The following is a 115,343-nucleotide window of genomic DNA, read 5'->3' as shown; positions in this document are numbered from 1 at the left end:
GCCCTCAAACTTATCAAGGCATCGGTTATGACACCAAACTCGGTGGTCATATCCTACTAATGCAAGACGGTCGCTATACCTATACCATTAGAGACCATCAGCCATTAGTACAAGAGCTGAAACAGGGTGAAACCATCACTGATGAGTGTGTGGTGAAATCGCAAGATGGCACTACTTTCACCATACAAGTGAACATACACGGCACCAATGATGCGCCAACTCTAAGTGCGCAGCATCAATCGGTCACAGAGGATGGTTCTCTACTATCAGGACAAATGGTTGGACAGGACATCGACCATGGCGCATCGCTGACTTACTCAATCACAAACCCTGTGGATGGGTTAACCTTTCACACTGATGGTAGCTACCGTTTTGACCCATCACACGCCAACTATCAATCACTTGCACAAGGTCAAACTCAAACGGTCACCATTCCTGTTACCGTCACCGATGAGCATGGTGCGAGTGCTACTCAGAATCTCGAGATAACGGTTGTCGGAACTAACGATGCTGCTCAAATCTCTGGTATGGATTCAGGAGACGTTTATGAGTCAACTTATGCTGACCGTTCGCCTGATTATCAACGTGGAAATATCTCACACCTCTGGAATGATTCGATACATACCTCCGGAAAATTGGACATTATTGACCATGACTCAGGGGAGGCGCATTTTGACAACAATGCTCCCGCCTATCAATACTTCGGGCAATATGGGCGTTTGATACTTCAAACCGATGGCAACTGGAGTTACTACGCTGATGTAGGCAACAGTGCAGTAGGACGAAAAATCGATGCACTAAATACCGGACAAGAGCTGACTGATACCATAACGGTCCAAAGTGCCGATGGTACTACCCATGACGTTGTCATTACGATACACGGCGACAATGATTCCCCGTTTGTTTCTAGTGAGGTCCAACTAAATTCAGGTAAAGAAGACTTGCCGCAGACAATTACACAAGTGGAATTGCTTGCCAACAGCATGGACGTCGATAGTAATGATGCTGGTAAATTGACCATCGAGAACCTCCGTACTGACCACGGCTCCATATTGGATAACCAAGACGGAACCTACACTTTCACCCCAGATAAAGACTATAGCGGTCAGGTTCACTTTACGTACGATGTAAAAGATGCCCACACTGGCGTCACGCACACCGATGCAAATATGACGCTCATACCTACAGGGGATGCTGCTCAGTTCTCTGGAATAGATTCAGGAAGCCTCACCGAAGATAGGCACGTTCAAGGCGATGCGCAGCACACCATCTTTACGACCGGTGTTTTGAATGTGGCTGATCCCGATGCTGGAGAAGACCATTTTCATGCTACTCGCCATGCCCATGCTCTTCATGATCCTTATGGTGGAACACTCACGATAGGCAAAGCAGGCGATTGGACTTATAGCGTGCCAAATGGCAATGTTCAACATTTGGGTCAAGGTGAAAGCGCGCAAGTTCAATATGAAGTTCAAAGTGCTGGTGGTGATAAACACACCATCACTCTCACAATTCACGGTACCAACGATGATCCAACAGTCTCAGCAGACGTGCAGCTTAATATTGGCAGAGAAGATGCCACTCAAATAATCACCTCCGCAGATCTTCTTGCCAACGCGACAGATGTTGATAGCAATGACGTAGGCCAACTCTCTATTAGCAACCTCACCGTCAACCATGGTTCAATACTTGATAATGGCGATGGCACATTTACTTTAGTCCCTGAGAAAGACTTCAACGGACAACTGCATTTTCAATACCAAGTGCATGATCATCATGGTGGCGTTGCACTGGCTTCTGCTTCAATGTCGGTTGTTGCCGTCAATGACCAACCAGATGTTCAGCCGCTGACCGATAGTGTGAAAGAAGATTCAACCAGTCATCATTTGGTTGACCTACTCACTGGAGCAACAGACAAAGAAGGTGATGCACTGTCGGTTTCACAAATCCGTTATTCAGTCGATGGTTCGACCGCAACCACCGCTCTACCTGATGGTTTTGCTCTTGGTCCTGACGGGCATTCACTGACTATTGATGCGACCCACTCTGCATTTCAACATTTGTCTGCGGGTCAAACACAAAAAGTCGTTGTGAATTATCTCGTTGATGACGGGCATGGAGGGCAAACACCACAATCAGCCACGCTCACCATTGAAGGGGCTGATGACAAAGCGGTACTCACATCCAATGTGATTCAGATGACCGAATCGCAAGCTTTAACGAGCAAAACATCAACTTATCATGGTCAATTACAGCTAACAGATATGGATACAGGAGATAATACTGAGTTTGTCTTTAGCGGCAGATATATGGGTCAAGGGTATGCCCCAGGGTATTTGTATATATGGCCAGATGGTTCTTATGAATTTAGCCTGCAAATGGCCACAAATCGACATGCTAGCGATTTGGTTAATAGTTTACACCAAGGTGAAACTATGGAGGTGCCATACCAAGTTAGAACCAGTGATGGCCAAAAATTAACAGTCATCATTAAAATTATTGGCGAGGACGATCAAGCACGAATTGCAGTGGGTCAATATTCTTCACTGAATAACCACGCTTATGAAGATAACTTGTCACCGGGGAGTACGCGAAATCAAGTATGGAGTGGCGGCAATTTACATATAATCGACCCAGATCATGGCCAAGCAGGTTTCGTCGCACAAAGTTTTGATACACCTGAAGGCGGGCACTTCTCTATAAATGTTCGAGGTGGATGGCAGTACACAATAGACAACGCCAAACTCCAGCATTTGGGAGAGGGACAAAGCTATCAAAAAACCTTTACGGTTGAGTCGATTGATGGAACCGCACATCGAGATATTACCGTTACCGTACACGGAACGAATGATACGCCAGTTGTCACATCCTCTGTCACCCTGTCTCAAGGTACGGAAGATACGTCAGTTATATTGAAAGCTTCAGATCTGTTAGCACATGCCTCTGATGTTGATGACAACACCCAGCTCACCGTTCAACACTTAACGGCTGATCATGGACAGATTGTCGATAATCATGATGGAACGTTCACTTTTACACCAGAGCAAGACTACCACGGCCAAGTTCACTTTACTTATGATGTGAAGGATGAACATGGGGCTTCAGTTTCGACATCAGCGACAATGAACCTAGCTGCCGTCAATGATGCAGCTACCTTTACAGGATATACAGGTAGTATCACCGAAGACACAAGCCTTCACCACAACTTGCATATTTCTGGGGCATCAACCATTCAAGACGCTCTTACTTGCAACGGGCATCTGGTTGTTTCTGACGCGGATGGTCAAGGTGAAGCTGCATTGGATTTGAATGGCCAACATCACTTAACCCAAAGTGGCACCTATGGTCAGTTTGTGATTAACAGCAGTGGCACATGGGTCTATGCCGCAGATAACAACAATGTTGCTGTTCAAGATTTGGACAATGGGCAAACGCTGACTGATCACATGGAAATGACATCCAAAGATGGCACTAAGCATTCCATCACAGTGACCATCAACGGCACGACTGACAAGCCGGTTCTGCATAGCCTCAGTGATTCTGGGGTGCAACATAGTGGATCAATCGAAGGTAATCTTCTGTCTGGCGTAGGCACTCATGAGGGTGCGAGTGGAGCGGCGACAGACACTGATTCCAATGCCCATTTAATGCTGCAAGACATTCAAATAAAAGATCCAGCGTCGGGTTACGTTACCGTCACTCCCGGACATCCACATACCATGGCAGGGGTAGGTACGTTAACTATTGAAGCCAATGGTCACTACACCTTTACACCAGAGGCTGGCTTTACCGGCAAAGTGCCAAGCATGATTTATCGTGTAGGTGATGATGGAGGAAACCCGATAGGCGATTCTTCTCAAAATATCCTAACTCTTGAAGTGACACCAGCAGCACCCATAACACCTACTCTAGTAGCTGCCCCTCAAATCACTGGTGGTGCAGGACACCAAGATCTTCATGCATCTTTAGGAACACCTCCACAGCATCAAACAGGAGGCTCACAACATAATGGATGGGGTATTTTCGGTAGCGGGGGACATATCGTCACAAGCTTACATGGCCAATTTGGTACGCTGCATGTTGACCCTCATACAGGGCATCTAGATTACGATTACAGCACCTCTTCAGGCGTGATAAAAACGCATAGTGGAGGCAGTTATGGTTCAGGTACTGATGAAACCGATTCTTTTGTTTTGACTCTGGACGGCGCACAAAATTCTCAAATTGCGGTGCACCTGCATTTGCACTCTCAGTCAATCCATGGGAACAGTGGTCACCATATTGATGTTACAACACTCACAGGGATGGATGTCTCTCCATTGGCTCCACCGCCGCCCCCACCTCCGATATCAACGCAGGCTGATGAACCGATGGATTCAGATTCATTAGACGTTGATCTAACGTCCCTATCTGGTGGTGACATTGACAATGAAGCTCACCTTGTGCAGCAAGAGCATCACTCTAGTCATGAAGCGCCTCAGCACGGTGCAGCGGCTTATCTATCAGCGTTAGGCATTGAGCCCACTCAGACATTTGGAGAGGCAAGTCAACAATCTGTGTTACCCGATGATATTGATATTGTCTTAGCTGACGACTCTCAACCCGTGGACAGCTTACACCTTGATGCTGACAATGCCGCAGAGTTGTCTCATCAAGTAGGTAGCCAAGATGATAAGCACGATGACCTCATCAACCCAGATGAGCATCATGATCAGGGCAATCCTAGTAGCTTTATCGACCCTTACTAGTGTCGCTTTTATTAAATAACAAGGCACAAACAAAACGGGCAGCCAATTCGCCCGTTTTGTTTGGTGGTGCTCTCTATGATTAACGCTCGCCGAACGCAACACTCACATTGGTATAGATTGGCTTCCAAAGATACTGGAACACCGACTTTTCACCCGTGGTGATGTCTACCTCACCGGTCATACCTGGCAGTATAGAGAAGCTCTCAGGATTATTACGGAAGTAGGGAGTTTCAATGGACACCACCACTTCATAGTAGATTTCACCTCGTTCGCTTTGACTTGTGGTGGGTGAAATACTCTCTACTTCCCCTTTTAACGCCCCAAAACGGCTGTAATCAAACGCATCAATCTTGATTCGAGTTGGTTGTCCTACACTCACAAAACCAATATCTCTTGGCGATAAACGGGCTTTAAAGTCCGCTTTCCCTCCAATAGGAACAATTTCAACCACTGTCCCTCCCGGCTGAATAACACCACCATTTTGTGTGCTTGGCAGGCTTTGCACCAAGCCTTGTAGTGGCGACACTAACATAGTGTTCGTCAATTTTGCTTGGCTTGAACGTACTCTTGCATTCAGTGCTGATAGGTCTGATACCGCTTTAGAGCGATCTTCACTCACTTTCGCTTTTGCCTCAGCAAGAAGTTGCTCGATCTTTTGCTCATTGCTGGCCGCCTGCTTAATGAGAACCGACTTCTTACCACGGGCTTCTTCTATTTTCTGCTCAATACTGGCCAGCTTTTGGCGCATTTCAAGCACACGTAGACGTGAGATGTTCCCTGCTTTATAGCCTTTTTCTAATATGTTCAGTTCTTGCTTAGTGGCATTCAGCTCTTTCTGGTAGCTAGGTAGAGATTTTTCTACACTGCGAAGCTGCTCTGCGATCTGCTCACTGTCCTTTTCAATCACAATACGTTTTTGAAAGTACAGCCCTTTTTGGGCATTTAGTTGCGCCTTTTGTTGGCTCACAATCTCTGGAAAATCAATTTCAAATTCCCCAAAATTTGGTTCTCGGTTATCAAGTAAAGCATTCATACGCTCAACACTGGCGAGCAATGTGACTTGTTGAGATTTCAACTCCTCAAGGGCGGTTCGCTGGAACGTAGCATCAAATTCAACCAACTGTTGACCTTTCTCCACTAATTGACCTTCTTTAACTAGAATTTGCTTTAACTTACCACCGATTGCGCTTTGTAATACTTGCTTCTCCCCTTCAGGGATAACCGAGCCTTTTGCTTTTGCGATCTCGTCGACCTGAGTCATCAAAGCCCAAACAAAAAAAGCAACCACACAAACGGCTACCGCCCAAGTTGCAACGGCAAGAGATCTCGCGGTTGCCTTTGATTCTACGAGTTCGCCATATTCATTATTAGCCATTGGATACCTCTTTACTGACGTCTTGTTGCTCTGCTGGTTCTAATGGCCCTGCGTAAGCCACTGCGCCTTCGTTTAGTACGATTACCTTATCGGCCAATTTAATTAAGTCAGGATCATGCGACGTAAATATGATGGTTGAATTGCCTCGTTTCTGGTTAATAAACTCACTGAACACCCGCTTAGCTCTAGGGTGATAGTCAAGCACGGGGTTGTCCATGAGCATCAGTTTGTAATCGTAAACAACGGCTTTTGCATCAATAAGCACTTGGGCCACTGTGCCCGATAAAATATCGAAAAGGCTATCAGGCATTAATGCGCTGATGTCCGTATCTAAACCATCAGGCAAAGACTCAAACCAAGTCTGTCCACCAACCAGATTTAGCGCATCAATCATCTTCTGATCATCAACCTGATTCCCATCGTCTAACCATTCACGCACAGAAAGTGAAAGAAGGTCAGGGTAAGCTGCGCGAATAAAGCACCAGTGGCGATACAGTTGAGGATCGTACTGTGACAAGTTCACCCCTTCTAATTCTACTGAACCATTCTGTGCCGCTTGTAAGCCCGCAAGCACTTCGATCAAGGTAGATTTACCGCTGCTCGAAGGTCCGACAATGGCAACGACTTCGCCACTTTCTACAGTAAAGCTCACCGCAGACAAGGCAGGTCGAGACTGCTTAGGATAGCGGAACGTCACTTGCTCAATATTCAGTGACGGTGCTTGCTTTGGTAAAGGGTGATGCTGATAACTAAAGTCTCGCTCAGAAGGCTGAGTGATTAAGCGATTCACTTGTAATTTGGATTGGTTAAAGCTTGAAATCCTTGATGCGCTATTGGCAATCATCTGAGCTGGACCCGTCACGCGAGAAATCAGCATCATCGATGCAATCAAGCCACCGGGTGTAAGCACTTCTTCAAAGATTAAGCCAATGCCAAGCCCCATCACCGCAATGGTCGAAGACAAGGTGATCGCATAATAGAGAGAGGTGTGTTTATGCTGTTGAACGGCCTGTTCAAAACCCACTTTCGCCGCAAGATAGTTGGCTTTTTCAAATCGTTTAAGCCAATAATTAGCGAACCCTGAGCTGCGTAAAAAGATCAGTTTTGACGACAGTTCATTGATTAAATTCTGTCTGTTCGTGCCTGCGATTGTCGAGTGTACCGATCGTTTTTGTGTTCTCGAAATGGCCCGTTTTGCGAGTAATGCGTAAAGTGTCAAAGCAGCAAGAGGCACGAGTACTAACCAGCCTCCGAGCGCGCCAATCGCCACAATAAAAATCAATACGAAGGGTAGATCAAAGAGAGCACCACCAAGTGGACCTGATAGGATGCTCGACACCCGTTCAGATAAGAGTATTTGGTTTTGTTGATTGGACACCGTCGATTGCTGGTTTTGCGCATAAGAGCTTTTAAGTAGCTTTTTCACTAATGCTTGAGAAATTTCTCGACCCACGCGATTGGATAAGCTGACTAACACTCTACCCCTAAGGGTTTTCAGTAAACCCATCATCAGAAATAGCAACCCAGCACCTATCGCAATGCCCATTAACTCATGCGCCGCATCCCCGGCGATGACATGGTCATAAATCGCCATAGTGACAAATGGAATGCTTAAAGCAAACACGTTAGAGAGCAGGCTCACAAGGAACAGTTTAGGGATCATCGGCTTGAATGCGTTGAGCCTTTCCCCGACCCAATCGGTTGGATGCTTCTCTTGAGGCTGACCTAAAATAACGACATAAAACTGCGCAGTACTATTGCTCAGCCTGGCTTTATTCGAAGCGGAATACGGTTCCTGGATAAGGTCAATGGATTCGTCTCGATTGAAAGCGACACAAAACTTAGACTCCTGTTCAGACTGAAGGCTTGGCGTTATTTCATACGGTAGGTGGATTCGGTCAAACAGTGAAAGCAACTCATCGACATTTTGAATGCCATTTTCGGCGATCCATTGCTTAGAGAACAATTGAACATTGGTGCTCACTTCCATGCCTTTCAGCAAATCGAGACCTACTTTTTCATAGTCATTCATCATGCCGCGACTCCTTGCTCGCACTGAGTAATGGCCACTTGTTTATCCGCAAGGTCGACAAGCGCAGGGTAGTGAGTCACGAGCACGACCATTCTGCCCTGTGCCTTTTCTTCTTTTAATACCTGAGCCAGAGCCGCAAGCCCATCAAGGTCAAGAGACGAATCCGGTTTATTCAGAACGACAACCGTAGAAGGAGCCGCTAGCTGAGTGGCAATATTAAGTAGCTTTATATTCCCCATACTTAGCGGACTTGAAAGCGTATGACCCACTTTTGTTTCTAACCCCTCACTGAGCTGAGAGAGCTTGCTACCAAGTCCAAGCTTTTGTGCATAATCGCGGGCTCTGTCGGTTCGTTCTGGATCAAAACCACACAGGTTATCAAGCAAAGTTCCACTGACAAGCTGACCTTTCACTCCAACATACGAAGTCACGTTAGACAGTTCATGGAATGGACAGGTACTGTGATTCATTTCTAGCGTACCTGAGATTGGCTCATCAACCCCTCCGATAATGCCTGCAAAATAGCTGTCTATATGTCGCTCCTCACTGGATAGGTGAATGATTTCGCCTTTTTCCATACTTAATGAAGTGGTGTAATGATAGCCATAACGATGAGCGGTTAAGTTGGATATGAGCAGTGACTCAGTAGTGACTAAGGTTTGCATATTTCTTGGATGGGAAGGTAGAGATTGAATATGTTGAATAGACTGGTTGGCAGTGTGGATAGTATTGAGTTTAACACGAATCCCAATCAAGGCGCTCAATGGCGCAACGGCACGACCCGATAAAATCGAACACGCCGCTAAGCCACCTGTTGTTAGATCTCCATTCAACACCCACAAGCTGCCCGCAATCACAATCACCACCGATGTCATTAATGAAGCCAACTGGATGAATTCTAGTGCAAAAGCATTTTGCTGCTCTTCACACGACTTCGATAGGAATTTGGCATCGTTGGAGCGTTTAAACTGATTATAAAGTCTCGATTCTATTGCCTGACGTTTAATACCTTGTAAGGTTTGACCTAGCAGTAGCATGAAGCCTTTTCGTGCTTGCTCTTTCTGGGATGCAACTTCACCTAACTGCTTAGATTTCATCGACGCTAACCAAACAATCACACTCGCGGTACCCCAAACGACAATAGGCACCATCACCAAACTACCACCGATATAGTAAACAAGCGCGAGAAACAGCAAGGCAAAGGGTAAATCGATAAACCCAGCGACGATACCGCCCGAGTACCATTCTCTTACTTTTGAAATCGAAGATAGACCGTTATCTACCCCCGCAGCGCCCAAGCGCCTAAGTTCATTTGGTTTAGACTCTGCGACTCTCTTAACTAAGTCGTCAAAGGTGGCCTTTTCTGTATTACTTGCCGCCGCTGAAAGTAGCCAACTGCGAACAAAACGGATCAGTGATTCCAACAAAACAGCAGTGCAAGCCCCGGCAAGAAGGAGTGTTGCCGTCCCATAACTTTGATTGGGTAAAATTCGATCGTAAATCTGTAAAACCGTCAGTGGAACGGCAAGTGATAGAAGATTAATCAGTACCGAGGGCACCATCACCTTCCGAATCACATCCTTATTAACTGTACGTGTCAACTGCATACCTAGCCCCTAAATATTCTTATGAATTAAGGTTGGTACAAAGTAGTTATAACTTCAAGTTAAAAGCTTGAATTTATAGTTAAATTTACTTCAGCTTATCATTAGAAAAATAATTTGAAATTACCAGATTCTGACCATGTAGTTGAGGTTTCACTTGTATCTAACTTTAAACAAACTACCACTCTTAAACAGCAGTGTTGTTCAGTCGGCAGGAATTTCTTTTTCCACACAGTCCATCTTTTAATTAAAATTTTAATAAGCATACCTAAGGTCTGCTGACCTTTCGAGTACAGGTTTTGTTCAATCTGAAAGTGGTTTGAGCAAAGCATGAAGAGAGCAACAACAAGCTGCTGCAAAAATACCCACAAAAGATCAACAAACCCTATTTTAACAATTGTGATCGCTCAAATCGCAAGTTAATCTATAGCTAAAATAGAACTGAGCAGTCATTAAAAAGGCCTGACATAGTCAGGCCATTGGAATGTAACGCTTTAGAGGCTATATTTACTCAGTCATTGCACGTGCGACCGCTTCAGCTGCACGGATGCCATCGATACCAGCAGAAAGAATGCCTCCTGCATAACCGGCTCCCTCGCCAGCAGGGTACAAACCCGGGGTATTGATGCTCTGATAATCTTTACCTCGCTTGATACAGATAGGTGAAGACGTACGGGTTTCAACGCCGGTCAACATACCATCGGGTTTTGCGAACCCTTTGATTTTCTTCTCAAACGCAGGAATCGCTTCACGGATTGCTTCAGTAACATACTCTGGCACCACTTTGCTAAGATCAGCAAGCGTCACGCCCGGAGTATAAGATGGCTGAACATCACCAAGTTCTTTACTTGATTTCCCTGCTAAGAAATCACCGATTAGCTGAGCGGGCGCATGGTAGTTTTCTCCACCTTCTTTAAACGCCAACGCTTCTAGCTTACGTTGCAAATCAATCCCTGCTAATGGATGCCCCGGGTAATCCTCTTCTGGAGAGATCCCGACCACAATGGCGCTGTTAGCATTACGTTCATGTCGAGAGTATTGGCTCATCCCGTTCGTCACTACGCGTCCCTCTTCTGAAGTCGCTGCAACCACGGTTCCACCAGGACACATACAGAAGCTATAAACACTACGTCCATTTTTACAGTGATGAACTAATTTGTAGTCAGCTGCGCCCAGTAAAGGGTGTCCGGCATTATCACCAAAACGGCAGCGATCGATAGCACTCTGCTCATGCTCAATACGAAAGCCCACGGAAAATGGTTTTGCTTCCATATAGACCCCTTGTTCATACAGAGAGCTAAACGTATCACGGGCACTATGACCCACCGCAAGGATTACGTGCTGACTTTTCAGGTACTCACCATTTGACAGGTGCAGCCCTTTAACTTGCTTATCAACCAAATCCAGTTTTTCCACACGCGTGCTAAAGCGGATTTCACCACCCAGCTCGATGATTTTTGCACGCATCTTCTCAATCATGCCCACCAGCTTGAAGGTACCGATATGTGGTTTACTCACATATTGAATCTCTTCTGGCGCTCCTGCTTCAACAAACTCATTAATCACTTTACGACCATAATGGTTTGGATCTTTAATTTGAGTATAAAGTTTACCGTCTGAGAACGTACCTGCCCCACCTTCACCAAATTGCACATTTGATTCAGGATTCAATGGCTGCTTACGCCAAAAACCAAAGGTATCTTTGGTACGTTCACGCACGGCTTTACCACGTTCTAGTACGATGGGCTTAAAGCCCATCTGCGCTAAAATAAGTGCCGAGAACAGGCCGCACGGGCCAAAACCAATCACAACCGGTCGCTCTTCTAACTGTTCTGGTGCCTGCGCAACAAACTTATAGCTCATGTCTGGAGTTTGTTTAACTCGATGATCGTCAGCAAATTTTTCAAGCAGTTCTTCAGGCTTGTCTACTTCAACATCAAGGGTATAGATCAGCTGAATATTCTTATTATTACGGGCATCATAGCCACGTTTAAACATAGTAAAGGACAACAGTCGCTCTTTTTTAATTTTCAGTTTTTCTAAGATGGCTTGTTCGAGCGCAAGCTCTTCGTGATCGAGGGGCAGTTTGATGTCTGTTAAACGTAGCATAGATAAATGTCTCTTTTATATGCCGGACGGCCTTTCCGTCAGGGCAGGATAAGATCGAAATACGAAATTATGGCAGGGATTTTACACGATATCACTGACAAAGAAACTTGTGTTTTGAGGGTTATTCTTTAAAATCATGCCCCACTCGATAAATGAAGATATAGCGTTTAAATGACTTTTGTAGTGACCGAGAACTGCATCAAATGCAAGTACTCCGACTGTGTGGCAGTTTGCCCAGTCGACGCCTTTTTTGAAGGCCCTAACTTTTTAGTGATCGATCCAGAAATTTGCATCGATTGCTCATTATGTGTACCAGAATGTGCAGCCGATGCCATTTATCAGGATACGGAAGTGCCTTCTGATCAAGTTGAGTTTATTGAGCTCAACGCCGAACTTTGTAAGATATGGCCCAATATTGTTGAAGTTATACCGCCACCCGAAGATGCGGATGAGTGGAATGGCGTAGAGAACAAACGTCCCTTACTTGAAAGATAGAAATAGCTGAAAAGTAAAAAAGCTGGAAAACAAATAGAATTTCTCCCCTCAGCACATTAATCAAGATGCGAAAAGGGGAGTGAATTGACTTAAACTACCCTTTAAATCCTTTGCCGACTACATATACCTCACGCGAACGTGGGCGTGAAGCTGCTGGCTTACGAATAATGACTTTATTAAAAGAAGTACGAACATCTTTAACATACTCTTCATAGCCAACGCCTTGGAAAACCTTAGCACAAAAGTTGCCGCCCGGTTTTAGAACATTACGTGCCATATCCAGAGCCAATTCAACCAGATACATTGAACTGTATTGGTCAGTGGTTTTTACGCCACTCAAGTTGGGGGCCATATCTGAGATCACCACATCAACCCCTTTGCCATCTAAATTTTTCAAAATGCGGTCGTAGACAGCTTCATCGGTAAAATCGCCCTGAATAAAAGTGACTCCCATCAGGCCATCCATATGCAAGATATCAGAAGCGATCACTTTGCCATTGTCCCCAACAATTGGAGCGACAATTTGTGACCAACCACCCGGCGCCGAACCAAGATCCATAGCGATATCTCCCGGCTTAATGAGCTGATCTTTCTCATTAATTTCAATCAGCTTATAGCTCGCTCGCGATCGATAACCATCGGCTTGAGCTTTTTTTACATAAGGGTCGTTAACGTGTTCATCGAGCCATTTCTTACTGGTTTTTGAACGTGCCATAGGTTGTTCGCCATGTTGGTAAAATATTGGGAGCGCTATTGTAATCATGTCCTGTTGTTTTGCCAATATATCCTGACTTCCAATGGTGACATTTTACTACACAAAAGAGTACAATCCCCCGCTACGACTCGGTAACGCACAATATATAAAACTGGACAAAGTATGAAACTGGACAATGCAAAAAAGCTGCATCAAAAAAAATATCGTGAGCAGTTTGGTCACTATTTGGTCGAAGGGGAGCATCTAATCCTCGAACTGGATAAAGCCGCACAGTCTCAGCCCTACCTAAAAGAGACCATTTTATATGTAACTGAAGAGTATCAAGCGTGGGCAGAACAGCTCAACCACTGTTACACCATCACTGCGATTAATAAAAAACAGATGGCAGGGCTGAGTGATACCAAAACACCGCAAGGCATTATCGCCTGTGTTCCTTTACCCGCTCAAGCAGAGAAAACACCTCTGCAAGACGGTGAGCGTTGTATCTACTTACATGAAGTACAAGACCCCGGCAACCTTGGTACTATTTTGCGCAGCCTCGCGTGGTTTGGGCAATTTCGCCTGTTATTAAGTAATAACAGCGTCGATCCCTACAATCCAAAAGTCGTACGTTCAAGCATGGGCGCTATTTTCCACCTGCCTGTTGAACAAGCAGTTGAGCTTAGTGAGTTAAATCAGCGTTTTGAACGTTTTGCCTATCTTGATATGCAGGGTGAAAAGGTTAACTCGCCTCAATTTTCTGACTACGACTGTTACCTGTTTGGCAACGAAGCCCGTGGCGTACCTAAACAAGCTTTAGCTGACTGTAATGCTCAGCCTTTTACCATCGCAGGTAACGGTAAGATCGACTCATTGAACCTTGCCAGCGCCGTTAATATTTGCGCTTATCAGTTATCGATATAAAGGTAACATTACAACGGCTGGTAGGTTAATTTTTCCGGCTTCAGATTATAAGCCTCCCAAAAGGAGGCTAAAATAACCGTTCTACCACCCTTCACTATTTGGGATACGAAAAGTGGCGACTAAGCTGCTGGCTATTATTCTCATCTGTTTTTTCTTACCAAAACAAAGATTACACCCCCCATTCTATTGACGAAAGATGAGTCATTAACTTACCATAAAACCATGTAATTAATTGAATTAATTACATAAATATTAATAAGATACGTATACTCAAGTTGGAGATAACCGAAGGTGATATTTCGTAATGCCATTTCTGCTAGTGATTTCGACATCACGGATGGAGAGCTAAAGTTCAAGAAAAAGACTTACTCATTGCAGAGAGTAAAGAAAGTCGATCTGAGGTGCCTGAGCATGAAAGACAATATGGTCAATGTTGTTAGCTTGGCTTTAATCCTATCCGCGGCAACTTGGGCTTTTGTTCCTGCGTTTGGTTTACCTACTCTGGTACTGACCATGTTGATTGGGATAATTTCGTGGAAGAAATACGAGTTGAGAGCCGAGTATTCAGCAACAGATGAAACCGGAGACTATTGGGTAACAATTGCGAATTGTCGCTCTGAACATGAGCTCGGAATCTTAAAGAAAGTAGAACAAGATCTTACTCAATATTTGTGCTTGAAATAGTGAGTTTTAGCTGTAAGTGATTTCTATTAAAGCATCAGTTTAAAGCTCTTTAATTTAGAGACAAAACTCGGCAGCCTCTGTTTTTGTAAGCAGGCTAAAAACTCATCTTGGTTCATTGGTGGTCGTTTTAATGAACTTCGTTGTTGTTGAGCAGCCTTAACGCAAGCGCTGCTATCTAGCTCAAACATGTCACATAAGAACTCGTCTGGATGTATTGCAGTCAGACCTAGCGGTTCAAGCTCCTTTAACGGGAAGTCTCTAAGATTAAATGTGATTATAGACTCTGCTTGTCCTTTAATAGCAGCGGCAACAACATGTCTATCATCTACGTCTGGTAATTTTAACCCATCAATCAATGGTTCATAACCTTCCACCAAACAATCCGGAACATGAGCGTTCATCAACTGCTTGATTCTTTCCAGCCGAGTAGGATCTGTATCTGGATTGTTCTGGAGAAAATTTCGAATCCATTCATCATGTATTTGTTCAGTCCATCGCGCTCTGTATATTCCTGTGTTAGATAAATACATTAGGTAACTGCGCAGTGGGGCTGGATACATAATACATGCGTCTAAAATTACCGTGTATGATGACATTAATATCCCATCCCCATTTCTTGATCTAAGGCAGATAGCTCATCAAGGGTCGCGAGCCTGATCTCTTCTAGACGATTTTTGTATTCAATAAGATCGGCATAGGCCACTTTTCTACGGTTGCCAGTTCGACTAAACGGGATCTCTTTAGAATCAAGAAGCTTAATAAATGTAGGACGAGACATATTTAGCATGTCAGCGCCTTCTTGCGTTGTGAGTTCTGCATGGATAGGTGTAATACTAACAGAGTTTCCCTGACCTAATTGCGTAAGCACCTCAATCATCATGTTTAATGCACTTGCTGGAATAGTGACTTCATGAGTCTTACCAGATTTATCGATAACATTGATCCTTTGAGCTCCACCATTAGTTTCCATAACCGCTGACAACTCTTGGCTACCAAGCTTCGCCAGTGCTATTTCTTCGCCACTTGGGAGTTTTGTAGCAGTATTCATCATATTTCTCTCTATTTCGTAAGCAAATCTGTATACCATCAAAGTATCCGAAATATTGGAAAGAAAGTCAATATTCGAAATATTCGAAAACAAAAGAGACAGAACAAACGATGAACACTGTATGGAAATTTCACATACACCTTCCCAATACTACTCACTCCCATTAATTATCAGCCACAATTAAACTAATCGCATACGCAGTAATCAGCTTCGCTTATCAATATAGACTTGCTGTCATCAGTACAATCAAAATTTAAAAGACTTTATTATCAGTGCAGTAGCCGCAGATATTAGTAGTGACCATGCCTTAAATAATGAAATCGGAATGTTTCTACTTAGTTTGCTTTACCATCATAAAAAGCAAGAGTTGCACCAAATAATTAGCACCCTAACTAACGTTATGTGGATTTATTCTGACCAACAAAAAAGCCTGACAAGTTTCCTTATCAGGCTTTCTAACTTATTTAACTACGCTTGGTTTAAACGCAAATATTAAACAAGCGCTCGTTTTATTTGCTTAGCTCTGTCGCCACTTCTGGATTATCAACTTCTGTTAACAATCCTTTGATCAAACTGACTGCGCCCAGCAGTAATATAATGGTAAACGGCATGGCGGCAATAATAGTAATGGACTGTAAAGCCTGTATAGACTGAGTACCACCAATCCACAACATGACCATTGCAATAGCACCTGAAATAACAGCCCACACCACTTTCTGCTTTAACGGCACTTCTAACTTGCCACCCGCTGTCATGCTATCAATCACGATCGAGCCTGAGTCTAATGTGGTAACAAAGAACACGATGATCAGTGCAACCGCAATAACAGAAAGAATATTACCAATTGGGTAAGCATCTAGCATATAAAACAGGCTTAGCGATACATCGGATATGCCTTGTTCTGCACCTAATAGGCCGACTTTATCGATAATTTGTTCAATGGCAATACCGCCGAACACCGACATCCAAGCCGTCGTGACCATAGTAGGAATAATCATTACACAAACAAGAAACTCACGAACGGTACGGCCTTTAGAGATACGCGCCACAAACATTCCAAAGAATGGAGCATACGCTACCCACCATGCCCAATAGAATACCGTCCAACCGTGTAGCCATGTTGTATCTTCACGCCCGGTGGTTTGACTTAGCGGTAGAATATTTTTGACATAGCCAACAACCGAAGTTGCTACCGAATCAAGAACGGTCGTGAAGTTCAGCACCGTCATAAAACCAAGGAACACAAAAGCAATAATCATGTTGAGATTACTCAACGCCTTTACACCACCATCCATACCACGGATGACGGAAATAATAGCCAGCCCCATGATGATTAAGATAATAAACTGCTGAAGATACAAGCTGTTCTCAAAGCCAAACACATGGCTAATGCCACTCGCCGCCTGAGAGCCACCTAACCCTAATGAGGTTGCTAGGCCAAATAACGTTACCAGCACGGTGAGTACATCAATAACGTCGCCGATTCTTCCCCAAACTCGGTCACCCAATAGTGGATAGAATACCGAACGCATCGATAGCGGTAGCCCTTTGTTATACACAAAATAAGCCAAACAGAGCGCCGTCATGCCATAAATGGCCCAAGCGTGCAGTCCCCAGTGGAAAACCGTTGCACCCAATGCGACTTCGCGGCCTTCGGCGGTGTAAGCCTCCGCGTTTAATGGCGTGCCATACCAATCGGTAAAGAATGCCGTCGGTTCTGCAACGCCCCAAAAAATAAGCCCTATTCCCATACCTGCGGCAAATAACATGGCAATCCAGGACATGGTTGAATAGTCGGCTGTCGCTTCATCGCCCCCCAATCGGATTTTGCCCAATGGTGAGAATGCGATAGCAATAGCAAGCAATAATAAAATGTTGGCTCCCCACATAAAGAGGAAGTCGAAGTTTGATAAAACTGCGCCTTTAACGGTGTCAATGGCGGCTTTGGCTTCTGATGGTGAGAGGACGAGCAGTGTTGCGATAAATAGAATAGATAGGCCAACTGAAGCGGTAAAAACTATGTTGTGAACATCCATGCCCCATTTGCTAATATTATCTTGTCCAACTTGATAATCTGTAGATTCAATACTGTATTTTTTTGATCTATAACTCATAAATTATGATGTTAATGTACCCGAATTAACGAATAGAATTAAAACTCCATATTGGAAAAAAGAATGACTAGCCAGCTATTTTCATACACGATGAATTAGTTAAGTTGTTGAATAAACTATTTGCTTTTGGTCTAGCCCCCAGCGCGCTATTGTAGCATCATTTGCTCACCTCTTAGTCGGAAACTCATAACTCACTGATAGTAAAAGGGATATCATCATCTAATCACCTCTTAACCCATTGTATTGTTAGATAGATAACCCAAGCCAAACTTGGTTCAATCTATGGCTATAAGTGAAGTTTTATAAGCTAAAATGACAAATGGCTTTCTATTCAGTATATTCCTTAGCCATCCGGCCAAGATAATTGTATTTGTTGAGAACCATGAAAAAAGCGCTCTTAATTCCATTCATCGTTAGTCTACTGTCTATTGCTCTCATCAGTTGTCATTCAGCACCTGACAGCGTTCCGTTATCGGATAAAGATTATTGTGCCGATCTGCCGGTAAAAACACCTTCCCCATTGTCGCACTATCTTGCCCCATATCAGGCAGTGATGAAAAACAAAACCGGTGTCTATGTACTGGAGCAAGGTGCCGAGGCTATGATGTCTCGCGCTTGGCTAACAGAGCGCGCAGAGAAGTCGATTGATGTTCAGTACTTCATTTTTTCGGTCGACAATATTGGATTGATTGCTACCGACTACCTCGTTAGAGCAGCGGAACGAGGGGTAAAAGTGCGAGTGATAATAGATGACATCATGCTGGAAGCTCGTGGCAATGAGCTGATCATGCTTGCCGCGCATCAGAACATCGACATTAAGATCTATAATCCCAATGCCAATATCGGCAAAAATATTGTTGAGAAAATGACCTCTCTTGCCACGGATTTCCATGGTTTTAATCAGAGAATGCACAACAAAGTGTTTATTGCTGACGATCAAATCGCCATTACTGGAGGACGAAATATTGCAGATGAATACTTCGGCTTTGACCACACCTATAACTTTAGAGACCGAGACGTTTTTCTTGCCGGAAAAGTGGTTAACAATGTAAAAGCCTCTTTTGAGCAATACTGGCAAAACGAGCTTAGTGTTTCAATTGAGAAACTGGTGGATGACACCTCGCTTCTGGGCCCCCAACACTCAGGCAATCCAGACTTTTCAAGGCTACACTCATACTCCTGTAACCCTGAGAATTTTCATCCCGACATCAAAAAAGAGATCGAACAAGTCCCCCATACCTTTAGCCGTTTAATGGATGAAGGTAAGTTTTTATTTTTGGATCACGTTGAGTATATATACGATATTCCGGGTAAAAATGATCAGGAGACTTTTTTAGGTGGCGGAAGCATTACCAGAAGCAAGCTTATCGAACTGGCAGAAAGCGCTACGAAAAGCATACTCATTCAAACCCCTTACCTGATTACAACCAAAGCTGATCGTCAGTTTCTTAGCCAGTTAGTGAACAAAGGAATAACCATAAAAATACTCACCAACAGCCTCGCCTCAAACGATAACTTAGAAGCATTTAGCGGCTATCAAAGAAACAGAAAAGCCCTGCTTAACACCGGTGTAGCAATTTATGAGTTCAAACCCAATGCACAAGTGCGTCAAAGAGTGATGACTGAGCATATGTATAAGCGATTGCCGACTACTCCTATTTTTGGTCTTCATGCAAAAACAATGACCATTGACGATAATGTCACGGTGATTGGTACCTATAATTTCGACCCTCGCAGCGCCAACCTTAACACTGAGAGCTTTACCATTATTCATTCTGCAAGTATTACAAAAGACGTAAAAACGTCGATACTAACTGAAATGGAGCCCGAAAATGCATGGTTAATTAGCGACGACTTCAACGCTGATAGCGAAGCAAAACTAAGCAAAACTAAGCAAACGAATAGGGGTAAAAATAAGACGAATCGTACCTAAAAATATTCTCTAGTTATGCAGAGCTGAGAGAGGCAGATCAATTGCAACAAGACGTATTGTTCTATCTGATCTGCCTCATGTTCGATGTACAAAAACTTGAGCTGTAATAACACCGTCTACACCAACTGGATCTACTCAAGCTAAACCATCACTCGCTTACCGCTAATACATCGCAGCGTGAGGCGCAGATAAAGTCATTTTTGTGCAGGCCTTTGATTGAGTGGCTCCACCATGTCACAGTGACTTTGCCCCACTCCAATAAGATAGAAGGATGATGAAACTCATCTTCTGCCAACTCTGCCACTTTATTGCTGAACGCCCACGCCAGCTTAAAGTTCTTAAACGTATACACCTTTTCAAGTTGCGGGATACCGTTTCGTTCTATGATCTGCCAGTCAGACAACTCCAGTAATAATGATTGTTGGTCATCTTTATTGAGGGCAATGGCGTCGATACTGCAGGCTTGGCATTTTTGTTCATTCAACATGTACGGGTTCCTTGGGTTCAAAAAGTGGTGGTAGTAATCCCGCTTCCATCGCGAGATCAACTTGCTGTAATAGATTTATCTGACTGATTTTAAAGAGTTCGGACAACCCCTCGATCACATAATATTTAGGCTGCATGATATCGATGCGATAAGGCGTTCTTAACACAGTTTGTATATCAAACTCGTCACGAATCGCCTCGCTCCCTTCCAGCGCATAAATGGTTTCTGCCGGAGACGAAAGAATGCCACCGCCATAGATTTTCAGCTTCTGCCCCTCTTGGACTAAGCCAAACTCAACCGTAAACCAATACAAACGGGCAAGATAAGCGCGTTGCTTGGCTGTGGCCAGTTGCCCTAGTTTTCCATAATGCTCAGTAAAAGCCGCAAAATCGGTATTGGTCAACATGGCACAATGGCCAAAAATTTCATGAAAAAAATCTGGTTCTTGTAAATAATCAAACTCGTCTCGCGTTCTCAGAAAAGTCGCAACCGGAAATCGCTTGTTGGCGAGCAGATCAAAGAAACGATCGAAATCGATCAATGCCGGAACAGGCTGCACCTGCCAACCTGTTGTCTCCTTTAGCACTTTATTTATCTCAGGGAGCTGCGGAACCCTGTCTAATGGCAGATCAAGTAGGGTCAAGCCATGCAAATACGCATCGCAAGCGCGATGCTTGATGACGTTCTGTTGCCTTTTCACTAAGTCGTGCCAAATGGCATCTTCTTCGAGGCTCCACTCAACCCACCCCTCTTGACTCACGGGCTTAGAATGATATTGAGTCATTATTCACCTCCTAAAGAATGTTTCCCTTTAAGCCTATCTCCACTCTTTATAAGCGCCAATTTGCGCCATTTTTCGAAGTTGGCTTTTCTGTAACATTTTGTTTACATAATTGTGTTAGACGCGTATTTTTCTAATCTTACTATTCACTAAATTTACGTCAGTTGTTCGCAACTTTGCATTTACATCGGCACGTTTGCATCCGCTTGGTTCTCTGGCATCGCATCAATAAAGGCTGGCAACTGATTACACGCTTCTGCAATCGAGTGAATCAACGGATAAGGCGACATATCAACAGCAAAACGCTGTGCGTTATAGACCTGCGGCACCAAGCAGACATCTACAAGGCATGGCGAATCCATCAGACTATAAAGTGAATCCCCGTAGGTTTTTCGGTGTTTGAGGAGTTTTTCCTCTAACGCCCGAAACCCTTGGTGAACCCAATAGTGAATCCAATCTATTTTCGCCTCTTGTCCACACGATAATTCTTTTTCCAAATACTGCAGCACACGTAGGTTGTTGAGAGGATGAATTTCTATCGCAATATCCTGAGCCATTGCCAAAGCTTGGTAACGCAATGACGTCTGCTCTGGTGTCAGTGAAGCTTTAGGGTAGCTTTCATCTAAATACTGAAGAATCACTAACGACTGATTAAGCCGAACCTCGTCATCCACCAGCACGGGGACTAACTCACTGGCGTTCAGCTCACGAAATGGTGCGTCATGTTGCTCGCCGCCATTTCGCAGTAAATGAACCGATTTAGACTGATAACTAAGCTGCTTGAGATTCAACCCAATACGCACTCGATAGGCCGCAGACGAACGCCAATAACCATAGAGTATTCTATTCTCATTCATACACTGATCTCATTCATGCCATCACTTCGCTTACGCTCTTTATTTAGTGGCGTCACATCACCACTCTGTTGTGTAAGTTATAGCTCTCTGTACTTATCACTCTCTGTGCTTATCACTCTCGGTACGGGCTCACTTCTTGCTCAATCGCGCCAAAGATAGAGTCACCCGCCGCATCGAACATCTCTAAGCGAATTGAGTCACCGAACGACATAAACTGAGTTGAAGGTTTGCCATCTCGAATGGTCTCAATCATGCGAACCTCAGCAATGCACGAATACCCAACACCACCTTCAGAAATTGAGGTGCCGTAGTCAGTGCCTTGTTTATTCGAAACCGTACCAGAGCCAATGATGCTACCCGCCGACAGTGGACGAGTTTTCGCTGCATGCATAACCAGATCCGTAAAACTGAAGGTCATATCAACTCCTGCATTTGGGCAACCAAAAGGCTTGTTGTTGTAGGTGGATATCAACGGTAGATGCACCTTACTGTCTCGCCACTGTTCACCAAGCTCATCAGGTGTCACCGCTACCGGAGAAAACGCCGAAGAGGGCTTGGACTGGAAAAAACCAAAACCCTTTGCCAGCTCAGCCGGAATCAAGCCTCGCAAGGAGACATCATTGACTAACATTAGCAAACGAATGGAATCTTGCGCCTGTTTGGCACTCGCCCCCATCGGCACGTCACCAGTCACAATTGCAACTTCTCCCTCGAAGTCGATGCCCCATTCGTCGTTGGCAAACTCGATATTGTCACGAGGGCCTATAAACGCATCTGAGCCACCTTGATACATTAATGGATCAACCCAGAAGCTCTCTGGTATTTCAGCCCCACGCGCTTTACGCACCAACTCAACATGGTTTACATACGCACTGCCGTCTGCCCATTGATAAGCGCGTGGCAAAGGCGATTCACAAGACTGAGAATCAAAGACTTCACTGTCTGTTACCTGACCACTATTTAATGAGAGGTATAACGCTTCTAACTGAGAAGCCACGTTATCCCAGTTATCCAAAGCCACTTGCAAGGTTGGGGCAAGGTGCATCGCATGAAAAATGTCGGTTGTCGCCACGCACTGTTTTAAATCTTTGCTCACGACCATTAATAAACCATCACGAGTACCGTTTTTCTTGGTTGCTAATTTCATTCTGCTCCCTTATTTCTTATCGCTTTCCGTATCTTGGCTACTGGTGGTTTGCCAGCTATAGACATATTCTTTGTTCTCAACGCTATCCAGTTCATCAGAGAACTGCAGCGCATGGCGTGTATCAATCATTACCGCCACTTCATCGGTAAACTTCTTCTTGTGCGCCAGACCTGCCTTGAAGGCTTTTGGATGAGGACCATGGGTAAACCCAGCTGGATGAAAAGTCACCATGCCCGCTTCAATGTTGTCCCGGCTGAAGAAATCCCCTGCGTGGTAAAACAGCACTTCATCGTAGTCATCATTGTTATGATAAAACGGCACTTTTAATGCACCGGGATCGCTCTCGATTGGACGGGGCACAAAGGTGCACACCACAAATCCTGCGCCCACAAACGTTGTGTGTGCTGAAGGTGGCAAATGATAGCGATGAGACATTAGCGGTCGAATGTCCCGCCAGTTCACTTTCACCACTGCTAAGTCACCATGCCAACCAACGGCATCCAGCGGATTGAACGGGTAAGTGATCAGGCTGACTTTGTCATGGCGTTTCACGTGAACCTGAGTCTGACTTTCTGAATACTGAGCGCGAAACTGATCATTGATTGACGGGATATCAAGAACAGCCGGATCAAACACCGCATGATTACCGACCATACCTTTTTCTGGCAAGGAATAGGCCGCATCGGTATTTTCGATCATCAAGATGAACATTGGCTCGCTAGGCTCCAAGCGCCAATTAGTCGAGCGCGGAATCATCACATAATCCCCTTCATTCACCTCTAAATGGCCATAATCACAATAGAGATCGGCACTGCCTTGGTGAATAAACAACAGCTCATCCCCGTCGGAATTACGCAGCAAGAATTCCATCTTCTCATCCATGCGCCACACACGAATTTTGCAGTCCGCATTGTGCAAAAGGTGAGGCACGGCCCAAGGCGTTATCTGACTCGCTTTCTCAACCAAAGTAAAATCAAAAGCGCGAGGGCGTAAATCCCCCTCCCACTCAGACCAACCAGTTGGGGCATGTTGGTGATGAAAGTGAGCCGCAGGGCCAAAGAAACCGCTCCGCCCCGCTTCCCTTTCATAAATTGCCTCTTCGGGGAAATCGGCATGCGCCTGTTTAGAGCACACCCCTTCCCGATGAGGAAATGAGATCCATTTATGCATCGTCTAATACTCCTCGACGAATCTGGTCCTCTTCAATCGATTCAAACAACGCCTTGAAATTACCTTCACCAAAACCTTCATTGCCTTTTCGCTGAATAATTTCAAAGAACACCGGCCCGATAACGGTTTGTGTGAAAATCTGTAACAAGATGCCATCTTTGGTCGGGGCACCATCAATAAGAACACGTAAGTCGCGAAGCAGATCAGTGTCTTCATCGTGGCCTTTGACTCGCTGATCGACTTTTTCGTAGTAAGTATCTGGGGTTGGCATAAAGTCCATACCGCGATCACGCAGGGTTTTCACCGTTTTGTAGATGTCATCTGTTGTTAATGCAATGTGCTGAATGCCTTCTCCGTTGTACTCACGAATAAACTCTTCGATTTGTGATTTGTCGTCTGAAGACTCATTGATTGGAATACGGATCTTGCCACAAGGTGACGTCATGGCGCGGCTCACAAGCCCCGTCAATTTGCCTTCAATGTCGAAATAGCGAATCTCACGGAAGTTGCCAAGACGTTCATAAAAGCCAGACCACACATCCATGTTGCCTTGCTTAACGTTGTGCGTAAGGTGGTCTATTTCATAAAGGCCAACATTCGCTTTCGCCATACGTGCTTCAGCATCGTCATAGAATCGAAAATCCACGTCATAGATGCTCTGCTTACCATAACGATCAACAAAATAGAGCAGGCTTTCACCGATACCGTAAATGGCAGGAATGCTCAGTTCCATCGGCCCTATCTCTGTTTTGTACTCTTCACTACCGCTGTTAGATGCTTGCTCCATTGCAGCCGTTGCGTCGTTAACACGAAAAGCCATTCCACAAACCGATGGTCCATGAACCTTAGCGAACGCTTCAGCTTGGCTGTGTGGTTGTTCATTGACGATAAAATTGATGTCACCTTGTCGATACAACCAAGCCTCTTTTGAACGATGCTTAGCAATCTCAGCAAAACCAAGTGACACAAACAGCGCTTTAAGTTGCTCAATTCCTTTGTGGTCGACGGCCGTGTATTCAACAAATTCGAATCCATCCGTGCCAAGCGGGTTGTATGTATCCACCATGAACTTTCTCCTTGTATCTATTGGTTTTGTGTTGTCTGTTTTTTATCCTTAATCAAATTTGGCTCACAAGTCGTGAGAATGGAATGCATGGATGCAAAATGGATAATCACAGTGAGAATCATTCAACTTGTAAAATAATTGTTACAGAGAAATAATTTAAGAAGAAAAGTGAATGCCATCAATAGATTGAAAAAAGAGGAATTAGTTTACAGTCGAGCTAAATATGTTAATGATTTGTTACACGGGAGATTTTTAGAGAAAGGATCACTCAGCGTGTTGATAGCGCCCTTTAAATTAACGGATATGGTCTAAATCTGGATTTATTGCCACCTACAAGCTACGTTTTCACAGATAGATAATCTTTTTTTAGTCGAGGCCACTATGTGCGGAAGACTCAATATTACTGATGATCCATTTTCTCAGGCTGTCTGCGACGCTATTGGCATCTCATTTGCCAGCGTGGCCAACAGTGATCTTCGGCCGACAGAAAATGTTTCAGTTATTGGTGCTTCAAATAATGCTATGGTTCAGCGGGAACTTAACTGGGGAATTAAGCCCGACTGGGCAAAACGCATAATCATTAATGCACAAGCAGAAACAGTCGCAGTAAAACCGACATTTAAAGCGGCATATCACACCAACCGAGTGGTTGTTCCTATAGCAGGTTGGTACGAGTGGAGTGGTGATAAAGCAAACAAACAGAAGTTCTTATTTGCCGATGCAGACCAAAAACCACTGTTTATGGCCGGAATCGCCCTTGGTGACAAGTTAGTGACCCTAACCACCAAACCCAATGAACAGTGCGCAAAATATCATCATCGTATGCCATTATTGTTAGCAAATGAGGTTATAGAGCCGTGGATATTTGGTCATGTTGCTCTCTCAAATACACTACTCTGTACAAAAATCGCCATGAATTTTGCCATAAAATAAGCTAAATACTTTTCTCCCGAGTATCTGGAGAAGTATTTAGCGTTACATTGCTTCCAATAAAACTCTTTGGTGTTCTTCCAAACTCTTGGCGGAACGCTTTTACAAAACTACTCACGCTTTTGTAACCCAGTGAATAAGCTACAAAGGTGCTGCTCTCCCCTTTATTGAGTAACTCTAACGAGTTCATTAACCTAAAGCGGCTTCGCCATTGACGAAACGTCATGCCTGTTTCCGCTTTAAACAACCTTTCTACTGTTCGGACACTGGCTCCCGCCATGTTTGACAGCGTTTTAAGGGAAGGCGTTTCATTTGGATGCTGAACCATATAACTGATCAGCTTAACTAATCGTGGATCATTTCCTGAAGGGAGCTTAGCCTCGACTGCTTGTAAATTATCGAGCTCATCAATCGCCACTAAACCTAAACGTTGCAAACTTGCTTGCTGCATAAGCGGCGGCGATTGAGTTAAACGCAATACGATTTCTCGCATTAGAGGAGTCATGCTAAGCATGGCCCCTTGTTTTTCATTTTGACGGATCGGAAACGAAGGGTCGATATATAGGTTGCAGGTTCGGGCCGCTATTTCACAGCTAACTTGATGGGAAACACCGCCCGGAATCCAGACAGAATGCGTCGAAGGTACTACCCAAACATTCTGTTCACTAGTAACACGCAATACCCCTTCCACCGCCCACAATAGCTGTCCACGAGGGTGGGAGTGAGGCACCATACCAGATTCAGCGATCATACTTCTGGCATTACTCAATACAGGCTTACTAGAGTCAAGAACAAACGCGATGTCACTAGGCAACAACATTGTCGCCTTAGGAATATACTTTGTCATATTGCCCTCTTAAAGCGACAGGAAAGTTTCGCTATCTTAGAAACAGCAACATATGAATTCAAGTTTTATTTATTACTCTTTATTGGATACCAACATGGAAAGTAGATTTGGCATTAAACAAGGGGCACTACTTGTGGCTCTCGTTACTGCGTTGGGAATAACGCTATTCCCGCTGGCTAGCCACCCCGACATATTTTCGTACAGCGCCGCAGTTGTCATTATCACCCTTACTCTATGGAGTACTAGTGCCGCGCCCCCTTTCTTAACTGGACTGCTGTTTTTTGCGCTCGTCGCCATTTTCAAACTGATCCCAACTGATGTTTTATTTTCAGGTTTTGGATCAACGGCAGTTTGGTTAATTATCTCAGGCTTTGTGATCGGTGCAGCCATCTCTGTCTCTGGCTTAGGCAAAAAGCTCGCTTTAGCTATCTCTCCCTATTTAACATCAAGCTATGCACGCTTGATCACTGGCTTAGTTTTTAGCGCGATGTTATTAGGTTTTGTCATGCCCTCTTCCGTTGGTCGAGCCGTGGTGCTTATCCCCATCGGAATGGCTCTTGCCGAACAAGTTGGCTTTGCTCCGGGCAGCAAAGGCCGAATCGGGATTGCTACCGCTCTAGCCTTATCTTGCAATATGCCAAGCTTTGCGGTGCTTCCCGCAAATATTCCAAACATGATTTTGGCTGGGTCAAGTGAAACGCTGTACGACATTAGCTTTAACTATACCGAGTATCTGTTACTACACTTCCCCATTCTGGGCATTGTTAAATCAATGCTGATCGTATTATTGGTGCTGCGGATATTCCCGGCCAGCATTTCTACAACAAACGCATTTGCGCCACTGGAGCAAGATGAACAATTTGATAGCAAGATACAAAAACGTGTCGCTGTTTTATTGTCCATTACCCTGCTCTTTTGGATAACAGATTCCATTCATGGTATTAGCCCAGCTTGGATTGGCCTAGCCACCGCGGTAATACTGCTAACGCCTAAATGGGGTGTCGTAACACCTAAGTCATTTAACAGCTCGGTAGATTTTGGCACGATTATTTTTGTCGCGGCAGCGCTAGGGCTTGGCGCATTAGTCAATGCTTCCGGCTTAGGTGAGTACCTTGGTGACAACTTTAGCCACTTAATGCCGGCTTCAGATAGTCATTCATTGCTGCATTTTATGGCATTGTCGTTAATCTCAACATTTACCGGTCTGGTCACCACTATTCCCGGCGTACCCACGGTATTAACGCCCATGGCAGCTAATTTTGCCGAAGTCAGCAATTTTAGTTTAGAGGCGGTCTTGATGACTCAGGTAATCGGTTTTTCTACGGTGATATTCCCTTACCAAGTAGCGCCATTAATCATCGCTATGCATCTGGCTAATGAACGTCTTACCGATCTCGTTAAAATCACCCTACCTCTGACTGGCATCACCATCGTCATGCTAATGCCATTAGACTACCTGTGGTGGTTGTTCTTAGGCTGGATAAACTGACGGTAACTACCTGTTGGCACGTTACTTTTGGTGGATACTTTGGGTATGTACCTTTTATAAAAGTCGCTACCTGTCCTGTTAAAGTATTACTTTTAAGATAGCTTCCAATTACATCAAAAGTCCTTTCAATAGCCAGCCCCGATGCTGGCTATTTTTTGTCTGAATCTCCCTTTCAAAATCTAATATCTCAATCATTTCAATGCAAAACAAAGCCCTACTATTAATTCACAGTTCGCTCCCTAAATAGGAGCTCACGCTCTTATAAATAACAAGATCTAACTAAGGTACGATTATCAAACAGTAAACAAGTTGAGCAACTGCATAGCCATCTTTCCATCAATAAGTAGGAAAGCTCGCCAACTCTCGTAAGGCAATTCTTATATACCTTCGAAGCACTATCAGCAGAATAAATGAAAAGTTTATAATTCATCACAGCCAATGGGATGGATTGATGATGAAAGAACATCTCTTTTTCGCCCAAACATAAAGTTATTCGATATGGGCCTATGACTGAATCAACCCCTTAACGGAAACTAATTCACAACTTCTGATACCTACGAATCCCCATATTCAACACCAAAAGCAGACCACATTATTATGAGAGAAGTTTATAAGCATTTGTTTGCCATCGTAGTATTACCTCTAGTAATGCTATTGACGGGGTGCAATTCTGAAGGAGCATTTTCTGGGCCAACAGTAGCATTGCAACGTATAGATATTACTGCTTCACCGAGAACAAAGCATGGATTGAGTCGATTAACACTCGCGGTAAGTAATAAACAACCATTTTCTGCAATAGGCTACTATTCTGATAACTCCTCGCGAATGTTGACCGATTTCAATGTCAATGACTGGCATTCAAGTGATGAAGATATCGGATGTTTTGATGCCCCCGGCATTTTGACGGGAGTTGAAACTGGTAACATCACAGTAACGGTCAGTAAAGATGGTGTCATCAGCAATTCGGTGAGCGTAGATGTAACCGCAGCCATGCTCACAGATATTGCCGTAACACCTTCGATTGTCAGTGTGGCCAAAAATCAAACACAGCAGTTAATCGCAACGGCAACGTATAGCGATAACTCTTCATCCGATGTTAGTGGTTCAGTCACTTGGACATCAGCGGATACCTCAACGGTGACAGTAACACCTTCGGGCTTACTGACCGGAATTGAAGTCGACACCACCACGGTCACAGCCAACAAAGATGGCATTACCAGCAATATGGTGAACATAAATGTCACTGCAGCAGTCCCAACTGCAATTACCCTGACACCTTCAGTAGTTAGTGTAGCCAAAGGGCAAACAAAGCAATTAATCGCAACCGAAATTTATAGTGATAGCTCATCATCCGATGTCAGCGATTTAGTAGCATGGACACCGGTAGATACTTCGACAGCAACAATAACGTCGACAGGCTTACTGAAGGGGGTTGAAATAGGTCATACAACTGTCACTGCGGTCAAGGATGGCATTACTAGTAACAGCATAAGCGTGGATGTGACCGAAGCAACAATCACGGATATTGTCGTGACACCGTCGATCGTCGGTGTAGCCAAGGGACAAACAGAGCAGTTAGCCGCAACTGCAACTTATAGCGATAATTCATCATCCGATGTCAGTGGTTCAGTAATATGGACACCGCTAGACACGTCAACGGCAATAGTTACACCTACAGGTTTACTCACTGGAATTGGAATCGATAATACCCTTGTCACTGCGACCAAAGATAGCATTACCAGTAATGAAGTGAATGTAGAGGTGACCACTGCGGTACTAACGGATATTACTGTAACACCTTCGATTGTCGGTATAGCTATAGGTAAGACACAACAGCTAGCCGCAACGGCAACGTATAGCGATGACTCATCATCCGATGTTACTCGTTCAGTCACGTGGAAGTCGGCCAATACCTCGACCGTGACCGTGACACCTTCAGGATTGTTAACCGGAATTAAAAGTGGCACCACCACAGTTACGGCCACCAAGGATAGCATCACCAGTAACACCGCAAATGCAGATGTATGTAGAGACTTAGCGGGCTCATGCATTGACACTTTTGATACAGGTAGTGGTAAATTGTTTACCAACTCGCCTTCAGTCGCTTACTTAAATAGTATCGGTGGAAGTGCAACTAGTGGTAGTTACACAGATGGAGGAAGTTGGGGGCCGGCAGGTGATTTCTATCAGTTCACGTGGCATAACGCGAATTCGCTGTGTGCTAAATATAATACTCAAAAGCTAGCAGGCCGCGATAACTGGCGCTTGGCTACAAGATACGAGTTAGAAATAGAATTAATCGACACATATGGCAATATGTTTATCGCACGCAATTGGCCTATTGGCGACGTCTATTGGTCAATGTCACCTATCGGTTATTCCTATTACTACGTAGCCCTCAACAGTGGTTACGTCAGCAATAATGTAACGATGGTTTCGAACTCTGCGTCCTGTGTTTCAGTTCCCTTAGCCTTGTAAGTTTTAAGCGCCAGTGTACTTGCTGGCGCTTTACTTCCACACTATTCACAAAAATTAAACGCTTCTAAATTAGAAAAGAATGCAGGCAAAAGCCGATGCTAGACTCTGTCTTACTCGCAGGGTGGCGCTCTTCGGGCTTTCAGCAATTAAAACTCGGATCATCGTGTGCAACCAGTACAATTAGCATTCTAAATACAGGGCTGAGCATGTTAATTTGAAACACTCAGATTATTACAATACGAATATTAATTCGTTGCCATATATAACCAACATATATGTAATTACAAGAGTCATTACAAAGAAGAGTGTCAATTTCAATTAGTTCATCCTCAAAACAAACTGATCAAACTCTTCACGAACACATTGACACTTCAAGCAAATAAATCATATGCTTACCCCGCACTGGCAAAATCCAGTGTCGGGATTGAGACCTCGAATTTATAACCATCGGCGTGTAATAGCTAGCTAAATGCTAGTTTTGTTATAAATACAACCATCGGAGTTCATTATGACCCAATCAACGAAATCCCAATCAGAACCTGATTTTTACCTTCAAGCCGAAGACTTTATCTTAAACGCCAGTACCAACAGCAACCTAGATAATGGCACAGAGAACGAGATCCGCTTGTTTTTGTTGACCTTATTAAATCACTACAAGCAGCAAGATTTAGAGTAGCTTTGAATGAGCAAAGCACCGAAGAGGCAATTCTCGGTGCTTTTTAGGATAGAGCTAAGCTAAAAATGACAAAATACTAGGGTTTTATGGTGATAAAAATGATTTTTTACTAGGGTATTGTGTATTAAGAGATAACTATTGTTTGAGCGATTTTCGTTCAATAGGAAAAGGGATGTTATGAAAAACTGTAGTTTTATTGTTGAGTTGGTGGACTATAAAATTTGGTCAGACCAAAATCTTCTTCAAGTGTTACAAGGAGCAACTGACACCCCTGAAATGGAGTGTCTAGATTTTTGTAAACAGCAGTTGCATCACATGATCATCGTTGAAGAGCTATTTCGAGCAAGACTGACTAACTCGCACTGTCCGCATGTAGACACTAATAGTAAATTTGTTCCTGACTTGAGCTTACTATCAGAAAGACTCAATGAATCAGATAGATGGCTTAAAAAATACTGCTCTAAGATAGAGGCTGAAAGTCTAATAAAGGAAGTTAAATTCAAGTTTGTAGATGGGAAACGAGGCAAATTGTCTGTATTGGAAATACTATTTCACATCGTCAATCATGGCACCTATCATCGCAGCGCTATTGGACACGCTTTACAGCATTCAGGAGGACAGAGACCTCCTGATACTTACACTATGTTTATACATCAAAAGTATGAAGAGCGTAGAATCTAATAATGTACCTTATTTTTCTACCAATATGCTTTCCAAGTTACATATGTGATTTGATACTCTTTGGACGTACTCAGCTGACAAGCTAGCAATTCGAGCGTAATTAATATTCCTACCTGTAGCTACTGAATAGTGTTTAAGTGCCTTTACTGCATATCTGAAATGGCTTGCTTCGACATCTGCCGTATGAGCTAAGAGAAATCTGGTATTGTATAAGGCATCTTCTTTGGAGTAACCCATGTGTTTTTCCATCCAATTCAATTCTCAGAATAAACTATCCCAGCCTGTGTTTAGTGTTATTGATTTTGAGTGGAAATAAGTGGGCGCCTTAGTCGCCCACTTTTATATTTACTCGTCGCTAACAACTCGTGAGTTGTCAGGAACAGTCAGCTCTTTTGTTAGTGCGGGTGTCGCAATGAGGTAACTCATCCACATTAACGCTAAACAACCTAGAACAACGTAACCAACAGCAGATTGAGCAACAGCCGCAAATGTGGCGACTAATGCACTCGCCAAGCTACTAATTCCAATCTGTAAGCTGTTTTGTAACCCAGCAGCGGTTGCTGAACAGTGCGATGCGCTTGATAGAGCCCGGTTTACTACAATAGGATATAAAGCGCCGTTAGCAGAGGCGAGTAAGCAGAACGGAGCTAAGATTGGCCATACGCTGGTTAGTTCCCACTGACATGCTGTAAAAACAAGCAGTATTGCGACCGTTTCCAATCCTAGTAGTTGCTTTAATACTGCTTCATCACCTAGTTTAGCGACCAATTTCTTACCTATATAGCCACCCAACATAAATGCGATAGTTTGTGGAATAAAGCTTAATCCGATGCTCTTAGCTGAGTACCCTAGTTGGTTCATAATCTCCGGCATACCAGTTAGGTAAGCGAAGAAAGCGGCAGAAGTCACTGAGAATAACAGCACATTACCGACATATTTTCTTGAGCTAATAAGGCTTTTTAGATCGGCACCAATTGACGGTGGCGTTACGTCTGTTTTCTTATGTTCTTTCATAGACAGAGTAACGATCGCTAATAGAACACTAGTAATGGCTAGTACCACAAAGATACTGTGCCATCCCCATAATTCAGTCAATAGCACACCAAGCTGAGGAGCTAGTGCTGGAGATAGAGCAACCAGTGGCATGATGGTAGCAAAAATCTGCTGACGGGCTTTTTTATCGAATTTGTCAATCACCATAGATTGCCAAATAACAGCGGCAGCACTGACACCTATAGCTTGCAACGTACGTAATGTCAGTAATTGCCATACCTCTTGGCTCCACGCGAGCCCTATTGAAGCAATAGTAAAAATAGTCAATCCAGCAAACAGCGTTTTACGGTGTCCGAAACGGTCACTAGCTAGCCCCCATAAGAATTGGCCTAGCCCCATACCAACTAAAAAGACCGTTAATGATAACGCAACTTGTTCCGGCCCAGTGGCAAAGTCTTGTTCAATCAATTTAAACGCAGGCAAATACATGTCGGTAGCTATAAAACCTAACATGGATAACGCAGCAAGATAGATAAGTTGTAGTTTAGATATTTTCATTAATATTCCTTGAATATTTTTCACAGGAATGAGTTGGCGCCAGCCCATATTTTTTGGTGGACTGCATTCTATTGTTGGATTTTAAAAAAATAAAACGTTATATTTTGTAGTTACCTATCAAAAAATTTGAAAGCTATAATATGTATTCTCGTTCATCGTTAGAAATGCTTGATGTGGTGGCTCGATTAGGAAGTTTTAGTGCCGCGGCAGAGACTTTGCATAAAGTCCCTTCTGCGATTAGTTATAGCGTGAGGCATATAGAACAAGAGCTTGGAGTTAAGCTGTTTAACAGATTACCGAGAAAGGTTGAATTAACCCCCGCGGGCGAAGTCTTTATGGTCGAAGCAAGACAAATGCTGCGTAAAATGGATGAGCTTACACACCAGACGCGCCGTACAGCTCTTGGGTGGCAAAGTAGTTTAAAGTTAACATTAGACGATGTGGTTCGAGTTGATAGACTACCGAAACTTATTGAAGACTTTTATCAAGAATTTGAATTTGCCGAGCTGCAAATCAATATGGAAGTCTATAACGGTTCTTGGGAAGCGATTTCCCAGCAACGTGCGGATATTGCTATAGGAGCGACAACCGCTATTCCGGTAAGCGGTGATTATGGCGTCAAGAAAATAGGCCGCTTGGATTGGGCTCTAGTTATGTCACCTTCCCATCCATGTGCTCATCCTGCGCATTTAGATGAAGCTTTCGTTAGCCAGTTTACCGCTATCTGTCTTGATGACACATCAAGGATGTTGCCTAAACGTCACAATGAGCATTACCCAAAACAGAGACGATTATTGCTGCCCAACTGGTTTACCGTAATAGAATGTTTAAAAAAGAATGTTGGGATTGGGTATATGCCGAGACATATAGCGCAACCACTTGTTGATTCTGGCATGTTAGTGGAGCGTACTTTGAATGGTGCTCAACTGCCAAGTGAGTGTTGCTTAGTGTGGAGAAAGCACGACAATCATAACTTATTGGATTGGATGGTAAATTATTTAGGTGATGAAACGAAATTGTATCGGGACTGGTTAAAATAATAAGATGAATTGAAGTCACCATACCATCCGACACTTCTATGATCGGAGATTCTTTTGCCTTTGCAATCTGTTTATCGCTGCTTAAGGTGCCTGTCTTTGCAAGAGCTTCGTTCTTTGTGTGATGGCAAAAAGAGAAATGTGATATATGCTGTATGTTTTAGTTGCTTATGATACGTTGATTAAATGATCTGGATAGTCATATTACTCATAATCGCGTCATGCGTATTCCTGCCGAACTTGTGGGTCAGGCATGTGATGGAAAAGTACAAACAGCCAGTTGATCGCTATCGCGAGCAGGGAAGTGGTGCTGAACTTGCGCGCCATCTGCTGGACAGCTACGGTCTGGGCGACGTCGGGGTAGAGGAGACCTCTGCCGGTGATCACTATGATCCAGCCGGAAAGGCTGTGCGTCTGACGCCAGACAATTATTCAGGGTACTCCCTGACTGCGGTGACTGTGGCCGCACATGAAGTAGGACATGCCATTCAGGATTCACGTAACGAGGCATTGTTCCTGACCCGACAGAAACTCGTGAAGGCTGCCGTTGTCGGCGAGCGTATTGCTGGCATGATGTTAGTGGCTGCTCCCATTGTCCTAATGCTAACTCGCCTGCCACAGGCGGGAGCGCTAATGATAGCGATCGGCGTTGTTTCAATAGCACTAGGTACCTTAGTGCACCTAGTGACTCTTCCAGTTGAGTTCGATGCCAGTTATGGCAAGGCGTTACCGCTCCTGAAGGAAGGTGACTATCTGCACGATGGTGACCTGAAGCATGCGGAGAAAATTCTCAAGGCGGCGGCGCTGACCTATGTCGCTGCATCGTTGACCAGCTTATTAAACTTAGGGCGATGGATCGCGGTGCTCCGTCGGTAGTGACGGCTTGATCCCATAGGCTAGCGAGTGCGGTGCCATAGAGCGGGTTTTCACCTGCATGTTTGTTATCTCATTTTTTCAGTGGCGAATCGTACCACTGAGAACGCAGAACTTTTGCTAATAATTGGCAGCGTTGAAATTGTGGAATAAATCTCCGAAACCTAGCAACACGTACCAAATCGGCGGCGGTTTGTTTTTACATCAATATGCCGGCCACCGCTCATAGCTCCTTATTATTTTATCGGAAGGTAGATCTCCGTTAACAACTCACATTCATCTACTTCATGAACAAAATTCAAGTAACGGAAGAAACAAGGGAAATCCCTTAAATCTTCACCGCTCTCTGGCAGCCATTTTTGATACAAGTAATTCAAGGTGTCACCAATAGTGTTATGGCTTCCCTTATGAATAACAATGGCACACCTACCACTTGGTATAACTCCATATTTCACACCATAAGCATTTGCTGGAACCTCGCCTTCGTGCGAACCGCAGATATCAAACTGGAACTCATCTTCTGGCGTGTTGCGTGGGTCAGAGTGTGGGATTCCAAATGTTTCACTAGTTTTAATTGGAGATAATCCTGTTGATTTTCTCCAATTTATAAATTTGGCGACCGTCTCATATACTTGGTCGGGGCTACCTTTATGCTCAATTAGTGCTACCTCTCTTTTATCGAAATCAACGAGTTGAACATTCATTACATTTTTTCCTATTATCGGTGGATGATATTCATACTTTGAGTGCCAAGAGCGCCACTCAGGTTGATTTCTAAATTGAGATGGTGACTGTCCAAATATCCTAGAAAAAGCACGAGAAAAAGCTTCTAGGCTCTCAAATCGGGCTTCAAAAGCGATATCTGTAACGCTGTACTCTGACTCGAACGCTAATCTGAAAGAAGCACGTTTCAATCTTACCAGCAACACGTACTGCATGGCACTAATCCCCATATACGACATAAAGATACGATGAAAATGGTACTTTGAACTAGCAGCAACATCACTTAGTTGATCGAGAGAGAACTCATCATCTAGGTTCCCATCTATAAAATCGCATACTTTTTTTATCTGTCGTTCATGGCGCTTTGTAACGTGCATAATTTTTGGGTGCCCAATTAAGAAATCGTAATAATGATACCTACGGAAAATTAGTTTAGCCTGATTGAAATTGCGGGATAGTGGTCAGTATATAGTTAACATGGAGCGAGTAGATATGCCTAATTTACGCATTGCACCTAAACAAGCGTTATCGCTCTTCATTTTGGGATACTAAAATTTATCTAACAATAGCTAAATTAAAGATGCCCTGACACGCCTTTGTCCAGAGACGTTTCAGCGAGTGTTGTAACTCGTCTTTGCCCCGAAATGATTTAGGGTCTCTTTTATTAGTCCTGCTTGAGTGGCTACTTACTCTAATTTTGGTAATGAATTTATACGCACTTGATCAACCATGTATGGGTTGTGTGATCTCTAGTCATTTGACGGCGATTCATTGCCGTAATCAACTTTAACTTCAAAAACATTTGGAATGGCTGTGAAGCTGGTCGTTGTATTGTCACTCTTATATGAATATAGTTGGCTAAACACTAGCGTGCAATAAGGGAAATAAATGTTAGATTTTAGTCAGTTAGGCGGCACGAACCCTGTTGATAGCTCTTTCAATCCACGAGAGATCTTTCAGGCTTTGCCCAAAGTTAGCGGAAAGTTTCAGTACCCACGTGATGTTCAAAGTCAAGTTTGGACGAAGTGGTATGACAGAAGGGATACGAACAACTTAGTGATCAAGATGAATACTGGCGGTGGTAAAACGTCAGTGGGTCTACTTGTGTTAAAAAGTTGTTTGAATGAAAAGAAAGGACCTGCGGTCTATGTCGTACCTGATAACTATCTTGTAGATCAAGTAGTATCGGAAGCCAAAGAACTTGGCATTGATACGACAAAAAATCCGCATGACCCGAGATATCTATCAGGTAATAGTATACTTGTGATTAATATTCATAAGCTTGTGAATGGTCGTTCTGTTTTTGGTGTTGATGATGAAGGCATTAAAGTGCCTATTGGAAGTATCATTATTGATGATGCTCATGCATGTTTAGATACTGTTGACCAGCAATTTACAATGGAGATCCCCAGTACTTCTCCTTTATACAATGAACTACGTTCTACATTTGACAGCGTTCTGGAAAGGCAGAATTATGCTAAATATCATGAGATCTTAAGCGGTGACCCAAGTGCTTTCTTGCAAGTACCTTTCTGGAGCTGGCAAAAGCAACAGGCAGTAGTTACACAATCACTTGTAAAATACAAAAATGAACGTGTCATCGAGTTTTCATACCCGCTGCTTAAGAACCACCTCCAGTTAGCAAACTGCGTGTTTAGTGCAGATAAGGTCGAGATTTCTCCTCATTTCATCCCTATTTCTGTAATACCAGCATTGGGACAAGCAACACGTAAGATCTTTATGACTGCAACGCTTGCAGACGATAGTATTCTTTCTACTCATTTCGGAGTGAGACCTAATGAACTATCCAATCCGATAACTCCTGATAGTGCCGGAGATGTCGGTGACCGCATGATCTTGCTACCTCAAGTTATTAACCCACAAATAACAGACGAAGATATACAACAACTATGCACAAGCGTGTCTAAAAAACACAATGTGGTAGTTATTGCCCCGTCTACATATCGCGCTAAACAATGGGAAGGTGTTGCTGATCTGACATTGAGTTCAAGCAATATTAGTGAAGGGGTTGCTAGATTGAAAACTCAACACGTTGGCTTAGTGGTTCTAAATAACCGTTATGATGGCATTGACCTACCTCAAACGGCCTGTAGGCTCTTAGTTATAGACGGTTTACCTGATGCTAGAAATTTGATCGATAGAGTGAAGCAGTCTTCACTGATGTCTAGTAACTATGACAATGTTGAGAAGATTCAACGTATCGAGCAAGGTATGGGGCGTGGGGTCCGTTCAAGCGATGACTATTGTGTGGTTTTACTAACTGGCAAGGGACTGACAAGCACCATCTATACAGATAATGCTATCGAAAACTTCTCACCAGCTACTCGTGCACAGATGAACATATCGGAGAGTGTTGCAGCGCAGGTCGCAGATAAACCTGCTTCAGAGTTGGAAAAGTTAATGGACTACTGTTTACTTCAAGATGCGCAGTGGGTAGGGTTTAGTAAAGGGCAACTCGCTCAGTTGACTTATGAAGAACGAGCCGAAAGTAAACCAATTAAGCTTTCGCTTTATGATGCCTACTTATCAGCGATCCGTGGTGATGTTAATGGCGCATGTCGCATAATTGAAGCAACAGCGAATGCTTGCGACGATAACGCTTTAAAAGGATACCTAAAGCAAGTATTAGCTGAATATACGAACATCAATGATGAAAGTCAGGCTCAGTTGATACTGCTTAATGCAAACACCTATAACCAAAGGCTTTTAAAGCCATTGTCTGGACTTAGCTACACTAAAGTCAATGGTTTAACTCAAGAACAAGCAGAGCAGTGCTCAAGCTATTTAAGTAGTAAGTTCTTGATAAAAAACAAAATGATTATTGCTGCAAATGCTGTTATCGACGACTTGTATTTCAAACCTAAGTCAGCGAATAAGTTTGAAGTTGCAATGGATAACCTAGCCAAAATGTTAGGCTTCAATAGTCAACGCCCAGAACTTGCTTATAACAAAGGACCAGATAACCTCTGGTCTATTGGGAATCAGCAGTATTTGGTTATTGAGTGTAAAAATGAAGCTACCTCTGACACAATAAACAAAAGCTACTGTAATCAACTAAATGGTTCTTCCACATGGTTTGAAAACCAGTATGATTTTACGAGTCAGCATACACCGATAATGGTTCACCCTTCGGTACAGTTTGAATACGCATCTTCACCTAAGCCGACTATCCGTATTGTCAATGACCAAAAGTTACAAGAACTTCGTAACAACGCTCTCAGCTTCTTTGAGTCTATCTCTACTCATAACGAGATTAATAATGTCGATGCAATACGTGAAAAGTTGGCAACCTACAAGCTTCGAGGTCAGGATATAGTTGAACACTATACTGTACCTTTTAAAGGATAGCATCAATGACACCTAAGGGAGCGAACGCTTCCTTAGGTGTACAGCAGTAGCAAAGTCACTAACTCAGAATTGCCCATTACCTTCACAATCTGAATTTTAACATACGATGAAAGTCTTTCAGCCCATTGAAATTACGAATAACAACCCTTATGTATATCAACACCTTGCATAATAAAGGTTTGTTTTTCTATTAATTTAAACTGAGGCACACATGTCAAAGAAAGAAAATGCTAAAAAAGTCGGAAAGTGGCTACGAGAAAATGCGGATCCAAAGCTTTCAGAAACTAGAACTGGTGGTGATGAGCCAGCAGTTAAGGAAGATCGAGAGTATCTTAATCGAAGTGAATTATATGAAGTAAGGGATGTAATTGTTCGCTATATTGACGAGGCGAAAAAATCATACTCAGATACTATTTGTAAGAATGCTTACAATAAAATCAAGGAGTTTCGCCCAGGTTCAAAAGTTAAAACTCAAGATTTCTTAGATCATCTACTTGGTAAAGTAGATAAATAATTTAATAGGGGCTTCTAGCCCCTATTGTTTACTTTACTGATGGCTGAATACCTTCGAGTTTGTAGAGTGTAAATGTTCATTTTTTCAACCTCAACTTATTCAAAGCCACCTGATGAGAGTTGCAACTCTAAATCATTCCTGTCCAGAGACGTGTCAGCGAGTGTTGTAACTCGTTGAGATAATGGAAAATGGGGAGAGTTGACGCAAGCTATTCGCTTTCCTGTTGAGGGAGGCGTAATTAGCCACTTATGGCTAATAATTGAAAGTTAGCTGTTTAAGGCTAAACGACTCATGGAGCTTGTCATCACTTTTCACCTCTGATTCACCTAGCGTGAGCTATAAATTTGCCCAAATGATTAGGGTGAATTATGTTTTACAACAAAAGCAGTATAAAGATCGTGTTTGCGGCTGGGCTCGTTGCCTTGCTCGCAGGGTGCAGTTCTTCGGGCTCTCAGCAAGAGTATGCCAACAAAAAAAATGAAGTCACTGTCCCTAAAAAATGGCAATCAACCAAGGCGTTTGCCAATGGTGACTTTACTGACCAACTATTACAATTGGTCAATCATGAGTCCGTGACTAAGTTGGTTCATGAAGCTTTAGCCGCAAACTACGACCTACGGTCTACCGCCACTCGGCTTAAACAGTCTCGTCTGTTGGAGCATCAAGCAGAGATAAAGAGTGAGCCCTCTTTAACCACCAGCTATCAAGCCTCTAGAGCAAAGCAAGGCAGCATAACCAACTCGCAAACCTTGTCGGTCAATATGAGTTGGGAATTAGATGTATGGGGCCGACTGGCTGACGCTTCAGACGCGGCATCAGCAACCTCCAAAGCAAGTGAGCTTGATTACCTTTACGCTCGAAACTCTTTAACCGCAAGGGTTATTCAAGCTTGGCTCGATATCAACTACCGCGCACAAATCATTGCCGTTGAGGAGCAGTGGGTGACCAGTTTAGTACACACCGAAGAAATCATCCTTGAACAGGTGCTTGATGGTGAAAAAGAGCAAGCTGATCTCGATGCGGCCAAAGCCTCTACCGAGAAAGTAAGAGCAACATTAATCTCAAGAAAACAGAGTCAAGCAATCGCGATTCGAAACCTGAATGTTCTGAGAGGCCAGTCTGAAGATGAGCACTCTGAAATCACCTTCGAACCCATCTCTGTCTCAACGCCACCGATCGCCGTATTAGGCGACGTTATTGGCTCAAGGCCAGATCTCATCGCCGCTTATCAAAGAATCATCGCAGCAGATAAAAACACCTCGGTCGCTTATAAGGAACTGCTTCCTAAGTTCACGCTTACCGCCTCAGCCAGCCGAACAGGAAAAACCATGAATCAACTGTTAGACAGTTCCTCGGCATGGAACTTAATTGGGGGAATCACTGCACCGATATTCAATCGAGACACACTTAAAAACAGTGCCAAGATTTCAGAATTGGATGCCAAATTAGCTTATCTCAATTATCAGAAACGACTGCTCAACGCGCTTACAGAAGTTGAAAACGCCTTTGATAAAGAGGTGTCACTGAAATCTCAAGAGTACCACCTAAGCAAAGCTTACCAACACTCCTTCGCCAGTATGCGTAATTATCAGCACCTCTATCAGGATGGGGCTAGCGGAGTACTGACACTGTTGGTTGCTAAACAGTCCACCTTTCAAACAAAAATACAGTTATTAGAAACCGAACAAGCCCGTTTCTCCAACCGAATTACCCTTGGACTTGCTCTAGGAATGGGAGTGTAGATTATGAAGAAGCCAATGATGAAAAAACTCAGCGCCAGCTTTCTGGCAATCCTATCTATACCCACCGCGGTCATATACACAAACTACGCCATCAGTAATCAGCCTGAAACCGTATCGGTTAAAAACGAAATCATGCTGCCGGGTGTCACGATTGAGCACCTGACATCGGGTGTTAACAACAGCATTATTGAAGGATATGGTGAAGTGGTCTCTTCTGAGACCTTATCCATTCAAGGACAAGTTTCAGGCCGGGTGGTTTGGAAATCTCAGCAGTTCAAAGTGGGTAAGCGGGTTAAAAAGGGAACCCTATTACTGCGTATTGAAGACTCGGACTATCAGGCGACCTTAGCTAATGCGAACAAAACCTTAGCCGATGCTCACTTAGCTCTGTTACTCGAACAGAGAAAACATAAGCGAGCTAAGGATAACTGGAAGAAATCGGAAATCTCAGGCAAGCCAACCAAGCTGGCATTAAGAGAGCCCCAGCTTGAAATCGCCAAATCTCAATACCTTGCCGCGAGTAAAGCGGTAAAAAATGCCGAGACAAATCTCGCCAATACCAAAGTGTATGCACCATTTGATGCGGTTGTCACGGCTCGTAATGTCACCAACGGAAGCTATGTTTCCCAAGCAAGTGCTATTGGTGAACTGAAAGCGTCGAAAACCGCGGAGATCAAGATTGCCTTATCAGAAAGAGAGTGGCAGCAACTTCCCAACTCACTTGATTCATTGCACGTCACTATCTCCTCCCCGAACAACAGTCAATACCAATGGAGTGGTCGCGTGTCTGATCTTGCATTGGTCATTGATCAGAGTACACGAACAAGAACCCTAACGGTCGTAATAGATTCACCACTATCGCAAGAGACACCTCTTCTATTTGGTAGTTTTGTTAACGTTCGTCTGAAAGGAAAAGCCATTCCCGACAGTTATGTTATCTCATCATCGTCACTTACTGCAGATGGGTATATCTGGTTTGAAAAGGAGAGTCAGCTGTTTAAATATAAAGCCAATACCCTGTTCAAAAATGCCAATCAAGTTGGTATTGCCCGAGGTCAACTCGACCCACAAATCAGTTTAGTTAAGAAGCCGTTATCTCATTACGTTGACGGTATGAAAGTGATTGCGACTGAGGAAAAAACCGATGGATAACATAAACCCTAATCAGGGTATTATCGCGTGGTTTACCCGTAACTCCGTGGCTGCCAATCTGTTGATGGTCTTAATTCTGGTCTCAGGATTGATTGCGATGTCCAAGCTTCGCACTGAAAGTTTTCCGGCCATTCCGCCCAATAGTGTTTCTATCGAGGTCAGTTTTGACAGTGGTTCAGCTCAATCGGCAGAAGAAGGTATCGCGCTAAAACTGGAAGAGGCGCTACAAGGTATCGACGGCATAAAGAGCATTCAAAGTAGCTCAACGGGTCAGGCTGTTTCGATGACCGTGACAAAAACCAGTAATTATAATTTGGATACTCTTTACCAAGATATCAAAAACAAAGTAGATGTTATCAGTACTCTGCCGCAACGGGCAGAAAAACCGGTTATAAATCGGGCAGTAGAAACCAATGGCGTGATATCCATAAGCTTATATGGTGACGTAAGCAACAAGGTCCTTCAGCAATATGCTGAACGCCTTCGTTCTCGACTCCTTGCCAATAGTGCTATCCCAAAAATCGATTATATTGGCAGGAAAAACGAGGAGATCACCATCCAAGTTGACGAGAGCAAACTTCAAGCCCTCGGCCTATCGCTGTCCGAAGTTGCACGCAAAGTGAGCGCGGCTTCCATTACCGATACGGGCGGTGAACTCAAGGGGAAAGGAGGCACACTAGTACTAAAAACAGAACAACAGAAACGCAGTGCAAAAGAGTTTGCGACCATTCCAATAAAACAACTTCCGAGTGGAAGGAGCCTCCGCTTATCGGATATTGCGGAGGTTAAAGATGACTTCTCCAGCAAAAATGCCTTAACACGTTATAAGGGCAATCCTTCTGTCGGGCTTAACGTTAATATGTATGGCTCTTCCAACATAACGGTTGTCGCCAAAGAGACCAAAAAAGTGGTCGATGAATTCAAGAGTACGCTGCCATCCAATATTCATATTGAGTTATGGAATGATCGCAGTGAACCCATTAAAAATCGCCTGTCGCTATTATTAAACAATAGCTTTATGGGGGTGATTCTGGTGATTGCGCTGTTGGCGACATTTCTAAATATTCGAGTTGCCTTATGGGTGGGACTTGGCCTACCGGTTATATTTTCCGGTGCCATGATCCTTATGAGCGATTCTCTCTTCGGAATGACGTTAAACGAAATGACCACATTTGGTTTTATCATGGCGTTGGGGATCGTGGTCGACGACGCGGTTGTAATCGGAGAAAGTGTCTATGAAGAGCGGGAAAAGAAAGGGCCGAGTATAGAGTCCACCATTTCAGGAGCCAAAAAGGTCGCCACGCCAACCACCTTTGGCGTCCTGACGACAATGGTGGCGTTTCTATCCATGAGTCTGGTAGAGGGAGAACTTGGCAAAATATTCGCACAATTCGCCTATGCGGCAACGTTTTGTTTATTCTTCTCTCTCGTCGAGTCGAAACTCATTCTACCGTCTCATCTCGCTCACCTGCGTATGCATTCAAACTCTAACAAGAGAAGTTTGGGCGGTTACTGGAACCGATTTCAACAAAAGGTGCTGGCTGGATTAAGCTATGTGACTCATCACTACTACAAACCGTTTCTTATCATCACCTTGCGCTATCGTTACGCGGCACTGGCGCTTTTTGTTTCGCTATTTGTGTTGGTTTTTGGCTCGGTACTATCTGGAAAAATCAAAATGGTTTTCTTCCCAGAGATATCAATGGACTTTATTGAGGTAACCGTTTTATTCAAAGACGATGCTGGCTACGGTTTAGTACAAAGAGAAGCGCTTAAAATTGAACGTTTAGCAGAGCAACTTAATGGCGACCTTATCAAAGAATTTGCTTTGGATATCGACCCCATTCAAAGCTTGTTAACCGAAACCTCAGATAACAGCATAACGTTAACCGCAGGACTGTCCGCTAACAACCAAAGACCCTTTGCTGCCACTGAAATTGCTAAGCGCTGGCAATCTATGGTGCCTGCACTAGAAGGGGTGGACAGCAGTAGTTTTAATGCTGATATGATTGCGGAAAAAGACATAAGCATTGAACTCAATAGTAATAACAGTCAAACATTAGAGCTTGCAGGAAACATTCTGACTAATGAGCTGGAAAAAATTAATGGTGTCTTTGGCGTTAAAAACGGATTGGCTGCCGCTCAAACTCAGGTTGACATAAATGTGAATCCCGAAGGTCAAGCGATGGGGCTGACAAATACGGAACTGCTTCAGCAACTTAAATTCGCCTACCAAGGACACGTTATTCAGCGGCTGCAAAAAGGACAAAATGAAGTAAAAGTGAAGATTCAATATCCAGATAATCGCCGAGAGACGCTCGATGATCTTCAATACGCGGATATCCACCTCGCCACGGGAAAAATTGTACCTCTAACATCAGTTGCCACCATTTCCACCCGATATGTCTCCAAAAGTATTGAACGAATTGATGGTAAGCGTGTAAACCAAATCACCGCAGATGTGGATAAAGCGACGACCTCACTGGATGATGTAATGAAAAGCCTCAACAGCGGCATTTTGCGCCAACTTCAGCAGAGCTATCCTGATCTGACTGTCTCAATTTCAGGCCAAGACAAAGAGAAAAGAGAGATAACGCAGTCGCTAGAAAGTGTCTTTATGATTGCTTTAATTGCCATTTATGCCCTGCTTGCGATACCACTTAAATCGTATCTTCAGCCCATTATCATCATGTTTGCCATTCCATTCGGCATTATTGGCGCTCTGCTCGGCCATATGTTGCACGGGATTCCTATTAGTTTACTGTCGCTATTTGGCATTCTTGCTCTCGCTGGGGTGGTGGTCAATGACAGTCTGCTCCTTATCTCTCGATACAATAGTGGCCGAGAAGCAGGGCTCACCGTTGTGGACGCTTTAGTCGATTCGGGAACTGGGCGTCTTAGGGCAATCCTACTCACGTCCACCACCACCTATTTTGGTCTAATGCCATTATTGGTTGAAACGTCACCGCAGGCACAATTTTTAATCCCTGCGGCAACCTCAATGGGCTATGGCATACTGTTTGCCACGATCATTACTTTGCTACTGATCCCGGCTCTCGTTATGGTGAATGAAGATTTAAATACATTGTTTAGTCGTAAAGAAAACCGAGATGACGTAGCGGAATTAGGCCATTAATATACTCAAGTGACTTCAAGGTGCTTGTTTAGCGAGAATTTATTGGCTGCTGATCAAGGCAGTGATTTGAAGGCATAGTCATTCTACGGCAAGAATCAGTAACAAAAACACCCCGTGAATTTCAATTTTTCACGGGGTGTTTTTAAATCACTTACATGGGTAATGTCAACGGTCAAAAATAGAGTTCGAAACTCTGTTGGTAAAAGCCTCTTCCCTAGATTTTATGTGAAATGAGTTACTCTTCTAACAGTTCGGTAAGTACTTGCTTAAATGTCTCTTGCGGTTGAGCACCTGTTAATGCACTAGTGCGGTTAAACACGACAGTAGGTACACCAGACACACCCATTTGTTGCAACTGCGCCTCCAACCCTTTTACTCGCTCTCTAATTTGCTCATCCGCCAGTGCGGCCAACGCATGTTCAGCAGCGATCCCTACCGACTCCGCTTCTTTAATCAGTACTTCGCGATCAGAAACATCTTTGTGTTCGGTAAAATAAGCTGAAAACAGACGTAATTTCAGCTCTGTCTGTTTACCTACCTGATGAGCAAAGTCCAATAACACATGAGCATCCAGCGTATTAACCATGTTCATCTCTTCAAAGAAATCAAACTGAAAACCGTACTGGGAGCCGTGCTGAGTAATGTTCGCTCTTGCTTGATCACTCTCTTCACGAGATGAGCCATATTTGCGGGCAATATGTTCCCGTAACCCTTCCCCTTCTGCAGGCATATCAGGGTTTAATTCAAACGGTTGCCACTCGATCTCAACCTTGTCTTGTATCGCCAACTCTTCAATCGCCGCTTCAAGATGCTTATAGCCGATTACGCACCAAGGACAGACAACGTCTGAAATGATATCGAGTTTAATTGTTTTGCTAATCCGAAGCCCTCTTCGCTTTAGACATTAGTAAAAAACCACCAGCCAATCACATTGGTTAAGCCTGGTGCTGCTTGAATCACTTTTTGTATATAAAAATAACCACTACTATTGAACCATCGTTCTCATCGATATTGCCAATAAGTGACAAGGAGTTGTAGACATGCAGAAAGTGATTCTTTTTGATATTAATGAAACCGTGTTGGATCTCAGTCCACTGCGCCCCAAGTTCAAGCTTTACTTAAATAATGAGAGCCATATGGACACTTGGTTCGCAATGCTACTTCACTCGTCAACGGTCTCCCTCATTACTGGGGTAAAAACAAATTTTAAACGGCTTGCCCACGCTGCTTTAGTCACTTTAGCGGCGCGTCTTAACACCACGCTATCTGACAACGAACTTGACGATATTGTCAGCACATTCGCCAATTTACCGCCTCACGACGATATATCACCGTCGTTAACCATGTTACGACGCGCCGGATTCAAGTTGGTCGCTTTTTCAAACTCATCCCTCACGCTGCTCGATGCGCAGCTAACTAACGCTAACATCATTCAGCAATTTGATGACGTCATATCGGTTGAAAGCGCTGGAACCTTTAAACCATCAAAGGATGCTTACCAATACGCACTTCAAGCAATCGGTGTATCGGCTAAAGATGCATGCTTGGTTGCCACTCATGACTGGGACACACACGGTGCGCTCTGTGCAGGGCTTAATGCCGCGTTTATCAATCGATTTAACACCCCTTACAATGCGATCTACAAAAAGCCAACCATTATTGGCGACACCATGACCAGCATCGCACAACAAATCATTGATGATAGAGTTAAGTAACTAAATAGAAATAATAGCAGTGCCGTTAAGAGCGCAAGTTTAGAACCTTATCTATATCTTGCGCAGAATGACGTTCAGGTACTTGCTCTGACGGTTCGCCAAATGAACGATTCACAATACGACCTCGCTGCACCGCTTCACGCGCTTCGAGCTGTTTTGCCCAACGCACAACATTGGTATAAGACTCTACCTGCAAAAACTCCGCTGCATTGTATAGTTTGCCTAATACTAGGTTGCCATACCAAGGCCAAATAGCCATGTCGGCAATGGTATATTCTTCACCAGATACATAGGTATTTTGCGCCAGTTGTTTGTCCAGAACATCCAATTGGCGTTTAGCTTCCATCGCAAAACGATTAATTGGGTATTCCAGTTTTTCATCAGCATAGGCATAAAAGTGACCAAACCCTCCTCCTAAAAATGGAGCAGAACCCTGTGCCCAAAATAGCCAGTTGAACGTTTGAGTTCTTGCCGGGCCGCTTTTTGGTAAAAACTGATCAAACTTCTCCGCCAAGTGAACAAGAATAGAAGCAGACTCAAACACGTTTACCGCATCATCACCGGTTTTATCAACTAAAGCAGGGATTTTAGAGTTAGGGTTCACACCGACAAAACCGGAAGAGAACTGATCTGACTCGCCAATATTAATTAAAAATGCATCATATTCTGCTTCTTTAATCCCGAGAGCTAATAGCTCTTCCAGCAAAATCGTTACTTTTTGACCGTTAGGCGTTCCAAGGGAATATAGCTGTAGTGAGTGCTCACCCACTGGCAATTCACGCTCAAACCTTGCACCTGATTCAGGTCGGTTTATGTTCGCCCATTGGTTACCACTACTCGGTTCGTTTTGCCAAACTTTTGGCGGTTGATACTGCTTATCACTCATAATTTATTCCTTTGTTCAAATTGATGTGATGAGTCTACAGACTGAGCTGATTACTTCACAACACATCACTGATGTAATCCGTATAATGGCGATTGCTCTTTAAATAAAAGTAGCAAACCAACAGATAGAATAACGGCTAATTGTTCTCTTTACGCTACATGCAAAAATGAAAACTGCTGGCTGACCACCCTAGCCTACTGTCCACGCTTCTGTTTCGGGAAGTTCGATGGAAATAGTGCACGCTTACTTTCATCATCAACCGAAGATTTAAAGTCAACGCCGTTGGCAATATTTCGTGCCACTGCCACTGCAGGACGGCTGTTAATTCGGTCAAACCAACGTTGCAAGTTTGGATATGATTGTAAATCATCATCACCTAACACTGGCTTCACTTTATCTATCCATCCCCACGCTGCAATGTCAGCAATAGTCAGTTGTTCACCAACAATATAATCACGCCCTTCTAGATGTATGTCTAATACTTCGTAGTGACGTTGTGCCTCACGCAAATAACGATTTTTTGCATAGGAAATCGACTCCGGAGCAGCATGATGAAAGTGCACTGACTGTCCCGAAAAAGGCCCAAGCCCTGACGCTATAAACATCATCCACGACAACAGCTCAGCACGCTCTTCCGCTTTTCCCGTCAGCTGACCTGTCTTCTCAGATAAATAAAGCAAGATCGCATTGGAATCAAACACTCGAACACCATTATCTAGGATAGCAGGTAGTTTTCCATTTGGATTGATAGCGCGGTATTCCGCTGAATGTTGCTCACCCTTTAGAGTATCCACAGCAACAAGCTCAAACGGTAAATCTGTTTCCGCTAGAAACAGCGCTACCTTCATTGGGTTTGGGGTTTGATGAAAAAAGAACTTAAGCATGAATAACTCCCTGTAATGATTTAAATGACACCGTGAACTCGTTGATTCGAGGCACTTTAATAGTGGTAAATACGGTGGCTCAGTGTTGACTTTAAATCACTATAGAACAATTTGAACGATCGCTCAATATCAATTTTGACCAATCGTTCAATTATTATATTATTAGTTATTCGATTGTGAATTAAGCGATGGGGTTGAAACGATAATCGACAGCCAGAGTTGATACCTCATGGCTGATTTTGGTCGATTAGAGATTGGTAGAAAAGCATGGTTTAAAAAGGAGACTGAACAAAAATGCCTTTTACTAAATCCGACAGTTCATCTTGATTTATGTTTCCTCGATTCACTCTGGCGTAATTTCTAAGTCCTAAAATCTGAATTTGTAGATGACGTGCTAGTCTGGCAGGATCTTTATCACTGGCGAGTTCCCCATTATCAATCGCCTGTTTTAGTAGAGCAGCAAACTTTCGCTCCATCTTTTGCATTAACTGCTGTGCAAACGCTAAAAGTTCAGCTTGATCATCGGTTAGTTCAGCAACGGTTTTTTGCAACATACACATGCCATTTGGGCTCTCTTTCTGAGAGTTAACAACCAGCCTTTGAGTAAACAACATCAAGCCTTCAACAATAGAGTCTGTGTCTTGTAGACAGAGCGATAACTGACGTTGGCCGAGCTCTGCATAGTGGGACAGCGACTGTTTAAACAACTCTTCTTTGCTACCAAAAGCAGAGTAGATGCTACCAGGGCGAAGATCTATCGTATCTTGTAGGTTTCGCATAGAAGTACCATTAAAGCCCTTTTCCCAATATAGGTTTGTGGCTTTCGCTATCACATCATCTCGGTTGAACTTTATCTTATTTACCATGAATAACTCTGTTTCCAATGATTCAATTACGCATCTCATCAAAGTGTAATTGAACTTTCGTTCAAAAACAATTTCACGTCCAACACTAAGCCTTAGCGAAAGACAAGACTCAAAGCCATCATTCAAAAAGTAAGTTTTACCAGATTGTAGTAGAATAAACATTCACCTAGCTTATTGATGTAAATCATCAAGCCTATTTTTACTTATAGTGTAGTTATTACCCATGGTTCTATTTCTTCTTAAAAAGGTCATTACTGTTTCAGTCATGCCTATAACCATAATATCTCTGCTTCTTTTGACCGCTATTTTACTTCATCGGTTTAAACCTAAACTGAGCCTCTTTAGCTTAGTCATGGCAACCACACTATTGCTTTTAGCAACATTACCACCTGTCTCAAATCGAGTTATGACCCAACTGGAAAATGAGTACCCCGCCTACTTAAATAAGGTCCCTAATATTGATTACATCGTGGTATTGGGTTGTGGGCACATAAGCTCGCCATCACTGCCGGTAACCAGCCAATTGGGCGTCTGTTCATTAGAGCGTTCAGTAGAAGCGCTACGAATTTACAATTTGCATCCAAACGCAAAAATCATCACCTCAGGCTATGCCGGATACGACTCGGTGACGAATGCGGAAAAAGTAAAACAAGCATTAATGTTACTTGGCGTCCCCCAACAAGCTATTCTTGCGGATGGCTCTTCTAGAGACACCGAAGAAGAAGCAAAACGTATTTATCCAATGGTTAAAGACGCCGATGTTATCCTAATCACCAATGCTTCACATATGCCTCGCGCCATGAACTACTTTAAGTCGCAAGGGTTAGATCCGATACCCGCGCCTACTGGCTATTGGGTAAAGAACTCAGATAAAGAGAAAACGTGGAACTATTACCTTCCTCATGGCGGGTTGCTCGCCCAAACAACGACTGCTTGGTATGAAGCTTTAGGGCAGTTTGTTCAATGGCTTAAGTCTATGTAGTGATTCTCATGTGATACCAATTATGGCTCGATAACTTAATCGTACATTAGATGATTCGCTTTGTTGCCATCAAACTCTGCGAGGGATTTTCGAGCCAAGCGACGAAACGGCCATGCTTTAACTATCTCCTCCAATGGTTGTATGGCAAATGCCCAGAAAATTGAACCATCAAAAACCAAGATCACTAGTGCGCATAACGGAATTGCAATGAGCCACTGGCCAGTAAAATTGATTTTAAATACATCCGTGGTTTTACCAAGAGCCCGCAAGATATGACCATGAACGGTGTTGTAGCCACGAACCACGGGTAAGAGAATATAGAGAGGAGCAATAACCGTTAATGCCTGATAAGTGGCATCATCTAACTCCGGATATATTGAAGATAAAAACAAACTTAACACAAGAAAGAAAACCGCAGAAAGACACGAAATAACCACCGCGATATCGATACTGACATCAACATTCTTATTTAAATCTTGCAGTTTCTTCGAGCCAATCGCTTGGCTAATAGTAATTGCTGACGAATGAGCCCAAGCAGTAATAAACTGCGTGCCTGCTCGTATCCATGGCATGATCAACGTAATCGCCACATAGGAGTGAATGGTAAGTTGCGAATATAAAAGCTGATAAATTGTTGCGCCAATTTGCAGCATGGTGACATTAGCCGCAACGGGAAAAATTTCCTTAAAATGATAAAGCATGTTTTCGATAACAGCAGGGCTAGGCGCTGGCAATGACACCTTAGCGCTATCATCAAATTTTATACACGAAAGCAGATACGCCATCCTAACGACTATCGCAACCACACTTCCTATCGCCGCGCCTTGCAGCCCTAATCCGGAGAAATCATTCACGCCATAAATCAGCAAATAGGAACATACGATGTTAATGGGTAGCTCAATTAAGTACCCCTTAAATGGCACTCGAGTTCGACCGCGTGCATTAAAAAAAGCAATTACAACCTGTGTAACTGCGTTAAACAAAACAAGGTACTTACTGATAGAAAGATAGGCATTAATTTCCTGATGAAGCTCAACATCATCTGTTAACGCAGATATTAATTCCTGATTAAACGCACTGATCATCAAGCAAAAAAATATCGCGATAATGACATTGATAAAAAGCCCTGAGCAAAAGCTTCGATTCAAAGCAAGCGAACTGCCTGAACCAACTGAACGGCTTAAAACCAACTGTGTACCATTGGCTAAAGCCATCTGAATGCCGAGGACAAAGGCGACAATGGTTGTTGCTATCCCCATCGCCGCAAGTGACACTTCCCCTAACGGAGAGATTAATAGGGTGTCTATCATTAACATCGACTGCATAAGCAGTGCATTCAATGCTAGCGGCCAAGCCAAAGATAGATTTTTGCGGATATACAGACTCTTGCAGTTATGAGATTGAGAAAACACGCCACGTCCTAATTTAATGCAGATACCAAGATGTCTTGAGCATTGGTAAATATTGATAAGCAGTGATTGATATTAAAGACCATTGCATTTAATAGTCGGTCGCTAACGCTATCTTCTGATTATGCTGCCCCAATAATAATTGTGATGCCTTCTTCGCATCGGCTTTGTTGCCAAGCATAATGGCGTTGTATATAGCTTGATGTTCGGCTAAACAGAAACGCCCACCTTCTGCCGCATGGTCAATAAATTGCTTAAAAATAGTAGAGAGAATATTGCTAAATGGAATATAGAACTGATTCCCTGTCGCAAGGAAAATAGCCTGATGAAACAAGTGGTCGTACTGTGTCCACTCTTGGTAATCCATTCGCTCTGCCGCCATACTCATCTCTTGAAAATAAATAGATAAAAGTTTGCGATGCTCTGCAGTAGCATTGACCGCAGCCAATGCACACGCTTCGGGTTCTATTGCTCTTCGCAAACCCAAAAACTGAGCCAGAAAAGGTTGGGTATTGTCGAGGTCTTGGATCCATTCTAAGAGTTGTGGGTCGAGAAATTGCCAGCATTTTCGAGGACGAACCGTTGTGCCAACTTTTGGTTTAGATTCAATTAACCCTTTGGCAGACAAAAGTTTGGTGGATTCTCTTAATGCGGTGCGGCTGACTCCAAATAACTCACACAGCTCTATTTCGCTGGGTAATTTCTCATTTGGCAGTATCTCGGCTGATAATATTTTTCGAGCAATTTGTCTTGCTACTTGAACATGAATCTTTCGGCTAGAACCTGCTACAGATAAAAATGTTGCCATGGTGTGCCTCTCGTATAGGTAAGTATGATGTCAAGTATGCTTGAGGCTCATAAATTAAAAGCCAGATACATAAATCTGGCTTTTAATTGGAGCGGTTGATCTAGCATAGTTGACTGTACACGCAATACTACGGTGCCATCTGTCCGCCGTTCACATCCAATATTTGCCCAGTGACATAACCTGCGCAGGCATGAGACGCAAAGAAAGCAAACGAAGGAGCGACTTCGTCAATGCGACCAAAACGGCCCATTGGAATGGTGCCAGAGATTGTTGCTCTTAGTTCGTCTGACTTACCATCATGGAAGGCAGTATCGATAGTGCCAGGCGATACAATATTGAAGCGGATATTATCTTTGGTGAACTCTTTTACCCAGTTACGGTGAATATCATGTAACCAAGCTTTAGATGCCGCATAAATACCAGCGCCTACACCGCCGCCTTCACGTGCCGCGATAGAGCCCGTACTGATCACACAAGATGTTTCACCCGATTCAGCCGCTGATGCACGTAAGAAAGGAATGGCGAACTTTGTCGTCATTAATGCAGAACGCGCATTGAGATTCATAACACGCTCGTAAAATTCATCATCGATGTTTTCTAAATTTTCACGTCCGCCAAGACCGCCTGCGTTATTAATGAGGATGTCTAAGCCACCAAAATGATCGGTAAATTCCGTTACCAGCTTATTACACTCTGATGTTTCCATAAGGTTAGCTTGGAAGAAAGCGACATCACCACCTAGCTCTTTTAACTCAGCAAGAGCGCTCTCTACTTCAGCACCTGCAATATGGCTGTTTATACCAATCTTGGCACCATATTTTGCAAATACTCGAGCTGTGGCCAGCCCCATACCAGCTGTAGAACCTGTAATAAGAACTCGTTTATTTTTTAAATCGTTAAACATTAGAATCTACCTATCGTTTTTTACACTTTAAATAATAATACAATACCACTTTTTATACACAAGCGAAAAAAGCCTATTCTCGACTTAATCTGTTAAATTAGGCGCAATAATGTGACGAAAATCACCTTATTAAGTGTCATTTTGAGCTTAATTGTATTACAAAAAAGACCATTAAAGAGCAAAAACCCGTGACGGACGGGAAAAGGCCCTCTTATATCAGCGAAATAAAGGTGTGAGAGAGTAGACTAATGAGGTAATGTTCATTTGGTGTTAGCACTGTTCAGTGATAGTATCGTTCTTAAATAATACATTTATAACGAAAGATAAGTATAACTATGGCCAATGAATTCAGTTCCATTTCAGGTTCAAGACGTAGCCTTCACGTGCAAGTTGCCCGTGAAATAGCGCGTGGTATTTTATCTGGAGAGCTTGCCCAAGGTTCTATACTTCCCGGAGAAATGGCGCTGTGTGAACAATTTGGCATTAGTCGGACAGCACTACGTGAGGCAGTAAAACTGCTCACCTCCAAAGGGCTATTGGAATCAAAACCTAAAGTAGGCACGCGAGTGATTAATCGCGCTTATTGGAACTTTCTAGATCCTCAATTAATTGAGTGGATGGATGGTCTGGCCGATCCTGATGAATTTTGTCATCAATTTTTAGGACTTCGTCGCGCAATAGAACCAGAGGCGTGTGCCCTCGCCGCGAAATTTGCTACAGCAGAACAACGCATTGAGTTGTCAGAGACATTTCAAGCAATGGTAGAAATTGCAGAGGCTTCAGAGTTTGATCAAGAAAAGTGGATGGAAGTAGATACCCGCTTCCATAGTCAAATTTTCAATGCCACTGGAAATGACTTTTATCTACCGTTCGGCAATATTTTAACCACCATGTTCGTTAACTTTATTGCCCACTCTTCAGAAGAAGGCAGCACCTGCATCAATGAGCATCGACATATTTACGATGCCATCATGGCAGGAAATGGTGACAAAGCACGTCAAGCATCAGCGGATCATTTGCTTGCTTCAAAGCACAGATTACCCGAAGAGTAATAGACTTAATTTATACCGTTTAGCGAAAAGCACACCACCTCGGTGTGCTTTTTTTATTCTGTTCATTGACTCACCAATACCCATCTAAAAATTATTTCCTTCCTAATCACAATTCAGTTACATTATATAATAATACAAATAATCAACAGATCATGGTTATCTATTATGACCCATTCACTATTACCTAATATTATCCAGTTTATCGGTCAAGTTGATCCGTTTGATAAAATTCCAAAATCTGCCATTCGGCAATTGGCTTCGCAGATTAAAATAACCTACCTTGCAAAAGGAGAAGTGATTGATTTTTGTACTCCAGGTCAGCAAAAATCACTTTATATTATCCGTACGGGCTCCATGGAACAGCGTAAAACTGATGGCGTGCTGCGAGCCAAACTCGGGCCAGAAGATTTATTTGGTTTTACCTTTCTAAACTCAGACACTGCTCCTGCGGATGGCTATCACGCCACGGCTATCGAAAACACCCTGCTCTATCTCATTCCTCACTCCGCATTGCAAGAACTGCTCATCCAGTTTCCCGATTGCGCGGAACATTTTGCCTCTCAAGCGCAGGTGCGTTTGCAGTCGGCACTTGATGTGGTTTGGTCCAATAAAGAAAAAGGGCTATTCATTAAACGAGTGGAAGAGGTGGCGAGTGGCAGAGTGGCCGTTGTTACCGCTAACCAAACAATCCAAGCCGTAGCGCATGAAATGCGAGTGATTCAACGCTCTTCCTGCGCTGTGGTCTATGAGGATGAAAAGATCGTTGGCTTAGTAACCGACCGTGATATGACCAAACGTGTCATCGCGCATAACGTCGCGACAGATAAACCTATTTCTGAGGTAATGACGCACTCACCGCTCACAATCGCACCAGATGACCTTGTGCTCCATGCGGCTTCAATGATGATGCAGTTCAATATTCGTAATCTACCAGTCATCAAAAATAATCAAGTGGTTGGATTACTCACCACTACTCACTTGGTACAAAATCATCGTGTTCAAGCTATTTTCCTGATCGAAAAAATAAAATACGCCAACTCCATAGCATCCCTAACCAGTTTCACCGCTGAGCGTCAGGCTATATTTGAAGCATTGGTAGAAGGCAGAGTCTCGCCTGAGACCATTGGAAAAGTGATGACAATGATAATGGATGCCTATACTCGACGTCTTATCCAATTTGCCATTGATCAGCTAGGGCCTCCGCCATGTGACTTCAGTTGGATAGTAGCGGGATCGCACGCTAGAAATGAGGTTCATATGCTCTCTGACCAAGACAATGCCATCGTTCTTGATGATAATGCGACCGAGCAAGATCGACTCTATTTCAATCAATTGGCAACGATTGTAACGAAAGGTCTGGCGAACTGTCACTATCCTCTCTGCCCCGGAAAGTTCATGGCGGTTACGCCTAAATGGTGTCAAACGTTAGCGGTGTGGAAACTCTACTATAAGAAATGGGTGGCCAATCCGGAATACCAGTGTCTGCTAAATATTAGTGTCTTCTTGGAGATCCGTTCGCTCTATGGCAACCGAGAGTATGAAACAGAGCTGAGAAATGCAATGCACAGCAATATTCGCTCCAATCGTGAGTTTCTCAGTATCTTGGTTAAGGACGCAGTCAATACGCATCCTCCTTTAGGCATTTTTAATAGTTTGGTGCTGGAGAAGTCAGGAGAAAATAATAAGACATTAAATATTAAAAAATACGCCATCAACTTAATCATCGATTTGGCTCGAATCTATGGTCTCGCTGTCGAATCAGATCTCAGTGCGACCGGTGAACGCTTCAACGCAGCTAAACAGCAGGGTGTATTGAGTGAGGATGCTTTCAAAAACATAACTGGAGCCTACCAATTTATTTTGTCTTTTCGCTTCAGCCACCAGCTCGAAGCGTTAAAGCAGGGAAATAAACCTGATAACCATATCAATCCCGATCGGTTCGGCAGCTTTGAGCGTAAACATTTAAAAGACGCATTTAGAATTATTGCCGACCTTCAAGAAGCGGCAAAAATACGATTTAGCCGATGATTCGACTCAGCAAATCGAGCACCAAGGTGTAACTAACCGCTAAATAACAGCAAGTGAATATCATTAAATGACTTTCAACAAATGAACAGCAACATCGGGCAAACAAACTATCAGTGATGAGAAAAACCAATGATCAACTTACTTAGCTACTTCCATCCTTTAGAACGAATAAAACGTCGACGAGAGGCTTACCATTCATCACTCCCTCTGCCCAATGTTATTTCTCAACTTATCCAGCAGCCGATTCCTAACATCGCTGATATTGCCATGGATCTCGATTATATTGTGCTGGACTTTGAGACGACAGGTCTGGATAGCAAGCAAGACCTCATCCTCTCTATGGGGTGGGTGACAATAAGCCAAGGAAAAATCGACTTGCTCACGGCGCAACATATCTATATTAACGACGCCTCTCAGATAAACCCGCAGACAGCCGTCATTAACCATATTACTCCGCAAATGTTGGCTGAAGGCGTCTCCATTCATGACGCGATGAACACTTTTTTTCAAGCCGCAAAAGGGAAGATTATTGTGGCCCATGCTTGCGCAGTTGAAGCAAACTTTATGAACCATTATCTGGAGCACTCTTTTCACCTACCTAATGCGCCACTGATTTGGATCGACACATTATGTATTGAAAAAAAGCGCGCCAAAGCGATTAACCAAGATGATGATCTTGACCTCACTTTATCAGGTGTTCGTCAACGTTATAATCTGCCTGAATACAATAGCCATAACGCACTGGCAGATGCAGTATCTACCGCGGAGTTACTGTTAGCGATCAACAAGCGTCTGCAACCCAATAACAGCACGACATTTGGTCAACTATATAAAATGAGCCAATAACTATTGCTGTATTGTTTCAATAAAAAAATGCCCAACTTTACGTTGAGCATTTACAGTTGATAAGCTTTGTTATAACAAAGACGGTCCCATAACGAACAATGTCATCGTTAGCCCTCTTTTCTGGCTTGCTTTTTCTTCATTTTCATCGTTGAGTAAACAGAGAAAACGGCCAGTAAAATAAAGCCTAGCGCGATTGGTCGTTCATAAAGAAATGACCAACTGCCGTCAAACATGAGCAATGATTTTCTTAAGTTTGTTTCCGCCATCGGGCCAAGAATGATAGCTAATAAAATAGGTGACGAAGGCACATCTAATTTATTAAATACAAAACCAAGAAGTCCAAATCCAATAGCAATTCCCACATCAAACATTGAATTATTAATGGCATAGGCACCAATAACTGACAAAAATATAATAATAGGAATCATCAACATTTTTGGTGCTTCAACTATACGACAGAAGAATCGAATACCGATCAAACCTATGACCAACATAATGATGTTAGCAACAAGCATAGAGCTGAACACCCCGTAGACAACGTCCGGGTTTTGGGCAAACAGCAACGGACCGGGTGTTAAACCTTGCACAATAAGCGCGCCAAGTAATACCGCCGCAACCGCATCACCGGGAACACCTAAAGTCAGCAATGGTACAAGTGCTCCACCCGTGACGCCATTATTGCCCGCTTCAGCCGATGCTAATCCACGCACTGACCCTTGGCCGAACTCTTCTGGGTTCTTCGATGAACGTTTCGCTTCGTTGTAACAAACAAAAGCCGAGATATCCGCGCCGGCACCTGGTACCGACCCAATGGTGGTTCCCATCAAGCCACTCTTGATGGCGGTTGGCATCATCTCTTTTAAATCACTTTTGCTCAGTAATTTGTGATCAAATTTTACTGCCTTAACCTTTTTCTCTGACACTATTTTTTCAAGTTGATTTAACGCTTCAGATAATGCAAATAGCCCGATTAATACCGGAATAACATTGACACCACTATAGAGATCCATAATGCCAAACGTAAACCTAGGCACACTACTAATAGGATCAAGTCCGATTGTCGAGACAAGTAAACCAACACAACCTGCCAGTAAGCCTTTGAATATGTTTTTTGAAGAGACACTCGCAATAATTGTTAAACCAAAAAGTGCCAACGCAAAATATTCAGGGGCATTAAAACGTAATGCAAACGTCGCCAATTTTGGCGCAATCGCGATCAGAATGATGGTACTGATCAGCCCGCCAACAAATGATGCGACCGCTGATATACTCAACGCTCTAGCGGCTTGTCCCTTAACTGTTAGGGTATGACCGTCTAATACAGATGCCGCGGATGCAGGTGTTCCGGGAGTTTTCAATAAAATAGCAGCAATTGACCCCCCATAAATACCACCGATGTATACACCAATGAGCATGACCAGTGCGGGAGTTGCATCCATACCAAACGTAAACGGCAGTAGAATCGCCACCCCCATCGTCGCCGTCAGTCCAGGTAAAGCTCCGAGAATGATGCCACCCAATACGCCAAAGAAAAGTACAGGCAAAACCGCAGGGCTAACGGCGGTCATTAAGCCATCGAGCAAATATTCAAACATATTAGTCTCCTATGCCCAGATGGCTTGAGGTAAGGAGATGTAAAATACTTCTCCAAATAAATAGTAAACAAGCAAAACAAATACGACAGCGACCAGATAGTAGAGAGGCTTTTTAATTCTGAAAAAGAGCAAATAAAAAATGAATGCAGAAAGGCTTGCTAAAAGGTAACCGACCACACTGATCAACAACGCATAGCCAATCAAAAAAGCCACACCAAACAGTGCCATTTTTGACATGATCGCTTGCTGCTCTGCGCTCGACTTCTCCAGTTTGCTTTGAACCAGCAAGATGAAGCTAATAACGATTAAGGCGATGGAGATAACCATAGGGAAGAACTTCGCATCCACACTGGCATCTTGATACATAGGTTCATCAAATTGAGTCGTGACAGCAAATGCTAACGCGCTGAAAAGGATAACAATCGATGGAAAAATGATGTTTCTATTTGGCATAGAATTCACCTAACTTACAAATTATTTATAGGTAACGCTATAGATGTAGCGTTACCTAATTTATATTTTAAAAGCTTAGCCAAGCTGGCTAAGCTTAATACCTGAACTTAGTTTATTAACGTTCCTAGTGCTTTGGTATCTTCATTAACAAAGCGAGTGAACTCTTCCGCATTTAAATTGTGGATAGTCATGGCGCCTTTTTCCATAAAGGATTTAAATTCATCTGTAGCCATTGCTTCATCAAATGCTTCACCTAACGTTTTAATGATCGCATCTGGTGTATCTTTCGGTGCACCAATTCCGCGCCATGTTCCCGTAACAACATCAATACCTTGCTCTTTTAGCGTAGGGACATCTGGGATGTACTGAATACGCTCTTCCGACATCACGCCCAGCGCCTTAAGTTGACCCGAACGAAGTTGGGCAATGGCTTCACCAGGTGTCACCATAGTCACGTCAGTATGATGACCAAGTACGGCAGGAATCGCTTCTGAAGCACCATTATATGGAATCGCATTTAGCTTGATGTTTTGATCTTTTTCTAACGTCATCAAATAAAAGTTTGGCGCTGCTGTTGATGCAAACTTCACTTTACCTGGGTTCTCTTTCGCTTCTTTGATCAGGTCATTAATGGTGTTGTAAGGGCTGTCTTTAGCAACCAAAACTACTGCTGGATCTAAGTTAACCAAACGAATCAGTTTAAAATCATCAGCAGTGTGCTGCATTAAGCCCATTTGTGGTAATGACGCGATTTCACGAGTCACCACAGTTAGCGTGTAACCATCCGGTCTCTGCTGAGCCCCAAAGCTCATTCCCACTGCGCCCGCACCACCAGTACGATTCATCACAGAGATATTTTTGCCTAATACATCTTTAGCACTATTTGCAAGAGTACGGCCAACCGCATCGGTACCGCCACCGGCTCCAAATGGGACAACTAAACGTATGTTTTTCGCCGGATACTCAGCCGCGATAGAACTAACAGAAACTAAAATTCCAGCTGAAACCAGTAATGTTTTAAGTAATTTACTCATAGTAAGACCTTTATTTATCGAGATTTCGATATGTTTGTGTAGGGGTATCAAGTTTGACCGTTTGGTACTCATGCATCGTTAGTTGCTCAATTGCGATAGCAATCCAGCCGCTAATTAGCATGTCATACCATTGCTGCACACCGCTGCATGCCACCACCACATTTCCGTATACGAAAGAACCGTAAAACAGAACGTCGTCATTTCTCAACGAGGCACAATGTTGGGTTTGTAATTGGATGTTGCTTGTTGATTCGCGCCAAGCTTGCTTGGCTTTGTTTCTGGCTAGTTGATCAAAGGCAACTGACCAAGATTCAGGTGTTCCTAAAGACGTTTCATATAAAATGGCATCCTCAAAAGAGGCTTCCCATGGTTTTAACTGAGGGTTCATAATGACAATATGAAGCTCTTGCCGGTTCGTTCGTTCAAATAACTTAGCTATTGCGGGCATCGTTAAATCAACCGCATCTTTAGCCACTTCATCAAGGGATTTCATATCATCTGCCTTATCTTTACAATCTTAAAACTCAACACAAAGAATATTGTATGACAAATATGACGCAATAATAGAGAAATAAAAACATGACAAAAGTCACATCGACCAAGCTAATAACCAGATCTTGATCTCTTTATTGCTCCTTTTACAGAGGAAATGTTAACAAATAACATCAATCAAATATTGAATGTTACATTTCAAGGTGGCTGACCGAAAAAATATCATGTCATATTTTATAATTATTTATGCAATTAGGTGGTATTCATAGACGAAAACAGCAAGACAAAAGACATGAAGTGATTTTTCAGATTCTGAATAAAGCCCCCTACAGCCAACCACAGCAAGGCCTGACGAACAAACACCCGTGAAAGCCCCACGCTCAAACCGCACCTTTTAGCAAGTAACGCACAACAGCATCAAATTTATAAAATATGACATAAATATCGACTCATTACAGAAAAACCAAGAATGAAATCTGCTACGTCAGAGAAGACAAGATTTTACACAAACATTACAAAACCCAAAATCAATGTAAAAACAAAATGTTAATTAATAAGGCGCAATTATTCGCTAGTATTTTTTCAGGCAAATACGGAATTTTTGCAATTTGGACTATCTTTTTATTTGTCATACATTATGATATATAAAAAGAACACAATTGGATTTTCTATTGATGGCTCAATTACAAGTTAGCCGTTAATACAATAAACCCATGTAATTACTCAGAAACTGAGGCAGTACACTGATATCACGGCTATAACGCAGATGAACAGCCGTATTAGCATGAGAAGATATATTGATCTTTATTACTCGTATGTACGCAGAAGTAATCATCAATATTCCGCCTCTACAGCATTGCGAGGAGCAATAAATGCAAGATTTCGCTTGGAATTTTCCGACAAAATTAGTATATGGCCCAGGTAAGTTGGCCGAAGTAGGTCAAGTTGCTAAAGGACTAGGAAAGAAAGCTTTTTTAGCGACATACGAAGCCAACGATACATTCGCACCAATTATTGATACGGTTGTTTCTTCACTTGCTAGCGCAGGTATCGAAGTCGTTGTATTCACTGAAATAGAGCCAAACCCTAGAGCTCACACCATTGACAAGGCGATTGAAATTTTCAATGCCGAAAAGTGCGATTTGGTGATCGCTCTTGGTGGTGGCAGCGTTATAGATGGTTCTAAATATATTGCAGCAACCTCTTTTAGTGGTGGTTCTAGCTGGGATTATGTTGTTCTTGGTGATCGCGTTCCTCGTGAATACACTGGCGCATTCCCTATTATTTCCATTCCAACCGTTGCGGCTTCTGGTTCCGAATGTAATGCCGGTGGAGTATTAACCAACTGGGAAACTAAAGAAAAAAGCTTTAGCCGTTCAGAATATCGCATCCCTAAAGTGGCCATTTTGGACCCAGAGTTACACGCATCATTGCCTGATTTTATTACTGCTGAAAGCTGTATTGATATCTTCTCTCATTTAATTGAACATTACTTATCAAGTGATGCTGAGTCTGCATTTGCTGACCGTATGACAGAAGGTATGATTTTAAACTTGATCGATAACTTCGATAAAATTATCGAGAATCCAAACGACTTAGAAGTTAGAGGCCAGTTAGCGCTCTGCTCTATTTTTGGCTGGTCTGGTTTTCAAGCATTAGGCCGACTAGGTTCTATCCCTATGCACTCCATCGAAATGCCACTAAGCGCCCACTACGATATGCGTCATGCTCGTGGTATGGCAGTAGTTATACCTCCTTATCTTGAGTATTTCTCTGATGTACGCCCAGACCGTTGGGCTCAACTTGCTCGTCGCTGTTTTGGCGTTACAGAACAAAATGATCAAGTTGCCGCTAAATTATTATCAGTGAAAGTAACTGAATGGTTAAAGCGTACAGGTATGTACATTAAACTGTCAGACGATGGCATTACTGATGAAAAATTTGACGAAATGGCCGACGACGTAGTGCGAATGTTTGCGATACCAGGAACCGACTCTATTGCCGGAGTTAAACCTATTTCAAAAGCAGACATAATCGAGGTATTTAAGCTCGCTCGTTAATGCTCCCCTCTCGTGTTGCCTTTGGCAGCACGAGAACTTTATATGTAATACAAATAAACCCACCAAAACTACCCTATCAAGCTATATCCCACTTGTTAATAATACCCTTCACTCCTCTAAATAGTGAACAAATACTACCACAAGCACCGAATAACAACGATTAAATAGAAAGACCATGAATATATTTGTTGGAGTTTCATTTTAAGATCAATATCACTTGTATGATTAATTAACAGGTCAATTCGGCAACATAGATCACGAACTTGAGTTATTGTAGTACAAATAAAACTATAGAGAGCTATTATATTTGGCAAGACATTAACAACTTTCAAAAGGTCTAAAGATGGAACTCAATACACTTATTGTTGGCATCTATTTCCTATTCTTAATTGCAATAGGTTGGATGTTCAGAACTTTTACTAGCACCACGAGTGACTACTTCCGAGGAGGCGGTAGTATGCTTTGGTGGATGGTAGGTGCGACCGCATTTATGACTCAGTTCAGCGCATGGACATTTACCGGAGCAGCCGGTAAAGCCTATAACGACGGATTTGCCGTAGCGGTAATTTTCGTTGCTAATGCGTTTGGTTATCTGATGAATTACCTTTATTTTGCACCTAAATTCCGCCAACTTCGCGTTGTTACCGTTATCGAAGCTATTCGTATGCGATTTGGTAAAGTTAACGAGCAAGTATTTACTTGGTCGGGTATGCCAAACAGCGTTATCTCCGCGGGTATCTGGCTTAACGGTCTGGCGATTATCGCATCAGGCATTTTTGGCTTTGATATGACAACAACCATTATAATTACTGGTCTAGTGGTATTAGTCATGTCAGTAACCGGCGGATCTTGGGCGGTTATTGCTTCTGATTTTATGCAGATGGTTATCATCATGTCGGTAACGGTAACATGTGCTGTTGTTGCTGTTATTCAAGGCGGCGGCGTCAGTGAAATCGTCAATAACTTCCCCGTTCAAGAAGGTGCGTCGTTTGTCTCTGGTAATAACCTCAATTACCTAAGCATTTTCGGTCTTTGGGCATTCTTCATTTTTGTTAAGCAATTTAGTATTACTAACAACATGCTGAACTCGTATCGTTACCTTGCAGCAAAAGATTCTAAGAACGCCAAAAAAGCCGCATTACTTGCCTGTATTCTGATGACAATGGGCCCACTTATTTGGTTTATGCCATCATGGTTTATCGCAGGACAAGGCATTGATTTAGCTGCAACTTATCCGGAAGCTGGTAAGAAAGCTGCGGATTTTGCTTACTTATACTTTGTGCAAGAGTACATGCCAGCAGGGATGGTTGGTCTGTTGATTGCGGCCATGTTCGCAGCAACAATGTCTTCCATGGATTCCGGTCTTAATAGAAACTCAGGAATATTCGTTAAAAACTTCTACGAACCCATTCTACGTCCTAATGCAACAGAAAAAGAGTTAGTAGCCGTCTCTAAAATCACCTCTACGGTATTTGGTATTGCCATTATTCTTATCGCGTTGTTCATCAACTCACTCAAAGGATTAAGCCTGTTTGATACCATGATGTACGTGGGTGCGCTTATTGGTTTCCCTATGACCATTCCTGCATTCTGTGGCTTCTTTATTAAGAAAACACCAGACTGGGCTGGCTGGGGCACACTGGTTGTTGGTGCGATAGTTTCTTACTTTGTCGGCTTTGTGATTAATGCTGAGATGATTGCTAGTTGGTTTGACCTTGAGCCGCTAACAGGTCGTGAATGGTCTGATATTAAAGTAGCGATTGGCCTGATTGGTCACCTAGTATTTACCGCTGGATTTTTTGTTCTATCAACCTTGTTCTACAAACCTCTCTCTGAAGAGCGCCAGAAAAATGTTGACCTATTTTTCAGTAACTTGGCAACACCACTAGTTGCTGAGTCTGCAGAACAGAAAATACTGGATAATAAGCAACGCCGTATGCTTGGCACGTTAATCGCAGTAGCGGGCGTAGGTGTAATGGCAATGTTCTTGTTGCCTAACCCATTGTGGGGACGCTTTATCTTTATTCTGTGTGGTGCCATCGTACTCTCTGTTGGTCTTCTACTTGTTAAAGCGGTGGACGATAAACAACCCGACCAACAATCGGCAGCAACAGAAAGTTAATCAAACACCAAAAACGATACGAATGCGGCTGTTTACAGCCGCATTTTTTTAGCCTTCTAATAATTACCCCCTTTTCCATACTCTCCTTTGATGGCTTAATCTCTCCACGAGCGCAAATCCATCAAACATTAAAGCGACTCTGATCTATTAACCTACTACAATGCTTTCACAGCTGTTTGTTGGTGCTTTATACAAGGCAGCACCTGTGGAGTGTCGTCATTTAATCAATCAAGAGATAGAGCGTTAGAACGCTGCAGCAAACCCATTCCAAAGAAGTCATATGAATAAAGTGTGTAATCGACAAATCAACAAACCTTAAGGGCTAATACATGTCGGGTTTCAATTATCATCAAGCAGCGGTGATACGCTTTTCTCCTCCCCATCCCCATTGATTAGAGATTAGAAAGCAAGTTCACTCTATAGGAGCCACGCTATAGGAGCCGAGACGCAATTGACGATCACTTAGGGCACTAGTCTGAATGTATCGATCAACCTGCGATACTGTCTTTCTAGTCAGCCATCTTTGACATACAACTTTGTTCTATCGACAAATGGTTTAAACAAGCTACGAAGGGTGCAATGATGCAGCAGAAGTGCAGGGATTAATCACTCGCATCAAAAAGCCCCTTAACCATAACAGTTAAGGGGCTTGAGAAAGCGAACAGTGATACCGCTAGCTAATGGAAGCTAGAGAAGTATCAGTCTTGCACAGCAAGCTTCGCTCCTGTGTTTCTAGAAGCATTAACCAGCAATACGCCAACCGTTAACACAATAGAACCACACAATAAGAACAGTAATCGTCCCGTTGCATCATTTGGAATAAGCGCCATGGCTAAAATACCAAATCCAGCAACACTAATTAGTTTTCCAAGCATAGAACGTTGTTTAGTATCAAGGTTCTTCTGTTCTTCACCTTCAGAGACTAATGGTGTGTTCCAGTTGATAAATAGCTGCTCAACTTCTTGCTCTCGCTCTGGGCTAAGTCCCTTATAGAATCGAGTCGTTAAGATAAAGAACCCACCAGTGAAGACCACATGTGCCGCTAAACTCAGACCGACTTTCAGATCCGCCCATTCACGGGCCGTAAGTGCCGTCTCTAGTCCAAACAGGTTTTCTACATCTTGCGCTTGCAACGAAATACCAAAGATATACGACACCACGCCACCGACAATTAAGGTTGCCCATCCCGCCCAATCTGGCGTTTTACGGATCCACATTCCTAACAACACAGGAATCAGCATAGGGAAGCCAATCAAGGCACCGACATTAAGTACAATATCGAACAAACTTAAGTGACGAAGCGAGTTGATAAACAATCCAATGCCAATAATGATTAATCCCATCACTATGGTGGTGATTTTGCTTATCACTACCAACTCTTTCTGAGTCGCTTGTGGCCTTACGATTGGTGAATAGAAATTACATACGAAAATACCAGCATTTCTATTTAGCCCAGAGTCCATAGAAGACATCGTCGCAGCAAACATCGCTGACATTAACAGTCCGACCATCCCTGCAGGCATAACATTTTGTACAAAAGCTAAGTACGCCGCGTCACCCGCTTTATCACCCATTGATGCGTACTGCTCGGCAAACTCTGGCATAAACGCACTAACGTACCATGGTGGTAAAAACCAGATTAGAGGGCCAACAATCATCAAAACACAAGCCAAGCCGGCGGCCTTGCGAGCATTTTCGCTGTCTTTTGCACATAAGTAGCGGTAGGCGTTAATACTGTTGTTCATTACGCCAAACTGCTTCACAAAGATAAATACAACCCACAGAACAAAGATACTGACGTAGTTGAGATTATTACCCAGCATAAAGTCACCATGGAAGTTACTGACAATGTTACCTAACCCTCCACCATGAAAATACGCCGCGATTGCACAAGTGATGGTCACGGCCATAATAACAAGCATCTGCATAAAGTCAGACGCCACTACCGCCCAAGAACCCCCAGTCACCGCCATTAACATCAGCACCAAGCCTGTCACGACAATGGTCGCTTCCATCGGAATATTGAAAACTGCCGCGACAAAAATAGCCAAGCCATTTAACCAAATACCAGCTGAAATCAAGCTATCAGGCATACCAGCCCAGGTGAAAAATTGCTCTGATGTTTTACCAAAGCGTTGGCGAATAGCCTCGATCGCAGTTACAACACGAAGTTGACGGAACTTAGGTGCAAAATAGAGATAATTCATGAAATAGCCAAAAGCATTGGCTAAAAATAATATTACAACGACGAAACCGTCGTTAAATGCCCGTCCTGCGGCGCCGGTAAACGTCCATGCTGAAAACTGCGTCATGAAGGCGGTAGCTCCTACCATCCACCATAACATCTTACCTCCCCCTCTAAAGTAGTCACTTGTTGATGTAGTGAACTTGCGAAACATCCACCCTATCGCGACTAAAAAGAAAAAATAGGCAAGAACAACAAAAGTATCAATAGTCATAATTTCAGCCTTTCTGAACTTAACATTGATCTGATATCAAACTTATCCTTGTACAATTACCTTAACTAAAACAAAACGAGTTAAATGCAATCAGATACCATACCGCTATCACTTAGTCATACCCTTAATTATGGGTAATATAACGATAAATAGTAGGTGACATCCCAGTCTTATCAATAAAAACAACACCACTGTTACACAAAAACAAACCAATACGCATAACAGAGAGGGTTGTTAGTGATATCTAGAACTTGGTTTATTTGATAAAGATAACGCTGTCATCTAAATCAAAGCAATAAATAACAGTTATGCGCTTACGCGCTCAACTGCATCGCGAACTAATTTACCCAGCTCATCCCATTTCCCTTGATTAATCAGGTCAGCAGGAACCATCCAAGTACCACCACAGGCAAGTACCGAAGGTAAAGAGAGATAATCATCCACGTTAGCTAAACTCACTCCCCCTGTAGGCATAAAACGGACAGGGTAAACCGCAGACAATGCTTTCAGCATCGATACACCACCAGACGGTTCCGCCGGGAAAAACTTCACGGTATCTAGCCCCATTTCCATCGCTTGCTCTACCAAGCTAGGGTTGTTAATTCCAGGAATAATCGTCACGCCTTTGTCTAGACAGTACTGAACTGTACGAGGATTAAATCCCGGGCTCACGATAAAATCGACGCCTGCATCAATAGCATCATCAACTTGTTTGTTGGTTAATACCGTTCCAGCACCGATCAACATCTCAGGAAATGCATCACGCATCGCTCTAATCGCCCCTGCCGCACAATCAGTTCTAAATGTTATTTCCGCACAAGGCATACCGTTATCAACTAAGGCTTTACCCAAAGGAATCGCATCTTCAACCTTGTTAATAGCGATAACAGGGATAACTTTAAGATGACTTAACTGCTCATTTAATTTCGTCATAACGCATTCTCATTAATTTATTACAAACCAGAATGTCTGGTTTTAAAAACTTACAATTGAAATTCAGGCATTAGCTCGCGAGGAATAATGGCCCCTTTATGTTGGATAACAGCACCAGCGACACCATGACCAAACTGCGCGGCTTGTTCGGCATTACCGCCCGTTAAGCGTCTCGCTAAGAAACCCGCACTAAAGGAGTCCCCTGCTGCAGTAGTGTCCACGATATTGCTAACCGCGTCTGGTTCGACATAGTTAACACCATTTTGCTCAACAACTAAGCATGCTTTACTACCACGTTTAATAATGATCTCAGCAACCCCCATTGACGTTGTACGTTCAATACATTGCTCTACATCCAGATCACCAAATAGCTCCTGCTCATCTTCAAAGGTAAGCAAGGCAATATCTGTGCATTGCAAAACTTTCCGATAACAAGCGATCGCTTCTTCTCTACTTTTCCACAACTTGGCTCGATAATTATTATCAAAGTAGACCTTGCCACCTTTGCTAGAAAAGCTCTTCAGAAAATCAAACAGCGCATTGCGACCTGTTTCTGTAAGAATGGCTAATGTAATACCACTTAAATAAACTGCGTCATATGTATGTAATTTATCGAGCAGGGCAGCCGACTCAGGCTGCTGCAACATAAATTTTGCCGCCGATTCATTTCTCCAATACTGAAAGCGTCGCTCTCCAAACTCATCGGTTTCAATACAATAAATTCCTGGCTGCTTATCTTCGATGGTGAGGACTAAATCTCCATCAATACCTTCTTCTTGCCAAGCTTCTAGCATTTCAGAGCTAAATGAGTCTTGCCCCAAAGCCGTCACATAGCTGATATTGATCTCTTGCGCTTTCAATAGGCGAGTCAGATAAAGCGCAGTATTTAATGTGTCGCCACCATAAGTTTGCTTGAGCTGACCAGAGATTTTCTGTAGCTCAATCATACATTCACCAATGACAGCAATATTGACTGATTTCATTTTGCTTACCTTAACAACAGAGGTTGCACTGATTATTTTAAAAAATCTTCTCGAGCTGGATTAAATATATCGAGCAAAACACTATCTTGCTCTAAAGCTACCGCACCGTGCTTTAAGTGCTTATGTGCTAAAAATGCATCTCCTTTTTCGAGAATCATTTTTTGCCCATCAACTTCTGCTTCAAAGCGGCCATTAACGACATACCCGATTTGATCATGAATGTCATGGATATGCGCGGTACCAATTGCTCCTTTATCAAAACAAACATGAACCGCCATAAGATTATCGGTATAGGCAACGATTTTTCGTTTAATGCCATCACCTAGTTCTTCCCAAGGGTGTTCCTGTGTCTTAAAGAATGGATTCATCGTACTTCTCCAGCAAAAGTTAATGTGTAATGATTTGAGAACAAGCATATATGACCAAGCTTATTTGTAATACAATATATCTAACACATCGTGACATGGATCACATATATTTTCATACCCCAGCGAGTGGCACGCTTAAAACACCAAGAAAGAAACCCAACTTAACTCAATAAAAACAATTATTTAAAGCTAAACGCACGATATTTATCATAGTTTCTTGCCAAAACACTACAATTAAACTTATTATTGTATTACTTTATAGATAAGCTAATTGATCAATACCTTTCGTTTTAGGGTGACAAACCATATGAATACACAACCAATTTTGTTAACAGAAACAGAAACAGAAATCGTTCAGCTACAGAAGGAACTTGGACAGTCGAGCTTGATGGGAAAAACCATCGATAAACATATTAGTGAAGTAGATGCATTTATGCGTTTACCTATTGATGTCCCTAACCATGGTGAAGCAGGTGGCTATGAACATAATCGCCACAAACAAAACTACACCTACATGAACCTAGCCGGACGACTTTTTCTTGTTACACAAAATGAAAAGTACGCACAGTTTGTCAAACAGATGTTGATTGAGTACGCCGATAAATACCTTACGTTTGATTTCCAAGTACAAAAAAATACCAATCCTACCGGTCGGTTGTTTCATCAAATATTAAACGAACACTGTTGGTTGATGTTTTCCAGCCTTGCCTACTCTTGTGTTGCTTCAGAAATGAGCCAAGATGAGCAAAGCTATATTATCGATAAACTATTTCAGCCTATGCTCGATATGTTCACTGAGAAATACGCTCATGACTTTGATCGTATTCATAACCATGGTATCTGGGCTGTGGCGGCTGTTGGTATTTGTGGTTTGGCAATTGGAAAACGTCACTATCTTGAAATGGCCGTTTACGGCATAGAGCGAAATGAGTCGGGTGGTTTCTTAGCGCAGATTTCCCAACTGTTTTCCCCTTCTGGCTATTACATGGAAGGGCCTTACTATCATAGATACGCAATCCGTCCAACCTGTGTTTTTGCAGAGGTTCTACATCGTCATATGCCTGAGCTCGATATATACAACTTTAAAGACAAGGTCATTGGCAAAACAGTACAAGCGCTATTAGCAACCGCTTATCCAAATGGAGAATTCCCAGCCCTAAACGATGCATCCCGTACCATGAGCATTACTGATATGGGTGTACAAGTAGCCGTGAGTGTTTACTCTAAGCATTATGGCTTGGATGACAACATTCTAGGCATGGCTAAAATTCAAGACGCTGTTTGGATGCACCCTTGTGGCCTTGAGCTATCACAAGCATACCAACAAGCAACTAAGCAACGTGAGATAGGCTTACCATTTTGGCCAAGCGCCGAACTCAATGAAGGTCCGAACGGCGAAAATGGCGCACAAGGATTTATCCGTATGCAGGATAAGAGTGGTGACGTATCTCAACTGGTAATGAACTATGGCCAACACGGCATGGGCCACGGCAATTTTGATACATTAGGAATTAGCTACTTTAACCGAGGACAAGAAGTATTGCGTGAGTATGGCTTCTGTCGCTGGGTAAATGTAGAACCCAAGTTTGGTGGACGTTATCTTGACGAAAACAAGTCTTACGCCAGACAAACCATCGCCCATAACTTGGTTACTATAGATGAAACTTGCCAGAGTGCTTTCGATGTTGATAGAGCAGATGCTATACACGGTAAGCCACACTTCTTCCAAGTATCTGACAGCCAAATTAAAGGCATGAGTGCGTTTTCAGATCAGCACTATGATGGCTTTGATATGCAGCGTAGTGTGTTTATGCTGAATCTTGACGAGTTCACTGCCCCTCTGCTTTTAGATTTGTATCGAATAACAGGTGAAGGTGAGCATCAGTATGATTATTCGCACCAGTTTGAAGGACAGTTGGTTCGCACCAACTTCGATTATCAAACCTATACAGAACTCGATACGCTAGGTAGTGATTTCGGTTATCAGCATTTATGGAAAGTTGCAGCTGGAAACATTAAAGAGACCGCATTGGTTAGTTGGCTACAAAACCATCACTACTATACTTGGCTAGGCACCAGTTCTAATGATAACGGTGAAATAATTTTCACTCGCACTGGCGCAAATGATCCAAGTTTTAATCTTCGTAGTGAACCCGCGTTCATTCTACGAACGAAAGGTGAATCGACACTCTTTGCTTCCGTACTAGAAACTCACGGTTATTTTAATGAAGAGTTCGAACAAAGTACCAATGCACGAGGTGTGGTTAGAGATATTCGCATTATAGGCTATAACACCACAGGCAGTGTGGTAGAGATTGAAACCGAACAATCTGTTATTACAGTCATGATCAGTAACATTGCAAACGTCAATGAGACCACAAACCATCAGTTAACTTTACAAGGCAAAACATATAGCTGGGCGGGATGCTACTCAATAGAGAGAGCCCCTTCAAAGCAGGAGAAAAAATAATGAGCTATCAACCACTTTTACTCAATTTTGACGAAGCTGCAGAGCTTCGCAAAGCACTTGGCACGGATAGCCTATTAGGAAATGCACTGTCACGCGACATAAAGCAAACTGATCAGTATATGACTGAGACAGGGATTGAAGTACCGGGGCACGGTGAAGCAGGCGGATATGAACATAATCGCCACAAGCAAAATTACATCCATATGGATTTAGCTGGTCGACTGTATTTAATCACCCAACAGGACAAATACCGCGACTATATCGTCGATATGTTAACCGCGTACGCTAAGGTGTATCCAACTTTAGAGAGCAACACCAGTCGCGATTCTAACCCTCCGGGAAAACTGTTCCACCAGACATTAAATGAAAACATGTGGATGCTGTATGCCTCGTGTGCCTATAGCTGCGTTTACCATACATTGAGTGAACAACAAAAACATCTCATCGAAGACGACTTACTTAAACAAATGATTGAGATGTTCGTGGTCACCTATGCTCATGATTTTGACATCGTACACAATCACGGCCTTTGGGCTGTTGCCGCGGTCGGTATTTGTGGTTACGCCATCAATGATCAAGAGTCGGTAGACAAAGCACTATACGGCCTTAAATTGGACAAAGTAAGCGGAGGGTTTCTTGCTCAGCTCGACCAGCTCTTTTCGCCAGACGGTTATTATATGGAAGGCCCATACTATCACCGCTTTTCACTGCGTCCGATTTACCTATTCGCAGAAGCAATAGAGCGACGTCAGCCTGAACTCAATATCTATCAGTTCAATAACTCGGTGATCAAGACAACCTCTTATGCCGTGTTCTCTACTGCGTTCCCAGACGGAACCTTGCCAGCACTCAACGATTCATCAAAAACCATCAGCATCAATGATGAAGGTGTGATCATGGCAACAAGTGTCTGTTATCACCGTTATGAACAGAGTGATACGTTGTTGAGCATGGCAAACCATCAACAAGATGTTTGGGTACATAGTTCAGGTGCAACATTGTCTGACGCGGTGGCAAAAGCCGACACCATTCCTGCATTTAACTGGGGAAGTTTATTTGTTACTGATGGCCCTAATGGTGACAAAGGAGGAGTCGGTATTTTACGTCATCGAGATCAACATGACGACGACACCATGGCACTAATTTGGTTTGGACAGCACGGCAGTGATCACCAATACCACTCTGCGCTAGACCATGGTCACTACGATGGCTTGCACTTGAGTGTGTTTAACCGAGGTCATGAAGTCTTACACGATTATGGTTTTGGCCGTTGGGTAAATGTAGAGCCTAAATTTGGCGGACGTTATATCCCAGAAAACAAGTCTTACTGCAAGCAGACGGTTTGTCACAATACCGTTACTGTGGATCAAAAAACACAAAACAATTTTGATACGGCATTAGCTGAATCCAAACATGGTGAGAAACATTTCTTTAAGGCCGAGGACGAAAAGTTACAAGGTATGAGTGGTCGCATATCAGGTTATTATGATGGTGTGGATATGCAACGAAGCATTATTCTTGCTGAGCTTGAGGAGTTTGAAAAGCCGCTTGTCATTGATGTTTATCGCATTCAAGCAGAGCAAACCCATCAGTATGATCTCCCTGTGCATTATACAGGGCAAATTATAGCAACTAACTTTGACTACCAAACCGAAAGCACACTAAGACCACTAGGTGAAGACAATGGCTACCAACATTTGTGGAATCTAGGCTCTGCTAAAGTAGAGTCGAGCACTCTTGTCAGTTGGTTGCACGATAATAGCTACTACAGCTTGGTGACTAGTGTCGATCAACAAGGTGATGTTATTTTCGCACGTACCGGTGCCAATGATCCGGACTTTAATTTGCGCAGTGAACCTGCACTGATTCTTCGCCAATCAGCAAAAGATCATGTTTTTGCCTCGGTATTAGAGACTCATGGTTACTTTAATGAATCCATTGAAGCATCTGTTGGTGCGAGAGGGTTAGTGAAATCCGTTGAGGTATTGGGTCACAACGAAATTGGAACCGTTATCGATATCCAAACTACGTCAGGTAACTCATATCGTTTTGGCATTTCAAACCAAAATCAACAGCAACAATCAGACACTCATACCGTTGAGTTCTCTGGTCAGTGCTACCGCTGGACAGGTGCATTTGCGTTAATTAAATAGCCGTTACTTTAATAACGGATGCCGCGACTCACTCTACAGATACCCTCCGCTGAGTGAGTCGCCGTCACACCAAGCATGGGCAATCGGCTTATAGCTTTGCCCTATCTCATTTTCTTTGCCAATACCGATTCAATAACGTCCACCAGTTGCTGCGTTTTCTGCTTGTCTAGCGCATCTGGATGAGGAGAAGAGAACTGGCCTATATCGTTATCAAAATACAATCCCGTTGCATTGGAAAACTGCTCCGATAACGCGGCGCGACATAAAACATCAGCGCCTATTTGTAAGTCTCCCCCCGCTACACCATACGCCTGTTTCACCATCTTACTTCCCAACAATGAGGCAGGATTAACGGCAATTACCGATGGGCCTGAAGCCCCGATGGTAGCGGCTAGCGCTCGTGACCACATGGTGATAGCCAGCTTAGATTGCGCGTAGATAATGTTGTCTGGCAGTGTGCTCCCTTCACTCACCAACTCTTCCAAACTCACTGTTGATTGCGCCGCAGAAGATAAATTGATGATACGACCATCAGGCTGGAAAAGATCCAGTAATCGTTTAGTTAACAGGTAAGGAGCAAAAGTGTTTACTGCAAATCGTACGTCCAATCCCTCTTCTGTACTCACATGATCAACGTTATAAATTCCTGCGTTATTAATCAATACATCCAGCTTTGTCTGTTGCTCTAATAGCTTTCTTGCGAACGCTTCTACGTCTGCAAGTATAGATAAATCACATAAATACGCACTTACCTGACCAGCATCAGATAAGCTCTCCAGCTCCTCTTTGACAGCAGACAATTTGCTCATACTGCGACCATGAATTAAAAGATGGTGACCTTGTGACGCTAACATTTTTGTCGTTTCATAACCTATGCCGTCTGTCGCACCTGTTATCAATATTGTCTTTTGCATTCTACTTTCCACCTTATGACCGTATCCGTTTACTAATACAATAAACTGCTGTGCTTAACTCTCTGCGCAACATAAACCGCGATTAAAAAGTATAACGTGATGGTTAAGGTCTGATAATAGACCATTCATTCCAATCACTTTGTCATTTCAGTAAACATTCATCACTACTGACTCGATTGACACGTCATTTTCTCTTCACAAGACGAATTTATATCTGTTTAAAAAAAATCGCTTTTTTTTACCGTATCTATGAAATAAAACCCTTGGCACTAAGGTCTAGTAGATTAATAACATTGAGTAAGTAGGTAGGTATGACAGATTGGATCAACATCAGCTCGAGTTTACAACAAAGCCTAGGGGTTTCTGGCCTGTTTATCTCGATCATTCTGCTCTCTTATCTATTGGAAGATTTGGCTATCATCACCGCTGCACTACTTGCTGCGGATCAGTCGATAACCCCATCACTCGCTTTACTCGCTATATTTATCGGGATTGCATCGGGTGATATTGGTTTATACGGGCTGGGGATGTTAGCTGCACGATGGAGAGCGCTTAGATATCGATTGTTGACCAATAAAGCGATGCGAACGGTTCGACAACGTTTAAAAAAACACACCATGCTAAATATCGCATTTATTCGTTTTATCCCTGGATTAAGAACCATAGGTTTTACATTAAGCGGCCTATTTCGAGTCAACTTTATTCAATTTATGACCTCAGTGATCCTCGCGACAGCGCTGTGGACCGCAATTGTATTCTTCGCAATTTACCAACTAGGCTCTATAGAGTGGTTAGAGAACAATCAATGGAAATGGATAATCGCTCCTTGTGCCTTATTTGCTTTATGGAAAATCAATCGTCGTTCATCAAAAAAGATTTTTTCAAATAGTGGTAAAGGAGTATCGACTTGAAAGCTTTAAATAAAAACAAGCAGGATTTTGCTCCTCAATATAAACAGGACAATGTAGTGCCAATACGATCAAACCAATCTATAGAACAAAAACTGGGAATGCCTGAAATGGACCGCTCTGGACCCGTGGTTTCTCGCTATGAATTCTGGCCAACGTGGTTTTTTTACGCCCCAGTAGTGGCACAAAGCCTATGGCACAGCATTAAATACCGAAGCATCAGTTTACCCCTTATCGCGAATCCCTCTATCTGGTTAAGTGGCATGGTGGGTGAGTCTAAAAAAGACATTTTGAATCTTGCAGGAAAAGAAGCGAATAAGTGGATATTGCCCTTTAATACACTGCGTAAAAACAGCAGCAGCATCGACGTACAGTTGCGAGATGCACTGGAGGCAATGGAGCAGGCTAAACTGCATTTTCCTGTAGTGGCTAAGCCCGATAAAGGTTGCCGAGGAGCAGGAGTCAGACTGGTTCATAATCAAGAGCAGCTTGTCGACTATATTCAGCGTTTTCCCGAAGGTGCGGATTATCTGTTACAGAAAAAATCCGACTTTGATGCCGAGGTAGGCGTATTTTATATGCGCTATCCGGGGGAGAAAAAAGGACAAGTATTTTCTATTACTCTTAAGTATGCACCTTATGTGAAAGGTGATGGAGTTAAAACGCTGGAGCAGCTCATTGACAGCGATGAAAGAGCAGGACAACTTTCTCACATTTATAAAGACCGCCATAAAGGTCAGTTGAGTCGCGTTATTCCGAAAAATGTCGATTTTAGGTTGGCATTTGCAGGCAGCCATAGCCGGGGTAGCATTTTCAAAAATGGCAATGAGTACATTTCCCAACCACTGACTGAAAAATTAGACGCTATTTTTGATGATTTCGACGGTTTTTATTATGGCCGGTTAGACATCAAGTTCAAAAATATCGAAAGCTTAATGGCAGGGGAAGATTTTCAGATCATCGAAATTAATGGTGCCAGTAGTGAAGCCACCCATATTTGGGATAGTAAAACCCCATTAAAAGAGATTTTTTCTACCTTACTTTTTCAGTACCGCTCTCTTTATGAAATTGGTCATTTACAGAAAAAAGCAGGGCATAAGCCCCCCTCTTTAATGACACTTTTTAAAGCGTTAGCAGAAGAAAAAGCATTAGTGAAGCAATATCCGTCTACAGATTGATCAAGGAACAACTATGAATAATAACAATCCGTTGCCAAGCAGTGAGCATGTGTGCCCTTCTATTTCCGGTAACTTAGAAGCTATTTCGCAAGGTATAGAGCTTTGTGAGCAGCTTAACCAAAACCACTATGTTCATAAAGCGGTACCTTACGTACAGAGCAGCATTGGCGAGCACCTACGTCATATTATTGATCTCTATCTTGCCGTGAAAAATGAGCAAAACGTCGGTGTTGTGGATTATGATCACCGCCGCCGTGGCGCAAAAGTCGAAACTGACTTACAAACCGGCTTAGACGAATTAAAACAGATTGAAGCATGGTTGCAGACTCTACAAGAAGAACAGTTGGCAAAACCCGTGACCATTCTTTCCGAAGCATCCATCGCGACACAACAAGTTTGTCAAATGCCGTCAAGCATAAGAAGAGAGCTATTATTTGTAGCAAGTCACACCATTCACCATTTTGCACTAATTAAAGTGATCACCGTTCACTGCGATGTCGAAACAAGCGAACATTTGGGCTATGCTCCTGCTACGGCGACCTATCTAAGAGGACAGGCGTAATGTGCACTGCGTCATGGTTATTACAGCCAACGGGTTATCAGGTATTTTTTAATCGGGATGAACAGAAAGGGAGAGCGAAAGCTTTGCCTCCTCAGCAGTACACTACCAAAGGAGAGATCACCTTTTTAATGCCGGTTGATCCTGTCGGTCAGGGAAGCTGGATAGCCACCAATGAATTTGGGTTGACCCTCTGCCTACTGAACTTTTATCAAGGTGAAACGCCTGAAGGCTCTCTTATTAGCCGCGGACAGTTAGTTAAATCATTTGCTCATTACCATTCTGCTGAGTCTCTAATTCACGACTTCAGCCATCTCTCTTTTGAGCAATATGCGCCGTTTACTTTGGTCGTGTTCGACTCGCAATTGACCTCCCACAATGGTCATGTAAGAGCATTACAGTGGGACGGTAAAACACTGGTCGATAGCCTCGCTCTACCGCCCCTGATCTCTAGTGCTGTGGATGCTGATAATGTTCGACAAGTGCGCCGACAACTCTTTGCTAACTGCAATGAAGAAGATGAGAGTGTTACCTCTCGACTGGCTTTTCACCACAGTCATGACCCTAAGAAAGGACATTGCTCTCCGTGCATGCACAGAGAGGATGCTCATACGGTTAGCTTTACACATATCGCAGTGACCAATGAATCAGTAGAGATAAACTATCAAGACGGTTCACCTTGCTTAGCCATGCCTTATCAGCATCTGGCGCTAAATAAACGAACTCAAAAAATGTTTGGTTGATTGGCTGAGGTGTTCTCAGCCTAATCGGCTTACTACTGAGGTTGTAAAAATAGCCCATGCTATTGTTCATTACATACCGTAACGGAACGGTTTTCCTATCGACACCATATCTCTATGCACCGGCTTCAGTGCACTGGCATAACTAGAAAGCAATTGCATTGTATATTCACTTCGCAGCTGAAAATCGTCATCGGTACAGCGATGATCATCCGTCAATAAGGTCTCACAGTTCCGAAACAGCAGATGATCCGGCAAAAAACAGACGTGGTTATTTTTGTTGCCGCTCATACGAAGCTCACTAATGGGATACACTCCATTGATGCTGGCAGAAACACTCACTAACAGAGCAGGTTTATGCGCCAACTCTTCGTCGGTCGCCAACATCAAAAAGTTTTTTAACGCAGGAGTCGCCATACCATGCCACTCGGGAGTGATAAACACAAAAGCGTCAGAGGCTTTAAGTTCCTCCGCTATTGGATTCCATTGCTGCCACTCCTCACTGTTGTTCCACACCCCTTCATTCCATAACGGCAAATTTATTTTCTGTAGATCCAAAATTGTGCTGTCTGAAAAATGAGCCTGTGCAAGCTGTTGTAGATAATGGGCAACGTCTAAGCTTTTTGATGACGGTCTTTGACTTGCTGATACAAGAGTAATTTTCATAGTTGTGTCCTTAAATAATTAGTTTTCAATCACTACATTTGAGTGACTGCGAGTTGGTGAAGCCACTAATACAATGGCGAGAATCACCACTATTGCGCCCAGAGATTGCCACCATGTGAACGTCTCTCCCAAGACGATATAACCTAATAAACAAGCGGATACGCTGCTCAATAGACCAATAAACGATACCGTTACTGACGGTAAACTTTCTAATCCGCGAAACCATAAGAAATAGCTCAACATTGCGCCAACTATGCTCAAGTATCCGTATCCCGCATAGTTCACAAGGGTAAGCTGCTGGGGTATACCTTCTAACCAAAGCGACGTAGGCAAAAGAGCCACACCACCAAACAGCAGTTGCCAACCGGTAAAACCAATGGTCGTCATCTCTTTCGGTTTCCCCCATTTTTTTGTTAGAACCACACCCAAAGCCATGCTAAATGCCCCCAATAATCCCAACGCTACCCCAGTAATATTGAGTTGTGATTCGCTATTAAGTACTAACAGCGCAACACCAATCGCCCCCAATCCACTGGCACTGAGTTGCAATACAGAGTAATTCATAGAGAGGTAGTAGCGGCTTAACACCATAATCAATAAAGGTTGAATAGACATAACAACCGCAGCCATTCCTCCAGGCAAATAAGTCGCGGCAAAAAACAGGCAATAAAAAAACAGACTGATATTAAGCAGACCCAATATAGCGATTCTTCTCCACCAGATACCCTGCGGGTACGCATTGCTAAATAACACAAGTATGATTCCCGCAGGCATCGCACGGATCGTTGACGCCACTAAAGGGCTTTCAGCAGGCAGCATTTCGGTGGTCACGATATAGGTGCTTCCCCAAACAATTGGAGCGATTGCGGTTAACAAAATAGATTTAATGTATTGCATGCTTTTTATTACTAACCTCACTGGGTGAATTTATCTTTTCAAAAAGATTCTTTTTAAAAAGTAATGGAAATTTAGCTTTCGATCAAGTATTTTTTCAAAAAGATACTTTTGGAGAGAAACAACATGCCGACGGATCAAGTGGATAAGATATTGCAACAGTGGTTAACCGTAAGACCCGACCTCGACTGCTCATCAATGGGAGTTGTTGGAAGACTGCGACGCACAAGTGAAAGCTGGAAAGAAAAACTAGCCGTTGTGTTTAAAGCCCATGACCTGAGCAATATTGAGTTTGATATTCTGGCGACAATTCGAAGAAGCGGTCCTGAGCCCATTACTCCAACAGAACTGTACAAAACCTTGATGCTGTCATCAGGTGCGGTCAGTACCCGAATAGAACAGTTAGTTAAACGTGGGTTGGTAGAGCGAGTCGCCAGCGCTGAAGATCGGCGTAGCTGTAAAGTTGCACTCACCACACAAGGTCTCACTCTCATAGATGAAGTGACCAACAAGCACGTAGAAAATATGGACAAGATACTGGGGGGTCTTAACAGTAAGGAGCAGCAGCAGTTGGCAGATCTACTAAAAAAAGTACTCGTGAGCGAACAAAAATAATCCTTGTATCCGATAGCTGGTGATCGGCTTTTTCATAGTGATAATACGAGACGATCATCAGATACACTGTTACAATGCCGCCCCCAACAATGGCAAGTGATCTCTATCTAATGTATCAACTCTCTTTCTCTCTCAGTGAATTTCTCACTCAATACTGGCAAAAAAAACCGACCATTATTAAAGGGGGTTTTCCGCACTTTCACGACCCAATTAGCCCAGAAGAATTAGCAGGGTTAACAATGGAAGAAGAGGTCGACTCACGGTTTGTCTCTAATCTCAACAACAACTGGAGCGCTGAACATGGTCCTTTTGATGAAGAGAAGTTTGCCAACCTTGGTCAAAGTCATTGGTCTTTTATCGTTCAAGCAGCCAATCACTGGCACCAGCCATCTGCGCAACTAGTAGAACCATTTAAACAGTTACCAAACTGGTTGTTTGATGACTTAATGATCAGTTATTCCGTCGAGGGTGGTGGCGTTGGACCACATATTGACCAGTACGATGTATTTATTATTCAAGGTATGGGTAAGCGCCGCTGGCGCGTTGGCGCTAAAGATCAAGGGCAGTATGTAGAAACATGTCGTGCAAGCGCATTGCGTCAAATAGAATCTTTCGATGCCATTATTGACGATGTACTACAGCCCGGTGACATCCTATATATTCCACCCGGCTTTCCTCACGATGGCTATGCACTTGAGCCATCACTAAGTTACTCTATTGGCTTTCGTTCACCGAAAGAACAAGAGCTTATTAGTAATTTTGCTGATTACATTCTCGCTCATGACATTGGTGATGTTCATATGCACAAGCCAGAATTAGCGACTCAAGAAAACTTCGGTGAGATCGCCACCAGCGACTTAGCCAATCTAACCGCAATGTTGAAGGCTGGACTAAACGACAGTGCAAGAGTAGAAGACTTTATGGGCTGTTTGTTAAGTCAGTCTCGTCATCAACTCAATATTATTCCCCCTGAGACACCATGGCAGTCAGAAGAGATCGCTCAGCACCTGTTAGCAGGCGGAGATATTGACAAAGTTTCAGGGCTACGAGCGCTTTACCATCAACAAAACCAAAACGTTATCTACATCAACGGAGAAGTATTTAGTGTCGCTCCCGAGCAAACAACATTGGTTTCTACACTCTGCCATGATGAGACAATCAACCTAGCACGCCTCAACGATAGCATTGACCCTTCTTCTATCGCGTTTATCTGTAAATTAGTAAATAAAGGTTACTGGTATATAAGCTAGCCATACTCGTTATTCGAAATAGCCATCATACTCAAGTTGCCTCACAGTTCTTAAGTATGATGGCGATTATTTTGTAGCAACTTCAATCCAGTTAGTCATTCAAATTTAACTATCATATTTGCTCGATAAAATGTGATCTCACAATCAATAATCAATTTTAAAAAAAGAAAAAGCACTCTCCAAAATGAGCTGTTCCATAGCTAGATAGCCCTTTATTCTTCATGAGTTCCTCTTAATTTAGTCATCCCATCACTGCTATTAACAAAATTCATTATAACTGCAACCTTATTCATTTAGATTTTACATGTGACGCTCATCACTGTTATACCACTGGTATAACAGTACGATAGTTACACCTAATCGTTCCCCCTACAACCAAACGATAGGCAGAAGAAGGACCTAGCTTCTTCTATCCAAAGTTCGCTTACATTTATGGAAATTTAAAATCAAAATAGAGGATATCCATGTTTACATTCACAAAGAAAAAATTACTTGCTGCTGGTGTTGGTCTTTCAGTTAGCCTGCTCTCATCAGCCGCTTCTGCAGCATGGCCAGAGAAGCCAATTACTCTTATCGTCCCTTGGGGCGCAGGTGGTGGTACAGATACAACTGCGCGAATTGTTGGCAAAGCCCTTTCAGAAAAGCTTGGGGTTCCGGTCAATGTGGTAAACAGAACGGGTGGACAAGGTGTAATCGGGCATAGTGCCATAGCAAATGCAAAACCTGACGGCTATACCCTTGGATTAATGACTGCCGAGATCACTATGATGCACTGGACTGGTCTCACTGATCTTACTTATAAAAGTTACACCCCTCTTGGCAAGTTCGCCGGCGTTGTTGGCGGCCTTCAAGTGAAAAAAGGTTCAAAGTTCAGCGATGCCAAGCAAATTCTTGATTATATTGAGAAAAACCCAGGAAAACTAAAAGCATCCGGCGGCGGCTATGGCTCAGTATGGCAGTTAAACCTTGCTGGTCTACTTAATACGGCAGGACTAAAACCTGACGCTGTACGCTGGGTTCCAAGTGAAGGCGCAGCACCTGCGTTACAAGAACTTGTCGCGGGCGGCGTAGATTTCACGTCAACATCAATCAATGAATCTGATGCCATGATCCAAGCTGGTCAAGTTGACGGAATCGTAGTGATGTCTGAAAAACGCAGTGAGTACTACCCGGAAGTACCAACAATTGACGAAGCTGCAAATATCTCTTGGAGAAGCGGTTCTTGGAACGGTTTAGTTGGCCCTAAAGGCTTACCAGAAGAGGTCGTAAGTAAACTTCTTCCACTAGTAAAAGAGATCCAAAATAGTGAAGAGATCCACTCCTTCGCCAATAAGCGTCGACTAAATATATTCCCAGTCACTGGCGCCAAATGGGAAAAAGAGTTGGCTTCTATTGATGCCGCAATGGGTAAGACCATGAAAGTAGCCGGAATTATTAAGTAGCACTCCAATTTTTAGGTAAGTATAAATTGAGGGAGGCTTTGCCTCCCTATTTAAGGTTACATTCTAATGTTAAATAAAAGCACACCATCGGTTCAGTACAGTCTGTTCGAATTATGCTGGGGATTAGGAATCACACTGGTATCAATCTATGTTTATATAAAAGCCAATGCTTTTCCCGACCTACCAGGTAACATTGTTGGCCCCGGAACATTCCCCTCCATCATAGCCGCAATTCTTTTTCCTTGTGGACTACTTCTTGTCATACAGAACGTGACTTCTTATTTTGTACAAGACAAATCACGACAAAAAACAGAGCTAAACTGGTTAAGCCTCATTGCTATCTTTGTAGCTGTATTGTTGATCCCACTTAGCAATGTTTTTTTTGCTGAGCAATATGGCTTCGTACTCATTTCAACGCTAACGACCACCTGTCTTATGTCATTAATGCGAAGAGGAAAATTCGTCTCTTCATTTATTATTTCATTTATCGCGGTTTCAGTATTTAGCTGGATTTTCTCCAACTATTTGCTTGTTCCACTACCAACTGGCGATATCTTTTAGTCCCTAAGGAACATTTATTATGGATAACATTTCAACTGCCTTGTCCTTATTAATGCAACCCAGCGTATTTTTAGCCATTTTGGGAGGGGGATCATTTGGACTAATCATGGGAGCAATGCCCGGTTTAACCGCAAGTATGACGTTAGCATTGATGGTTCCTATCACTTTTTTCTTAGACCCAATTCCTGCATTAGCAGTAATGGCGTCAGCGGGTACCATGGCAATTTTTGCAGGCGATATTCCTGGTGCTCTTCTCAAAATACCAGGTACACCGGCATCTGCCGCTTATTGCGATGATGCTCATAAACTGACTCAAAAAGGCAAAGCCTATACCGCATTAGGCTTGGGACTCATCGCTTCCGTTATAGGCGGCTTTATCAGCGTACTTATCTTGGCATTTGGTGCGCCATTATTGGCGAAGTTTGCCTTAAACTTCAGTTCATATGAATACTTTTGGCTCGCATGTTTAGGACTAAGTTGTGCCACATTAGTCGCGGCTGATAACCCTGCAAAAGGATTTACTTCTCTGCTTATTGGGTTATTTGTCGCAACTATTGGACTGGATCAGACCACGGGATTTGCTCGCTTTACTTTTAACAACATTGATTTAATGGGTGGCATATCATTTATTCCTGCAATGATAGGCATGTTTGCTCTTGCGGAAGTCTTAAAAGTGGTGACAAGTAAATCCGATGCGTCTGCTAACCAAAGTCAATACCAGATTATTCGTAGCAAAAAATCTCAGTTATTTAAAAAAAGCTGGAAAATGAAAGGCAATATTGTTCGCAGTGGATTGTTAGGAACATTAGTTGGCGCAATTCCTGGAGCCGGCGCAGATATTGCCGCGTGGGTAAGTTACGCACTTGCAAAACGCTTTTCAAAGAATCCAGACCAATACGGCCACGGTTCCGAAGAAGGCATAGCTTCAGCATCATCTGCTAACAACTCTAGTATTGCTGGAGGATGGATACCTAGTCTGGTATTTGGCATTCCTGGAGACTCAGGAGCAGCAATTATTATCGGTGTCTTATACCTTAAAGATCTCGCACCAGGACCAACCCTATTTCTGTATCATCCCGAAATTCTATACGCTGCTTTTGGGGTATTCTTTATTGCCAATCTTTTATTGCTTTTTTTAGGCTTTGGTATGATTAGAGTTTCTTCTTACGTACTTAAAGTCCCTTATCCTATTCTGGCTCCGTTGGTTCTACTGTTCTGCGTAATGGGTTCATTTGCAATAAATAATTCTTGGTTTGGTGTTACTGTGATGGTCGCTTCAGGTCTGTTAGGTTGGATAATGATTAAAGCACGTATCCCAGTTGCTCCGGCTATTTTGGGTATGGTGCTAGGGCCATTATTGGAGAAAAATTTCCTCACTTCTGTAGTCAAGTCTGACGCAAATCTGTTGCAGTTTTTTGATCGCCCAATTTCATTTACCTTAGGGGCGCTTACTATCATCATTTGGAGCTGGATGCTGATTAAAGCGCTTCTGCCACTGTGCAAAAATATATACGCAACGTTTATTACCGCAGCAGAGTAAATCATTGCACTCTGGTTATATTTGACCGGAGTGCTTTTGACAAACAATCGCCTTATTCACAGAGATCATCAGAAAAAAAGTAAACTCCTAGACACTGGTATAACACCATGATATGTATAGATGTAATAAGGCCTTAGCCTGCATCACTTCCATTTTTAATCAAATATAAGCAACTAAAAAAATATGAATAAATTTGTCCAACGTCGCCCTATAGCTAGACGCAAACTATCTGAAATAGTTGAAGAAGAACTTGAAATGATGATCCGACAAGGTGAAATTTCAGAAGGTGAACAACTACCATCAGAGAGAGATCTTATGGCGATGTTCGATGTTGGTCGCCCTTCAATTCGTGAGGCACTTTCATCTCTTAGCCGCAAAGGATTAGTTAAAATCACCAGTGGAGAGCGAGCGCGTGCTTGCCGTCCATCTGCTGACACCATCATCTCTGAATTGTCGGGTATGGCAAAAGATTTTCTTACTCGCCCAGACGGTTTTCGTCACTTTGAACAACTAAGACAATTTTTTGAAGCCAGTTTGGTGCGCTATGCCGCTATAAATGCGTCGGACGAGCAGATCCAAGCATTAGAAAATGCCTTGAAAAGCAATGAAAACAGTTTAAATAGCCCAGAGTTATTCAGTAAAACAGATATTGTCTTTCACAGAGTTTTAGCAGAAATACCGCAAAATCCAATTTATTTAGCCATTCACCAAGCGATGGTTGACTGGTTAATTAGAGCAAGGCCGCAAGTGAAAGATCCCATTGAGCTTGCGAAAACAAGCTATCAACATCATAAAGAAATAGTCGCTGCGATTAAAGAACATAACCCAGACAAAGCAGAGGCCGCATTAAAAACTCATTTAGATAATGTATACGACACCTACTACAGCTAACATATTATTACACCGATAATTTACCTTACAAACAACACCAAGCTTGCTAAAACAAGCTTGGCCTCCTTTCAAACTGACTTAAACATATCCCCTTTTAATACTCACTAATTCTTTACTAGCTAGGGTCTGTTGAGCCATCAGCTATTACCAAGTTCTTCATTGGTATCAACCTAGCTTGATATCAATCACCGAAGTAAATACACCGTAAGGTCTTTACCCGCAAAGCAACCAAATCCAACCAATTGCCACGATCTATTTATTACTAATTGTGATCCAGTCAATAAAAACCGCTTCAAATAGCAACAATTTAATGGTGTACTGGTATAACAGGTGTATAGTTACACCAGAAATTAAATAAGTAAGATGTTTTAGGAGCAAGTATGTCCCAGATTAATTTAGACGGTATTTATGCCGCAACGTTAACCCCTTTCTTTGCCGATGAGTCCGTTGATGCAAAAGGGGTACAAGCACTAGTAGAAAACGCAAAGAATCAGCAGTTAAATGGTGTCTATGTTGGCGGCTCAACAGGAGAGGCGTTTATGATGAGCCTTGAAGAGCGTCAACAGGTTCTTGAATTGACTGCAGAAGCGAATCAACACGATCTACAGCTAATTGCTCACGTTGGTACAATCAGAACAGATGATTGCTGCACTCTAGCCAAAGCCGCTAAACAATTTGGTTATGATGCGGTTTCCGCCGTCACTCCTTTCTACTATCCATTAAGTTTTGATGCTCTGCTCGATCACTATAAGCGAATTGTTGACGCAGCTGATGGTGTACCAATGGTGGTTTACAACTTCCCCGCTATGAGCGGAGTCAGCTTAACAGCCGATCAGATTTCCCAACTATTGAGCATAGATAATGTCGTCGCGTTAAAACAGACATCTGGTGATCTCTATCAAATGGAGCAGATAGCATCCAACCATCCTGATAAAGTTATTTTTAATGGCTTTGATGAAATATTCTTGCCTGGTCAATTATCAGGAGCCAGAGGAGGCATCGGAAGTACTTACAACATTATGGGCAAGCGCTATGCCGCTATCCGTGAAGCAATTGCGAACAATGATATTGATTTAGCTAAAACTCATCAGGCCAAAGCTAATCGGGTAATAGACACTTTAGTAAAAGTGGGTGTTTTTTCTGGTCTTAAGTACATCTTAAAAGCACAAGGCATCATTGAATGCGAACGGGTTCGTCGTCCGCTTCAGGCTTTGACTTCAGATCAAGAAACACTATTAAACAAGCTACTCGAAGACAACATGATTTAACTCAGAAGAGTAATATTATGAGAATTGGATTAGATATTGGTGGTACCAAAATTGAACTCGTGGTGTTATCTGAGCAAGGAGAGCTCCTGCATCAGCAAAGAACACCTACTCCAACAAATGACTATAGAACTTTTTTAGATGCGATCATCAATCTAATTAAGAATGCAGAGTCACAAGTCGGTACGGTTTCCACTATTGGAGTTGGGTGCCCTGGAGCCATATCTCCAGACACAGGAGTAATTAAAAATGCCAATTGTCAGGTGCTTAACGGACACGACTTGGCAGCAGATCTTCATAATTACTTTAACTTGCCAGTAAAAATTGCCAACGACGCAGATTGCCTAGCTTTATCAGAGTTTAAAGATGGGGCAGCAAAATCGGCAAGTAGCTCTTGTTTTGCGGCAATTTTAGGTACTGGGTGTGGTGGTGGCGTAGTAGTAAATAGCCAACTGGTCACTGGTGTTAACCGTATCGCTGGTGAATGGGGACACAACCCTCTTCCTGATTGGGACGAAAACGTTGATGGTCCTGAACACATCTGCTATTGCGGAAGAACAAAGTGTCTAGAAAGCTATATTTCAGGCTCAGGCGTGTCGCAAAACTTTCAGCAGATTTATCATAAAAACCTTACCGTCCCAGAGATCGTTGAACTTGCTGAACAGGGCGACCCATGTGCTGTTGAGCATATGGCTAGGTTTTATGACCAGTTAGCAAGATCCTTTGCTGTCATCATTAATATTATAGATCCTGAAGTCATCGTGATTGGCGGAGGCGTTTCTAATATCAGCTCTATCTACTCGCACGTTCCCAAAATTTGGCAAAAGTATGTATTTTCAGACCAAGTTCATACCAAGCTAGTAAGAGCAAAACACGGGGACTCAAGCGGTGTTCGTGGAGCGGCATGGTTATAAAGCTATACCGTTTCTGACTAATTTTAACTGAACAGTAACAGGAGTATCACTTAATCATATAAACGAATAATTCCTTATTGATAATAAACATCAATAAGTCACATAATTATTCAAATTTGATAGATTTTTACCTCTATGCTGGTATAACAGCGTAATAACATAAATGATTATATTACTGGCAATATAGCCAGAACTTTTACGGAGACAAAACAATGAAGTGGAATAAAAAATTGGCAACTGCCTGTATTGCAGCCATGACAATTGCAACACCGCTTTCTTCCTATGCGGCTAAAACGTTAATGTTTGGCCTTGAAGGTTCACTAACGTCACCGCCATACCTAGGCGCGAAAAAAACAGCTGAAGTCCTTGAAGAAGTGTCTGGTGGCGAGCTAAAAATGAACGTATACCCTGCTTCTCAGTTAGGGAGTGTACATGACATGCTTGAACAAGCTTCTGTTGGTGAACTGGATGTTACCATGCAGGTATTTGGTGGCATGGCTCGTTATATACCAAGGTTAGAAGTGCTAGAAACCGCGTATGTCGTACGAGATTTTGAACACCTGCAAAAAATCTTTAACAGTAATTGGGGCAACGAAGTTAAAAGTGAGCTAATCGATAACTTCCAGTTACGACCTATCGATAATTGGTACTTTGGTTCGCGTCAAACTTCATCCAACAAGCCTCTTAATTCATATGACGATTTTAAAGGATTGAAACTGCGAGTACCTAACGCAAAAGCACTAATAAACTTTGCTAAATCGGCACAAGCACGACCGACTCCAGTAGCATTTGCTGAAGTGTATTTAGCTTTACAAACTAATGCGGTAGATGGACAAGAAAACCCACTGCCGACTATTGAGTCTATGAAGTTTTATGAAGTTCAGAAGAACATCGCAATGACCAGTCATGTCGTGCAAGATCAAGCGATTGTTATTTCAGATAGCACTTGGGCAGACCTATCTGAACAAGAAAAGTCTTGGTTAATGAAAGCCATCAAAGCGGGAGGAGAGTACAACAACCAACTGGTAAAAGAGAAAGAGCAAAAACTGATCGATTTCTTTAAGTCTGAAGGGGTTAAATTTACTTACCCTGATCTCAAACCATTCCGTAATGCCATGAAAGAGTACTACGCTGATATTGATAAGCAATATGGCGAAAATACCGTTGAGCAACTAACTAGCCTATAGTAAACAGGCCTTTGCCCTACCAGGGGTAAGGGCCTTAAATCGGAAAAACCTATCATGTTATGCTTTATTAAAAACGCTGAAAGAAACATGTCGACCATTTTGTTTGTCGTGCTGTTTATTACCCTAGTTTTGCAAATATTCAGTCGTTACTTTTTTGATATGTCTATTGTTTGGACGGAAGAAGTTTCTCGCTGGCTTTACATCTATATAGTTATGCTTGGTGCCAGTGAAGCTGTTTCGAAAAGAGATCATATCACGGTCGATCTCGTGCCAAATATGCTTCAGCCTAGAGGTCGTGCTCTACTTTTTATCTGTATACATTTTATCTACTTACTGGCTTGCTTATACCTAGTTAAGCTCGGATATACATCCACACTTCGTATGGACAGGTTGCAAGCTATCACAATGGATATTCCTGTCTCGTATCTGTACGTAATAATTCCTGTAGGTTTCGCTTTAATGGCGATTCGCTCAACCATAAACATATTTCAAGACAGTTTAATTCTGTTAGGTCAACACGCACACACGCCGTGCCATAGCTCAGAGGAGCACAAATAAATGTTTACTCTTTTTGCTGGCTGGGGAACATTACTCGCCATCGGTATGCCGGTCGCTATGACTCTATTGGTCACCTCTTTAGTTTACTTGACCTTTAATGGCGGTATTGCACTGGCTCCACAAAAAATGTTAGCAGGATTAGATTCATTTCCTCTGCTAGCCGTACCATTTTTTATCTTCGCTGGGTTGCTTATGAACAGCGGTGGTATCACGGAAAGAATGTTCCGCTTTGCCAAAGCCATGCTTGGCCACTACACAGGAAGCCTAGGGCATGTAAATGTATTAGCGAGCCTTTTATTTTCAGGTATGTCAGGCTCGGCACACGCTGACTCTGGTGGCTTAGGACAACTTGAAATCAAAGCGATGCGCGACGAAGGTTATCACGATGACTTTTCTGGGGCGATTACCGCAGCATCCAGTGTCATTGGTCCTTTAATGCCTCCAAGTATCCCTATGGTTATCTATGGAGTGACATCTGGCGCATCCATTGGTGCTCTTTTTATTGGTGGTATCGTACCCGCATTTTTATGCGCTGCAGCTCTTATGACCTTGGTCTTTTTTATTGCGAGAAAACGAGGCTATCCCGTACATCCAAAAGCAACAAGACAAGAAGCGTGTCAGGCATTAAAAGGAGCTGTACTTCCACTCTTAACTCCGGGCATCATCATTGGTGGGATCTTTTCTGGTTTTGTCACACCTACCGAGGCCGCCGTTGTCGCATCTATGTATGCTCTGTTTCTCGGTTTTTTTGTCTATAAAGAGCTTAACTTTCAGAAACTAGTGGAAATAATCAGAGAAACAGTAAACACCTCTGCTGTTATTGGCTTATTGATCGCCGGTGTCAGTCTATTTGGTTATGTCGTAGTGAAAGAAAGAATCCCACAGCATGCTGCGGAGTTTTTCCTCGACTTCACTGATAACCCTATTATCTTTATGCTGGCTATTAACTTAATGTTATTGGTCTTAGGAGCATTTATTGAAACACTTGCTCTATTACTATTAGTAGTACCCATTTTATTACCAGTGGCTATCTCTTTGGGTATCGACCCTGTCTATTTTGGCGTGGTTATGGTCTTAAATATGATGTTGGGAATTCTAACTCCTCCTATGGGGGTCGCCCTATTTGTAGTTGCTAAAGTCGGTAATATTCCATTTCCGGTGTTAGCTCGTTCGGTCATTCCATTTCTAGTGCCACTTTTCATGGTTTTAGTACTGGTTATACTATTTCCATCTTTAGTGATGTTTTTGCCAAACCTATTAATGTAGTCTTTTGGGAGCGAAAGCTCCCCTTTTTCATTTAAGGACATTACGATGTTGTTATGCCATATTAATCAAATTGAACATTACCACTATCTGCCAGAAGCCATTAGACAGGGTTTGCAATATATCGCTTCTATCGACGATCCTGAAAATGTCGCGATCGGTCGCCATGATATTAAAGGCGATTTAATGTTCGCAGTTGTCATGGAGTACACCACCGAAGCCGCAGCAGATAAACAAGCGGAACTACACCAGCAATACATTGATATTCAAACGCTTCTTTCAGGAACTGAGACTATTGAATATGGACTACCCAACGCTGACAACACTCCTGCCACAGATTATGATGAAAAAAGCGATTTTCAATTACTCAGCAATGTTGCCAACCCGCAGAGAATTACTCTTCGCACTGGCGATTGTGCACTCTTTTTTCCAACCGAACCTCATAAGCCCGGCTGCAGCGCTGAAACACAAATTAATGTAAAAAAAATGGTGGTAAAAATTCATCATTCATTGCTTAAATAACATCAACTCTGTTTGAGCCACTTTTCTCTTATGAAGAGTGGTTTATCGGCTATATTCGCTGCCACGCACAAGGTCGAAGTTAACACCAGCACCGCACCAAACAGTTGCCAAGAACTAAACGTCTCCCCTAAATAGATAAACGCAAACAGAGCACCAAATGCAGGCTCAGACCCCATCAGAAGAGAAACCCGAGAAGGAGAACTGCGTTTTATCGCGTAGTTCTGAACAAAGAAGGCAAACAAGGTACAGACAGTAACCAAATACAAGGTGTTTAACCAAAATGTGTCATCACGAACCATTAGAAAATCCAATTCCCCCGACACAATGACAACAGTAAGCGAAAGCAACATAACCATGCTTGACTGGACGGTGGTAATTTCGAGGGCAGAAAGAGATTTACTATTGATGACCTGTTTGGTCATCACCACGATCACCGCCCGCAACAGGGCGGCAATTAGAATATAGAAATCCCCTTGATTTAAAGAGATTTCTGAGAGGTTAATTTCGGTCAGTAACAGCACGCCAACCAAGGAGATAACAACAAATAAGAACAGTGATTTTGCCGGTGCTTTTTTTAGCCACCACCACTCAACCAACGGTGTCAGCAATATGCAAATACTGATCAAAAAAGCGGCATTTGAAGCCGTGGTGTGAAGAACACCGTACGTTTCTGCGCAAAATATGGCAAACAGAACAACGCCACTAGGAATCGCCTTCTTCCATGGCCCAGTCTTGCCTTGCCAATGACGATAAATAAACAGTGGCAAGAGAATAAATGAGGTCATAAAAAAGCGAATAAACAGAAAACAAAACACTGTGGTGTACACCAAACTCATTTTGGTTACGCTATAACTTGTCCCCCAAGCAATCGCCACAAGCAACAATAGCAATTCGGCATAGGGTATTTTTTTGCATGGAAACAATAACATCTACCTATCTCTTTCAGTTTTATTTAACAGTTACCACCTAATTGCTTTATCTTAATCTATGCTTAATTGTTATATAATACGCTAATTACTCACAATACTTATGACTTATGAGCACAAATAAAATTGTCCATTTACTGCCAGATATGGTGGCGTTTGTTACGGTGGTTGAAGAAGGAAGCTTCACCGCTGCAAGTAAAAAACTTAGGGTCACGCCGTCAAGAATTAGCCGACAGATAGCCAACTTAGAAGATTCGCTTTCCGTCTCTTTACTGGAGAGAACCACCCGAAAGCAATCTCTTACTTCTGCAGGTAAAGAAGCATTAATCCATTGCCAAGCGATTGTGGATAACGCCAAAGAAATGGTGAATATTTCTGAGTCCACCCAGCGAGAGATCAACGGCAAATTGCGAGTTTCTATTCCTAAAGCTTATGGTCGTAAAGTACTCTCGCCACTGCTTTTGCAGTTTATGCAGCAATACCCCAATATTGAGTTAAATGTTAAAGCAACGGATCGCCTACTCGACCCTATCCATGATGACGTTGATATTGTGTTTCGCTTAACTCGTTCAGCCAGTGAGCATTTGGTCTCCAAGCAGATCGGCAGTGTCGACCTATACTTATGCGCGACATCAGACTATCTGCAAAACGCGGGGACTCCCCAAACGCCCGATGACTTATACCACCACAGTTGTCTTCATCTTGGCGAAACTCTTCATGATAACGAATGGGAATTTGAACAAGACAAACAGAAAACAAAAGTGTCTGTCGCGGGGCGCTATTCGGTTAATAATACCGGCATGCGTTTGGATGCTGTATTCGCCAATCTTGGGATAGGAATCTTTCCAGATTTTATTGTTCAGGAGTTGGTCGCTAACAAACAACTTGTTCGCGTGTTACCCGATTGGACCATTAAAAGTAATTATCAGGGGAAAATTATTATGCAATACACACAAACCAAGCATATGCCCGCTAAGATGCGAACCTTTATCGACTTTGTCCAACAACATATTTCGCAATAAACATAGCCAACACTTAAAACGGGGAATCACGAAGATAAACCGTAAAAGTAAAATAATCGTTGCTTGTTTTAACAGGGAAGCGTAACATTAATCGCAATTCGACGATTAACTATCAATATGCCACTTTTCATCATTAAATCAGTAATGGAGAAAGGCCGGCGATAAATAGGCAGCAACTTATGACAACCGGATGCAATAGCAATGCACAAGCTTTTTCCTCTACTGAGCAAGAGCTACAACAAGAACAACAGCTTGCCGCATTAGCAAAAGCACTCTCTCATCCAGCTAGAGTGAGAATCTTAAAAATATTGTTAACTCTGGACAACTTGGATGGCTGTTTAAATAGTGATCTGGTTGGAGAGCTAAGGTTAGCACAATCAACGGTATCCGAGCACTTACGAATCTTAAAGCAGGCGGAATTTATATCTGCTGAACCTATTCCACCCAAAATGTGCTATCGAATAAATCGTCATAAACTCGACCAATTTTCAGCGCTTTTTTCCACCATTTGCCACTAAACTGACATGTAAATGATATAGCTTTAGTCATTTGTACCCTTAACCATTTGTAACTTAAATAATCGTCATTCGACGATAAACGAACAGAGAAATTATTGTGGATATAAATCAAACACAAGCAAAACTAGGCCTACTTGACCGCTTCCTTACGGTTTGGATTTTTGTAGCTATGATCCTTGGCGTCGCTATCGGCACTCTATTCCCTCAAGTTGTTGAGATAAATGAAGCGATGTCAGTTGGAACCACCAATGTCCCACTCGCTATTGGTTTAATTTTGATGATGTACCCACCATTAGCGAAAGTGAATTACCGTCTATTGGGAAAAGTAACTAAGGATAAACAAGCAATAACCCTTTCACTGATCATGAACTGGATTGTTGGTCCCATTCTTATGTTTGTACTGGCACTGACCTTTCTTGCTGACTACCCAGGCTACATGGTCGGTATTATTTTAATTGGATTGGCGCGTTGTATTGCCATGGTACTGGTATGGAATGATATTGGCGGTGGAAATCGTGAGTATGGCGCAGCACTGGTAGCCATCAATAGCTTGTTTCAAATTGTCACATACAGCTTTATGGCTTGGTTGTTTATTACTGTACTCCCACCTGTATTCGGCTATCAAAGCATGGTCGTTAACATCTCCATGGCTGACATTGCCAAAAGTGTCATGATCTATCTTGGTATCCCTTTCTTGGCAGGGTTTGTAAGCCGTGAAGTATTAACAAGAGTGAAAAGTGAAGAGTGGTATAACGAGGTCTTTATTCCGGCTATATCTCCAATAACATTAATCGCTCTGTTAGCAACCATTGTTCTAATGTTCAGTTTAAAAGGTGAAATGATCGTTGAGCTACCTATGGATGTCGTTCGTGTCGCAATCCCCCTCACTCTCTATTTTGTACTGATGTTTTTTACCAGCTTTGCCATCGGACGAAAAATGGGATTACCTTTCGACAAGAATGCCTCTATCGCCTATACCGCTACAGGCAATAACTTTGAATTGGCCATAGCCGTATCTATCGCGGTATTTGGTATCAACTCTGATCAAGCGTTCGCCGGAGTGATTGGTCCACTGATCGAAGTACCAGTGCTGATTGCTTTGGTCAATTACACCTTACGCAGCAAAGCAAAAGCGTCGGCAACAAATGCAGCATAAGCAGATAACATCACCTGTTGGCTAAGAATACGGTTAACACAGTGAGATTTGGGACATGCCCATAAAAAACGCCCACTTGAAATAAGTGGGCGTTTTACATTGTAAATTAAGCAATAACCTTACTGTTAAGCAACGGCTTTTTCAGCTTGAGTTTGTTGTTGTTTTGCTTTTTGACGGGTCGCAAGTACAAGTGTCAACGCAAAAGACAATGCAAACGAAATAAGCATACCAATGACAAAGATAGAGATGCTATTTGGGCTAATTGAAATGATACCTGGAATACCCGCAGCCCCTAATGCTGTCGCTTTTACATTAAACATCGTTAGGAAGGCACTCGAGATTGCAGCCGCGATAATCGCCGCGACAAATGGGTAGCGCAGTTTAAGGTTAACACCAAACATAGCGGGTTCAGTAATACCTAATAACGCCGTCACACCCGATGGCATAGCGATACCTTTCGTTTTAAGGTCTTTAGTCGTAAAGCCGACAGCCAGTGCCGCACCACCTTGAGCAATGTTAGACATAGCCGCGATAGGGAAGATAAATGTACCGCCAGTTATTGCAATATCCGCTAACAGTTGAGTTTCAATCGCGATAAAACTGTGATGCATACCTGTGATTACAAACGGAGCATAGATAAAGCCAAATAGCGCACCACCAATAAAGCCAGCAGAGTCGTATAACCAGCTTAGGCCATCACCTAATAGGAAACCGATATCACGAGTAATAGGGCCAACCAAAGTGAAGGTAAGGAAACCAGTAATAAAAATAGCCAGCATTGGCGTTAACAAGTTGTCCAATACAGAAGGGATAACTTTACGTAACCCATTCTCAACTTGTGCAAGAATAAATGTTGCCACCAATACAGGTAGAACAGAACCTTGATAACCCACTTTTTGAATTTCAAAACCAAAAATGTTCCAGACCGGGATAGTGCCTGACACACTTGCACCACCAAAACCCCAACCATTAAGCAAATCTGGATGAACCATCAACATACCCAAAGCCGCACCAAGGAATGGGTTACCACCAAACTTCTTAGAGGCAGAAAACGCTAACAAAACAGGCAGGTAAACAAAAGGAGCGTTAGCAAAGGTGTTAATCATACTCGCCAGATCAGCAAGACCAGGATTGGCCTCAATCAATGACTGCCCTTCAATAAACAGTCCTGATGCCGTTAATAGGTTGAATACCCCCATTAATAAACCACCAGCAACAATGGCAGGAATAATCGGAACAAAAATATCCGACAAACCTTTAACTAAACGTTGTGCTAAGTTTTGCTTTTGAGCCCCCGCGCTTGCGACATCACGAGTAGACATTTCAGCGATACCCGTTAGTTTTGCCATTTCAGCATAAACTTGGTTAACAATGCCAGAACCAAAAATAATCTGGTATTGGCCAGAAATCTTAAACTGGCCTTTAACACCATCTAAGTTCTCAATGACATCTTCTTGAATGAGAGATTCATCTTTAACAGAAAGACGAAGCCTAGTCGCACAATGCGCTAAAGCTTCAATATTGTCTTTACCACCAAGTAGCTGCATAAGCTCTTTTGCAACAGCAGGGTAATTCATAGTCAACTCCAATTATTGAATGTTACGTAACTAAATTTAGTTTCGGGAACGTTTGCAAAACCGAGTTTTATGAAAATCACCCCATCAGTCAAAACAAATATGACTTATATGTGATCAAAATCTCTTTATTGCTCATCAGAATAGGGGGTAAATGGATTTATATCGCTGTCAATCTGCAGTGATTACTGAGAAAATTGGTAACAATTGCATAAAATAGGAATGTTGGAATTAATGGCAGGTTTACACGACGTCGCAAAGCTAGCTGGAGTATCGAAATCCACGGTGTCCAGAGTGATAAATAACGAGTATGGCGTAAAAAAAAGCACCAAAGAGATCGTTCAAAAAGCTATCGAAGAGTGCGGTTACGTCGTTAACCAAGTCGCCAAAGATCTGAAATCACAAAAAACCAATTTGATTGGTGTCATTGTCCCAGCTCTCTCTTCAAACTCCACTGCACAAGGGGTTGATGGCCTGAGTCATGTATTCGACAAGCATGGAAAACACGTTTTATTAGCCAATAGTCAGCACAATCACGATAAAGAGATTGAGTACATCAAGCTCTTTAACCAAAAGAGAGTGGAAGGGATAATTCTCTACGCGACACATTTAGATAATGAACTGGTTAAAGTGATCGAGCAGTCGAGCGCTCCTGTCGTTCTTATCGGTCAAGATGGTTCACTTTTTGATATTCCGAGCATTATACATGATGACGTTAGAGTTGGATTTACGGCTGGAGAGCGTTTAATAGCTGCGGGCTGTCGACATATAGGCTTTATCGGCGTTGCTATAGATGATATCGCGGTAGATTCCATGCGCTATCAAGGCTTATCTCAACAGCTATCAATGTCTGGTTTTGGTGAACCCATATTTCACAGTAGAGGTGAATTTACCATAGAGTCAGGCTACCAACAAACCAAGAATCTTATAAAAGAAAACAAAGAGTTAGATGGCATATTCTGCGCAACGGACAAGATTGCAATTGGCGCGATTAAAGCGATCGAAGAGAGTGGTAAAAAAGTCGGTAAAGAGATCAAAGTTATAGGAGTAGGTAACGATGAAATAGGTATGGTTGCTAGCCCTTCCCTTTCAACATTTCATTACGCTTTTGAATCTGCGGGAGAAACCGCCGCATCGGTAATATTAGATTTAATCAATGGTAAACAACAACTTATGAGCAAAGTCGTTTTGAAATTCAAGAATATTGAACGTCAATCTTGTTAATCGTGTCTTGGCGAAAAGGCCTCTTCTTTTAGCAACAGATCCATTAAAGCCCGCCCTTAAAGCACTCTTTTATTGTCACCCTTTCTAAAACCTCTTGAGTTAAGAGGTTTCTTTTATTATAGTTGCAAACGTTCCCGAAAATACAGAAATCGACGAAATGCTAGAAAATTACATTGCAAGCTGCGGCGGCATCAACAACATATCTCGCATATTACACAGCGACGAACAGCTTATATTCGAAGTAGACCAGCTAAGCCTCGTCGTCAATGATGCTAAAATTAATACGAATGCAGCTATGTCTCAAGTAAGCTTTCGTCCTGCTCATACGGTAGACCTGTATAAGTTATTGTCGGTTGGTAGCAGCATTAAAAACCGCCAGCTTAACGCCATCCAATCATTGGAAAAACCAGTTGAATGCCACTACCGTCCGAGTTGGCACATCGCTCCTCCATCAGGGCTGCTTAATGATCCCAATGGGTTTATCTACCACAATGGCGAATACCACCTATTTTATCAGTGGTCTCCTTTTCAGTGTCAGCACGTAGATAAGTATTGGGCACACTTAACCAGTAAAGATATGGTCCATTGGCAGGCACGACCTATCGCTTTAACACCCTCTGACTGGTTTGATAGCCATGGTGTTTTTTCCGGCCACGCGGTAAGCAACGAACAGCAGCTAATGCTGTTTTATACCGGCAATGTTCGGATTGGTGAAGAACGTCAACGGCAAACAACCCAATGTTTGGCGGTCTCCGACAATGGTATCGACTTTAACAAAATTGGCCCAGTTATAGACTCCCTACCAGAAGGAGTAACGCCTCACTGTCGTGATCCTAAAGTGGTCAAGATTGGCGATGAATGGTGGATGTTACTCGGCGTTCAACGTCAAGATTTAACTGGTCGTCTCGCGGTATACAAATCTAAAGACCTTTACAACTGGCAATTTGACCAACTTTATGGCGATGAACTGGGTGACTTTGGCTATATGTGGGAGTGTCCCGATCTATTTCTGTTAGACGACAACTTATTGGCGGTTATCGGCCCACAAGGTATTACATCTACAAGCCAACACCACACCACTCCTCATCATAATGGTTACCTAAAAGCGACCATTTCTGAGCAAGGCCACTTGTCCATGTCAGATTTTGAACAGCTCGATCACGGTTTCGATTTCTACGCCCCTCAAACATTGCAAACCGAAGATGGGCGACGAGTATTAACGGCTTGGATGGGGCTTCCCGATGAAGTCAATCACCCAACAGTGGATAATGGCTGGATCCACCAGCTCACCTGCTTACGCGAACTCTCCCTCAATGACGGACACCTTTATCAACAACCGGTGAGTGAACTCACGTCATTACGCAAACCTTTAGAGGAGTTCACACTAGATAACTCGACGATGTCACTGGCAACTCGCTCGTTTGAACTAAAAGTACAATTACACTGGGGGGATACTTTGTCGCTGTTCAAAGATGACAATAACCAAGTCACTATTGCACTGAATAAAGAGAACCGCACCTTGTACCTAGACAGAAGCAAAACTCAGATTCGGCAAGGGGATACTATTCGCGAATTGGCACTTCAGAGTGAAGTGGTTGATTTGCATATTCTCTCCGACAATTCATCGTTAGAAATTTTTATTAATCAGGGCGAGTTTGTGATGAGCAGTCGCATATTTGTTCCGAATACCGCCACTGGAATTGCGCTTAAAGGAAAAGCTCAATGTCAATTCTGGCCCCTTTCACCAGCCAGTGGATCCGGTAATGATTAACCTTATCCGCTCACATCAAAGGTAAATGACTATGAACAAAATTTGGCTTTCTGGCGACGCCGTAGTTGATCTTATTGCTAATAGTGAAACAACTTACTTAAAATGTCCCGGAGGGGCTCCTGCAAATGTTGCCGTTGCGGCGTCACGTCTTGGAGCCGACAGCGCCTTCTTTGGCCGCGTGGGCAATGATCCACTTGGTCGTTTTATGCAGCAAACCTTAGAGTCCGAACAAGTTGATACATTCTATTTGCAACTCGATAACGAGCAGCGTACTTCTACCGTCATTGTTGACCTAGATGATGACGGCGAACGCAGTTTCACCTTTATGGTAAAACCTAGCGCAGACCAGTTTCTTCAGCCAAACGATATTCCATCATTCCAAGCTGGTCAGTGGCTACATATTTGCTCTATTGCGTTGGCAAATGAGCCAAGCAGAAGCTCGACGTTTTTAGCGATGAGTGAAATAAAAGCCGCAGGTGGTTATGTCAGTTTTGATCCCAACTTAAGGGAAGAGGTGTGGAGCAAACCAGAAGAGATAAAAACTGAAGTACTTAAAGCTGTAGCCATGGCGGATGTGGTTAAGTTTTCAGATGATGAACTGCTGTACTTAACCGATAGTGAGTCTTTGCAACAAGGCATAGATAATATCGCTCAATACCATATCCCGGTGATGATTATTACTCAAGGCGCTAAAGGCGCTCTGCTTGTGCACAATTCACAGCAGCAATTAATTAGTTCCCAGGCAGTAAAGCCCGTAGATACCACAGGAGCGGGAGATGCCTTTGTCGGTGGTCTACTTGCTCGACTGTCACAGAGTCAGCAATGGCAACAACGGGATAATATTATCGATGCAATAAAATGGGCGAATGGCTGCGGTGCATTGGCGACAACCAAGAAAGGAGCGATGACCGCATTGCCAAATAAACAGCAGTTACTCAACTATATTTCAGCTTAGGTTTCTAGGCTGAATAACAAAGCACCCCCCTAAATAAGATGCGGGCACGATAGCGAGTGCCTGCGTCTTATTCTTGCTCTCATTTATACTCTATTCATTATCTGATAAGAAAATGGCCTCATTAAAGACGCACGCTGAGTGCCAACAAAGACGTTACAAACGGATAATCAGTTTTCTCGGCACTAGATCGATACCGGATTTCGCTCGTTCAGCAGACGCATTTAGTGCAAGCTCCAAAGCACTATCGGCAATCAATTCGAACTGTTGCGGCAGTGAATTGATTTTAATGGGCAAAAAGTCCAGTAAGCGGTTATCACCAAATGTGGCCAACTTAACATTCTTCATAAGTTCAGGATGTTCGAGGAGCACATCCAACACGCCTTCTAATAACGTATATGATGTAGTAACGATGGCGTCTGGTAAGGTATCGTTGCTCAACCATGTTGTCAGTACCTCTTTACCTGAGCTACGATCAAAATGTTGCCCATAGCCAACCATGCTTTTCAGGTTATTGTTTTGAACAGACGATGAAAAACCCGCTTCACGTTGTTTAGAAATGCTTAAGTCTGGAAGTGCACAAATCAGCCCTATGGTTTGAGTATGCTCAGAGATCACCGACTCAGTTAAATCAAATGCAGAGGTAAAATCTTCACTGATCACACAGCCAAAATGTTCGTCATCCATCGGTCTATCAATGGCGATGATAGGTGTACCTGACTTTTGTGCATTCAAATAAAATTCGCTGGCGTTAGGCAAGCAACTGGCTACAAATAACGCTTCAATTCTTCGGCTAATTAATGCATCAGCTAAACTCTCTTCAATGTCAGGCTCGTCATCCGAACAACCTATTAAGATCTGGTAGCCCGCTTTACGCGAGTTTTGCTCCAAAAGCTTTGCTAACTTGGCGTAACTGGTGTTTTCTAAATCAGGAATGATTAAACCAAAAGAACGGCTATTGCCCGCTCTTAACGATGAAGCAGCATGATCGGGTCGAAAATTATGCTTCTCCACCACCGCCATGACTTTTGCCTGAGTTTTTTCGCTGATCCGGTACTTCTTTGCTTTACCGTTAATAACATAACTGGCCGTTGTTTTTGAGACACCCGCTAACTTTGCGATTTCATTCAATGTCATTTTCGCTGCCTTTTTGTGCGAAGGATCATAAAAATTATTTTTAATCGTTATTCTAACTTGAATTGTACGCTGAATCGATTCAGTATAAAAGCTGAAAGGATTCAGCAAAACTTGAAATTTGATTTGAATCACTAATTTCACTGTCAGCAGCCAATGAACTCGGTTTGCTGAATTTTTTTAAATATTTGCTGAACCGATTCAGCCAGTAAATGAAAATAATGATGAATGGCGATAAACAGATCGGTTTTTGTCATATTTATAAACGCGAAAAATGAGGCTCAACATGCTAAAGCTCACTATTCAAGATGTTCAACTACAGCAAGTCGCGAAACAGAAAACCACTGCTATTCAGCAACTTGCTCGTGATCTCGCTAACAAAGGGCTTGTCGATGCGGGTTATGTCGATGGCATGCTTAGCCGAGAGTCACAACACTCAACCTTTCTTGGCAATGGTATTGCTATCCCCCACGGAACCACAGATACCCGTGATTTGGTGAACTCAACCGGTGTCGTTGTGCACCACTTTCCTCAAGGGGTTGATTGGGGAGACAACAATACGGTCTATATTGCCATCGGTATTGCAGCCAAGTCAGACGAACACCTTGGAATTTTGAAGCAATTGACCAAAGTACTGTCATCTGAAGGGGTAGAAGATAAGCTCAAACAAGCCTCGTCAGCACAAGATATTGTTGCTCTGTTGAATGGTGATGTGCAGTTCGAGATACATCTCAATAACCAGCTAATCCAGACAGAGTTTCCCGCCAACGATATCACCCAATTAATCGCCGTTGCCGCTGGCTTGATTCAAAACAATCATGCAGCGGAAGCTGATTTCGCCTCTCACTTAGTCAATCAACAGCCGACTTACCTTGGTGACGGGTTGTGGATGGTCAGCTCAACGGAATCCGTTACCAAAACCAGTTTGTCTATTGTGAGCACTAAGGCAGACATCCGCTTTAACAACAACCCCGTTAAAACGTTGATGGTCTTTGCTGTTTGTAACGCTGCACATAAAAACGTGTTAGCCATACTAAGCGAACTGATATTCAACCAACAACAAAGCAAAATCACGACGGGTAAAAGCCACGATTTAGTAACTTTGTTTACTCAAGATCAAGTTGAAGAGCAGAGTAAAGAAGATGAAGAAACCGCTACCTTTACCATCAAAAATGCTCACGGATTGCATGCTCGTCCAGGCGCGATGCTTGTTGCAGAAGCGAAAAAATTTGAGTCCATCATCAAGGTTAAGAACCTCGATGGACAAAACACTATGGTTAACGCCAAAAGCTTAATGAAAGTCATCGCCATGGGCGTAAAACACGGACACCAACTAGAGTTTTCCGCGATTGGCACTGATGCCACTCAAGCACTTGCATCAATAGGCTCAGCTATTGAGTCTGGTCTTGGGGAAGGATAAGGGCAGCATTATGACTTCAACCTTAAATCAAACCGCTATGCCCACTAAAAAAGTGGTTACCGTTACCCTTAATCCAGCATTGGATTTAACTGGCAACCTAGACCAACTGAACGTAGGCACGGTCAGTCTGGTTAATCAAGGCTCATTACATGCTGCGGGTAAAGGCGTAAACGTTGCTCAGGTACTTTCCGATCTTGGTGCCGATGTTACCGTCACAGGAATTCTTGGGGAAGATAATCAAGAGATGTTTCAACAACTTTTCCAGCAAATAGCCGTTACAGACCGCTTTATTCGGGCAAAAGGTGCAACTCGTATCAATGTAAAACTGGTGGAAGAGTCTGGTGCCGTTAGTGATATCAATTTCCCCGGAGTGACCGTAAGCGAAGAGGATATTGTTGCCTTTGAACGCACTCTGTTTGAACTGGCTAACGATCATGAATATTTTGTTATTGCTGGCAGCTTACCATCAGGAATCACCCCCCAACGATGCGCAACTTGGATTAAAGCACTGCGTCAGGCTGGAAAAAAAGTGTTGTTTGATAGCAGTCGAGAAGCATTAGCAGAAGGGTTAAACCAAGCGCCTTGGTTAATAAAACCCAATGATGAAGAGCTGTCAGGCTTTATTGGTCACCCTCTTACCGATGTTAACTCTTGCCGTCGTGCTGCTGAAGATCTAGCCAAAAAGAACATCGACAATATTGTCGTTTCTATGGGAGCTGATGGGGTGATGTGGCTGCACAACGATCAATGGCTGATGGCTAAACCACCAAAAATGAAGGTAAAAAGCACGGTAGGTGCTGGAGATACTCTCGTCGCAGGGCTCTGCTGGGGTCACATGCAAAACATGGAAAAAGCAGAATTATTGACATTCGCTACCGCATTATCTGCGTTAGCCGTTTCTCAAGTAGGCGTTGGCGTTCAAGACATCAATGAACTGCACCGTCTACAACAACAGATTCAACTAAGCCAGTTGAACTAATCAGTTAAACAAGGGCAAAAATATGAATATAGCAATTGTTACAGCTTGTCCCAGCGGTGTCGCAAATAGCGTCCTCGCCGCAGGCTTGCTTGAAAAAGCAGCACACTCTTTGCAAATTAACGCAAAAATAGAGTGTCAATCTACCGTTATCCAAGGTACAGCACTATCTACAGATGACATTAACAATGCAGAAGTGATTGTTATCGCAGCGAATACCACCGTTGATACCACTCGATTTGCGGGTAAAAAAGTGTATCAATCCGATATATCAGAAGTAATACAAGATGCTAAAACGTGGTTACAGAACGCACTAGCAAATGCAACTGAACTTTCCAAAACAGAAGCGGATACTATGAATACATCTATCAATCAAGACAGCAAAAAAATTGTCGCGATTACCGCCTGCCCGACAGGAGTTGCGCACACTTTCATGGCCGCAGAGGCACTAGAAAATGAAGGTAAACGTCGTGGCCATCAAATCAAAGTCGAAACTCGTGGTAGTGTTGGCGCCAAAAACCAACTAACGGATCAAGAAATTGCCGAAGCTGATCTAGTCATTATTGCCGCGGATATTGACGTTCCTCTTGACCGCTTTAACGGCAAAAAACTCTACAAAACGACGACCGGTCCCGCTCTAAAGAAAACCTCTCAAGAAATGGATAATGCTTTCGCCAACGCCACCATTTACACCCATTCTCAAGGTGCGGCAGCTTCTTCTATTAATGAGAAAAAAGGGGCATATAAACACCTTATGACGGGTGTTTCACATATGCTTCCAGTCGTGGTTGCGGGTGGATTAATTATCGCCCTCTCGTTTGTATTTGGTATTGAAGCATTTAAAGAAGAAGGCACCTTAGCCGCCACATTAATGACCATTGGTGGAGGTTCCGCTTTTGCTCTAATGATTCCAGTATTAGCGGGTTATATTGCATTCTCTATCGCAGACCGTCCGGGCCTTGCTCCTGGTCTTGTTGGTGGTATGTTGGCCAGCTCTATAGGCTCAGGTTTCCTTGGCGGCATCTTAGCGGGCTTTATCGCGGGTTACGCAGCTAAGTTCTTAGCGGATAAAGTTCAGCTTCCGCAATCAATGGAAGCACTTAAACCAATACTGATTATTCCTCTCGTGGCAACACTGTTTACTGGTTTAGTCATGGTTTACATTGTCGGTGGTCCCGTTGCGAGCATTATGTCTGCAATGACCGAATTCCTGAACAACATGGGCAGCACCAATGCCATCGTGTTGGGTGTTATTTTGGGTAGCATGATGTGTTTCGACCTCGGTGGCCCAGTAAACAAGGCTGCTTATACCTTTGGTGTCGGCCTGCTCGCGTCAGAAACTTACGCACCAATGGCGGCCGTTATGGCTGCGGGTATGGTTCCTGCGCTAGGTATGGGTTTAGCGACATTCATTGCTAAGAACAAGTTTGACAAAGATGAACGTGAAGGTGGTAAAGCCTCTTTCGTACTAGGATTATGCTTTATTTCTGAAGGTGCTATACCGTTCGCAGCACGAGATCCAATGCGTGTCATTCCTTGTACTATGGCTGGCGGTGCTGTTGCTGGTGCACTGTCCATGTTATTCGGTTGTGAGTTACTTGCGCCTCACGGAGGTCTGTTCGTACTGTTTATTCCTAATGCTATTTCACCCGTCATTATGTACATTGCAGCGATTGCAGCAGGTACCGCAGTGACCGGATTTGGTTATGCATTCTTGAAACAGCAAAATGAAAAACAACAAGCTGTAACGGCTTAGAGTAAATGTTGGCTTTGCCTTAACGTACGTTAAGAGATGACGCAAAAGGGACACTTCATTGAGTGTCCCTTTAATTATTAGTCTGTCTCGTCCTAAAATGTGCTTACATATTTAGGGCTTTAAAATGAATAACTCAATATCTATACTCACCTCGCACATTCACTACAAGATTCAAGTATCTAAAATAGATACTCATAACACATAGATAAAATACAACTTACCGTTAATAGACATAGATTTGGCGCTCTACCCTGCCAGTGGTTCCGGTAACTATAATTTTCATAGTAATAAACTTTGTCGCTCTTGATTGCAGCCGTTTAGTACTACCTTCCAGACACTTTCGTAATATTTTTCAAATAAATCATTCACAAAATTGATAGATAACTGAAACCATTTTGTCATCAATGATCGACACCATGTATTCGAACGAAAAAAGCAATATTCGCACGAAACTTTTGATGATATTTTTCAGATACAAAGGAAATCAGAATGAACAAGCTATGGTTAGCAGGACTATTGGGCGCAAGCGTATCAACAACTGCACTAGCAACAACGGAAGTAACATGGTGGCACGCCATGGGTGGACAACTCGGCGATACTGTAAATAAGATCGCAACAGATTTTAATGCCACACAATCAGAGTATAAATTAATTCCTGTTTATAAAGGGTCATATACCGAAACCCTGACGGCAGGTATTGCCGCATTTCGTGCCAACGAAGCGCCGAACATATTACAAGTTTTTGATGCTGGTTCCGCCACCATTATGAACGCAAAAGGTGTTGCCAAACCGGTACAAGATATTCTGGTTGAATCTGGCTACGGATTCGACTCTTCAGCTTACTTGGCTGGTGTTCGTAACTTCTATGCTGATAGTCATGGCAAAATGGTCGGAATGCCTTTCAATAGCTCTACACCCGTTCTCTATTACAACGCTGATATGTTAAAAGAAGCAGGGGTTGAACCACCAAAAACTTATGAAGAGATGGAAGTCGTCGCCAACAAGTTGAAAAACAAAGGGCATGCTGCATTTTCTCAGTCTCACACTCCTTGGATCTTCTTTGAAAACTTTAAAGCTAGACACAATCAGCAGTTAGCTGATCAAAACAATGGCTTTGATGCCCCAGCTACCGAGCTTAAGTACAGCTCTAAAAACCTACAAATGCATTTCACTAAAATGAAAGAGTGGGCGGATAAAGGCTATTACAAATATTACGGTAAAGACTGGTCTGCAAACCAAACACCATTTGAGCGCAAAAAAGTGGCTATGTGGATTGGTTCTTCAGGTTCATTCGGTGGCCTTCGTGAACGCGTTGACTTTAACTTAGGGACTACGTATCTGCCTTACTGGAAATCGGTAAACAAAGATGCGGGTGTCACCTTTATCGGTGGAGCGGCACTATTTGCTCTGTCTGGTCATGAAAAAACAGAAGATAAAGGGGTCGCCGCTTTCTTTAACTATCTCACCAGCCCTGAAGTTCAAATGTACTGGCACAAGACCACAGGTTATGTCCCTGTAACTAATGCGGCTTATGAACTAACCAAAAAATCCGGTTACTACCAAGACAATCCAGACGCAGAAATTGGTGTTAAACAGCTAAGTCTTGATGGTGGTGAGTGGACTAAAGGTTACCGTTTGGGCTTTTACCCTCAAATACGTGAAGTGATGTACCGCGAAACCGACAAAATTTTTGCGGGCGATTCTGGCGTTAAAGAGAGCCTGACAAAAATTGATAACGAAGCAAAACAACTATTAAAACGTTTTGCTCGTACCGTTAAGTAACTTATCTCTTGTTGGTAGCCATTCTCACAGTACCCCAACGTCCGTTGGGGTACTTAATCAAATAGGTTTTCACGTGCAACATCGACAAAATTTCCGGCACTCTCCTCTGCCTTACATTTTATTAGCACCGCAGATCATGATTATTGCGGTTTTTTTTCTCTACCCTGCTGCTAAAGCTGTCTATCTATCATTTATGCTGGAAGACCCTTGGGGAATGTCCTCTACATTCGTTTGGTTCGAAAACTATACGATGCTTTTCGAATCTGGCGAGTACCTAAAAGCGGTTGGGTTTACTCTTTTTTTCTCCATTATTGTCTCTTTTCTTTCTCTTGCATTGGCGCTATTACTTGCCGTAAAAGCAGACAAGGTTATCCATGGGCAAGGCGCATACAAAGTTCTATTAACATGGGTTTATGCCGTAGCACCCGCAGTAGCAGGCATAATGGGTTATTTTGTCTTTAACCCTCATATTGGAATGTTTGTGGATCTATTCGCCCTTCTCGGCGTGGATTTCCACTACCAAACAAACCCAACACAAGCGATATTCATCCTTGTCTTAGTCTCCGTCTGGAAACAAGTCTCTGTCAATTTTGTCTACTTTCTCGCGGGTTTGCAGTCTATTTCATATTCAGTAAAAGAAGCGTCTACTTTGGATTGTGATAGCGATAGCCGACGGTTTTGGACCATTACATTTCCACTACTGGCTCCTACCGGATTCTTCTTGCTGGTGATTAACCTTACTTATGCCTATTTCGATACATTTGGTGTCATTGACACAATGACAGCAGGTGGCCCCGGAGGCTCAACCACCTCTTTGGTTTACAAAGTATTTACCGATGGGTTTGTTGGCGCTGATCTCGGTGGCAGCTCGGCTCAATCAGTGGTGCTGTTATTAATCGTTCTATTTCTGAGCTACCTACAGTTCAGGTTTATCGAAAAACGTGTGCACTACTAAGGAGAATTAAATATGCAATCAAATCACTGGAGCGATCATCTCATCCTTACTGTTGGCGCACTGTTTATGCTGATCCCAATTTGGATGATTTTTGCTAGCTCAACTCACGACTCCTCCACCATTTTAACGCAAGGGCTGCAGTTTTGGCCCGGAGATAAATTAGAAGAGATTTATCACCAAGCTTGGACTCAGAGCCAAGGTTTTGCTAGCAATGTTACCGCCAAGACTATGATTATTAATTCATTAGTCATGGGAATGGGTTTTGCGATAGGAAAAATAATTATTTCCATATTTGCAGCTTATGCACTGGTCTATTTTCGTCTCCCTTATGCCTCAGCATGGTTCTGGCTCATATTTGTCACTTTATTGCTGCCATTGGAAGTTCGCATCATTCCCTCTTACGAAGTTGTGTCGAGCTTAGGAATGTTGAACAGTTTTTCTGGGTTAATCATTCCATTGATCGCTTCTGCAACCGCCACTTTTTTCTTTCGTCAGTTTTTTAAAACCATTCCAGATGAACTGATTGAAGCTGCGCAACTGGATAACGCCGGACCAATCCGATTTCTTATCGACATATTATTGCCTCTATCAAAAACCATGATGGCGGCTATTTTCATCATAATGTTTGTGGTGGGTTGGAACCAATACCTGTGGCCAATCATGATGACCACAGACGAGAACTACAACACCATGGTAATGGGTATTAAGCAGATATTAAGCAACATCAATGAAACGCCGAAACCACAATATAACTACGCATTCGCCATGGTCATTCTTGCCATGCTACCCCCAATCTTAGTCGTAATAATCTTCCAGAGATGGTTTGTAAAAGGCCTCATTGAAAGCGAAAAGTAGCCACCAATGGCATTAAAAAAAAGACGCCCCACATATTAAGGAATAAACCATGCTAGAAATAAAACAACTGAGAAAAACTTATGACAACGGACATCAAGCGGTAAAAGGCATTGACCTTTCCATCTCTCAAGGGGAATTTATCGTTCTTGTCGGGCCTTCTGGATGCGGAAAATCATCCATCTTACGCTCCATTGCTGGTCTTGAAACAATATCGGGAGGAATGATCACCTTAAATGGTCAGCAGATTAATGACACTAAGCCTTCAATGAGAGATATCGCGATGGTTTTCCAAAACTATGCTCTCTACCCGCACATGACGGTTTACAATAATCTTGCTTACGGCCTCAAAAATCGAGGGGTGAAAAAAAGTGAGATTGAGCAAAAAATTCAACAGGTTGCTAAAACACTAAAAATCGAAGCCTACCTAGACAGAAAACCATCAAAGCTTTCTGGAGGGCAGCGTCAACGAGTAGCCATGGGTAGAGCCATTGTGCGTGACCCCCAGCTTTTTCTTTTTGATGAGCCTTTATCTAATTTGGATGCTTCATTAAGAGCCCATATGCGGTTAGAGATCAAAAAACTACAACGAAAACTGTCAGTCACCAGTGTTTACGTTACCCATGACCAAGTAGAAGCAATGACGTTAGCTGACCGAATTGTGGTATTAAATCTAGGTGAGATTGAACAGGTAGGCACGCCATCAGAAGTCTACCATCAACCCGCCAGCCAGTTTGTTGCCAGTTTTATAGGTAGTCCAGCAATGAATTTTCTCTCTGCACACATACAAGATGGTCATATTGTTCTCGGCAAGCAGGTTATTTTCCTTGAAGAATATGCCCACCTAAAAGATCAAGAAATCACGCTAGGTATTCGCCCAGAGCAAGCAGAAATTACCCCACTGGACAACAGCGTACAGCTGAGTATATCCCTTAGCGTAATAGAACCACTTGGCCCCAATCAACTGGTTCACGGCAAATATAACCAGCAAGCATTCATCGCCGTTACACCAGAAATGACATTGGACACGAAACAGCCACTAACCCTGTATGCAGAACATAAGAATCTACACCTGTTTGATACTCAAGGTAAGCGACTTACGGCTCTGTCTGCCTTTCAGCAAATTGCCTGATATGAGCAAACACACGGTAAAAATAAATTACTGTGAATCGCAACGCTTGAACCTAGATGTAAACTGAATACAATGTCATCCATCTTCGTACACTAAAGAGATCTCCATCATGACAACAAAAATTGTTGGCCACCGAGGTTTTTCTGGGTGCTATCCCGAAAATACTCGACTGAGCATATTAAAAGCCGTTGAGCTAGGACTTAACTGGGTAGAAATTGACATTCAGCCCACTGAAGATGGTGAGTTAGTGGTGTGTCATGACTTCACTGTAGACCGTTGTAGTAATGGTACTGGACGTGTTGACAGCCTTACGTTAGATCAAATTCGTCAATTGGATTTTGGTCAATGGTTCTCCAGTGAAAGTGCCAATGAACAGATAATGACCATTGATGAGCTATTAGCTTTAGCCAAAGAACATGGCCTTCACCTGAATATTGAAGTGAAATTGGATACCACTAATGCACGAAAAGTGGTCAGAACCCTTAAAAAAGCCCTGATTTTATCTGGTATCTCAACAGATCGGGTTTTACTGTCTAGTTTTTCTTTCGCCGTTTTAGATGAGTTAGCCAAGCAATGCTCTGCATTTCGAATTGGCGTTATTAGTGAAGAGTACAGCGACGAAGTACAGAGTCAGTTACAAAAAGTGTCTGCCTATAGTTGTCACTTAAACTATCAGTTTGTGACACAAAATCAGCTAGATACGCTAAAGCAACAGGGTTATCAGGTATGGTGTTACACCGTTAATCGGGCAGAAGACTTTGCCTTACTAGAGCAAGTTGACGCGATATTCTCTGATTTTCCAGATCGTTTTTAACTAAACGAATAATAGAGAAATCAAACCTCGCCAACACAATCAAAAAATAGCAGCACTGCGCCTAGTTAAAGCTTAACTTATTATTAAATATGGCGTCTTGACTTTCTTATCCTGAGTTGAGGTTAAATAGGCAGGCCTTGTGAAGAGCCTGCCTATTTTTTATGGCTAAGCCAATGAGAACTCCCTCGATTTACATACCCGGAATGCGACATGTTGAGATTCATTAGATACACATAGCAGAGCTCTCTATTACAGATGAAGTAGTGGCTGAGCGATTTCGTTAATGACAGGTAGCACAGACAACACCAACAAGCCTGCCATCGTATAGTTAAACCAGACTCGTTTTTGCGGATCTTTTAATACTTTTTTCAGCATAGAACCGAACAGTAGCCATATGCCAACACAAGGAAATGAAACAATAAAAAACGTTAAGGCGATGGTGAGGTTTTGCCCGTAAAAACTGGTTCCTGCCGTGGTAAACGCGGCTATAGCCCCCGTCGCCACCACCCATGCTTTTGCGTTAACCCACTGAAACAATGCCCCTTTCAAAAAGGATAACGGCTCTGTTTGGTTGTCAGAACCGATAGCACCAGCAGACTTAGCAATTAACCATGCTAAATAGAGCAGATATAGGGTTCCGATACATTTAATAATCATGTGTAAACTCGGAAACAGATCAAAAAGCTGCGCAAACCCCAATCCTACCAACAACAACATAATGGTGAAGCCGATACAAATTCCGCTAAGTAAAGGAAGGGTTTTCTTGATGCCAAAATTGACACCAGAGGTCATAACCATAATGTTATTGGGGCCGGGCGTTACCGAAGAGGAGACGGCAAAAAGGGTAACGGCAAATAAGTAATCCATTCAACTATCCGTAGTGTTATCCATGTTTCAAGGATATGGGGATGAGTGGATATTTATTCAACTGGTATTATAAAAATATCCATAGGATTACCTCAAAGAATAGAACTACAAACCCACTCTTTCATCACGACATTCATAAGAGCCCATCTCGAACTCTCTACAAATCCACGGGCGGTTTTCATAGATGGTACACATATAGGTTTCTCTATCTAATGCTGAGCACCAGCCATCATCTAAACGCAGCATGGTTTCTCCGCCCCAACGATCTACCGCAATGTGCTCTTCTGGTACACCAGTGTCTGTTAAAATCATGACTTCTAAGCGACAACAACAAGCGTGGCAGTTAGAACAGCTAATTGTCGGCTCAGAATCTGTTTTGATATCAATGGTCATAGGCATCTATCGTTAAGTTAGTGCCGCTATACTCAAGTGACCTCAAGGTGCTTGTTCAGCGAGAATTTATTGGCTGCTGATCAAGGCACTGATTTGAAGGCATAGTCATTTTACGGCAAGAATCAGTAACACAGAGCAGGAGCCAATAAAACTCGCCCTTTGGGAGTACATCAACACGCTCATTTCTGCGTCAGATAATCTTGAAAGGGAATGCCATTCCTTCAATTATCTTTCTTGAACTGAACTTGTTGATGTTGCTCTGAATCCTGCATCTTGAGGTCACT

General features: G+C 42.9%; 96 protein-coding genes (1 of these 96 running past the window's edge). 56 read left to right on the top strand and 40 right to left on the bottom strand.

Annotated elements, in window-relative coordinates:
* On the top strand, window positions 1-4,748 hold the 3' portion of the coding sequence (locus tag F0227_RS02360) for a VCBS domain-containing protein (RefSeq protein WP_171751555.1). The gene continues 2,509 nt to the left of window position 1, outside the view; only the last 4,748 of its 7,257 coding nucleotides appear in the window; its start codon lies off the left edge, out of view; it ends in the stop codon at window positions 4,746-4,748.
* A gap of 79 nt (window positions 4,749-4,827) precedes the next feature.
* On the opposite strand, the gene F0227_RS02355 is transcribed toward F0227_RS02360, so the two are convergent.
* The 4 genes from F0227_RS02355 to F0227_RS02340 all read right to left on the bottom strand — a co-directional run bounded on the left by F0227_RS02355 (window position 4,828) and on the right by F0227_RS02340 (window position 11,868).
* Window positions 4,828-6,123: an HlyD family type I secretion periplasmic adaptor subunit gene (locus tag F0227_RS02355; RefSeq protein ID WP_171751554.1), complete on the bottom strand. Its 1,296-nt coding sequence runs from the start codon at window positions 6,121-6,123 to the stop codon at window positions 4,828-4,830.
* The gene (locus F0227_RS02350; RefSeq protein WP_171751553.1) at window positions 6,116-8,158 is read right to left on the bottom strand and encodes an ABC transporter transmembrane domain-containing protein; all 2,043 of its coding nucleotides are present in this window, start codon (window positions 8,156-8,158) and stop codon (window positions 6,116-6,118) included. Before F0227_RS02350 ends, F0227_RS02355 begins: the two co-directional genes overlap by 8 nt.
* Window positions 8,155-9,762 (bottom strand): ABC transporter, encoded by a 1,608-nt coding sequence (locus tag F0227_RS02345; protein WP_171751552.1) that lies wholly within the window; start codon window positions 9,760-9,762, stop codon window positions 8,155-8,157. The genes F0227_RS02350 and F0227_RS02345 overlap by 4 nt, the downstream gene beginning before the upstream one ends.
* 504 nt (window positions 9,763-10,266) lie before the next feature.
* On the bottom strand, window positions 10,267-11,868 hold the full coding sequence (locus F0227_RS02340; RefSeq protein ID WP_171751551.1) for an NAD(P)/FAD-dependent oxidoreductase: 1,602 nt from the start codon (window positions 11,866-11,868) through the stop codon (window positions 10,267-10,269).
* Between the two features lie 171 nt (window positions 11,869-12,039).
* Between F0227_RS02340 and fdxA the strand changes: the two genes are divergently transcribed.
* On the top strand, window positions 12,040-12,363 hold the full coding sequence (gene fdxA / locus F0227_RS02335; protein WP_171751550.1) for a ferredoxin FdxA: 324 nt from the start codon (window positions 12,040-12,042) through the stop codon (window positions 12,361-12,363).
* A 94-nt stretch (window positions 12,364-12,457) separates the two neighbouring features.
* On the opposite strand, the gene rlmE is transcribed toward fdxA, so the two are convergent.
* Entirely contained in the window at window positions 12,458-13,078 is a 621-nt protein-coding gene (gene rlmE, locus F0227_RS02330) for a 23S rRNA (uridine(2552)-2'-O)-methyltransferase RlmE (RefSeq protein WP_171751549.1), read from the bottom strand.
* Window positions 13,079-13,240: 162 nt separating this feature from the next.
* On the opposite strand from rlmE, the gene F0227_RS02325 reads away from it, so the two are divergent.
* Both F0227_RS02325 and F0227_RS02320 read left to right on the top strand, forming a co-directional pair.
* On the top strand, window positions 13,241-13,981 hold the full coding sequence (locus F0227_RS02325) for an RNA methyltransferase (protein ID WP_171751548.1): 741 nt from the start codon (window positions 13,241-13,243) through the stop codon (window positions 13,979-13,981).
* A 411-nt stretch (window positions 13,982-14,392) separates the two neighbouring features.
* Window positions 14,393-14,665, top strand: a complete 273-nt coding sequence (locus F0227_RS02320) for a hypothetical protein (protein WP_216613303.1) — start codon at window positions 14,393-14,395, stop codon at window positions 14,663-14,665.
* Window positions 14,666-14,691: 26 nt separating this feature from the next.
* On the opposite strand, the gene F0227_RS02315 is transcribed toward F0227_RS02320, so the two are convergent.
* From F0227_RS02315 to F0227_RS02305, 3 genes are all read right to left on the bottom strand, one after another.
* Window positions 14,692-15,261, bottom strand: a complete 570-nt coding sequence (locus F0227_RS02315) for a PIN domain-containing protein (protein ID WP_171751546.1) — start codon at window positions 15,259-15,261, stop codon at window positions 14,692-14,694.
* Window positions 15,261-15,716 (bottom strand): helix-turn-helix domain-containing protein, encoded by a 456-nt coding sequence (locus F0227_RS02310; RefSeq protein WP_253822010.1) that lies wholly within the window; start codon window positions 15,714-15,716, stop codon window positions 15,261-15,263. The genes F0227_RS02315 and F0227_RS02310 overlap by 1 nt, the downstream gene beginning before the upstream one ends.
* A 506-nt stretch (window positions 15,717-16,222) precedes the next feature.
* The gene (locus F0227_RS02305; RefSeq protein WP_171751545.1) at window positions 16,223-17,827 is read right to left on the bottom strand and encodes a BCCT family transporter; all 1,605 of its coding nucleotides are present in this window, start codon (window positions 17,825-17,827) and stop codon (window positions 16,223-16,225) included.
* A 382-nt stretch (window positions 17,828-18,209) separates the two neighbouring features.
* Between F0227_RS02305 and F0227_RS02300 the strand changes: the two genes are divergently transcribed.
* Entirely contained in the window at window positions 18,210-19,760 is a 1,551-nt protein-coding gene (locus F0227_RS02300) for a phospholipase D family protein (protein ID WP_253822009.1), read from the top strand.
* 148 nt (window positions 19,761-19,908) lie between these two features.
* On the opposite strand, the gene F0227_RS02295 is transcribed toward F0227_RS02300, so the two are convergent.
* The 6 genes from F0227_RS02295 to hppD all read right to left on the bottom strand — a co-directional run bounded on the left by F0227_RS02295 (window position 19,909) and on the right by hppD (window position 25,268).
* Window positions 19,909-20,247, bottom strand: a complete 339-nt coding sequence (locus F0227_RS02295) for a 4a-hydroxytetrahydrobiopterin dehydratase (protein WP_171751544.1) — start codon at window positions 20,245-20,247, stop codon at window positions 19,909-19,911.
* Entirely contained in the window at window positions 20,237-21,031 is a 795-nt protein-coding gene (gene phhA, locus F0227_RS02290) for a phenylalanine 4-monooxygenase (RefSeq protein WP_171751543.1), read from the bottom strand. Before phhA ends, F0227_RS02295 begins: the two co-directional genes overlap by 11 nt.
* Window positions 21,032-21,210: 179 nt before the next feature.
* Entirely contained in the window at window positions 21,211-21,885 is a 675-nt protein-coding gene (gene maiA / locus F0227_RS02285) for a maleylacetoacetate isomerase (RefSeq protein WP_171751542.1), read from the bottom strand.
* 112 nt (window positions 21,886-21,997) lie between these two features.
* Window positions 21,998-23,032, bottom strand: a complete 1,035-nt coding sequence (locus F0227_RS02280) for a fumarylacetoacetate hydrolase family protein (RefSeq protein WP_171751541.1) — start codon at window positions 23,030-23,032, stop codon at window positions 21,998-22,000.
* Between the two features lie 9 nt (window positions 23,033-23,041).
* Entirely contained in the window at window positions 23,042-24,202 is a 1,161-nt protein-coding gene (locus F0227_RS02275; RefSeq protein ID WP_171751540.1) for a homogentisate 1,2-dioxygenase, read from the bottom strand.
* Window positions 24,195-25,268 (bottom strand): 4-hydroxyphenylpyruvate dioxygenase, encoded by a 1,074-nt coding sequence (hppD, locus tag F0227_RS02270; RefSeq protein WP_171751539.1) that lies wholly within the window; start codon window positions 25,266-25,268, stop codon window positions 24,195-24,197. Before hppD ends, F0227_RS02275 begins: the two co-directional genes overlap by 8 nt.
* Window positions 25,269-25,649: 381 nt before the next feature.
* Here hppD and F0227_RS02265 point away from each other — a divergent pair, with 381 nt between their 5' ends.
* Entirely contained in the window at window positions 25,650-26,201 is a 552-nt protein-coding gene (locus F0227_RS02265; protein WP_171751538.1) for an SOS response-associated peptidase family protein, read from the top strand.
* Window position 26,202: 1 nt separating this feature from the next.
* Here F0227_RS02265 and F0227_RS02260 read toward each other — a convergent pair whose 3' ends face one another.
* The gene (locus F0227_RS02260; protein ID WP_171751537.1) at window positions 26,203-27,045 is read right to left on the bottom strand and encodes a helix-turn-helix transcriptional regulator; all 843 of its coding nucleotides are present in this window, start codon (window positions 27,043-27,045) and stop codon (window positions 26,203-26,205) included.
* 94 nt (window positions 27,046-27,139) lie between these two features.
* Here F0227_RS02260 and F0227_RS02255 point away from each other — a divergent pair, with 94 nt between their 5' ends.
* The 4 genes from F0227_RS02255 (at window position 27,140) to F0227_RS02240 (ending at window position 32,369) form a co-directional block, all read left to right on the top strand.
* Complete coding sequence (locus F0227_RS02255) at window positions 27,140-28,534, top strand: SLC13 family permease (protein WP_171751536.1); 1,395 nt, start codon at window positions 27,140-27,142, stop codon at window positions 28,532-28,534.
* Window positions 28,535-29,131: 597 nt separating this feature from the next.
* A complete protein-coding gene (locus F0227_RS02250) occupies window positions 29,132-31,012 on the top strand; it encodes an Ig-like domain-containing protein (protein WP_171751535.1) in 1,881 nt (626 codons plus the stop codon).
* 508 nt (window positions 31,013-31,520) lie between these two features.
* Complete coding sequence (locus F0227_RS02245; RefSeq protein WP_171751534.1) at window positions 31,521-31,688, top strand: hypothetical protein; 168 nt, start codon at window positions 31,521-31,523, stop codon at window positions 31,686-31,688.
* A 177-nt stretch (window positions 31,689-31,865) separates the two neighbouring features.
* On the top strand, window positions 31,866-32,369 hold the full coding sequence (locus tag F0227_RS02240) for a DinB family protein (protein ID WP_171751533.1): 504 nt from the start codon (window positions 31,866-31,868) through the stop codon (window positions 32,367-32,369).
* Window positions 32,370-32,714: 345 nt separating this feature from the next.
* Here the strand turns inward: F0227_RS02240 and punC are convergent, their stop codons facing one another.
* On the bottom strand, window positions 32,715-33,920 hold the full coding sequence (gene punC / locus F0227_RS02235; RefSeq protein WP_171751532.1) for a purine nucleoside transporter PunC: 1,206 nt from the start codon (window positions 33,918-33,920) through the stop codon (window positions 32,715-32,717).
* Between the two features lie 140 nt (window positions 33,921-34,060).
* Between punC and punR the strand changes: the two genes are divergently transcribed.
* The gene (gene punR, locus F0227_RS02230; protein ID WP_171751531.1) at window positions 34,061-34,960 is read left to right on the top strand and encodes a DNA-binding transcriptional activator PunR; all 900 of its coding nucleotides are present in this window, start codon (window positions 34,061-34,063) and stop codon (window positions 34,958-34,960) included.
* A 183-nt stretch (window positions 34,961-35,143) separates the two neighbouring features.
* Window positions 35,144-35,833 (top strand): zinc metallopeptidase, encoded by a 690-nt coding sequence (locus F0227_RS02225; RefSeq protein WP_171751530.1) that lies wholly within the window; start codon window positions 35,144-35,146, stop codon window positions 35,831-35,833.
* 233 nt (window positions 35,834-36,066) lie between these two features.
* Here the strand turns inward: F0227_RS02225 and F0227_RS02220 are convergent, their stop codons facing one another.
* Entirely contained in the window at window positions 36,067-36,930 is an 864-nt protein-coding gene (locus tag F0227_RS02220; RefSeq protein ID WP_171751529.1) for an AraC family transcriptional regulator, read from the bottom strand.
* A 511-nt stretch (window positions 36,931-37,441) separates the two neighbouring features.
* On the opposite strand from F0227_RS02220, the gene F0227_RS02215 reads away from it, so the two are divergent.
* The 5 genes from F0227_RS02215 (at window position 37,442) to F0227_RS02195 (ending at window position 46,466) form a co-directional block, all read left to right on the top strand.
* Window positions 37,442-39,922 (top strand): DEAD/DEAH box helicase family protein, encoded by a 2,481-nt coding sequence (locus F0227_RS02215; protein WP_171751528.1) that lies wholly within the window; start codon window positions 37,442-37,444, stop codon window positions 39,920-39,922.
* Window positions 39,923-40,133: 211 nt separating this feature from the next.
* Window positions 40,134-40,436, top strand: a complete 303-nt coding sequence (locus F0227_RS02210) for a hypothetical protein (RefSeq protein WP_171751527.1) — start codon at window positions 40,134-40,136, stop codon at window positions 40,434-40,436.
* Window positions 40,437-40,804: 368 nt separating this feature from the next.
* The gene (locus tag F0227_RS02205; protein ID WP_171751526.1) at window positions 40,805-42,178 is read left to right on the top strand and encodes a TolC family protein; all 1,374 of its coding nucleotides are present in this window, start codon (window positions 40,805-40,807) and stop codon (window positions 42,176-42,178) included.
* 3 nt (window positions 42,179-42,181) lie between these two features.
* Window positions 42,182-43,330: an efflux RND transporter periplasmic adaptor subunit gene (locus tag F0227_RS02200; protein WP_171751525.1), complete on the top strand. Its 1,149-nt coding sequence runs from the start codon at window positions 42,182-42,184 to the stop codon at window positions 43,328-43,330.
* Window positions 43,323-46,466, top strand: a complete 3,144-nt coding sequence (locus F0227_RS02195) for an efflux RND transporter permease subunit (RefSeq protein ID WP_171751524.1) — start codon at window positions 43,323-43,325, stop codon at window positions 46,464-46,466. The genes F0227_RS02200 and F0227_RS02195 overlap by 8 nt, the downstream gene beginning before the upstream one ends.
* 235 nt (window positions 46,467-46,701) lie before the next feature.
* Here the strand turns inward: F0227_RS02195 and F0227_RS02190 are convergent, their stop codons facing one another.
* A complete protein-coding gene (locus F0227_RS02190; protein WP_171751623.1) occupies window positions 46,702-47,346 on the bottom strand; it encodes a DsbA family protein in 645 nt (214 codons plus the stop codon).
* Between the two features lie 160 nt (window positions 47,347-47,506).
* Here F0227_RS02190 and F0227_RS02185 point away from each other — a divergent pair, with 160 nt between their 5' ends.
* Window positions 47,507-48,181, top strand: a complete 675-nt coding sequence (locus F0227_RS02185; protein WP_171751523.1) for a haloacid dehalogenase type II — start codon at window positions 47,507-47,509, stop codon at window positions 48,179-48,181.
* 25 nt (window positions 48,182-48,206) lie between these two features.
* On the opposite strand, the gene yghU is transcribed toward F0227_RS02185, so the two are convergent.
* From yghU to F0227_RS02170, 3 genes are all read right to left on the bottom strand, one after another.
* A complete protein-coding gene (gene yghU, locus F0227_RS02180) occupies window positions 48,207-49,067 on the bottom strand; it encodes a glutathione-dependent disulfide-bond oxidoreductase (RefSeq protein ID WP_171751522.1) in 861 nt (286 codons plus the stop codon).
* 194 nt (window positions 49,068-49,261) lie between these two features.
* The gene (locus tag F0227_RS02175) at window positions 49,262-49,951 is read right to left on the bottom strand and encodes a glutathione S-transferase family protein (protein WP_171751521.1); all 690 of its coding nucleotides are present in this window, start codon (window positions 49,949-49,951) and stop codon (window positions 49,262-49,264) included.
* A gap of 272 nt (window positions 49,952-50,223) precedes the next feature.
* Window positions 50,224-50,817 (bottom strand): TetR/AcrR family transcriptional regulator, encoded by a 594-nt coding sequence (locus tag F0227_RS02170; RefSeq protein WP_171751520.1) that lies wholly within the window; start codon window positions 50,815-50,817, stop codon window positions 50,224-50,226.
* A gap of 352 nt (window positions 50,818-51,169) precedes the next feature.
* Between F0227_RS02170 and F0227_RS02165 the strand changes: the two genes are divergently transcribed.
* Window positions 51,170-51,799: an ElyC/SanA/YdcF family protein gene (locus F0227_RS02165; RefSeq protein WP_216613302.1), complete on the top strand. Its 630-nt coding sequence runs from the start codon at window positions 51,170-51,172 to the stop codon at window positions 51,797-51,799.
* A gap of 35 nt (window positions 51,800-51,834) precedes the next feature.
* Here the strand turns inward: F0227_RS02165 and F0227_RS02160 are convergent, their stop codons facing one another.
* From F0227_RS02160 to F0227_RS02150, 3 genes are all read right to left on the bottom strand, one after another.
* Window positions 51,835-53,181, bottom strand: a complete 1,347-nt coding sequence (locus F0227_RS02160; RefSeq protein WP_301338341.1) for an MATE family efflux transporter — start codon at window positions 53,179-53,181, stop codon at window positions 51,835-51,837.
* Between the two features lie 118 nt (window positions 53,182-53,299).
* Window positions 53,300-54,016, bottom strand: a complete 717-nt coding sequence (locus F0227_RS02155; RefSeq protein WP_171751518.1) for a FadR/GntR family transcriptional regulator — start codon at window positions 54,014-54,016, stop codon at window positions 53,300-53,302.
* A 127-nt stretch (window positions 54,017-54,143) separates the two neighbouring features.
* Entirely contained in the window at window positions 54,144-54,920 is a 777-nt protein-coding gene (locus F0227_RS02150; RefSeq protein WP_171751517.1) for an SDR family NAD(P)-dependent oxidoreductase, read from the bottom strand.
* Between the two features lie 335 nt (window positions 54,921-55,255).
* On the opposite strand from F0227_RS02150, the gene F0227_RS02145 reads away from it, so the two are divergent.
* From F0227_RS02145 to F0227_RS02135, 3 genes are all read left to right on the top strand, one after another.
* Window positions 55,256-55,972 (top strand): FadR/GntR family transcriptional regulator, encoded by a 717-nt coding sequence (locus F0227_RS02145; RefSeq protein ID WP_171751516.1) that lies wholly within the window; start codon window positions 55,256-55,258, stop codon window positions 55,970-55,972.
* Between the two features lie 165 nt (window positions 55,973-56,137).
* Window positions 56,138-58,000: a putative nucleotidyltransferase substrate binding domain-containing protein gene (locus F0227_RS02140; protein WP_171751515.1), complete on the top strand. Its 1,863-nt coding sequence runs from the start codon at window positions 56,138-56,140 to the stop codon at window positions 57,998-58,000.
* Between the two features lie 129 nt (window positions 58,001-58,129).
* Entirely contained in the window at window positions 58,130-58,846 is a 717-nt protein-coding gene (locus F0227_RS02135) for a 3'-5' exonuclease (RefSeq protein WP_171751514.1), read from the top strand.
* 107 nt (window positions 58,847-58,953) lie between these two features.
* Here the strand turns inward: F0227_RS02135 and F0227_RS02130 are convergent, their stop codons facing one another.
* The 4 genes from F0227_RS02130 to F0227_RS02115 form a co-directional block, all read right to left on the bottom strand.
* On the bottom strand, window positions 58,954-60,441 hold the full coding sequence (locus F0227_RS02130; protein WP_171751513.1) for a tripartite tricarboxylate transporter permease: 1,488 nt from the start codon (window positions 60,439-60,441) through the stop codon (window positions 58,954-58,956).
* Between the two features lie 9 nt (window positions 60,442-60,450).
* On the bottom strand, window positions 60,451-60,894 hold the full coding sequence (locus F0227_RS02125) for a tripartite tricarboxylate transporter TctB family protein (RefSeq protein WP_171751512.1): 444 nt from the start codon (window positions 60,892-60,894) through the stop codon (window positions 60,451-60,453).
* Window positions 60,895-61,001: 107 nt separating this feature from the next.
* The gene (locus F0227_RS02120; protein ID WP_171751511.1) at window positions 61,002-61,928 is read right to left on the bottom strand and encodes a tripartite tricarboxylate transporter substrate binding protein; all 927 of its coding nucleotides are present in this window, start codon (window positions 61,926-61,928) and stop codon (window positions 61,002-61,004) included.
* 10 nt (window positions 61,929-61,938) lie between these two features.
* Window positions 61,939-62,421, bottom strand: coding sequence for a hypothetical protein (locus tag F0227_RS02115; RefSeq protein ID WP_171751510.1), 483 nt, complete (start codon window positions 62,419-62,421; stop codon window positions 61,939-61,941).
* 871 nt (window positions 62,422-63,292) lie between these two features.
* Between F0227_RS02115 and F0227_RS02110 the strand changes: the two genes are divergently transcribed.
* Both F0227_RS02110 and F0227_RS02105 read left to right on the top strand, forming a co-directional pair.
* Window positions 63,293-64,480: an iron-containing alcohol dehydrogenase gene (locus F0227_RS02110; protein ID WP_171751509.1), complete on the top strand. Its 1,188-nt coding sequence runs from the start codon at window positions 63,293-63,295 to the stop codon at window positions 64,478-64,480.
* Window positions 64,481-64,823: 343 nt separating this feature from the next.
* On the top strand, window positions 64,824-66,602 hold the full coding sequence (locus F0227_RS02105; RefSeq protein ID WP_171751508.1) for a transporter: 1,779 nt from the start codon (window positions 64,824-64,826) through the stop codon (window positions 66,600-66,602).
* Between the two features lie 698 nt (window positions 66,603-67,300).
* Here the strand turns inward: F0227_RS02105 and F0227_RS02100 are convergent.
* From F0227_RS02100 to F0227_RS02085, 4 genes are all read right to left on the bottom strand, one after another.
* A complete protein-coding gene (locus F0227_RS02100) occupies window positions 67,301-69,061 on the bottom strand; it encodes a transporter (RefSeq protein ID WP_171751507.1) in 1,761 nt (586 codons plus the stop codon).
* Between the two features lie 306 nt (window positions 69,062-69,367).
* Window positions 69,368-69,994 (bottom strand): bifunctional 4-hydroxy-2-oxoglutarate aldolase/2-dehydro-3-deoxy-phosphogluconate aldolase, encoded by a 627-nt coding sequence (locus tag F0227_RS02095; protein ID WP_171751506.1) that lies wholly within the window; start codon window positions 69,992-69,994, stop codon window positions 69,368-69,370.
* A gap of 50 nt (window positions 69,995-70,044) precedes the next feature.
* Window positions 70,045-70,977 carry a sugar kinase gene (locus F0227_RS02090; RefSeq protein ID WP_171751505.1) on the bottom strand — a complete coding sequence of 311 codons (933 nt, stop codon included), beginning with the start codon at window positions 70,975-70,977 and terminating at the stop codon, window positions 70,045-70,047.
* A gap of 32 nt (window positions 70,978-71,009) precedes the next feature.
* Complete coding sequence (locus F0227_RS02085) at window positions 71,010-71,345, bottom strand: cupin domain-containing protein (protein WP_171751504.1); 336 nt, start codon at window positions 71,343-71,345, stop codon at window positions 71,010-71,012.
* Window positions 71,346-71,652: 307 nt separating this feature from the next.
* Here F0227_RS02085 and F0227_RS02080 point away from each other — a divergent pair, with 307 nt between their 5' ends.
* Window positions 71,653-73,815, top strand: coding sequence for a heparinase II/III family protein (locus F0227_RS02080; protein WP_171751503.1), 2,163 nt, complete (start codon window positions 71,653-71,655; stop codon window positions 73,813-73,815).
* Window positions 73,815-75,968: a heparinase II/III family protein gene (locus tag F0227_RS02075; protein ID WP_171751502.1), complete on the top strand. Its 2,154-nt coding sequence runs from the start codon at window positions 73,815-73,817 to the stop codon at window positions 75,966-75,968. The genes F0227_RS02080 and F0227_RS02075 overlap by 1 nt, the downstream gene beginning before the upstream one ends.
* A 101-nt stretch (window positions 75,969-76,069) precedes the next feature.
* Here F0227_RS02075 and F0227_RS02070 read toward each other — a convergent pair whose 3' ends face one another.
* The gene (locus F0227_RS02070; RefSeq protein WP_171751501.1) at window positions 76,070-76,882 is read right to left on the bottom strand and encodes an SDR family NAD(P)-dependent oxidoreductase; all 813 of its coding nucleotides are present in this window, start codon (window positions 76,880-76,882) and stop codon (window positions 76,070-76,072) included.
* A gap of 311 nt (window positions 76,883-77,193) precedes the next feature.
* Here F0227_RS02070 and F0227_RS02065 point away from each other — a divergent pair, with 311 nt between their 5' ends.
* From F0227_RS02065 to F0227_RS02050, 4 genes are all read left to right on the top strand, one after another.
* Window positions 77,194-77,793 (top strand): VTT domain-containing protein, encoded by a 600-nt coding sequence (locus F0227_RS02065; protein ID WP_171751500.1) that lies wholly within the window; start codon window positions 77,194-77,196, stop codon window positions 77,791-77,793.
* Between the two features lie 98 nt (window positions 77,794-77,891).
* On the top strand, window positions 77,892-78,968 hold the full coding sequence (locus tag F0227_RS02060; RefSeq protein WP_171751621.1) for a D-alanine--D-alanine ligase: 1,077 nt from the start codon (window positions 77,892-77,894) through the stop codon (window positions 78,966-78,968).
* A 13-nt stretch (window positions 78,969-78,981) separates the two neighbouring features.
* Entirely contained in the window at window positions 78,982-79,530 is a 549-nt protein-coding gene (locus tag F0227_RS02055; RefSeq protein WP_171751499.1) for a DinB family protein, read from the top strand.
* The gene (locus F0227_RS02050) at window positions 79,530-80,270 is read left to right on the top strand and encodes an NRDE family protein (RefSeq protein ID WP_171751498.1); all 741 of its coding nucleotides are present in this window, start codon (window positions 79,530-79,532) and stop codon (window positions 80,268-80,270) included. Before F0227_RS02055 ends, F0227_RS02050 begins: the two co-directional genes overlap by 1 nt.
* A gap of 69 nt (window positions 80,271-80,339) precedes the next feature.
* Here the strand turns inward: F0227_RS02050 and F0227_RS02045 are convergent, their stop codons facing one another.
* Together F0227_RS02045 and F0227_RS02040 are read right to left on the bottom strand one after the other, a co-directional pair.
* Complete coding sequence (locus F0227_RS02045) at window positions 80,340-80,933, bottom strand: NAD(P)H-dependent oxidoreductase (RefSeq protein ID WP_171751497.1); 594 nt, start codon at window positions 80,931-80,933, stop codon at window positions 80,340-80,342.
* Window positions 80,934-80,951: 18 nt separating this feature from the next.
* Complete coding sequence (locus tag F0227_RS02040) at window positions 80,952-81,839, bottom strand: EamA family transporter (RefSeq protein WP_171751620.1); 888 nt, start codon at window positions 81,837-81,839, stop codon at window positions 80,952-80,954.
* Window positions 81,840-81,953: 114 nt separating this feature from the next.
* Here F0227_RS02040 and F0227_RS02035 point away from each other — a divergent pair, with 114 nt between their 5' ends.
* The 12 genes from F0227_RS02035 (at window position 81,954) to nanQ (ending at window position 93,835) form a co-directional block, all read left to right on the top strand.
* Window positions 81,954-82,442, top strand: coding sequence for a MarR family transcriptional regulator (locus F0227_RS02035; RefSeq protein WP_171751496.1), 489 nt, complete (start codon window positions 81,954-81,956; stop codon window positions 82,440-82,442).
* Between the two features lie 110 nt (window positions 82,443-82,552).
* A complete protein-coding gene (locus F0227_RS02030) occupies window positions 82,553-83,692 on the top strand; it encodes a cupin domain-containing protein (protein ID WP_171751619.1) in 1,140 nt (379 codons plus the stop codon).
* 464 nt (window positions 83,693-84,156) lie between these two features.
* Window positions 84,157-85,134 carry a tripartite tricarboxylate transporter substrate binding protein gene (locus F0227_RS02025; RefSeq protein ID WP_171751495.1) on the top strand — a complete coding sequence of 326 codons (978 nt, stop codon included), beginning with the start codon at window positions 84,157-84,159 and terminating at the stop codon, window positions 85,132-85,134.
* A 66-nt stretch (window positions 85,135-85,200) separates the two neighbouring features.
* Complete coding sequence (locus F0227_RS02020; protein WP_171751494.1) at window positions 85,201-85,695, top strand: tripartite tricarboxylate transporter TctB family protein; 495 nt, start codon at window positions 85,201-85,203, stop codon at window positions 85,693-85,695.
* A 19-nt stretch (window positions 85,696-85,714) separates the two neighbouring features.
* Entirely contained in the window at window positions 85,715-87,235 is a 1,521-nt protein-coding gene (locus tag F0227_RS02015) for a tripartite tricarboxylate transporter permease (protein ID WP_171751493.1), read from the top strand.
* Window positions 87,236-87,418: 183 nt separating this feature from the next.
* A complete protein-coding gene (locus F0227_RS02010; RefSeq protein WP_171751492.1) occupies window positions 87,419-88,126 on the top strand; it encodes a transcriptional regulator NanR in 708 nt (235 codons plus the stop codon).
* A gap of 380 nt (window positions 88,127-88,506) precedes the next feature.
* A complete protein-coding gene (locus F0227_RS02005; RefSeq protein WP_171751491.1) occupies window positions 88,507-89,394 on the top strand; it encodes an N-acetylneuraminate lyase in 888 nt (295 codons plus the stop codon).
* A gap of 17 nt (window positions 89,395-89,411) precedes the next feature.
* Entirely contained in the window at window positions 89,412-90,305 is an 894-nt protein-coding gene (locus F0227_RS02000; RefSeq protein ID WP_171751490.1) for an ROK family protein, read from the top strand.
* A 212-nt stretch (window positions 90,306-90,517) separates the two neighbouring features.
* Window positions 90,518-91,492, top strand: coding sequence for a sialic acid TRAP transporter substrate-binding protein SiaP (locus F0227_RS01995; RefSeq protein ID WP_171751489.1), 975 nt, complete (start codon window positions 90,518-90,520; stop codon window positions 91,490-91,492).
* Window positions 91,493-91,579: 87 nt separating this feature from the next.
* Entirely contained in the window at window positions 91,580-92,050 is a 471-nt protein-coding gene (locus tag F0227_RS01990; RefSeq protein ID WP_171751488.1) for a TRAP transporter small permease, read from the top strand.
* Entirely contained in the window at window positions 92,051-93,316 is a 1,266-nt protein-coding gene (locus F0227_RS01985) for a TRAP transporter large permease (RefSeq protein WP_171751487.1), read from the top strand.
* Between the two features lie 45 nt (window positions 93,317-93,361).
* Window positions 93,362-93,835, top strand: a complete 474-nt coding sequence (gene nanQ / locus F0227_RS01980) for an N-acetylneuraminate anomerase (protein ID WP_171751486.1) — start codon at window positions 93,362-93,364, stop codon at window positions 93,833-93,835.
* A 2-nt stretch (window positions 93,836-93,837) separates the two neighbouring features.
* Here nanQ and F0227_RS01975 read toward each other — a convergent pair whose 3' ends face one another.
* Complete coding sequence (locus F0227_RS01975) at window positions 93,838-94,764, bottom strand: DMT family transporter (protein ID WP_171751485.1); 927 nt, start codon at window positions 94,762-94,764, stop codon at window positions 93,838-93,840.
* 107 nt (window positions 94,765-94,871) lie between these two features.
* On the opposite strand from F0227_RS01975, the gene F0227_RS01970 reads away from it, so the two are divergent.
* The 3 genes from F0227_RS01970 to arsB all read left to right on the top strand — a co-directional run bounded on the left by F0227_RS01970 (window position 94,872) and on the right by arsB (window position 97,457).
* Complete coding sequence (locus tag F0227_RS01970; protein ID WP_171751484.1) at window positions 94,872-95,783, top strand: LysR family transcriptional regulator; 912 nt, start codon at window positions 94,872-94,874, stop codon at window positions 95,781-95,783.
* Between the two features lie 179 nt (window positions 95,784-95,962).
* Window positions 95,963-96,301, top strand: coding sequence for a winged helix-turn-helix domain-containing protein (locus F0227_RS01965; protein ID WP_171751483.1), 339 nt, complete (start codon window positions 95,963-95,965; stop codon window positions 96,299-96,301).
* Between the two features lie 97 nt (window positions 96,302-96,398).
* Window positions 96,399-97,457 (top strand): ACR3 family arsenite efflux transporter, encoded by a 1,059-nt coding sequence (arsB, locus tag F0227_RS01960; RefSeq protein ID WP_345775788.1) that lies wholly within the window; start codon window positions 96,399-96,401, stop codon window positions 97,455-97,457.
* A 125-nt stretch (window positions 97,458-97,582) separates the two neighbouring features.
* Here the strand turns inward: arsB and F0227_RS01955 are convergent, their stop codons facing one another.
* Complete coding sequence (locus F0227_RS01955) at window positions 97,583-99,034, bottom strand: sucrose-specific PTS transporter subunit IIBC (RefSeq protein WP_171751482.1); 1,452 nt, start codon at window positions 99,032-99,034, stop codon at window positions 97,583-97,585.
* Window positions 99,035-99,265: 231 nt separating this feature from the next.
* Here F0227_RS01955 and F0227_RS01950 point away from each other — a divergent pair, with 231 nt between their 5' ends.
* From F0227_RS01950 to F0227_RS01940, 3 genes are all read left to right on the top strand, one after another.
* Window positions 99,266-100,255 (top strand): LacI family DNA-binding transcriptional regulator, encoded by a 990-nt coding sequence (locus F0227_RS01950; RefSeq protein ID WP_171751481.1) that lies wholly within the window; start codon window positions 99,266-99,268, stop codon window positions 100,253-100,255.
* A gap of 157 nt (window positions 100,256-100,412) precedes the next feature.
* Window positions 100,413-102,026 carry a glycoside hydrolase family 32 protein gene (locus tag F0227_RS01945; protein ID WP_171751480.1) on the top strand — a complete coding sequence of 538 codons (1,614 nt, stop codon included), beginning with the start codon at window positions 100,413-100,415 and terminating at the stop codon, window positions 102,024-102,026.
* 31 nt (window positions 102,027-102,057) lie between these two features.
* Window positions 102,058-102,981 carry an aminoimidazole riboside kinase gene (locus tag F0227_RS01940; protein WP_171751479.1) on the top strand — a complete coding sequence of 308 codons (924 nt, stop codon included), beginning with the start codon at window positions 102,058-102,060 and terminating at the stop codon, window positions 102,979-102,981.
* Between the two features lie 153 nt (window positions 102,982-103,134).
* On the opposite strand, the gene cra is transcribed toward F0227_RS01940, so the two are convergent.
* Window positions 103,135-104,115 (bottom strand): catabolite repressor/activator, encoded by a 981-nt coding sequence (gene cra, locus F0227_RS01935; RefSeq protein WP_253822008.1) that lies wholly within the window; start codon window positions 104,113-104,115, stop codon window positions 103,135-103,137.
* A gap of 283 nt (window positions 104,116-104,398) precedes the next feature.
* Between cra and fruB the strand changes: the two genes are divergently transcribed.
* The 8 genes from fruB (at window position 104,399) to F0227_RS01895 (ending at window position 113,799) form a co-directional block, all read left to right on the top strand.
* Entirely contained in the window at window positions 104,399-105,532 is a 1,134-nt protein-coding gene (gene fruB / locus F0227_RS01930; RefSeq protein WP_171751477.1) for a fused PTS fructose transporter subunit IIA/HPr protein, read from the top strand.
* A gap of 10 nt (window positions 105,533-105,542) precedes the next feature.
* Window positions 105,543-106,511, top strand: a complete 969-nt coding sequence (gene pfkB, locus F0227_RS01925) for a 1-phosphofructokinase (protein WP_171751476.1) — start codon at window positions 105,543-105,545, stop codon at window positions 106,509-106,511.
* A 22-nt stretch (window positions 106,512-106,533) separates the two neighbouring features.
* On the top strand, window positions 106,534-108,264 hold the full coding sequence (gene fruA, locus F0227_RS01920; RefSeq protein WP_171751475.1) for a PTS fructose transporter subunit IIBC: 1,731 nt from the start codon (window positions 106,534-106,536) through the stop codon (window positions 108,262-108,264).
* A 489-nt stretch (window positions 108,265-108,753) separates the two neighbouring features.
* Window positions 108,754-110,046, top strand: a complete 1,293-nt coding sequence (locus tag F0227_RS01915; RefSeq protein ID WP_171751474.1) for an extracellular solute-binding protein — start codon at window positions 108,754-108,756, stop codon at window positions 110,044-110,046.
* Between the two features lie 73 nt (window positions 110,047-110,119).
* Entirely contained in the window at window positions 110,120-111,001 is an 882-nt protein-coding gene (locus F0227_RS01910; protein WP_171751473.1) for an ABC transporter permease subunit, read from the top strand.
* A 12-nt stretch (window positions 111,002-111,013) separates the two neighbouring features.
* Entirely contained in the window at window positions 111,014-111,856 is an 843-nt protein-coding gene (gene ugpE, locus F0227_RS01905) for a sn-glycerol-3-phosphate ABC transporter permease UgpE (protein WP_171751472.1), read from the top strand.
* Window positions 111,857-111,905: 49 nt separating this feature from the next.
* Window positions 111,906-112,985 carry a sn-glycerol-3-phosphate ABC transporter ATP-binding protein UgpC gene (ugpC, locus tag F0227_RS01900; RefSeq protein ID WP_171751471.1) on the top strand — a complete coding sequence of 360 codons (1,080 nt, stop codon included), beginning with the start codon at window positions 111,906-111,908 and terminating at the stop codon, window positions 112,983-112,985.
* 109 nt (window positions 112,986-113,094) lie between these two features.
* Entirely contained in the window at window positions 113,095-113,799 is a 705-nt protein-coding gene (locus F0227_RS01895) for a glycerophosphodiester phosphodiesterase family protein (protein ID WP_171751470.1), read from the top strand.
* Between the two features lie 249 nt (window positions 113,800-114,048).
* Here the strand turns inward: F0227_RS01895 and F0227_RS01890 are convergent, their stop codons facing one another.
* On the bottom strand, window positions 114,049-114,666 hold the full coding sequence (locus F0227_RS01890) for a LysE family translocator (protein ID WP_171751469.1): 618 nt from the start codon (window positions 114,664-114,666) through the stop codon (window positions 114,049-114,051).
* Between the two features lie 105 nt (window positions 114,667-114,771).
* On the bottom strand, window positions 114,772-115,059 hold the full coding sequence (locus F0227_RS01885) for a YkgJ family cysteine cluster protein (protein ID WP_171751468.1): 288 nt from the start codon (window positions 115,057-115,059) through the stop codon (window positions 114,772-114,774).
* Between the last annotated feature and the right edge of the window lie 284 nt (window positions 115,060-115,343).

It is taken from the genome of Vibrio sp. 99-8-1, assembly GCF_013114595.1.
Lineage (GTDB): Bacteria > Pseudomonadota > Gammaproteobacteria > Enterobacterales > Vibrionaceae > Vibrio.
The sequence above is the reverse complement of the archived record's forward strand: the minus strand, read 5'-3'. Positions and strand labels throughout refer to the sequence as shown.

Excerpts from the sequence above, each read along its gene's own strand:
- pfkB (WP_171751476.1), top strand. The coding sequence starts at position 105,543 with ATGACTTCAACCTTAAATCAAACCGCTATGCCCACTAAAAAAGTGGTT.
- F0227_RS02205 (WP_171751526.1), top strand. The coding sequence starts at position 40,805 with ATGTTTTACAACAAAAGCAGTATAAAGATCGTGTTTGCGGCTGGGCTC.
- F0227_RS02260 (WP_171751537.1), bottom strand. The coding sequence starts at position 27,045 with ATGACAAAGTATATTCCTAAGGCGACAATGTTGTTGCCTAGTGACATC.
- F0227_RS02275 (WP_171751540.1), bottom strand. The coding sequence starts at position 24,202 with ATGCATAAATGGATCTCATTTCCTCATCGGGAAGGGGTGTGCTCTAAA.
- F0227_RS02195 (WP_171751524.1), top strand. The coding sequence starts at position 43,323 with ATGGATAACATAAACCCTAATCAGGGTATTATCGCGTGGTTTACCCGT.
- F0227_RS02115 (WP_171751510.1), bottom strand. The coding sequence starts at position 62,421 with ATGAAATCCCTTGATGAAGTGGCTAAAGATGCGGTTGATTTAACGATG.
- fruB (WP_171751477.1), top strand. The coding sequence starts at position 104,399 with ATGCTAAAGCTCACTATTCAAGATGTTCAACTACAGCAAGTCGCGAAA.
- F0227_RS01965 (WP_171751483.1), top strand. The coding sequence starts at position 95,963 with ATGACAACCGGATGCAATAGCAATGCACAAGCTTTTTCCTCTACTGAG.
- fruA (WP_171751475.1), top strand. The coding sequence starts at position 106,534 with ATGAATATAGCAATTGTTACAGCTTGTCCCAGCGGTGTCGCAAATAGC.
- F0227_RS02255 (WP_171751536.1), top strand. The coding sequence starts at position 27,140 with ATGGAAAGTAGATTTGGCATTAAACAAGGGGCACTACTTGTGGCTCTC.
- punC (WP_171751532.1), bottom strand. The coding sequence starts at position 33,920 with ATGAAAATATCTAAACTACAACTTATCTATCTTGCTGCGTTATCCATG.
- F0227_RS02220 (WP_171751529.1), bottom strand. The coding sequence starts at position 36,930 with ATGCACGTTACAAAGCGCCATGAACGACAGATAAAAAAAGTATGCGAT.
- F0227_RS01895 (WP_171751470.1), top strand. The coding sequence starts at position 113,095 with ATGACAACAAAAATTGTTGGCCACCGAGGTTTTTCTGGGTGCTATCCC.
- F0227_RS01970 (WP_171751484.1), top strand. The coding sequence starts at position 94,872 with ATGAGCACAAATAAAATTGTCCATTTACTGCCAGATATGGTGGCGTTT.
- F0227_RS02055 (WP_171751499.1), top strand. The coding sequence starts at position 78,982 with ATGAATAATAACAATCCGTTGCCAAGCAGTGAGCATGTGTGCCCTTCT.
- F0227_RS02210 (WP_171751527.1), top strand. The coding sequence starts at position 40,134 with ATGTCAAAGAAAGAAAATGCTAAAAAAGTCGGAAAGTGGCTACGAGAA.
- F0227_RS02135 (WP_171751514.1), top strand. The coding sequence starts at position 58,130 with ATGATCAACTTACTTAGCTACTTCCATCCTTTAGAACGAATAAAACGT.
- F0227_RS02315 (WP_171751546.1), bottom strand. The coding sequence starts at position 15,261 with ATGTCATCATACACGGTAATTTTAGACGCATGTATTATGTATCCAGCC.
- F0227_RS02075 (WP_171751502.1), top strand. The coding sequence starts at position 73,815 with ATGAGCTATCAACCACTTTTACTCAATTTTGACGAAGCTGCAGAGCTT.
- F0227_RS02020 (WP_171751494.1), top strand. The coding sequence starts at position 85,201 with ATGTTAAATAAAAGCACACCATCGGTTCAGTACAGTCTGTTCGAATTA.
- F0227_RS01990 (WP_171751488.1), top strand. The coding sequence starts at position 91,580 with ATGTCGACCATTTTGTTTGTCGTGCTGTTTATTACCCTAGTTTTGCAA.
- nanQ (WP_171751486.1), top strand. The coding sequence starts at position 93,362 with ATGTTGTTATGCCATATTAATCAAATTGAACATTACCACTATCTGCCA.
- F0227_RS02110 (WP_171751509.1), top strand. The coding sequence starts at position 63,293 with ATGCAAGATTTCGCTTGGAATTTTCCGACAAAATTAGTATATGGCCCA.
- F0227_RS02155 (WP_171751518.1), bottom strand. The coding sequence starts at position 54,016 with ATGGCAACATTTTTATCTGTAGCAGGTTCTAGCCGAAAGATTCATGTT.
- F0227_RS01985 (WP_171751487.1), top strand. The coding sequence starts at position 92,051 with ATGTTTACTCTTTTTGCTGGCTGGGGAACATTACTCGCCATCGGTATG.
- hppD (WP_171751539.1), bottom strand. The coding sequence starts at position 25,268 with ATGGTGGATACATACAACCCGCTTGGCACGGATGGATTCGAATTTGTT.
- cra (WP_253822008.1), bottom strand. The coding sequence starts at position 104,115 with ATGACATTGAATGAAATCGCAAAGTTAGCGGGTGTCTCAAAAACAACG.
- F0227_RS02060 (WP_171751621.1), top strand. The coding sequence starts at position 77,892 with ATGCCTGAAATGGACCGCTCTGGACCCGTGGTTTCTCGCTATGAATTC.
- F0227_RS02215 (WP_171751528.1), top strand. The coding sequence starts at position 37,442 with ATGTTAGATTTTAGTCAGTTAGGCGGCACGAACCCTGTTGATAGCTCT.
- F0227_RS02070 (WP_171751501.1), bottom strand. The coding sequence starts at position 76,882 with ATGCAAAAGACAATATTGATAACAGGTGCGACAGACGGCATAGGTTAT.
- maiA (WP_171751542.1), bottom strand. The coding sequence starts at position 21,885 with ATGAATGAGAATAGAATACTCTATGGTTATTGGCGTTCGTCTGCGGCC.
- F0227_RS02165 (WP_216613302.1), top strand. The coding sequence starts at position 51,170 with ATGGCAACCACACTATTGCTTTTAGCAACATTACCACCTGTCTCAAAT.
- F0227_RS02090 (WP_171751505.1), bottom strand. The coding sequence starts at position 70,977 with ATGAAATCAGTCAATATTGCTGTCATTGGTGAATGTATGATTGAGCTA.
- F0227_RS02300 (WP_253822009.1), top strand. The coding sequence starts at position 18,210 with ATGAAAAAAGCGCTCTTAATTCCATTCATCGTTAGTCTACTGTCTATT.
- F0227_RS01955 (WP_171751482.1), bottom strand. The coding sequence starts at position 99,034 with ATGAATTACCCTGCTGTTGCAAAAGAGCTTATGCAGCTACTTGGTGGT.
- F0227_RS01950 (WP_171751481.1), top strand. The coding sequence starts at position 99,266 with ATGGCAGGTTTACACGACGTCGCAAAGCTAGCTGGAGTATCGAAATCC.
- F0227_RS02085 (WP_171751504.1), bottom strand. The coding sequence starts at position 71,345 with ATGAATCCATTCTTTAAGACACAGGAACACCCTTGGGAAGAACTAGGT.
- punR (WP_171751531.1), top strand. The coding sequence starts at position 34,061 with ATGTATTCTCGTTCATCGTTAGAAATGCTTGATGTGGTGGCTCGATTA.
- F0227_RS02170 (WP_171751520.1), bottom strand. The coding sequence starts at position 50,817 with ATGGTAAATAAGATAAAGTTCAACCGAGATGATGTGATAGCGAAAGCC.
- F0227_RS02250 (WP_171751535.1), top strand. The coding sequence starts at position 29,132 with ATGAGAGAAGTTTATAAGCATTTGTTTGCCATCGTAGTATTACCTCTA.
- F0227_RS02150 (WP_171751517.1), bottom strand. The coding sequence starts at position 54,920 with ATGTTTAACGATTTAAAAAATAAACGAGTTCTTATTACAGGTTCTACA.
- F0227_RS02105 (WP_171751508.1), top strand. The coding sequence starts at position 64,824 with ATGGAACTCAATACACTTATTGTTGGCATCTATTTCCTATTCTTAATT.
- F0227_RS02125 (WP_171751512.1), bottom strand. The coding sequence starts at position 60,894 with ATGCCAAATAGAAACATCATTTTTCCATCGATTGTTATCCTTTTCAGC.
- F0227_RS01940 (WP_171751479.1), top strand. The coding sequence starts at position 102,058 with ATGAACAAAATTTGGCTTTCTGGCGACGCCGTAGTTGATCTTATTGCT.
- F0227_RS01885 (WP_171751468.1), bottom strand. The coding sequence starts at position 115,059 with ATGACCATTGATATCAAAACAGATTCTGAGCCGACAATTAGCTGTTCT.
- F0227_RS02340 (WP_171751551.1), bottom strand. The coding sequence starts at position 11,868 with ATGCTACGTTTAACAGACATCAAACTGCCCCTCGATCACGAAGAGCTT.
- F0227_RS02295 (WP_171751544.1), bottom strand. The coding sequence starts at position 20,247 with ATGTTGAATGAACAAAAATGCCAAGCCTGCAGTATCGACGCCATTGCC.
- F0227_RS02320 (WP_216613303.1), top strand. The coding sequence starts at position 14,393 with ATGAAAGACAATATGGTCAATGTTGTTAGCTTGGCTTTAATCCTATCC.
- yghU (WP_171751522.1), bottom strand. The coding sequence starts at position 49,067 with ATGAGTGATAAGCAGTATCAACCGCCAAAAGTTTGGCAAAACGAACCG.
- F0227_RS02345 (WP_171751552.1), bottom strand. The coding sequence starts at position 9,762 with ATGCAGTTGACACGTACAGTTAATAAGGATGTGATTCGGAAGGTGATG.
- F0227_RS01975 (WP_171751485.1), bottom strand. The coding sequence starts at position 94,764 with ATGTTATTGTTTCCATGCAAAAAAATACCCTATGCCGAATTGCTATTG.
- ugpC (WP_171751471.1), top strand. The coding sequence starts at position 111,906 with ATGCTAGAAATAAAACAACTGAGAAAAACTTATGACAACGGACATCAA.
- F0227_RS02000 (WP_171751490.1), top strand. The coding sequence starts at position 89,412 with ATGAGAATTGGATTAGATATTGGTGGTACCAAAATTGAACTCGTGGTG.
- F0227_RS02080 (WP_171751503.1), top strand. The coding sequence starts at position 71,653 with ATGAATACACAACCAATTTTGTTAACAGAAACAGAAACAGAAATCGTT.
- F0227_RS02035 (WP_171751496.1), top strand. The coding sequence starts at position 81,954 with ATGCCGACGGATCAAGTGGATAAGATATTGCAACAGTGGTTAACCGTA.
- F0227_RS02045 (WP_171751497.1), bottom strand. The coding sequence starts at position 80,933 with ATGAAAATTACTCTTGTATCAGCAAGTCAAAGACCGTCATCAAAAAGC.
- F0227_RS02015 (WP_171751493.1), top strand. The coding sequence starts at position 85,715 with ATGGATAACATTTCAACTGCCTTGTCCTTATTAATGCAACCCAGCGTA.
- F0227_RS02100 (WP_171751507.1), bottom strand. The coding sequence starts at position 69,061 with ATGACTATTGATACTTTTGTTGTTCTTGCCTATTTTTTCTTTTTAGTC.
- F0227_RS02355 (WP_171751554.1), bottom strand. The coding sequence starts at position 6,123 with ATGGCTAATAATGAATATGGCGAACTCGTAGAATCAAAGGCAACCGCG.
- F0227_RS02280 (WP_171751541.1), bottom strand. The coding sequence starts at position 23,032 with ATGAAATTAGCAACCAAGAAAAACGGTACTCGTGATGGTTTATTAATG.
- F0227_RS02095 (WP_171751506.1), bottom strand. The coding sequence starts at position 69,994 with ATGACGAAATTAAATGAGCAGTTAAGTCATCTTAAAGTTATCCCTGTT.
- F0227_RS02305 (WP_171751545.1), bottom strand. The coding sequence starts at position 17,827 with ATGAGTTATAGATCAAAAAAATACAGTATTGAATCTACAGATTATCAA.
- F0227_RS02010 (WP_171751492.1), top strand. The coding sequence starts at position 87,419 with ATGAATAAATTTGTCCAACGTCGCCCTATAGCTAGACGCAAACTATCT.
- rlmE (WP_171751549.1), bottom strand. The coding sequence starts at position 13,078 with ATGGCACGTTCAAAAACCAGTAAGAAATGGCTCGATGAACACGTTAAC.
- phhA (WP_171751543.1), bottom strand. The coding sequence starts at position 21,031 with ATGACTCAATATCATTCTAAGCCCGTGAGTCAAGAGGGGTGGGTTGAG.
- F0227_RS02200 (WP_171751525.1), top strand. The coding sequence starts at position 42,182 with ATGAAGAAGCCAATGATGAAAAAACTCAGCGCCAGCTTTCTGGCAATC.
- F0227_RS02240 (WP_171751533.1), top strand. The coding sequence starts at position 31,866 with ATGAAAAACTGTAGTTTTATTGTTGAGTTGGTGGACTATAAAATTTGG.
- ugpE (WP_171751472.1), top strand. The coding sequence starts at position 111,014 with ATGCAATCAAATCACTGGAGCGATCATCTCATCCTTACTGTTGGCGCA.
- F0227_RS02065 (WP_171751500.1), top strand. The coding sequence starts at position 77,194 with ATGACAGATTGGATCAACATCAGCTCGAGTTTACAACAAAGCCTAGGG.
- F0227_RS02175 (WP_171751521.1), bottom strand. The coding sequence starts at position 49,951 with ATGCTTAAGTTCTTTTTTCATCAAACCCCAAACCCAATGAAGGTAGCG.
- F0227_RS02265 (WP_171751538.1), top strand. The coding sequence starts at position 25,650 with ATGTGCGGAAGACTCAATATTACTGATGATCCATTTTCTCAGGCTGTC.
- F0227_RS02025 (WP_171751495.1), top strand. The coding sequence starts at position 84,157 with ATGTTTACATTCACAAAGAAAAAATTACTTGCTGCTGGTGTTGGTCTT.
- F0227_RS02050 (WP_171751498.1), top strand. The coding sequence starts at position 79,530 with ATGTGCACTGCGTCATGGTTATTACAGCCAACGGGTTATCAGGTATTT.
- F0227_RS02120 (WP_171751511.1), bottom strand. The coding sequence starts at position 61,928 with ATGAGTAAATTACTTAAAACATTACTGGTTTCAGCTGGAATTTTAGTT.
- F0227_RS02225 (WP_171751530.1), top strand. The coding sequence starts at position 35,144 with ATGATCTGGATAGTCATATTACTCATAATCGCGTCATGCGTATTCCTG.
- F0227_RS02185 (WP_171751523.1), top strand. The coding sequence starts at position 47,507 with ATGCAGAAAGTGATTCTTTTTGATATTAATGAAACCGTGTTGGATCTC.
- F0227_RS02310 (WP_253822010.1), bottom strand. The coding sequence starts at position 15,716 with ATGATGAATACTGCTACAAAACTCCCAAGTGGCGAAGAAATAGCACTG.
- F0227_RS01915 (WP_171751474.1), top strand. The coding sequence starts at position 108,754 with ATGAACAAGCTATGGTTAGCAGGACTATTGGGCGCAAGCGTATCAACA.
- F0227_RS02030 (WP_171751619.1), top strand. The coding sequence starts at position 82,553 with ATGTATCAACTCTCTTTCTCTCTCAGTGAATTTCTCACTCAATACTGG.
- F0227_RS01945 (WP_171751480.1), top strand. The coding sequence starts at position 100,413 with ATGCTAGAAAATTACATTGCAAGCTGCGGCGGCATCAACAACATATCT.
- F0227_RS02005 (WP_171751491.1), top strand. The coding sequence starts at position 88,507 with ATGTCCCAGATTAATTTAGACGGTATTTATGCCGCAACGTTAACCCCT.
- F0227_RS02245 (WP_171751534.1), top strand. The coding sequence starts at position 31,521 with ATGACCCAATCAACGAAATCCCAATCAGAACCTGATTTTTACCTTCAA.
- fdxA (WP_171751550.1), top strand. The coding sequence starts at position 12,040 with ATGACTTTTGTAGTGACCGAGAACTGCATCAAATGCAAGTACTCCGAC.
- F0227_RS02130 (WP_171751513.1), bottom strand. The coding sequence starts at position 60,441 with ATGTTTGAATATTTGCTCGATGGCTTAATGACCGCCGTTAGCCCTGCG.
- F0227_RS02325 (WP_171751548.1), top strand. The coding sequence starts at position 13,241 with ATGAAACTGGACAATGCAAAAAAGCTGCATCAAAAAAAATATCGTGAG.
- F0227_RS02145 (WP_171751516.1), top strand. The coding sequence starts at position 55,256 with ATGGCCAATGAATTCAGTTCCATTTCAGGTTCAAGACGTAGCCTTCAC.
- F0227_RS01995 (WP_171751489.1), top strand. The coding sequence starts at position 90,518 with ATGAAGTGGAATAAAAAATTGGCAACTGCCTGTATTGCAGCCATGACA.
- F0227_RS02350 (WP_171751553.1), bottom strand. The coding sequence starts at position 8,158 with ATGATGAATGACTATGAAAAAGTAGGTCTCGATTTGCTGAAAGGCATG.
- F0227_RS01890 (WP_171751469.1), bottom strand. The coding sequence starts at position 114,666 with ATGGATTACTTATTTGCCGTTACCCTTTTTGCCGTCTCCTCTTCGGTA.
- F0227_RS02140 (WP_171751515.1), top strand. The coding sequence starts at position 56,138 with ATGACCCATTCACTATTACCTAATATTATCCAGTTTATCGGTCAAGTT.